The organism is Aquibium carbonis (genome assembly GCF_003970795.1).
Lineage (GTDB): Bacteria > Pseudomonadota > Alphaproteobacteria > Rhizobiales > Rhizobiaceae > Aquibium > Aquibium carbonis.
In genome coordinates, this window is record NZ_RWKW01000015.1 from 1 (window position 1) to 103,365 (window position 103,365).

At 67.0% G+C, this 103,365-nt stretch carries 87 protein-coding genes and 1 tRNA gene; 42 read left to right on the forward strand and 46 right to left on the reverse strand.

The genetic code is table 11. From position 1 onward, the window contains the following. Positions 1-17: 17 nt before the first annotated feature. The 5 genes from EJC49_RS04625 to EJC49_RS04645 all read left to right on the forward strand — a co-directional run bounded on the left by EJC49_RS04625 (position 18) and on the right by EJC49_RS04645 (position 5,719). The gene (locus EJC49_RS04625; RefSeq protein ID WP_245453268.1) at positions 18-1,868 is read left to right on the forward strand and encodes an ABC transporter ATP-binding protein; all 1,851 of its coding nucleotides are present in this window, start codon (positions 18-20) and stop codon (positions 1,866-1,868) included. Further along, on the forward strand, positions 1,865-2,680 hold the full coding sequence (gene dapB / locus EJC49_RS04630; protein WP_126698296.1) for a 4-hydroxy-tetrahydrodipicolinate reductase: 816 nt from the start codon (positions 1,865-1,867) through the stop codon (positions 2,678-2,680). The genes EJC49_RS04625 and dapB overlap by 4 nt, the downstream gene beginning before the upstream one ends. Positions 2,681-2,751: 71 nt before the next feature. Next, positions 2,752-3,369: a 2,3-bisphosphoglycerate-dependent phosphoglycerate mutase gene (locus tag EJC49_RS04635; protein WP_126698297.1), complete on the forward strand. Its 618-nt coding sequence runs from the start codon at positions 2,752-2,754 to the stop codon at positions 3,367-3,369. A 515-nt stretch (positions 3,370-3,884) separates the two neighbouring features. Continuing rightward, positions 3,885-3,969: transfer RNA gene (locus EJC49_RS04640), tRNA-Leu, on the forward strand. Positions 3,970-4,045: 76 nt separating this feature from the next. Further along, on the forward strand, positions 4,046-5,719 hold the full coding sequence (locus EJC49_RS04645) for a tyrosine-type recombinase/integrase (protein WP_126698298.1): 1,674 nt from the start codon (positions 4,046-4,048) through the stop codon (positions 5,717-5,719). A gap of 70 nt (positions 5,720-5,789) precedes the next feature. Here EJC49_RS04645 and EJC49_RS04650 read toward each other — a convergent pair whose 3' ends face one another. The 5 genes from EJC49_RS04650 to EJC49_RS04670 form a co-directional block, all read right to left on the reverse strand. Next, a complete protein-coding gene (locus EJC49_RS04650) occupies positions 5,790-6,608 on the reverse strand; it encodes a ParB N-terminal domain-containing protein (RefSeq protein WP_126698299.1) in 819 nt (272 codons plus the stop codon). After that, complete coding sequence (locus EJC49_RS04655; RefSeq protein WP_126698300.1) at positions 6,608-6,832, reverse strand: hypothetical protein; 225 nt, start codon at positions 6,830-6,832, stop codon at positions 6,608-6,610. Before EJC49_RS04655 ends, EJC49_RS04650 begins: the two co-directional genes overlap by 1 nt. Further along, the gene (locus EJC49_RS04660; RefSeq protein ID WP_126698301.1) at positions 6,829-7,485 is read right to left on the reverse strand and encodes a hypothetical protein; all 657 of its coding nucleotides are present in this window, start codon (positions 7,483-7,485) and stop codon (positions 6,829-6,831) included. Before EJC49_RS04660 ends, EJC49_RS04655 begins: the two co-directional genes overlap by 4 nt. Further along, positions 7,482-7,808, reverse strand: coding sequence for a hypothetical protein (locus EJC49_RS04665; protein WP_126698302.1), 327 nt, complete (start codon positions 7,806-7,808; stop codon positions 7,482-7,484). The genes EJC49_RS04660 and EJC49_RS04665 overlap by 4 nt, the downstream gene beginning before the upstream one ends. A gap of 660 nt (positions 7,809-8,468) precedes the next feature. Continuing rightward, entirely contained in the window at positions 8,469-9,104 is a 636-nt protein-coding gene (locus EJC49_RS04670; protein WP_126698303.1) for a recombinase family protein, read from the reverse strand. Positions 9,105-9,318: 214 nt separating this feature from the next. On the opposite strand from EJC49_RS04670, the gene EJC49_RS04675 reads away from it, so the two are divergent. Both EJC49_RS04675 and EJC49_RS04680 read left to right on the forward strand, forming a co-directional pair. Next, positions 9,319-9,591 (forward strand): hypothetical protein, encoded by a 273-nt coding sequence (locus EJC49_RS04675; protein WP_126698304.1) that lies wholly within the window; start codon positions 9,319-9,321, stop codon positions 9,589-9,591. Between the two features lie 245 nt (positions 9,592-9,836). Further along, the gene (locus tag EJC49_RS04680; protein WP_126698305.1) at positions 9,837-13,532 is read left to right on the forward strand and encodes a class I SAM-dependent DNA methyltransferase; all 3,696 of its coding nucleotides are present in this window, start codon (positions 9,837-9,839) and stop codon (positions 13,530-13,532) included. A gap of 873 nt (positions 13,533-14,405) precedes the next feature. On the opposite strand, the gene EJC49_RS04685 is transcribed toward EJC49_RS04680, so the two are convergent. Both EJC49_RS04685 and EJC49_RS04690 read right to left on the reverse strand, forming a co-directional pair. Beyond that, complete coding sequence (locus EJC49_RS04685) at positions 14,406-15,485, reverse strand: siderophore-interacting protein (RefSeq protein ID WP_126698306.1); 1,080 nt, start codon at positions 15,483-15,485, stop codon at positions 14,406-14,408. A gap of 17 nt (positions 15,486-15,502) precedes the next feature. Beyond that, positions 15,503-17,593: a TonB-dependent receptor domain-containing protein gene (locus EJC49_RS04690; RefSeq protein WP_126698307.1), complete on the reverse strand. Its 2,091-nt coding sequence runs from the start codon at positions 17,591-17,593 to the stop codon at positions 15,503-15,505. Positions 17,594-17,771: 178 nt separating this feature from the next. Here EJC49_RS04690 and EJC49_RS04695 point away from each other — a divergent pair, with 178 nt between their 5' ends. Continuing rightward, on the forward strand, positions 17,772-18,710 hold the full coding sequence (locus tag EJC49_RS04695; RefSeq protein ID WP_126698308.1) for a heme/hemin ABC transporter substrate-binding protein: 939 nt from the start codon (positions 17,772-17,774) through the stop codon (positions 18,708-18,710). Positions 18,711-18,788: 78 nt separating this feature from the next. On the opposite strand, the gene EJC49_RS04700 is transcribed toward EJC49_RS04695, so the two are convergent. Next, positions 18,789-19,712 carry a LysR family transcriptional regulator gene (locus EJC49_RS04700; RefSeq protein ID WP_126698309.1) on the reverse strand — a complete coding sequence of 308 codons (924 nt, stop codon included), beginning with the start codon at positions 19,710-19,712 and terminating at the stop codon, positions 18,789-18,791. A 108-nt stretch (positions 19,713-19,820) separates the two neighbouring features. Between EJC49_RS04700 and EJC49_RS04705 the strand changes: the two genes are divergently transcribed. The 3 genes from EJC49_RS04705 to EJC49_RS25555 all read left to right on the forward strand — a co-directional run bounded on the left by EJC49_RS04705 (position 19,821) and on the right by EJC49_RS25555 (position 22,119). After that, positions 19,821-20,543, forward strand: a complete 723-nt coding sequence (locus EJC49_RS04705) for an alpha/beta fold hydrolase (RefSeq protein ID WP_126698310.1) — start codon at positions 19,821-19,823, stop codon at positions 20,541-20,543. Positions 20,544-20,769: 226 nt separating this feature from the next. Continuing rightward, entirely contained in the window at positions 20,770-21,852 is a 1,083-nt protein-coding gene (locus EJC49_RS04710) for a DNA topoisomerase IB (RefSeq protein ID WP_126698311.1), read from the forward strand. 99 nt (positions 21,853-21,951) lie between these two features. Continuing rightward, the gene (locus tag EJC49_RS25555; protein ID WP_170314609.1) at positions 21,952-22,119 is read left to right on the forward strand and encodes a hypothetical protein; all 168 of its coding nucleotides are present in this window, start codon (positions 21,952-21,954) and stop codon (positions 22,117-22,119) included. A 53-nt stretch (positions 22,120-22,172) separates the two neighbouring features. Here the strand turns inward: EJC49_RS25555 and EJC49_RS04715 are convergent, their stop codons facing one another. Next, the gene (locus tag EJC49_RS04715) at positions 22,173-22,913 is read right to left on the reverse strand and encodes a glycosyl transferase (protein ID WP_126698312.1); all 741 of its coding nucleotides are present in this window, start codon (positions 22,911-22,913) and stop codon (positions 22,173-22,175) included. Between the two features lie 241 nt (positions 22,914-23,154). Beyond that, complete coding sequence (locus tag EJC49_RS04720) at positions 23,155-23,931, reverse strand: hypothetical protein (RefSeq protein WP_126698313.1); 777 nt, start codon at positions 23,929-23,931, stop codon at positions 23,155-23,157. 258 nt (positions 23,932-24,189) lie between these two features. Here EJC49_RS04720 and EJC49_RS04725 point away from each other — a divergent pair, with 258 nt between their 5' ends. Beyond that, positions 24,190-25,368, forward strand: coding sequence for an amidohydrolase family protein (locus EJC49_RS04725; protein WP_126698314.1), 1,179 nt, complete (start codon positions 24,190-24,192; stop codon positions 25,366-25,368). A gap of 10 nt (positions 25,369-25,378) precedes the next feature. Here EJC49_RS04725 and EJC49_RS04730 read toward each other — a convergent pair whose 3' ends face one another. From EJC49_RS04730 to EJC49_RS04745, 4 genes are all read right to left on the reverse strand, one after another. Further along, positions 25,379-28,111 (reverse strand): non-ribosomal peptide synthetase, encoded by a 2,733-nt coding sequence (locus EJC49_RS04730; RefSeq protein ID WP_126698315.1) that lies wholly within the window; start codon positions 28,109-28,111, stop codon positions 25,379-25,381. Beyond that, entirely contained in the window at positions 28,108-29,040 is a 933-nt protein-coding gene (locus tag EJC49_RS04735; protein ID WP_126698316.1) for a glycosyltransferase family 92 protein, read from the reverse strand. Before EJC49_RS04735 ends, EJC49_RS04730 begins: the two co-directional genes overlap by 4 nt. Before the next feature lie 67 nt (positions 29,041-29,107). Beyond that, positions 29,108-29,797, reverse strand: a complete 690-nt coding sequence (locus tag EJC49_RS04740; RefSeq protein ID WP_126698317.1) for a glycosyltransferase — start codon at positions 29,795-29,797, stop codon at positions 29,108-29,110. Positions 29,798-29,908: 111 nt separating this feature from the next. Continuing rightward, a complete protein-coding gene (locus EJC49_RS04745) occupies positions 29,909-30,670 on the reverse strand; it encodes a sulfotransferase (RefSeq protein ID WP_170314610.1) in 762 nt (253 codons plus the stop codon). A gap of 170 nt (positions 30,671-30,840) precedes the next feature. Here EJC49_RS04745 and EJC49_RS04750 point away from each other — a divergent pair, with 170 nt between their 5' ends. The 4 genes from EJC49_RS04750 (at position 30,841) to EJC49_RS04765 (ending at position 34,690) form a co-directional block, all read left to right on the forward strand. Next, complete coding sequence (locus EJC49_RS04750; protein ID WP_170314611.1) at positions 30,841-31,452, forward strand: sulfotransferase family 2 domain-containing protein; 612 nt, start codon at positions 30,841-30,843, stop codon at positions 31,450-31,452. After that, positions 31,449-32,261, forward strand: coding sequence for a hypothetical protein (locus EJC49_RS04755; RefSeq protein WP_126698320.1), 813 nt, complete (start codon positions 31,449-31,451; stop codon positions 32,259-32,261). Before EJC49_RS04750 ends, EJC49_RS04755 begins: the two co-directional genes overlap by 4 nt. Continuing rightward, positions 32,258-33,019, forward strand: coding sequence for a sulfotransferase family 2 domain-containing protein (locus EJC49_RS04760; protein WP_126698321.1), 762 nt, complete (start codon positions 32,258-32,260; stop codon positions 33,017-33,019). Before EJC49_RS04755 ends, EJC49_RS04760 begins: the two co-directional genes overlap by 4 nt. Before the next feature lie 129 nt (positions 33,020-33,148). Further along, positions 33,149-34,690: a sulfatase-like hydrolase/transferase gene (locus tag EJC49_RS04765; RefSeq protein ID WP_126698322.1), complete on the forward strand. Its 1,542-nt coding sequence runs from the start codon at positions 33,149-33,151 to the stop codon at positions 34,688-34,690. A 73-nt stretch (positions 34,691-34,763) separates the two neighbouring features. Here EJC49_RS04765 and EJC49_RS04770 read toward each other — a convergent pair whose 3' ends face one another. The 5 genes from EJC49_RS04770 to EJC49_RS04790 form a co-directional block, all read right to left on the reverse strand. Next, the gene (locus EJC49_RS04770) at positions 34,764-36,272 is read right to left on the reverse strand and encodes a tripartite tricarboxylate transporter permease (protein ID WP_126698323.1); all 1,509 of its coding nucleotides are present in this window, start codon (positions 36,270-36,272) and stop codon (positions 34,764-34,766) included. Position 36,273: 1 nt separating this feature from the next. Then, positions 36,274-36,765: a tripartite tricarboxylate transporter TctB family protein gene (locus tag EJC49_RS04775; protein WP_126698324.1), complete on the reverse strand. Its 492-nt coding sequence runs from the start codon at positions 36,763-36,765 to the stop codon at positions 36,274-36,276. 60 nt (positions 36,766-36,825) lie between these two features. Beyond that, positions 36,826-37,821, reverse strand: coding sequence for a tripartite tricarboxylate transporter substrate binding protein (locus EJC49_RS04780; protein WP_126698325.1), 996 nt, complete (start codon positions 37,819-37,821; stop codon positions 36,826-36,828). A 177-nt stretch (positions 37,822-37,998) separates the two neighbouring features. Continuing rightward, positions 37,999-38,205 carry a hypothetical protein gene (locus EJC49_RS04785; RefSeq protein ID WP_126698326.1) on the reverse strand — a complete coding sequence of 69 codons (207 nt, stop codon included), beginning with the start codon at positions 38,203-38,205 and terminating at the stop codon, positions 37,999-38,001. Positions 38,206-38,263: 58 nt separating this feature from the next. Then, on the reverse strand, positions 38,264-39,049 hold the full coding sequence (locus EJC49_RS04790; protein WP_170314612.1) for a 3-ketoacyl-ACP reductase: 786 nt from the start codon (positions 39,047-39,049) through the stop codon (positions 38,264-38,266). A 263-nt stretch (positions 39,050-39,312) separates the two neighbouring features. Between EJC49_RS04790 and EJC49_RS04795 the strand changes: the two genes are divergently transcribed. From EJC49_RS04795 to EJC49_RS04805, 3 genes are all read left to right on the forward strand, one after another. Then, positions 39,313-41,805, forward strand: coding sequence for a heavy metal translocating P-type ATPase (locus tag EJC49_RS04795; RefSeq protein WP_126698328.1), 2,493 nt, complete (start codon positions 39,313-39,315; stop codon positions 41,803-41,805). 22 nt (positions 41,806-41,827) lie between these two features. Further along, positions 41,828-42,253, forward strand: a complete 426-nt coding sequence (gene cueR / locus EJC49_RS04800) for a Cu(I)-responsive transcriptional regulator (RefSeq protein WP_126698329.1) — start codon at positions 41,828-41,830, stop codon at positions 42,251-42,253. Positions 42,254-42,315: 62 nt separating this feature from the next. Beyond that, a complete protein-coding gene (locus EJC49_RS04805) occupies positions 42,316-42,741 on the forward strand; it encodes a YdeI/OmpD-associated family protein (protein WP_245453265.1) in 426 nt (141 codons plus the stop codon). 37 nt (positions 42,742-42,778) lie between these two features. On the opposite strand, the gene EJC49_RS04810 is transcribed toward EJC49_RS04805, so the two are convergent. Together EJC49_RS04810 and EJC49_RS04815 are read right to left on the reverse strand one after the other, a co-directional pair. Continuing rightward, positions 42,779-43,207 (reverse strand): phasin family protein, encoded by a 429-nt coding sequence (locus EJC49_RS04810; RefSeq protein ID WP_126698330.1) that lies wholly within the window; start codon positions 43,205-43,207, stop codon positions 42,779-42,781. A 92-nt stretch (positions 43,208-43,299) separates the two neighbouring features. Further along, on the reverse strand, positions 43,300-44,607 hold the full coding sequence (locus tag EJC49_RS04815) for a DUF445 domain-containing protein (protein WP_126698331.1): 1,308 nt from the start codon (positions 44,605-44,607) through the stop codon (positions 43,300-43,302). Positions 44,608-44,861: 254 nt separating this feature from the next. Here EJC49_RS04815 and EJC49_RS04820 point away from each other — a divergent pair, with 254 nt between their 5' ends. Then, positions 44,862-45,338 carry a phasin family protein gene (locus tag EJC49_RS04820; protein ID WP_170314613.1) on the forward strand — a complete coding sequence of 159 codons (477 nt, stop codon included), beginning with the start codon at positions 44,862-44,864 and terminating at the stop codon, positions 45,336-45,338. A 170-nt stretch (positions 45,339-45,508) separates the two neighbouring features. On the opposite strand, the gene EJC49_RS04825 is transcribed toward EJC49_RS04820, so the two are convergent. Together EJC49_RS04825 and tlpA are read right to left on the reverse strand one after the other, a co-directional pair. After that, positions 45,509-46,150 (reverse strand): GNAT family N-acetyltransferase, encoded by a 642-nt coding sequence (locus tag EJC49_RS04825; RefSeq protein ID WP_126698333.1) that lies wholly within the window; start codon positions 46,148-46,150, stop codon positions 45,509-45,511. Between the two features lie 533 nt (positions 46,151-46,683). After that, a complete protein-coding gene (tlpA, locus tag EJC49_RS04830) occupies positions 46,684-47,373 on the reverse strand; it encodes a thiol:disulfide interchange protein TlpA (protein ID WP_126698334.1) in 690 nt (229 codons plus the stop codon). Positions 47,374-47,401: 28 nt separating this feature from the next. On the opposite strand from tlpA, the gene argH reads away from it, so the two are divergent. The 4 genes from argH to EJC49_RS04850 all read left to right on the forward strand — a co-directional run bounded on the left by argH (position 47,402) and on the right by EJC49_RS04850 (position 53,157). Further along, positions 47,402-48,802, forward strand: coding sequence for an argininosuccinate lyase (gene argH, locus EJC49_RS04835; RefSeq protein WP_126698335.1), 1,401 nt, complete (start codon positions 47,402-47,404; stop codon positions 48,800-48,802). A 90-nt stretch (positions 48,803-48,892) separates the two neighbouring features. Further along, entirely contained in the window at positions 48,893-49,102 is a 210-nt protein-coding gene (locus EJC49_RS04840; RefSeq protein ID WP_126698336.1) for a hypothetical protein, read from the forward strand. 43 nt (positions 49,103-49,145) lie between these two features. Further along, entirely contained in the window at positions 49,146-50,414 is a 1,269-nt protein-coding gene (lysA, locus tag EJC49_RS04845) for a diaminopimelate decarboxylase (RefSeq protein ID WP_126698337.1), read from the forward strand. Between the two features lie 163 nt (positions 50,415-50,577). Further along, positions 50,578-53,157, forward strand: a complete 2,580-nt coding sequence (locus EJC49_RS04850; protein WP_126698338.1) for a TIGR02302 family protein — start codon at positions 50,578-50,580, stop codon at positions 53,155-53,157. A 10-nt stretch (positions 53,158-53,167) separates the two neighbouring features. Here EJC49_RS04850 and trmB read toward each other — a convergent pair whose 3' ends face one another. From trmB to EJC49_RS04925, 15 genes are all read right to left on the reverse strand, one after another. Continuing rightward, positions 53,168-53,866 carry a tRNA (guanine(46)-N(7))-methyltransferase TrmB gene (gene trmB / locus EJC49_RS04855; RefSeq protein ID WP_126698339.1) on the reverse strand — a complete coding sequence of 233 codons (699 nt, stop codon included), beginning with the start codon at positions 53,864-53,866 and terminating at the stop codon, positions 53,168-53,170. A gap of 25 nt (positions 53,867-53,891) precedes the next feature. After that, the gene (metK, locus tag EJC49_RS04860; RefSeq protein ID WP_126698340.1) at positions 53,892-55,193 is read right to left on the reverse strand and encodes a methionine adenosyltransferase; all 1,302 of its coding nucleotides are present in this window, start codon (positions 55,191-55,193) and stop codon (positions 53,892-53,894) included. Positions 55,194-55,369: 176 nt separating this feature from the next. Next, positions 55,370-55,783: a helix-turn-helix domain-containing protein gene (locus tag EJC49_RS04865; RefSeq protein ID WP_126698341.1), complete on the reverse strand. Its 414-nt coding sequence runs from the start codon at positions 55,781-55,783 to the stop codon at positions 55,370-55,372. Between the two features lie 129 nt (positions 55,784-55,912). Continuing rightward, on the reverse strand, positions 55,913-57,493 hold the full coding sequence (gene lnt / locus EJC49_RS04870; protein ID WP_126698342.1) for an apolipoprotein N-acyltransferase: 1,581 nt from the start codon (positions 57,491-57,493) through the stop codon (positions 55,913-55,915). A 193-nt stretch (positions 57,494-57,686) separates the two neighbouring features. Next, a complete protein-coding gene (locus tag EJC49_RS04875) occupies positions 57,687-58,589 on the reverse strand; it encodes an NAD-dependent epimerase/dehydratase family protein (RefSeq protein WP_126698343.1) in 903 nt (300 codons plus the stop codon). A gap of 66 nt (positions 58,590-58,655) precedes the next feature. Further along, positions 58,656-59,750 (reverse strand): hemolysin family protein, encoded by a 1,095-nt coding sequence (locus EJC49_RS04880; protein ID WP_126698344.1) that lies wholly within the window; start codon positions 59,748-59,750, stop codon positions 58,656-58,658. Continuing rightward, positions 59,747-60,262, reverse strand: a complete 516-nt coding sequence (gene ybeY / locus EJC49_RS04885) for an rRNA maturation RNase YbeY (protein WP_126698345.1) — start codon at positions 60,260-60,262, stop codon at positions 59,747-59,749. The genes EJC49_RS04880 and ybeY overlap by 4 nt, the downstream gene beginning before the upstream one ends. Positions 60,263-60,281: 19 nt before the next feature. After that, a complete protein-coding gene (locus tag EJC49_RS04890) occupies positions 60,282-61,271 on the reverse strand; it encodes a PhoH family protein (RefSeq protein ID WP_245453269.1) in 990 nt (329 codons plus the stop codon). A gap of 79 nt (positions 61,272-61,350) precedes the next feature. Next, positions 61,351-62,733: a tRNA (N6-isopentenyl adenosine(37)-C2)-methylthiotransferase MiaB gene (miaB, locus tag EJC49_RS04895; protein ID WP_170314617.1), complete on the reverse strand. Its 1,383-nt coding sequence runs from the start codon at positions 62,731-62,733 to the stop codon at positions 61,351-61,353. A 184-nt stretch (positions 62,734-62,917) separates the two neighbouring features. Continuing rightward, a complete protein-coding gene (locus EJC49_RS04900; protein WP_126698348.1) occupies positions 62,918-64,849 on the reverse strand; it encodes a methyl-accepting chemotaxis protein in 1,932 nt (643 codons plus the stop codon). Positions 64,850-65,160: 311 nt separating this feature from the next. Next, entirely contained in the window at positions 65,161-67,098 is a 1,938-nt protein-coding gene (locus EJC49_RS04905; protein ID WP_126698349.1) for a methyl-accepting chemotaxis protein, read from the reverse strand. 152 nt (positions 67,099-67,250) lie between these two features. Beyond that, positions 67,251-68,087, reverse strand: coding sequence for a lyso-ornithine lipid O-acyltransferase (olsA, locus tag EJC49_RS04910; protein WP_126698350.1), 837 nt, complete (start codon positions 68,085-68,087; stop codon positions 67,251-67,253). 58 nt (positions 68,088-68,145) lie between these two features. Then, complete coding sequence (locus EJC49_RS04915; protein WP_126698351.1) at positions 68,146-68,640, reverse strand: GNAT family N-acetyltransferase; 495 nt, start codon at positions 68,638-68,640, stop codon at positions 68,146-68,148. Next, positions 68,640-69,326: a tRNA (adenosine(37)-N6)-threonylcarbamoyltransferase complex dimerization subunit type 1 TsaB gene (gene tsaB / locus EJC49_RS04920; protein WP_126698352.1), complete on the reverse strand. Its 687-nt coding sequence runs from the start codon at positions 69,324-69,326 to the stop codon at positions 68,640-68,642. The genes EJC49_RS04915 and tsaB overlap by 1 nt, the downstream gene beginning before the upstream one ends. Positions 69,327-69,391: 65 nt before the next feature. Next, positions 69,392-71,569 carry a malate synthase G gene (locus tag EJC49_RS04925; RefSeq protein WP_126698353.1) on the reverse strand — a complete coding sequence of 726 codons (2,178 nt, stop codon included), beginning with the start codon at positions 71,567-71,569 and terminating at the stop codon, positions 69,392-69,394. 215 nt (positions 71,570-71,784) lie between these two features. Here EJC49_RS04925 and mbfA point away from each other — a divergent pair, with 215 nt between their 5' ends. Continuing rightward, positions 71,785-72,768 (forward strand): iron exporter MbfA, encoded by a 984-nt coding sequence (mbfA, locus tag EJC49_RS04930; protein WP_126698354.1) that lies wholly within the window; start codon positions 71,785-71,787, stop codon positions 72,766-72,768. Between the two features lie 89 nt (positions 72,769-72,857). On the opposite strand, the gene EJC49_RS04935 is transcribed toward mbfA, so the two are convergent. Beyond that, complete coding sequence (locus tag EJC49_RS04935; protein ID WP_126698355.1) at positions 72,858-73,367, reverse strand: YciE/YciF ferroxidase family protein; 510 nt, start codon at positions 73,365-73,367, stop codon at positions 72,858-72,860. Positions 73,368-73,777: 410 nt separating this feature from the next. Here EJC49_RS04935 and EJC49_RS04940 point away from each other — a divergent pair, with 410 nt between their 5' ends. Continuing rightward, complete coding sequence (locus EJC49_RS04940) at positions 73,778-75,817, forward strand: hydantoinase/oxoprolinase N-terminal domain-containing protein (RefSeq protein ID WP_126698356.1); 2,040 nt, start codon at positions 73,778-73,780, stop codon at positions 75,815-75,817. A 22-nt stretch (positions 75,818-75,839) separates the two neighbouring features. On the opposite strand, the gene EJC49_RS04945 is transcribed toward EJC49_RS04940, so the two are convergent. After that, entirely contained in the window at positions 75,840-76,556 is a 717-nt protein-coding gene (locus EJC49_RS04945) for a CerR family C-terminal domain-containing protein (RefSeq protein ID WP_245453266.1), read from the reverse strand. Between the two features lie 110 nt (positions 76,557-76,666). Beyond that, positions 76,667-77,860, reverse strand: coding sequence for an MFS transporter (locus EJC49_RS26025; RefSeq protein ID WP_126698358.1), 1,194 nt, complete (start codon positions 77,858-77,860; stop codon positions 76,667-76,669). Positions 77,861-78,092: 232 nt separating this feature from the next. Between EJC49_RS26025 and EJC49_RS04955 the strand changes: the two genes are divergently transcribed. The 12 genes from EJC49_RS04955 to maiA all read left to right on the forward strand — a co-directional run bounded on the left by EJC49_RS04955 (position 78,093) and on the right by maiA (position 92,629). Continuing rightward, on the forward strand, positions 78,093-78,872 hold the full coding sequence (locus EJC49_RS04955) for a cobalamin-binding protein (protein ID WP_126698359.1): 780 nt from the start codon (positions 78,093-78,095) through the stop codon (positions 78,870-78,872). A gap of 61 nt (positions 78,873-78,933) precedes the next feature. After that, entirely contained in the window at positions 78,934-79,533 is a 600-nt protein-coding gene (locus EJC49_RS04960) for an ANTAR domain-containing response regulator (RefSeq protein WP_126698360.1), read from the forward strand. Next, a complete protein-coding gene (locus EJC49_RS04965) occupies positions 79,530-80,759 on the forward strand; it encodes a CmpA/NrtA family ABC transporter substrate-binding protein (protein WP_126698361.1) in 1,230 nt (409 codons plus the stop codon). The genes EJC49_RS04960 and EJC49_RS04965 overlap by 4 nt, the downstream gene beginning before the upstream one ends. 351 nt (positions 80,760-81,110) lie before the next feature. Then, positions 81,111-82,424 carry a CmpA/NrtA family ABC transporter substrate-binding protein gene (locus EJC49_RS04970; protein WP_126698362.1) on the forward strand — a complete coding sequence of 438 codons (1,314 nt, stop codon included), beginning with the start codon at positions 81,111-81,113 and terminating at the stop codon, positions 82,422-82,424. 70 nt (positions 82,425-82,494) lie between these two features. After that, positions 82,495-83,388: a nitrate ABC transporter permease gene (gene ntrB / locus EJC49_RS04975; RefSeq protein WP_126698363.1), complete on the forward strand. Its 894-nt coding sequence runs from the start codon at positions 82,495-82,497 to the stop codon at positions 83,386-83,388. A gap of 14 nt (positions 83,389-83,402) precedes the next feature. Then, positions 83,403-84,200: an ABC transporter ATP-binding protein gene (locus tag EJC49_RS04980; RefSeq protein WP_126698364.1), complete on the forward strand. Its 798-nt coding sequence runs from the start codon at positions 83,403-83,405 to the stop codon at positions 84,198-84,200. Between the two features lie 5 nt (positions 84,201-84,205). After that, positions 84,206-86,656 carry a nitrite reductase large subunit NirB gene (gene nirB, locus EJC49_RS04985; RefSeq protein ID WP_126698365.1) on the forward strand — a complete coding sequence of 817 codons (2,451 nt, stop codon included), beginning with the start codon at positions 84,206-84,208 and terminating at the stop codon, positions 86,654-86,656. 4 nt (positions 86,657-86,660) lie between these two features. After that, on the forward strand, positions 86,661-86,990 hold the full coding sequence (gene nirD, locus EJC49_RS04990) for a nitrite reductase small subunit NirD (RefSeq protein ID WP_126698366.1): 330 nt from the start codon (positions 86,661-86,663) through the stop codon (positions 86,988-86,990). 5 nt (positions 86,991-86,995) lie between these two features. After that, positions 86,996-89,671 (forward strand): nitrate reductase, encoded by a 2,676-nt coding sequence (locus tag EJC49_RS04995; RefSeq protein ID WP_126698379.1) that lies wholly within the window; start codon positions 86,996-86,998, stop codon positions 89,669-89,671. Then, positions 89,643-91,127 carry a siroheme synthase CysG gene (gene cysG, locus EJC49_RS05000; RefSeq protein WP_126698367.1) on the forward strand — a complete coding sequence of 495 codons (1,485 nt, stop codon included), beginning with the start codon at positions 89,643-89,645 and terminating at the stop codon, positions 91,125-91,127. Before EJC49_RS04995 ends, cysG begins: the two co-directional genes overlap by 29 nt. A gap of 159 nt (positions 91,128-91,286) precedes the next feature. After that, entirely contained in the window at positions 91,287-91,985 is a 699-nt protein-coding gene (locus EJC49_RS05005) for a fumarylacetoacetate hydrolase family protein (protein WP_245453267.1), read from the forward strand. Beyond that, positions 91,982-92,629 carry a maleylacetoacetate isomerase gene (maiA, locus tag EJC49_RS05010; RefSeq protein WP_126698368.1) on the forward strand — a complete coding sequence of 216 codons (648 nt, stop codon included), beginning with the start codon at positions 91,982-91,984 and terminating at the stop codon, positions 92,627-92,629. The genes EJC49_RS05005 and maiA overlap by 4 nt, the downstream gene beginning before the upstream one ends. A gap of 23 nt (positions 92,630-92,652) precedes the next feature. Here maiA and EJC49_RS05015 read toward each other — a convergent pair whose 3' ends face one another. Continuing rightward, positions 92,653-93,330 (reverse strand): GntR family transcriptional regulator, encoded by a 678-nt coding sequence (locus tag EJC49_RS05015; protein ID WP_126698369.1) that lies wholly within the window; start codon positions 93,328-93,330, stop codon positions 92,653-92,655. 243 nt (positions 93,331-93,573) lie between these two features. Between EJC49_RS05015 and araD the strand changes: the two genes are divergently transcribed. Both araD and EJC49_RS05025 read left to right on the forward strand, forming a co-directional pair. Further along, positions 93,574-95,316: an L-arabinonate dehydratase gene (gene araD, locus EJC49_RS05020; RefSeq protein WP_126698370.1), complete on the forward strand. Its 1,743-nt coding sequence runs from the start codon at positions 93,574-93,576 to the stop codon at positions 95,314-95,316. 100 nt (positions 95,317-95,416) lie between these two features. Then, positions 95,417-96,142, forward strand: coding sequence for a ribonuclease activity regulator RraA (locus EJC49_RS05025; protein WP_126698371.1), 726 nt, complete (start codon positions 95,417-95,419; stop codon positions 96,140-96,142). Positions 96,143-96,164: 22 nt separating this feature from the next. Here the strand turns inward: EJC49_RS05025 and EJC49_RS05030 are convergent, their stop codons facing one another. Genes EJC49_RS05030 through EJC49_RS05045 form a run of 4 tightly spaced genes read right to left on the reverse strand, consistent with a single transcriptional unit; the run spans position 96,165 to position 100,807 of the window. Next, entirely contained in the window at positions 96,165-97,088 is a 924-nt protein-coding gene (locus EJC49_RS05030) for an ABC transporter permease (RefSeq protein WP_126698372.1), read from the reverse strand. An 11-nt stretch (positions 97,089-97,099) separates the two neighbouring features. Continuing rightward, entirely contained in the window at positions 97,100-98,155 is a 1,056-nt protein-coding gene (locus EJC49_RS05035; RefSeq protein WP_126698373.1) for an ABC transporter permease, read from the reverse strand. Further along, a complete protein-coding gene (locus EJC49_RS05040) occupies positions 98,148-99,650 on the reverse strand; it encodes an ABC transporter ATP-binding protein (protein WP_170314615.1) in 1,503 nt (500 codons plus the stop codon). The genes EJC49_RS05035 and EJC49_RS05040 overlap by 8 nt, the downstream gene beginning before the upstream one ends. Before the next feature lie 47 nt (positions 99,651-99,697). Next, positions 99,698-100,807: a BMP family ABC transporter substrate-binding protein gene (locus EJC49_RS05045; RefSeq protein ID WP_126698374.1), complete on the reverse strand. Its 1,110-nt coding sequence runs from the start codon at positions 100,805-100,807 to the stop codon at positions 99,698-99,700. 220 nt (positions 100,808-101,027) lie between these two features. Between EJC49_RS05045 and EJC49_RS05050 the strand changes: the two genes are divergently transcribed. Together EJC49_RS05050 and EJC49_RS05055 are read left to right on the forward strand one after the other, a co-directional pair. Continuing rightward, a complete protein-coding gene (locus tag EJC49_RS05050; RefSeq protein WP_126698375.1) occupies positions 101,028-101,987 on the forward strand; it encodes a LysR family transcriptional regulator in 960 nt (319 codons plus the stop codon). Beyond that, positions 101,984-103,042, forward strand: a complete 1,059-nt coding sequence (locus EJC49_RS05055) for an isopenicillin N synthase family dioxygenase (protein ID WP_126698376.1) — start codon at positions 101,984-101,986, stop codon at positions 103,040-103,042. Before EJC49_RS05050 ends, EJC49_RS05055 begins: the two co-directional genes overlap by 4 nt. Positions 103,043-103,365 lie beyond the last annotated feature (323 nt).

Here is a 103,365-nt window from a genome sequence, read left to right on the forward strand (position 1 = left end):
GAGGATCGGATCCGACTTTGGCTCTGGATGACACCGAGACCCGGCGGGTCAAGCAGGACGAGATCATCTCGCTGCTCCTGCGCATCTTTCGCGAGAACGGGCGCGACTATATCGGAACCTATTCGATCGCGGTCGCCTGCCTGCTGGCCGTGGCGGCGACGACGGCGTTTTCCGCCTGGATCATGAACGACGTCGTCAACTCGATCTTCTACGAGCGGCGCTACGACCTCGTCGCGATCATCTCGGGCTCGATCGCGCTGGCCTTCATCATCCGCGGCCTCGCCACCTACATGCAGTCGGTGCTGCTGTCGAAGGTGGGCAACAACCTCGTCGCGCGCTACCAGCGGCGCATCTTCGACCATCTGATGCGGCTCGGCATCGACTTCTTCGCCGACACGCGATCGGCCGAGCTCGCCGCGCGGATCAACCAGAACGTCGGCGGCATCCGCGACCTGCTCAACATGACCATCACCTCGATCGCCCGCGACGCGATCTCGCTGGTGGCGCTGGTCGGCGTCATGGTGTTCCAGGACCCGCTCCTGTCGATGATCGTTCTGGTCGTCGGGCCGCCGATGATCTTCACGGTGAACTATCTGATGCGGCGCGTGCGCGCGATCACGCGCGAATCGATCCAGTACAATTCCCGACTGATCGGCGCCCTGCAGGAGGCGACGCAAGGCATCGCCATCGTCAAGGCGTTCACGATGGAGGACCAGCTGCGCGCCAAGCTGTCCGACCTGATCTCGATCACCGAGCAGAAGTCCAACAAGATCGCGCGGGTGTCGGAGCGCATGACGCCGATCTCGGAGGTGCTGGCCGGCTTCGCCATCGCCGGCGTCATCGCCTATGCCGGCTACCAGGCCTCGGTGGCCGGCGAACCGCCCGGCGCGGTGTTCTCCTTCATCGCCGCGCTGCTGCTCGCCTACGACCCGGCACGGCGCCTGGCGCGCGTCCAGGTCAACCTCGAGCGGTCGCTGGTCAATGCCCGCATGATCTACGAGATCCTCGACGTCGAGCCGCTGCAGCGCGACGCGCCAAACGCGGTGGAACTGACGGTCGGCGCAGGCGACATCCGGTTCGACGAGGTCGTGTTCGGCTACGCGCCCGGGCAACCCGTGCTGAACGGGATCAGCTTCACCGCCGCGGCCGGCAAGACCACCGCCATCGTCGGCACTTCGGGGGCCGGCAAGTCGACCATCATCGCCCTCATGCAGCGCTTCTACGACGTGTGGGCGGGCACCATCAGCGTCGACGGGCAGGACATCGCCCAGGTGACCAAGCAGTCGCTGCGCCGATCGATCGCCTATGTGTCGCAGCAGCCTTACCTCTTCGAAGGCACGATCCGCGACAACATCCGCTACGGCCGGCCCGACGCCACGGACGCCGAGGTGGAGGAAGCGGCGCGGCTGGCGCAGGCCGACGACTTCGTGCGGGCGCTGCCGCGCGGCTATGAAACGCCGGTGGGCGAGAACGGCATGACGTTTTCGGGCGGCCAGCGCCAGCGCCTGTCGATCGCCCGCGCCATCGTCCGCCAGGCGCCGATCCTGCTTCTCGACGAGGCGACCTCGGCGCTGGACAATGAATCCGAGGCGAAGGTGCAGAAGGCGCTGGAAACGGTGATGGAAGGCCGAACCACGATCGTCATCGCGCACCGGCTGTCGACCGTCGTCAATGCCGACCGCATCCTCGTCATGGAAGCCGGCCATCTGATCGAGGAAGGCACCCACGAGGAATTGCTGGCAGACCCGCACGGCGTCTATCATCGGTTCTACCAGATGCAGAGCCGGGCGAATTTCGACATCGTGCGCGACATTCCCGAGCCGGCGCCCGCGCGCGACGGCCGGAGGGGCAGGCGGAGGAAGGCATGAGCGACATGAGGCTCGTGGTCGTCGGCGCAGGCGGCCGCATGGGCCAGGCCCTGGTGCGCGCCATCCACGACATGGAGGGCGTGGCGGTTTCGGCCGGGGTCGAGCGTCCCGGCTCGCCGCATCTGGGCCGTGACGTCGGCGAACTGGCCGGCGTCGGCCCGCTCGGCGTCGCCATCGGCTGCGACCCGCTGCCGGCCTTCGCGGCCGCCGACGGCGTGCTCGACTTCACTTCTCCGAAGGCGACCGTCGAGTTTGCCGGCTATGCCGCGCAGGCGCGCATCGTGCACGTGATCGGCACCACCGGCTGCGGACCCGACGAGGATGCCGCGATCGCCGCCGCTGCCCGCCACGCCACCATCGTCAAGTCGGGCAACATGAGCCTCGGCGTCAACCTGCTCGGCGCGCTGGTGCGCCAGGCCGCGCGCGCGCTCGGACCCGACTTCGACATCGAGATTCTCGAGATGCACCATCGACACAAGGTCGACGCGCCGTCCGGCACGGCGCTCCTGCTCGGCGAGCAGGCGGCGCAGGGACGCGGCATCGACCTTGCCGAGCACAGCGTGCGCAGCCGCGACGGCCACACCGGGCCGCGGCCGGAGGGCTCGATCGGCTTCGCCACGCTGCGCGGCGGCTCGGTGATCGGCGAGCACGAGGTGGTGTTCGCCGGCGAGGGCGAGCGCATCGTCCTGTCCCACATCGCCGAGAACCGGACGATCTTCGCCCGCGGCGCGGTGCGCGCCGCGCTGTGGGCGCGCGGCCGCAAGCCCGGCCTGTTTTCGATGCTCGACGTCCTGGGCATCGCCGACCGATGAGCGCCTTCGCCGCCGCGACCGGCGCCCGCCCCTCCTCGTCCCGTTTCGTCCTTCAAGCATAGGAGTCTCCCATGTCCGGCACGCTGGTGCTCGTCCGTCACGGCCAGAGCGAATGGAACCTGAAGAACCTCTTCACCGGCTGGCGCGACCCGGGCCTGACCGAGAAGGGCCACGAGGAGGCCAGGGCGGCCGGCCAGGCGCTGAAGGCGCGCGGCCTCGCCTTCGACATCGCCTACACCTCCGTCCTGTCCCGCGCGCAGACAACCTGCGCCCACATTCTCGAGGCGGTCGGCCAGAGCGACCTCGAGACGATCCGCGACCAGGCCCTGAACGAGCGCGACTATGGCGACCTGTCGGGCCTCAACAAGGACGACGCGCGGGCGAAATGGGGCGAGGAGCAGGTGCATGTCTGGCGCCGCTCCTACGACGTGGCGCCTCCCGGCGGCGAGAGCCTGCGCGACACCGGCGCGCGCGTCTGGCCCTATTATCTCCATGTCATCCAGCCGCACGTGCTGCGCGGCGAGACCGTTCTGGTGGCCGCCCACGGCAATTCGCTGCGGGCGCTGATCATGGCGCTCGACGGGCTGACCAAGGACGAGGTGGTGAAGATGGAGCTCGGCACCGGCGTGCCGGTGGTCTACCGGCTCAATGCCGATTCCACGGTGGCGTCGAAGGACGTTCTCGGCTGAGACCGGCTTCAATTCGTCTTGCTCGGCGGTCGCGGGGAGCCGCGCGCCGGGCGGTGCACGGCAGGGTCGGGGCTCACGAGTGAGCGCCCTCTCGAGCACGGCATAGGTCAAAGGACCGGCGGGCAAGCGCCTTGCCGAGCGCGCGGCACGTCCAAGGCTGGCGGGGAGCGCCTTGGCGGGCGTGCGGCACGTCCGGAGAAGCGTGGAGGGTTTGCCGGGCGCACGACACGTCGGGCGGCTGAAAGCGAGGCGCCTTGCCGCACGCTCCGTCGGGCGGCTCACGGCCCGGACGGTTCTCCGGTGCGTCGCGGGACGTTTCCTCGCTGGCCGGACGGTTCTCCTGCGCATCGCAGGACGCTGTCCCGCGGGCCGGACGGCATGCCAGTGCCCCGCACGCGGGCACCTCTTCCGCTGCGGGGCAACCCGCTTCGCGCCGGCTGCCAAATTAGCTTGGCGATCGGCGCGAAAGCGCATTGACAGCACCCGACGCCCCGCATAAACGGAGCGTCGCACCTGCCCAGGTGGCGGAATTGGTAGACGCGCACGGTTCAGGTCCGTGTGCCGCAAGGCGTGGAGGTTCGAGTCCTCTCCTGGGCACCAAGGCTTCCCTAAGCCATTGAAACCCTGATATCTAAGGACTTTCAGCCCGCGCACTGGGTCACAGGAGCGGGTCACAATGGTACTTCGGATGCCGAGACCGACGACGCGGGAAAACTCGTCCTTCCTTCAGTTCAGATGCCGCGTTCCGGCGGACATCGCAGAGGTTGCTCGGGGCAAGCTGGTCCTTGTCGAGTTGCCGGCGGTAAGCTCCGAAGCCCCGGTCACGGTCTCCGCGACAGCGGGTGCCTTCATAAAGTTCAGCCTCCGCACTCGCGACCCGAACGTGGCGAAGGTCCGCAGCGCGGCCGCCAACACTCAGGTTAGCCAGCAGTTCTCGGCGTGGAGAAGCGGCCCCGCCTCGTTGTCGCAGCGGCAGCTCGTCGGCCTGTCCGGAGAAGTCTATCGGCTCCTCGTGGAGAAGTTCGGGGAGAACCCCGGCGATCCTGAAAACTGGGCCGCGTTCAAGGCGTTCAATCGCGCGGCCAAGGAGGGGCGGCTGCTCAATGTTCCGCTGTTTGACACCAGTCGGCTCCCGGTCCCCAGAGACGCCTACGGCGCGTTCGGTAAAGACCTGACTGCGGGCGTGAATGCACTGCCGGCAACGGGCGAGCCGATCGAGGCTCTGGAACGGCGTTTCGGGTGGCTGACCAACTGGGTCCTACAGAAGCACGGCCTCGCGATCGATCCGGAAACCCGCGCACGCCTCTTGGCGCAGGTCGAGCAGGCCGCAACGGATGCCAGATGGGCTCTGAAACGGAACGCCTCCGGTGACTACTCCCCTGATCCCAAGGCAAGCCGGTTCCCCCCGATCGCCGTTGGTTCGGTCAGTCCGGCCGTCTCTCTGGACGGGCTCTTCGAGCGGTGGGCAACGGAGACGCAGCCGAGCGCCAGCACGCGCACGACATGGACGAGTAACCTCCGCTTCCTGAAGGAGCACTTGGGCTCCAAGGCCGACGACATCCGCCGGATCACCAGTGACGATATCGTGGCCTGGAAGGACGCCGCCGTTGCGCGGGGCCGGAAAGCCAAGACGATCAATGACAGCTACCTAGGGGCGGCCAAGGCGCTGTTCAACTACGCGGTGTCAAACAAGCTGCTTACGGACAATCCGGCTGACGGTGTCCGGGTGGTCGCTCGGTCCCGCGCCGGGACTACCAAACAGCCTTACAGCGACGAAGAGGTCGCGCGTCTGCTCGCCTTGGCCGACAAAGAGACCGACCCGGCCCGGCGCTGGCTGCCGTGGCTCCTTGCCGGGACCGGGGCTCGCGTAGGCGAGATTGTGCAGCTCTGGGGGAGCCGCATCAAGGAAGTCGAGGGACAGTGGGTGATGGTGATCGCCCCGGCTGAGGATGGCGGAAGCCTGAAGAACGAGGGCAGTGAACGAACCGTGCCCCTCCATCCTGCACTTGTCGAAGCCGGCTTCTTGGACTTCGTCCGGGAGCGTGGACAGGGGCCGCTCTTCTACCGCCGGTCATCCGGAAAGGCGTCGAAGCGGCATGCCAGCAAGGGCGTGTCAAACCGGCTCTCCTCGTGGATACGCGGGGCGGGCTTCAAGGACCCTCGCAAGGCCCCCGCCCACGCGTTCCGCCACTGGTTTAAGAGCTCGGCTTCCCGGCGCGGGGTCGCGGACAGCATGGCAGATGCCCTCCAAGGTCACGCCGCCGCGTCCGTCGCCGCCCGATACCGGCATTTCGACGTAAAAGACATGGCGGCGGCGATAGCCAAGATACCGCTTCCGCCGAAGGACTAGCCGGCGGAGGAGGAGTGGGACCTGTGCAAATGCACATCACATGGGATGCACAGGCCCCGCTTCGAGGACCCTAAAAGTCGGTGTCCTCATCGTCGCTGTCGGTCATGTGTCCGGCATGGGTCCGGACCTCGTAGCCAGCCCATTCATCAACATCACCATAGAGGTAGTCAGCCATGTCACGTAGGTGTCTGCCGAACGCGGCCTCTAGCATGTCCGCGACAAGGCGCTCGTCGTGGCGGGCGGTTCGCCCTACTGCCTCAAGTATGGCCTTTGCCCCGGCCAACACCGCCCTGTCCCGCGCGGCACCCTCTAGCTCGCCCTCCGGTGTCCAGTCAGTTGCCAGATCAAGCCTATCCCTCCGCCAGCTTCCGGTTGGCTCCCGACCTTCCTCCTTCATCTGCCGCAAGCGGCTCCGCATGTTCGCCACGGTTCGGCGTGAGACGGTGGTCGCTGCGGCAATCTCCGCCTTCGAGTAACGAGCCTCGTCCTCCCGCACGAGCCGCCACGCCATGTCGGCCTTCTCGGAGTAGTGCAGCGACAGCTTGTCCTTGGAGTTCGCCCCCGCCGCGATCAGCAGCGCGGTACGCCGATCACACAGGGCAAGTCGGACGGGGATGTCACCATTCCACTTAGCCGCCTTGTACGCCCCCAGTCGGTGCGCCCCATCCAGCAGCACGAGGGCACCGTCGGTGCGCGACGGGTCCTTCCAGACGCGGAGCGGGTCGAGCGTCCCACTTCCGGTCAAGGCGCTCGCCAGAACGCGCACATGAGCCCGGCTCAGTTCACCTTGACGAGCGCGGAAGTGATCGTCGACGATGATCTCCCCGCTCCGCACCGATCGGTTTTCCCAGACCGTCGCCTTGTGTCCTGCCTTCACGTCCATCCTCATCAGCGGTTGTCCCTCGCGACGGCGTCGGCGATCATCCGGTCTAGGTTCGCCGCTTCGCGCCGTCGACTGACCCAGCTCCGCTTCGCGGCCCTTCGATTGGCGGCCTTGATGCTCTCCAGTACCTCCCTCGCCTCCTTCGCTGAGCCGAGCGGCCGGCCCCGGCGCGGGTCGTATCCCAGGTCGTTCTTCATCGTCTTCCTCGTGGTCTTCGTGTCGTGGTTCATTTCAGTTCCTTGATCGCTTGGTTGATGTCTTCGGCGGTCTGGCGTGCTCGTTCCCGTTCCCGTTCCTCCAGCATGGCGAGTTGAAGGCCGGCACCGCCGAATGCGAGTGCAAGCTTGTGGCCGAGGATCGCCCCGGCCTTCGGGGTCATCTCCCGATAGACGCGCTTCTGCGTCCCCGTTTGGTGGTCGTAGCGGAGCCCCGAATGCCGCCCCGAAAGCGCCCTGACCCGCCGGGCCAGTTGCAGGCGGAAGGCTCTGTCGGAGCGGAGCCGGGCCGGCCGCTCCCTCCACAGGATGAACATCGCCAGGGCGACAACGACGATTTCTCGCGCGGGACAGTCGGCGTCGATGTTCATCACTTCGGCCGCCGCCGCGCGTTCATGCCGGCTCCACACGGCGCTGAAGGCGCCTGCCCTCGCCTCCTCCGCGATGCCCCTCCAGCGGCCCTCCAGGTGCTCCCAGAGCGGACTGTCGGGGTTTCTGGCGACCCTCCGCCGGACGAGCCGGACGAAGGGAGCCAGTTCGGTGACCCGGATGGCGGTCTGATCCGGGTCGCCCTGCCGCCGAAGCACGCTCTTGTGCCGGTGACAGTGAGGCGAGTACCGGGACGCGGCCGGGGCGCCGCAGTCGAGGACCTTGCAGATGCGGGTCATACGGCCAGGGACACCTCCGGGTCCCACTCTACGCACGTCGCCTCCCGGAGAAGGTCGACCATGTCGAATGCCGCGACCAGCCGAGGGAGCGTGTCGACGTGGCAGATCGGTGTGCCCGTTGCGGCCTTGCGGGCGAACAGGAGCAGGTCCTGCGCCGCCGTCAGCGCCATCTGGATCAGATGGACTTTCCCCTCGTTGTCCTCATCCGTAGTCAGCCATGCGTCCGTCATGACTTCCTGTTCGATCAATTCGATCTTCTCGACGAACGCGGCCTCGTCCTTCTCGGCGGCCGTCAGCGGCTTCTTGTCGGTGGTGTTGTTCATGTCATTTGTCCTTTCTGTATCCGCCCTCAGGCACGCTGGGACGGAAGCATGATCAGCCGACGCCACGAGGGCGGCCGGTGGTTGATGGGTGATTGTCTTCTTCGTCTCCGCTGAGCCGTCGTGCTGACAGCCACAGTCCTCGCCCGTTCATCCGGACGACATCCCTTCCCGGAGCTACCGGGAAAGCGGCAGGCGGAACCCGTCATGTCCGACGCGGAAGCGCCGGTCCCGAATGTCGGGTCCGCTCCATTTCGTATGGTTCGGCTGGGGCCTATCGTCTTCCCCCATGACGGTCCCGCTCCCGGTCCCTTGCGGGGAGCCGGTTGGCATGGATGCAATCGACCGGGCCGATCAGACAGGATCAGCCGACTGGTTGGGATGGGGTTTGTCCGCCGATGGCGGGGCCTCTGGAGAGGCGGTCTGGTCTTCGAGGTTCAGCGGCCTGGGCGCTTGGTCCCGCCGCTCAAGGGTGCGAGGTGCTGATGCAGGGCGTATATGGGTCCGCGGACGGGATCGTCAAGAACTGTTTCATGTTATCAATGACTTAGAGATGACACACACTTTGAAAAATCCTGTGGGAACCCCGGTGACCAAAGGGGTTGCGGGATCGAGTGTGCCCAAAACTGTGCCCGAAAAAAAGTTTCGACGGGGCATCCGCGCCTATAGCCCCCATGCCGCAAGCGCCCTTTCGGCTCCCGCCGGGTCCGCCTTGATCCGCAAGACGGTCTGCCTCGTGAGCTTCGCCGCCCGTGCGATCTCCGATGTGCCGGCACCCGCTGCGAGCATGTCGGCCGCGACCGCATACGCCTCGCGCGAGTAGCTGGGCTTCCTGCCGAGGTACTTGGTGGGCTTCTCCTTCGCGGCCGCTATACCCGCCTTCTGGGCCTCCTTCGTGGCCTCCGCCTGTGCCTGTGCCGTCGCGGCCATGAAGGCGATCAGCGCGTCCCGCACGGCCTGCTGTATGGGGTCGCTGGTGGCCCCGTCGAAGGTCATGCCGTTGATCACGGTCTTCACGACGACGCCCTGCCGCATGAAGGCGCGGATCGTGTCGGTGACGTCCTGATAGTTCCGCCCCAGCCGATCGACCCACCGCACGACGAGCGTGTCGCCCGCCCGAAGAATGTCGTGGAGCCTTCGCCCCTCCGCTCGCTCGGCGAGCGTCGTGGATAGACCGGAGACGCCATGGTCGGCGACCACCTGGTCGATCCGGAAACCCGCTGCTTCGGCCTGTGTGCGTTGATGGTCGAGCGTCTGGTCGGCGGTCGAGACGCGGGCATAGAGGACGGTCTTGGACATGGGCGTTCCTGTTCGTAAGGGTTATGTCCGATAGATCGCCTGTCCGTAGACCCAAGTCAACCCCTACGGACACCTTCGGAGTACTATCCGAGCATGTCCGCTGGGGCATACCCTTGCGGTCGTTGCTGGCGCGTCCCCATCGCTAGTCACCTATCGCCGTCGCACTGTGCGTGCTACCGGCTGCCCAACGAACTGGTTCGAAGGGGCTTTGCGCATGGAACTGGGAACATTCACCAAGACCTCACTCCGCCTCTGGCGTGGGCTTGCCGCCTACGTAACCAAGACACCCGAGCGGAAGTATACAGCGGCGGGGATCGGGCTCGGGTTCGGCATGGCCTTGATTTTCGTGCCCCCGCTGGGGATCGTGGCGTTCGGCGCTGCCATCACAGGTTGGGGGATCGTGGTGGCGATCGTGACGCTGTTCGGTGGTATGGTTGGGAACCGTTGGGGCGTCGAGCTTGAGCGACGCAGGGCAAAGAAGCCGTAGTACTACGGCGCATCGCGGGTTCGGAGCGGTCCTGACGAAGCACGAAGGGAGATCGGTGAGGGAACACGTGCGGTGGTGCCAGGGCGGCCGCAGGGGCACCGGGGGGTCTCGCGCCATCCGCAACGGTCGAGTTGGCGCCTCGGATTTTTCCACCGTTTTCGCGTCGGCCTCGTCACCCCGTGAATGCTACCGCGCCCCGCCCTCTTCCCCGTTGCGTTCCGCGCACCAATGGCTAGTTTCGCCCCATGGGGGACACGACCACCGACATGCACGCTCTGGACGCGCTGATCACCGAGGCTTCGGCTTCGGGCGGGTCGGAAATTGCCAACTACGGCATCTTCATTGAGCGCCTATGTGTCGCCCTTGGCCTGCCCACACCGGATATGGTTCGGGAAGAAAACCAGATGAACGACTACGTGTTACAGCGGAGGGTCGCCTTCAAGCACCCCGACGGAACGCGATCGGTCGGCCATATCGACTGCTACAAACGCGGGTCCTTCGTCCTCGAAGCCAAACAATCGGCGAAGCGCGGTGGAAGGCGGCCTAACCCCGCCCAATTGCCTCTCCTTCCGGAAGACGCCACCCAGCGCAAGCTCGGTCATGCCCGACGTGGTTCACGGGGTTGGGATCAGGTGATGCTGGCGGCCCGCAAGCAGGCGGAGGACTATGCCCGCGCCCTGCCCGTGGAACACGGCTACCCGCCCTTCCTGCTCGTCGTGGACGTGGGGCACGTGATCGAGGTCTATGCGGACTTCTCCGGACAGGGGAAGAACTACGCGCACTTCCCCGACCGGCAGACCTACAGGATCGGCATGGACGACCTTCGCGACCCGAAGGTGCAGGCCCGTCTCCGGGCGATCTGGAACGACCCCCACTCTCTCGACCCGACGAAGATTTCCGCCGAGGTCACACGGGACATCGCGGAGCGGCTGGCGCGGATAGCCAAGCGCCTGGAGGGCAGGCACGACCCGAAGGACGTCGCCGAGTTCCTCATGCGGTGCCTGTTCACGATGTTCGCCGAGGACGTGAAGCTGATCCCGGAGAAGGGCTTCCAGAAGCTCCTGGGGCAGATGAAGGACACGCCGGCCAACTTCGTGAACGCTCTGGAGACCCTCTGGGCCGTGATGGACGATGGCGGCTACGCGCCTCACCTCAACGCGGTCCTGAAGAAGTTCAACGGCTCGCTGTTCAAGAAGCGCACGGCCCTCCCGCTCGACCGCGACGATATCAACGAACTCTGGATCGCGGCCGGCAAGGACTGGTCGGACGTCGAGCCCGCCATCTTCGGAACGTTGCTCGAACGTGCTCTGGACGTCCGCGAACGTTCGCAGCTCGGAGCCCATTACACGCCCCGCGCCTATGTCGAGCGGCTCGTCGTGCCGACCATCATCGAGCCCTTGCGGGCCGACTGGGACCTCGTGCAGGGGCAGGTGAAGGAGCTTCGGGACAGGGGCGACCACGCCGCCGCGCTGAAGGCCGTGAAGGACTACCACCACAAGCTTTGCACGACGCGGGTGCTCGACCCGGCCTGCGGTACCGGCAACTTCCTCTATGTCAGCCTCGAACTGATGAAGCGGCTCGAAGGCGAGGTGCTGGAGGCGCTGGACGATCTCGGGGAGGAGCAGGGGCGGCTCGCCATGGAAGGCGAGACGGTGAACCCGCGCCAGTTCTATGGGCTGGAGCTGAACCCGCGTGCCGTGCCTATCGCCGACCTCGTGCTTTGGATCGGGTACCTGAAGTGGCAGCTCCGGACGGCCGGCGCCGCCTCGCTCTCGGAACCGATCCTGCACGCCTACGGGACGATCCGCCGACAGGACGCCGTGCTCGCCTACGACCGGCAGGAAATGCTGCGCGACGACAAGGGTAGACCGCTGTCCCGATGGGACGGTGTGACGCGGAAGCTGCACCCGATCACCGGCGAGCAGATACCGGACCCGGACGCGACCATTCCGCTCTACACCTACGTCAACCCCAAGCGTGCGCCTTGGCCGGAGGTGGAGTTCATCGTCGGCAATCCGCCCTTCATCGGCGGCAAGGACATGCGGGCCGAACTCGGCGATGGATACGCGGAGGCGTGCTGGAAGGCACGGCCGCACCTACCCGGCGGGGCGGACTTCGTCATGCACTTCTGGGACGAGGCGGCGGAGCGGGTCCTCCGGAAGAATGTCCCGGTGGTTGGATCGGGAACATTGGGTGGAAGCGGACTTGGCGAGCATCCCGTCGGTGGAGAGCGGGTGCTACGAAACCCGCTGCGGCGCTTCGGCTTCATCACAACGAACTCCATCACGCAGACCTTCTCGCGCCGTGTCATCGAACGCCACATGGCCGCCAAAGAGCCGCTGTCGCTGGTCTTTGCCGTGCCCAACCATCCGTGGATGAAGGCCGTCGACAAGGCCGCCGTGCGCATCGCCATGACGGTCGCCGAGAAGGGGGACAAGGAGGGCATGCTGGCGGAGGTCGTTTCGGAAGTCGACCTCAACACCGACACGCCGCAAATCGGGCTGGAGACGCGCGAGGGGAAGGTGCGGGCGAACCTGACCGTGGGGGCTGACCTCGCCGCCGCGAAGGCGCTCGTTGGCAACGACCTATTATCGAGCCCCGGCGTCAAGCTCCATGGGGCGGGCTTCATCGTCACTCCCGCGCAGGCGCGATCTCTCGGTCTCGGCGCGGTCGTCGGCTTGGAACAGCACATCCTCCCATACCGCAATGGACGGGACGTGGCTCAGCGCCCCCGTGGCGTCATGGTGATCGATCTGTTCCCCCTTGAAGCCGGAGACGTACAGACCCGCTTCCCGGCCGTCTATCAGCACGTCCTCGACAACGTGAAGCCCGAGCGCGACCAGAACAACCGGGCGAGTTACCGCGATCAATGGTGGATTTTCGGAGAGCCTCGGAGCGACCTAAGGCCCGCCCTCGAAGGATTGAGACGATACATCACCACCGTAGAGACGACACGACACCGAACCTTCCAGTTCCTCGACGCGAGCATACGGCCGGACAACAAGCTCGTAGCGATCAGTATTGCCACGGCTGAACACCTGTCCGTGCTGTCTTCGCGCCTTCACGTAACGTGGTCCATCGCCAAGGGTGCTTGGATGGGTGTGGGCAACGATCCGGTTTACGCCAAGAGCGAGACCTTCGACCCTTTCCCCTTCCCTCGATCGGTCGATCCGACCCTATCGCCTAACGATCTCCTACATGCCCAGCAGGAGCGGCTTCGGGAACTGGGGGAGCGCCTCGACGCCTTCCGCAAGCAGCGGATTGCCGAGCATTCCTTCCTGACCATGACCGGCCTCTACAACGCGCTGGAGCGGCTCAGGGAACTGGGGAACGGCTGCGACGTGCCGCCCCTCTCGGAGGCCGAGCGGGACGTGCATAGGGCCGGCCTGATCTCGGTCCTCAAGGAAATCCACGACGACATCGACCGCGCCGTGCTGGCGGCCTATGGCTGGGAGGACCTCATCCCCGAACTGGTCGGCAAGCCCGGCGCGACCCTGCCCTCCCAGCACAAGACGGACGCTCAGGAGAAGGCCGAGGAGGAACTGCTATCTCGGCTCGTGGCGCTCAACCTGGAGAGGGCTGCGGAAGAGAAGCGCGGCCTCGTGCGCTGGCTTCGGCCCGACTACCAGATACCGAGGCTCGGCGCGAAGGCCCCCAAGCCGGAGACCGGCGAGACCGGCATGCTGGACATCGCCCTACCCGACCTCACGGAACGCCTCAAATGGCCTGCGGACGGGCTGGAGCAGATCAGGCTGGTCCGCGACCTCCTCGCCAAGGCACCCGCACCCACGCCCCCGGAAGCCCTCGCCAGCGTCTTCGACGGACGCAGCACCCCCACCCGCCGCGCCCGCATCGCACAGGTACTGGAGACGCTGGTCGCCACCGGCATCGCCCGCACGGGGCAGGTGGAGGGGCAGACCCGATACTTCCTGCCTCGCTGAGGGCTTGCGCGGCCGGGCAAGACTGGGTTACAGACTGGGTCACAACAACCAAGCGGGCCTGATTTTCCCCTCAATGATATCAGCTACTTAGCGATCACCCTCGGCGCTCCGGGCCAATCCTCTCCTGGGCACCATTTGATCCTCGCTACCAATCGGATCAAATACTTAGGCCCAATCAGCATGATGCGCTTACCAGACTGTGCTGCAATGGTGTGCAACAATGCTCCTTCGGCTGGTCCGTCCAATGCGTCGCAAAGGCACCTCCAACGCTTAATTCGCTCAGCGCATTCCGGCTGACGTAAGTCCGCGCGACCACCAAATCGGGATCGCCGAACGCAGCGCGAACTCGCTTTCAGGATCGCCATTTCGTCCGACCCGACGATCCTGGCACCGAGTTGGACGACCGCCCCCGCCAGCGAAGCGAGCGGGCAAGTCTGAAGCGTGTCATCGATACGGCCGATGCACTGGAAGACGCCCCCGATATCACGCAGACACGGCTCGACAGTGGTCAAGCGATCGTTCGATCGGCGGCAATTCGGTCGTATCGCTGGCAGATGCGCACAGGGCGCTGCAGCGCTTTCCGTTGCAACGCTGGCGATCGAAGAGGATTCCCGGAACCGCCGCCTCCCAGACGTGGCGATGGAGGTGCACCCGGCACTCTTCCCGGCTGTCGGGCGTGCTGCTGCGGACGATCACGCCGATCTCGGCGCGACGGTAGCGCGCCTCGGGCGGCGACCCGTTTCCGGCAGGGCGACCGAGAGCTCGCCTATGAGCATCCTGCATCATCCATCCACCGCCACCACCTGAACCGGAGGGTGGACAGGCGATTGGAGGGAGACCGTCCGCGACGGTCTCCCCATCCGGCGGTCGGGCTCAGCCCGCCATGAAGCCCGATGCGCCGCGGCGCCAGTAGGTGGCGGTGAGGGTCTGGTCGCGGCCGAGCGCCCGCTCGTTGCGCCAGGTGTCGCGCACCAGCGACGCCGCGTCGGCCTCGCTGGCGAACCAGCCGAAGCAGGCGCGGTCGCGCGGCCATTCGACGGCCAGCACCGTCTTCGCCAGCCGGCCGTCGCTGCCCGCCGGAACACCGTTGCGGAGGATCCAGTGGATCTCGATGCCGGTGCGGTTGTCGACCGGCTGCCGCTCTGCCTCGTCGGCAACCTCGAGAAAGGCGACGCCGCGCGCAGCCGGCGGCAGCGTTTCCAGCAGGCGCGACAGTGCCGGCAGGCCGGTTTCGTCGGCCCCGAGCACATACCATTGCGCATCCATCGGGACGGGCCGGCCGACCGGCCCCATGATGCCGACCTTCATGCCCGCCTGCGCGGCACTGGCCCAGCGCGAGCCGACGCTCTCGCCTTCATGGATGAGGACGTCGACCTCCATCCAGCCGCCATCGACGTCGAGCCTGCGGATCGTGTAGGCGCGCGCCGTCGGCTTGCGGTCCTGGGGTGGCCAGGCCGCCAGGCCGTTGGCGCCAAGCGTCGGCCAGTCGGGCTCGGGGACGGCCCTGGTGGGAAACAGCATGCGCACATGCATGCCGCCGAAGCGGGCGAAGCGTTCGAGATCCTCGCCAGCCAGCCGCACCCGTTTCATCCGCGGCGTCAGGTCCGTCACGCCGACGACGGTCATCTCGCGGAAGGGGGCAAGGCGCGTGTCGTCCTCGAGGTCACCTTCCCAGCGGATGACCGGCGACTCCGCCTTCGCATAGACCTGCACCGCCGTGGCCAGCAGGTCCTTGACGCGGGCAAGCCCTTCCCTTTCCAGGGCGTGCGCGCTCATGCGCAGGCGTCCCGGTTCGATGTCGAACCTGCCCTTGCCGAACGGAAACGCAAACTCGACGTGGTTGTCGGACTTCACGGATCGGGCCTCGAAACTCGCAAGACGTTCCTCGATGCCGGGCAGGTAGGCCGGCAGGTCGCGGAGGTCCACATGGGCCTGGCTTTTCAGCGGGGTCATCATCGTGCTCCCGTCCCTCAACCGCCCAACCGGCCGGTCAGCGCCAGCTTGAAGGTGCGGCCCTTGCCCTGCTCGATGTCGCTCGTCGTCGCCCAGCCGGTCTGCGGATCGGTGTAGGCCTTGTCGAAGACGTTTTCGACGCTGGCATCGAGGCGGTAGTTGTCGTTGATGTCCCAGTTGGCGAAGACATTGACGAGATCGACACGCGGATAGACGCGGCTGCCGGTCGAGAGCACCCGCGTCACCTCGCCGATGCTCTGGTACTGCAGACCCCAGGTGAGGCGGTCTTCCAGCGCACGGAAGCCGATCGTGACGCCGACATTGTCGAGCGGGGTGTTGGAGAGCTTGTCGCCGGCATAGACGCCGTCCTTCATCACCGCATCGATGAACGAGGCGCCGGCGCTGAGATAGCCGCGGCCATAATCGTAGACGCCTTCGAGCTCGATGCCGCGCAGCCTAGCCGTGCCGACGTTGAGCGAACGGGTGACGCCGCCCGACGCGACGGTGGCGATGTAGTCCTCGACGTCGGTATGTAACAGGTTGACCTTGGCGCGGAACATGTCGCCCGCAGACAGGACGTCGTCATAGCGGAGGTTGACGCCGGCCTCCCAGGTGCTGGCCACTTCCGGCTTCAGCAGCAGGTTCGGCTCATAGCCCGAATTGTGCGAGCCGTTCTGTCGGAAGACGTCCTGAAGATGCGGCGTGCGATAGCCTTCCGCATAGGTGCCGTAGACCTGAAGCCCCTCGAACGGGGTGACGCCGACGGTAACGCGCGGGGAAAAGCGTTCGCCCGACAGCGAGACATCCTGCGATGGCTCCGTCAACGTTGCCTTCGAGGTGCCGTCGAGACGATATCCATCGTAGCGAAGAGCGGCGGTCAGGTCGAGCCAGCGGGCATGCTTGCCCTCCCACTGCACGAAGCCGCCATAGGCCTGCTGCTCGCCCTTGCCGAAGTGATCGGCATCGGATTCGCCGGAGAGATAGGCGTAGTCCACGCCGTAGGTCAGCGTCTGCTCCAGGCCCGCCGCCTCGAAACGGGACGCGTTGCGCAGATCGAATCCGGTGGTGGCGACATCGTAGTAGCGGCTGTTGCCGATCGCCGACTGGGGCCAGACCTGCGACTGATCCGAGCGCGTGGCGCTGTGATAGGCGTTGGCGGCGAAGTCCACATAGGCGTTGTCCTGGGGATTGAACGTGTAGCCCGCGGTGTAGTTCTCCACCCGCGTCTTCGTCTCGTAGCGGCTCAGCGTCGACGAGGCCGAACCGCTCGAACCGGAAATGACGTCGTCATAGTCCTGGACGACCGCGCCGAGCTTCACCTCGTGCCCATCCGCCGGACGGAACGTCGCCTTGCCGAACCCGCTGAGAACGTCCTCGCCGGTCCAGCGGACGAGATCGCCATTGCCGTCCTCGTACTCGTCGCTGCTGCGCCAGACGAGATTGCCGATGATGTCGGCATCCTCGTTGAGGCGATAGGCGCCGGTGGTGCTGGACAGCCAGCCCTTGCCGTTGGTCTCGTAGCGCAGCTTCTCGCTCAGCGCCCATGTCTCGCCGGCGCGCAGGAAATCGGACGCGGACTTCGTCTCGAACGCGACCACGCCGCCGATCGCGCCTGTGCCGTAGGCGTTGGAAACCGGCCCACGGATCACGGTGACCTGCTTGAGCAGTTCCGGCTCGATGAAGAAGGACCCGGAGCCGTGTCCGACGCGCCAATAGTCCTGCCGCGCGCCGTCGAGCGTGACGGCGACGCGGCCATATTGCTGGAGGCCGCGAATGTTGATCGCGGTGGATGGATCGTCGCCGCTCATCGCGGCGCTGACGCCCGGCACCTGCCGGAAGAGATCGGCCGCGGTGACCGCCTGCATGCGCGCCAGCTCCTCGGACGAGACGAGGCTCGTGCCTGACAGCGCGTCGATGACGGCCTGGGACGCCATGGTGGCCGAAATGGTGAGGCGGTCCAGAAGCGTGGTCGCGGTCGGGGCGGACGCCTGCACGACGGCTTCCGCCTCGGCCTCCACGTCCACGCCTTGCGCGATCGCGATCGGTACCGCGCCGCATGCCATCACGGCGGCGAGCGCCGTGCTCTTGAGAAACTTCGCGTCGTTCATGGGAAAAGCCCGCCCCTGTCTGGTTGTCAGTCGGCTGGCGGGCAGGAAGGGCACTGGCTGGCGTGGTCGATGTTCTCCTATAAAACATGATAAAGCTTGTCAACTTATTAGAGACGGGTCAAAGGAGGCCTCATATTGGTGCGTTGCCCCTTTCCATCCGCCTGTCGAGGACCCCACGATGTCGATCCATCCGCTCACCTCCGCCTGCCGCTTAGCGCGCCTTTCCGGCCTGCTGCTGGCCTGTCTGCTCGCGAGTTCGCAGGCGAAGGCCGAACCGGAAGCACCCGTCCTCGACGCATTCGGCCAGACGGTCCCCACGGGCGAGCCGCGGCGGATCGTGACGCTGGGATCCGACGTGACGGAGATCGTCTACGCCCTCGGCGAGGGCGAGCGGATCGTTGCCGTGGACCGTGGCAGCCAGTTTCCCGCCGCCACCGCAAGCAAGGCCAATGTCGGCTATCGCCGCCGGCTGACAGCGGAGGGCGTCGCATCGCTGTCGGCCGACCTGATCCTGGCGGCCGAGGACATCGGGCCGCAGGAGGCGGTGGAGGTGCTGCGCGAGCTGAAGGTTCCGATCGTCTTCGTTCCCGAGGATCATTCGGGCGAAGGCATCCGCCGCAAGATCGAGATCATCGCGCGGGCCTTGTCGCGGGACGCGAGCGGCCAGGCGCTCGCGGCCTCGGTGATCGAGAAGCTGGAAGCGGCGAAGGCGCTGACCGCCGGCATTCCGGCAGAGCAGCGCAAGACGGTGGTGTTCTTTCACGGCCTGATCCGCCTGACGGCCGCCGGCAGCGGCACGGCCGCCGACGCGATCATCAAGCTCGCGGGTGGCCGCAATCCGATGGACGAGGTCTCCGGCTACAAGGCCGCCTCGGAAGAGCGGCTCGTCGAACTGGCGCCGGAGGTGATCCTGATGATGGGCGACGGCCAAGGCGGGCCGACGGCGGAGGAGGTTTTCTCGAACCGGGCGCTCGCGGCGACGCCTGCCGGCCGGACCCGGTCGCTGATCGTGCTGGACGGAGCCTACATGATCGGTTTCGGGCCGCGCACGGCCGACGCGGTGCGCGATCTCGCGACGGCGCTCTACGGCGACCGGGGCGGCGTCGGGCCGGATTGAGCCGCGGCGCCGGCTCAAGACCTGGCGGACGCCTTGGACCCGGCCGCGACGCCCTCAATCTGTCCGGATGCGGGCGGCTCAGGCCTCGAGCACGGTTCGCACCTTTTCGCGCAGCCATCGATGGGCGCCGTCACCGTCGTAGCGGCGGTGCCAGTACATGCCCATGTCCAGCTCGTCGCCTCCGACCGGCAGTTCGAACAGGTCGAGGCCCAGGCTTTCGGCCGTGATGGCGGCGAATTGCGACGGCATGGAGCCCATCACATGCCCCCCGGCGACCGCGAGCGCCAGCGCATGGAAATGCGGCATCGTCAGCACGATGCGTCGCTTCCGCCCCCTGGCATGCAGCGCCGAATCGATGGCGGTGGACAGGCCGCCGTCGGTCGAACAGATGACCTGCGGCAGCGAGCAGAACAGATCGAGCGGCACCGCCTCGCCCGCCTTGATACCGGCCTTTGCCAGATCGGGCTGCCCTTTCTTCGCGGCCACGACGAGCCGCGACTTGAACAGGAACTGGAATGCCGCCCATTCGGGTATGTCGACGGGTGGCGCCAGCGTCAGATCGATCGTCCCCTCCGAGAGCACGTGCGGCATCGCGCGCGGGCCGCCGTCGAGAAACTGCAGCAGGACGTTCGGGGCCTCCGCCAGCACGCGCCGGGAGAGGTCGGGCATCAGCATGGTCGAGAAATAGTCGGATCCCAGCAATCGGAACGTGCGCCTGGCGATGGAGGGATCAAAGGTCGAGTGGTCGGAGAACACCTGGTCGATGCGGTCCAGGGCCTCGCGCACCGCGATGCCGAGCGCGAGCGCCCGCGGCGTGGGAACCATGGCGTTGCCTTCGCGGACGAAGAGCTGATCGCCTACGAGGTGGCGCAAGCGATTGAGCGCGGCGCTGACGGCCGGCTGGCTGAGGCCGATGCGTTCTCCCGCCCTGGTGACGCTGCGCTCGACCATCAGGGCGTCGAACACCCGCAGCAGGTTCAAGTCCAGCGAAGCAATATTCATGGTGTCGATGGGCCCGATACAATCGTTCGATTTCCAGCATGTCGAAGCGGAGCGCTATCTTCAAGCGCGGCCTGATCCGGGCCTGCCATCGCAACGGGAGGTATTCGAATGGCCATTTTCGTGCTCGTCCACGGCGCCTGGCACACGGGCGAGCTGATGCGACCCGTCGCCGACCGCATGGCCGCCGAGGGCCACGAGGTGCACACGCCGACGCTGGCCGGCAACCGGCCCGGCGACCCGGCCGATGTCGGCCTCGAGGAGGCCATCGGTTCGCTTGTGGCGTTCGTCGACGGCCACGACCTCGCGGACATCGTCCTCGTCGGCCACAGCTACGGAGGCATGGTCATCACCGGCGCCGCCGACCGGCTGCGCGCCGGCGCGATCCGCCGGCTGGTCTACTGGAATGCCTTCGTGCCGAACGACGGCGAGGCGTTGAACGATCTCGTGCCGGACTTCTTCCTGGCCATGTTCGACGAGATGGCGAAGACGAACGGCACCGTCATGATGCCGTTTCCGATCTGGCGCGAGGCGCTGACGAACGACATGTCCGGGGCGGACTCGGCGGCGGCCTATGCCAGGTTGGTGCCCCAGCCCTACCGGACCTTCACGGACAGGATCGCCCTGTCGCGCCCGCCCGCGGCTTTCGAGATTCCCAAGTCCTACATCAACTTCACCGAGGATACGGGCATGCCGCACGCCATGCCCTGGCACCCGCGGCTGTCCCAGAAGCTCGGCCTGTTCAGGCTCGTCCAGGCTCCCGGCAGCCATGAAGTGTGCTTCAGCAATCCCGAAGGCGCCGCCCGGGCGATACTGATCGCCGGTCGGGACTGACGGCGAGGCGCCCGCCCACCGCGTCCGGCGCAGACGGTTTCGTCCCACCGTTCCGGCGCGTTTCCGGCGCGAACCGGGAACAAGCCGAAGCCGCGCGAATTGTGGCTGGCGGCGAGGCGCACGCGAGCAGCCTGCCGGCGGAGACGAAGGAAAGCACATGGACGAGAGGATGCCGCGGGGCGACGCTCCAGACGGGCCACGGCCCGCCAGCGGACGCGGCTGACCGATGCGCGCCGCACGAGAGGACGAAGGCCCGGCCGGCGCGGGCGAAGCGAAGGCGCCCGCCGACCTCACCTATGCCACCGACGCCGAGCCCGGCATCCGCCGCCGACGCGCCGGCAAGGGTTTCACCTACATCGCACCCGACGGTGCGCGGCTGGCCGATCCGGCCGTCCGAGACCGCATTCGCGCGCTGGCCATTCCACCCGCCTGGACGGATGTCTGGATATCGCCTGATCCAGACGGCCACATGCAGGCCACGGGACGCGACCAGAAGGGACGGAAGCAGTATCGCTATCATGCCGGCTGGACGGCGCACCGGGACGAAACCAAGTTCGCGTCCCTGACGGCCTTCGCCTCGTCCTTGCCGAAGATCCGCGACCGGATCGACCGCGACCTCCGGCAGCCGGGCATCACGCGCGAGCGCGTGCTGGCTTCGGTGGTCTGGCTCCTGGATCGAACCCTGATCAGGATCGGGAACGAAGCCTATTCGCGCGAGGGCGAGAGTTTCGGGCTGACGACGCTGCGCAACCGGCATGTGACGGTGGAAGGCCAGCGGATCCGCTTCGCCTTCGTCGGCAAGTCCGGGCGGGCGTGGAAGCTGACCCTGTCGGACCGGCGCATGGCCCGGATCCTGGCCAAGGTCGAGAACCTGCCGGGTCAGCACCTGTTCCAGTATCTCGACGAGCAGGACCAGAACCGCCTCATCCACTCCAACGACGTGAATGCCTATCTGCGCGAGACGGCGGGGCCGGACTTCACGTCCAAGCATTTCCGAACCTGGGCGGCGACCACGGGTGCGGCCATCCTCTTCGCCGAACGCGAGAAGCCGGCGACCGGACGGGAACTCGCCCGCGCGACCAACGAGGTGGTGGATGCGGTGGCGGACCGATTGCGCAACACCCGCGCGGTCTGTCGCCGCTGCTATGTCCACCCCCTGGTATTCGAACGCTGGGAGGAAGGCACGCTCGGCGAGGAAATCCGCCAGATCCGCCGCCGCAGCCGCCGGCCGCTTCGCGGCCTGAACGATGACGAGTCGACCGTTCTTCGCTGGCTCAGGCGGCAAGGAGAAGGGGACGGAGGACGTTGATGGCCGAACGGGCCAAACGCGCCAGACGTCGGGAAACGGCGCCCGTCAGGAACATCGACGCCATCTCGCGGTTATGGAGGAAAACGCGAGGCACGTCCCATGAAAGCCAATGACCGCGAGACCGGCGCACGCAAGCTCGAGCCGCATCCCCGACGCGACCAGACCGACCAGAACGCCGGCATGCCCATGAAACCACGGCCCTACGGCCTGACCGAACCTGTCGACGACCCGCGGACGGATGACCGACCGGACACCGCCGAGCGATAGAGCCGCCCACCCCGGGCAGATGATGGCCGCGTCGATCGACGGCCGATGGCTGGCTAATCCGTCCAGTATTCCCTGATCCAGGGGCTCGGACGGCTCCAGTTCCGCAGCGAGCCCCGGTAGCCTGCGATGGCTTCGTCCATGTGCGGGCGGCCATGGAAGCAGAGCACCCGGCACCCTTCCGGCTGTTTCGGCGTCAGCAGGAAGTTGAGCGGAAAGGGCGGGATCGCGTCGTACTTGAAGCTGCAGACCAGATGGCCCGGGAGATAGGACAGCGCCCCGTGCCTCAGCGCCGTCATGGACGTGTAGAACTGCTCGCTCCCCTTGTGGCGCGCGATCGCGCCTTCCGGGTCGGCGGCGAAATCGTCGTACAGATAGGGATGCAGCACGGGATCGAAGCAGAACACCGATCCGTGGCCACCCGGCTTTCCGCGCCGCTGGTAGCGCCATTCCTGCCGCATCACGACCTTGTCAGGCGCATGCTGGACGATGGGCTCCAGCGGGCCGGTGATCACGACATCGAGGTCGAAGCCGAGGAGAGGGCCCGTCATGCCCGCCAGCCCGGGGCGAAACAGCGATACCTTGCGCCAGGCGCCCTTTCGACCGGGCTGGCTCATGCCCGCGATCAGCGCCGCCTCGAACGGCTCCACCGGCAACGGGTGCACCTCGATGCCTGGCATCAGGCCGGCAGCATCGTCGGTGAAACACAAGAAGCGCACGCCGCCGGACACCCATCGCCTGACACCGGCATGGAGGCGGTTGACGTCGGTGGCCGAATATTTCGCCCCCCACTTCATGCACGCCACGTTCAACACTGTTCCATCGGTCCCGAAATGTTGTTCGGCTCATTTTCCCTGCGGGAGGCAGCTTGACTGAACTCGCGGCCGCGCTGCTTGTTCCGTCTGATCAAAATGAGCCTGGAACCGCAATCAACCAGATGTTGTTTTTGCATCGGGGGCGCGGGTGGCGGCCATAAAAACCGGGATCGGCGCAGACTTGCCGCCTGCCCGCTCGGTCCGCCAGAAGCGCGTCGGCGTTTCAGAGATGCCAGAAGTCGCGGACGAAGGGCGCCTGCTTCAGGTGCCCATAATGGCTGGCCAGGACGTGGCGCGGCTTGGCCTCACCCGAGAAGGAGACGATCGCTTCGCCGATGCCTGGCAGCCGGGCCTTGCCCCAGCGCGCGGTGGTCAGGCCGAGACGGGCTGCCTGTCGCCCGAGCACGAAACTCGGTGAACGAGCGGCGCAGTCGACGCGGAAGATCAGGACCTTGCCGTCGGGAAAGAAATCCATCGGCCTTCCCGCGAAGTTGTGCTCGAGCCAGCGCTGTTCGCTGAACTTGTTGTGGTCGCGACCCGGATAGAGCGACGACCAGTGCTGCGGATTTTCGATGAACCGGTCCCAGATCTCGCGATGATGCCCGACCTTGACCCGGTAGACGGCGCCATGGCCGCGCGATCGCGACCGGCTCGCCCGGTGGCGCGCGATGATGAAGGTCTTCTCGGGATCCCGTGCCAAGAAATCCAGGCTGTCGACGATGACGATGTCGATGTCGAGCGACACCACGTAGTCCTGCGGGCCGAGACCCAGGAAGCCTTCGGAAAAAGTGTGGATCTTGGGACCGTTTCCGACCATGGCGCGCTCCGGAATCGGCACCACGACGATGTCGGGATGAAGCCCTTCCGGGTCGTCGGTCACGCAGTGGAACCGATGCGGGATGGACAAATGCCGCCCGACGCTCGCCCGAAGGATGTTGACCTCCTCGGCGTCGTAGCGCGTGCCCCACTTGTAGCAGACGATGTTCAGGAAAGGTATCAAGACTGCCGCTTCCGCCGGGTGTCCATGCGCCGATCGCCGTCCGGGCGTTTCCGGTCGAGGCCGCTGAATACAGCGATGAGCGGAACCAATCAACGTCGCGACCCGTTCGCGCACCGCGAGACCCGGGCTTCGCAACGCGCGCGACGCGTTCTTGACCCCATTCAACGGCTGGTGCAATGCAGAAAACCCGCCCGACGGGACCAACGAACCCGAAAGCAGGTGGTGCCGGTCGAAACGGGGCGGGCGAGGCGACCGATCATGAAGGATGAGAGGGCAAGCACGATGTCCGGAACCGGTCCCAGCGCCAGCCGAATCAGGTCGACGCCGTTCTTCATCGAACTGGACCGGCGCATCGCCGCCATGGGCGGCCAGTTCAATGCCCACCTCCATCTCGACCGCGCCGGAACCTACCACGACACGGTCGACATGCTGGCCGGCAAGGGCAAGCACGACGGCGCCTATCTGTCGCTGGCCGGCAAGCACGCCCTCATTCCGATGATCCACGCCAGCCCGCTCTATGACCGCGACAATCTGATGGCGCGGGTCGGCGGCTATCTCGAGGACATGGCGGCGATCGGCGCCACGCGCGCCGACACCGTCGTCGACACCACCGCCGACAGGGTTGGGACCAGCGCGCTCGATGCGCTTCTCGAGCTCAAGGAGAGCCTGCGCGGGCGGCTCGATTTCCAGGTGGGCGCCTATTCGCCGCTCGGCAACCCGGTCGCCGAACCGCACCGCTGGGACCTCCTGGTCGAAGGCGCGGAGCGTGCCGATTTCATCGGCCTGCTTCCGGAGCGCGACGACCGCGCCGTCTATCCGGACAACATCGGATTTCGAGAATGCTGCCGACGCGGAATCGAGCTGGCGACCCGGCTGCAGCGCAAGATCCACATCCATGTCGACCAATCCAACCACCAGCACGAAGGCGGAAGCGAAACGGTCGTGCAGGTGGCGCGCGAACTCGGCGCAGGGATAGCCTGGGACGATGAGCCGCTGATCTGGCTGATCCACGTCATCTCGCCGTCGACCTACGAGGAGACGCGCTTCCGGAGGCTGGTCGACGATCTCGCCGAGCTCAACATCGGCATCATCACCTGCCCATCCGCCGCGATCAGCATGCGGCAGGTCCGGCATTTCACCTCGCCGACCTTCAACTCCATCGCGCGGGTGCTCGATTTTCTCGCCGCCGGGCTCCATGTCCGGATGGGCTCGGACAACATCTGCGACATCACCTCGCCCATGGGCACGATCGACCTGATCGACGAGCTTTTCGTCCTTTCGAATGCCTTGCGGTACTATGACATCGACGTCCTCGCCACCCTGGCGGCCGGCAGGCGCGTCGATGCGGCGGCGCGGGACCGCATCCGTCGTCACCTCGCCGACGACGCCGACATGGCGGCGGCGGCCGTGGCTGGAGCGTCACGGCAGAGCATCTGAGCCGCGCTGCTCAGGCGAGGAGGTTTTCCTTCAGGAACGTCCCCAACTCGCCTTTCCGCTGCAGGAGGTAGAGCAAGGCGTGGTCCTTGAAACGCTCGTCTCCCTTGAGGATGGCCGAATCGATCAGCGTCTTGATCTCGGCCGCGCCCATGGCATCGCGCTGCTTGCGCGCGGAATAGGCGAGGACGATCGTCGTCGCGCCCTCGCGGGCCTGCAGGCCTGCGCAAAGCCGCAGCACCTCGGTCAGATGCGGATGGTGGGACGGACGGTCCGCGCCGGCTGCGAGAACCCTCGGCCAGCGATTGACGATCGCGGCGCAGATGGCCGGGATCGCGCCCGCGCTGGTGCCGAGCGCGACAACCCGGGCGTTGCCGCGCGCGCTGGCGTAGGTCTCCAGCCACCGCGCCGCCGCCTCGATCGTATCGCCCACACCCGGTATCCCGAACAGGTAGTGGCGGCGGCTCGGATCGCGCAGCACGAGCAACTCGCATTGCGCCGGATCGAGCGCGCACAGGATATGGTAGGTCGGCGCCGTCAGGCGCATGGCGCGGCTGGAAAACCCGACAACCAGCGTCTTGCGGGCGCTGGCGCCGCGATGCGGCGCATGAAACAGATCCACATTGGGTCCGACTTCCTCCCGAACCCAGGCCAGCGGATCGGCAGCCGCGGCGATGGTCGCTTCGAACTCGCGCCGCATGGAGGCGCGCCGCCGCGCGATGCGCAGCGACAGGATCGGATGCCTCAGCAGCGCCGCCAGCGTCGAGGCGCCGCCGCGATGCTCGATCAGCTGCTTCAGTTCGGCCGGCGTCGATATGGTTTCGGCCGTGTGGCGGGCGGCCTCGAACGCGACCTCGCTCGTGGCGGAACGCAGGAAGTCCGGCGTGATCGCCTGGCGATCGGCCATGGTTCCGGTGACGAGATCCAGCACGGCATCCCGGTCCGTCGCGTCCCTGGCCTGGCCGAACGGCGGCTTGACGGAACAGCCGAGTTCGACGAGGCAGGCCGCCATGCTGCGGACCGTGTCGAAGTGCCGGACAGCCTCGTCAGGCAGCTTGAAGCCGACCATGGCCTCGGCCGCGAGGAAAATGCGGACGCTGGAGAGCGAATCGCCTCCGATGGCGGCGAAACTGTCATCGATGCCGACCTCGGGAACGTCGAGTTCGTCGGCCCACAGAGCCGCGAGCGCCGCCTCGAGTTCATTCGTCGGCCGTGCCGGGCCGGGGCCGGAGACCTGCCGCGCCGCGAACAGGGCCGCGACATCCTTGCGCAGGACCTTGCCCACGGGGGACTTGGGCAGGCTTTCCACGGCCATGAAGTGGCGCGGTATCTTGAACGCCGCCAGTTGGCCCCCGACGAAGGATCGTACGTCCTGGTGGGTGACGATCGCCCCGGGGCGGATGACGACGGCGACGCCGAGATCCTCGCCCAGCGTGGGGTGGACGACCGGGAACGCGGCGGCATCCTCGATGCCGGGATGACCCAGGAGCGCCTCCTCGATCTCGTAGGGGGAGATCTTCTCTCCGCCGCGGTTGATCAGTTCCTTGGCCCTGCCCGTGAGGAAGAGGTCGCCGTCGGCGTCGAGACGGCCGAGATCGCCGGTGTAGAACCACCCGTCGCGGAAGGCTTCGGCATTGGCCTGGGGATCGTTCTCGTAACCGGCGAACACGTTTGCGCCGCGGATGGCGACGTGCCCGCTCTGGCCCGCAGGCAGCGCACGCCCTTCGGCGTCCAGGATCGCCACGAGCGTGCCGCAGGACGAGCCGGTGGAATTGGGCTTGCGGACTGCCGGGGGCAGGCGCGTGGAGGTGATGAGCGGCGACGCCTCCGTCATGCCGAAGGTCTGGATGACCGGCACGCCGAAGGATGCTTCGAGGTCAGCCATCCACTGCGGCGGCAGCGCCGCCGCCACCGAACGCAGGAAACGCAGCGACGACCCGCGTGGCGGTGTCTCGGCGTTCATGGCGTGGTGATACAATTCGCGAAGCGTGGCGGGAACGCCCTGGAACCAGGTCGGCCGGAACCGCGGCAGCAGGTCGAAGAAGCGAGCCGCATCGAACCCGCCGGCCACGACGACCGAGCCGCCCGACATCAGCGGTGCAAGCAACAGGTCGACGATACCGCCGATGTGGTGCTGCTCCCACATGCTCAGGACGCGATCGCCAGCGCCGAGATCCATCGAGCGGACGACGTCGGCAGCCCCTGCGCACAGGTTGCGATGGGTCAACGGCACCAGCTTGCCCCTGCCGGTCGTGCCCGACGTGGTCAGCACCATCGCAACGTCGTCCGGGCCCGGTGAGACCGCGCTGTCCGTCGACGCGCCGTCCCCGCCGAGAAGCTCCCCCGACGGAATGACGGCAAGCCCCAGTTCCCGGGCGGCGGCGACCGCGGGCCCGCAGGCCTGCGTATCGGCCAGGAGCAGCCGGACACCGGAATGGGTAAAGTTGGCGCGGTGTTCGTCGCGGGTGAAAGCCGGGTTGAACGGTACGGCCGTGCAGGCAGAGCAGGCGGCCAGCAGGGCGACCGACATGTCCGGTCCATTCGGCATGACGATGCCAAGCCGGGCGCCCCGGTCGACGCCTCTCGCCCGCAGGCGTCCAGCGAGCATGGCGATACGCCGGTCGAGTTCGCGATACGTCGTCTCGCCATGGTCAGGCGAGAGCAAGGCAACCGCATCGCCATACTGCGCTGCCGCCTGTTTCAGCACGGACGCAATGTCGGGCGCTGCGAGGACGGCGGGGTTCATTCGGCTTCCGCAGGGCTCGTGGCGATCCTGCCGCTCTTGATCCGGTCCCAGAGCGGCTGGATCGTGCGGTCTTCGGATCCGTTCAGCATTCGCTCGCGCTCAAGCCAGCGTTGGAGGTTGCGCTTGGGCCGGTTGCGGTTGCAGATGCTGCCGCGCGCGACCTTCTCCGTCATCTCGTCGAGCGACTTCGCCCAGTAATGGTTGATGCGCAGGACGGCGTAGCTGACGGTCACGCCGCGATCCCGCTGGCGCGCCGGCCTGCGGTTCTCGTCCAGCACCTCGCCGGCCCACAGGAACTTGGGCTTGTGAACGTTGTAGCGTCGCACCATGCGCGGATTGACGATGCTCTTTCCATCGCGCGACCAGCCGGTGACATAGTCGCTGCGATCCTGCGACTTGCCGTGGTCGAAACGGTCGTCGATGGCGCCCGCGAGATCGAGGCAGCGCGTGTAGGCCTCGATCACCGGTCCCTCCGGCCGTGTCCGGTGGCCCGAAGAGCCGAACAGCACCCAATAGACGAAGATCGCCGCGACGTCGGTGTAGTCGCGCAGCACGTCGGGGAGGTCACGGCCGGACGGGCTGTAGAGAAACTCGTCCAAGTCGATGAAGGCGATCCATCGCGCGCGGTCACGGTTGTTGCGGATGCAATGGTTGTAGGCGGGCACCTGCGCTTCCGTCGGCCAGTCGGTCACGGTGACCAGCCCCCGGCGGATCCATGGTTCGAGCACCTCGGCCCAGTTGTCATCGCTGGCATCGTTGTAGAGGAAGAAGTGCTGGACCCCGACGCCATAGTGGAAGGTGAGCCACTCCTCCAGATAAGGGCCTTCGTTCTTGAAGATGGCGCACACGGCGAGTTCGAACTCGAACGCGGCCTTCCGGTTGCGGCGGGCGGCGATCCAGCCGCCGACGAGGCGGACGATCGGCTTCATCGGCCCGCGAGCCCGGCTGGGGCGTGGGGATCGACGACGGCGGCGGAAACCTGCATCGCGCCGGAGTTCAAAATCCGCCCTCGATATCGCGCTGGGCGCAATAATCCGTCAGGAGCCGCTCGCGGTGCCACTCCTGCGCCATGGGCGCGTCGGCGTATTCGTGGAAGCAGGGCGTGCCGAGCGTGAAGTGTAAAAGCTTGGCCTCGGGATTGGGCCCGAACTCGTCGGGAAGCCAGTTCCATGCCTTCGGCAGTTCGCCGATGAGGCTGTCGTCGAGCCAGGTGAAGCGGTGAAGCTGGGCGCCGGTTCCGTTCGCCACGAACTCCGGCGTCACGACGCTGTTGGCCGGGTGCCCGCAGTTCCACAGCACCACGCTCGACCAGTTCTTTCGCGGATAGTCCTGATTGACGGAGCCGAGATACTTGGTCTGCGCCTTGGTCTTGTAGTCGTGGTGAACGCACATGACCGCCTTGGAATCGTCGCGCAGGTCCCAGAGCTTGGCGATGTCGTCGCGCAGGATCATGTCGCCGTCGATGAACAGCGCCCAGCCCTTGTAGTTCATCAGGTGCGGCACGAGAAACCGCGTGTAGATGAAGTGGTTGGAACCATCGCCATGCCGCTCCGAGTAGGACTTCAGGTTCTTGAGAGCGAGCGGCGTGATCGAGACGACATCGCTGGAATGCCGGATGATGCTGTTGACGCAGACATGAAAGGCGATCGCCTCTCGCGGATCGAAGCCAATGAGAACGTTGATCATTTCGGCATCCATGCAGTTCGAAGATCGGGTTGGCCGTGCGCCGGCGAACGATCGTGGCGACCCCGGCAATCTAGCTGAAGAACGGCGGTGGGTACATGTGGTTCGACGCGCTCAGCCACGAACGAACCCCGCAGCCTCTATTTCCGCAAGGGTTCGGATTTCGCGGTCCAGCGCCATGGCGTCGCGCCCTGTCGAGCGCTTGTGGAGCCAGGCTTCGCAGCGCAGCCTCGCGGTCTCGACGGGCGCGTTGCGCCGCAAGCCGGCTATGCGGCGGTCGACGAGGTTGCGCCCCACGAACGCCCCCAGCCGCGCCAGTTCGACGTCGTCGCGCATCAACCGCGCATAGTCGACGAGAATGCGGCGGTGGGACGGCGCGGCCGTATAGGCGTCGAGCATGCAGCGATTGTACGCTTCCCAGGCGCGGAGCACGTGAAGGCCGCGGAGGGGGGCGTATCGCCGTCGCTTCAGATAGTGCGCATGCACCTCGCGGACGTCGCGGAAGACGCAGACCAACCGGTGCTCAGGCAGGACCGCCTTCCAGAAATCGTAGGTGAGGCAGGTCCGGGGATCCTTGAAGCCCCAGGCGGGATCGCGAGCACCCGCCGCCTCCACGAGCGCTTGGGCGGCGACCCGCAGGTCGGGCGTCACGCCGGCCAGGTCGAGCCGGTCCACCACGCGGATGCTCGGTGCTTCCCCGCAGTCAAGCAGGCGCTTGTTGAGCCGGTTGGTGTCTTCACGCTCGAAATGATTGCCGAGGTCGTAGGTTTCGGCGCTGTCGTCTTCCACCATCCGGATGCCGGAATGGTGCAGGATCTCGCTGACCAGCGTGGTTCCCGACTTGTGCATGCCCAGCACCACGCAGATTTCAGGCATCGGATCCATAAGGCCCACTCTGTCCATGACGACCGGCGGCAGCCCGGTTGGAAGCGACAATCCCGGGATCGCAAGACCGTTCCCATTCGCCTTGACACCGCACACATATTCGGTGGATCAACGCGATGGAAGCGATTTGTCCCGTACTCGCCCGGCGGCAGAAAAGGCTCATGCCGGTATTCGACATCAACGGTCGCAGGATCCTGTTCATCCACATCCCGAAGAACGCCGGCACGAGCGTCTCGGAATATCTCGGCCGCCACGCCCCGAAGCGATTCGACATGCCGATGCAGGTCTACGGGCGACGGCTGAGACCGCGTCACCTGCACGGGGCCGCGCTCGAGCAGATCTTCTTTGCCGGCATGTTCGACTATGCCTTCATGGTCGTGCGCAACCCGCTGTCGCGGATCCTGAGCGAGTACTCGTACCAGCGCAAACAGGTCGGCTTTCACTGGCAGAACTTCGTCGGTTTCGACCGCTGGCTGGACTACAGCCTGCAGCGGCGCGCGCGGAACGCCTGGTTCAGGGAGAACCATTTCCGCCCACAGACCGAGTTCGAATGCTTCGGCTGCGAGACCTTCCGCATCGAGGACGGGCTCGACAGGATCATCCCGCGCCTGCGCGAGGCGACCGGGGCGCGGCTCGACGGCGGGTTCAAGCATGACAATGTCTCCGCCAAGTCGCAGGTCGCGCCCAGCGAACGCAGCCTGGCGCGGATCGTCGAGACCTACCGAGGCGATTTCGCGCGCTACGGTTATGATCTGCCCGGTGGCGCCGGATGAAGAAGATCGTCATCCTCGGCGCCAAACCCGGCGCCGTCATCCCGACCGCCGATGCCATCTACGCGGCCAACGCTGCCGTCATGGGGCACGAGGCAGCCTTCGCCGAGTGCCGCGAGCGGATCGTCGTGGCGAGCAGCACGGTTCTGGCCAAGGGGATCGAGCACGAAGCCGGCGGAGACGACCTCTACGGACGAAAGCTCGCGGCCGTGCGCGCCAGCGGCGCCTCCCGACTGGTGCTGTTCGCCGATCCGGGGCGACGAAACCATGTCGACCGCGTCCTGTCCCTGCTGGCGACCAGCGACCCCGCCCCGGCCACGACGGTGATCAGCGTCAGGGAGCGGACGGCCATGGTGGAGAACGTCGGCCGCCTGCGGTATCCGGTCATGGATCGGACGTTCTTTTCGCAGCCGGTCGGCGTCCAGTTGCGCGACGCGACCGAGATCGCGGGATACTGGCTGAACCGCGTCGCCGGCGACGGCATGAAGGACGTGCGCGCCAAGTACCGGCCCTCGACCGGCATCCTGGCCTTGCTGCTGGCGATCACCGAAAACGGCGAGGCGGCCACCTACATCATCTGCGGCATTGGCCTCAGCGACCGTAACGTCTTCCTGACGAGCGGCGGCTACCGGTTCAATCGCAACAACGCCGGACATGTCCTGCCCAAGCACACGCGGGCCGACATGATCTTGCTGGCGCGGCTTCGGGAGCGGTATCGCCTCGTCACAACCGAACCGGAACTGGCCGGCCTTGCCGATCTTTACGGTCCCACCGCAGCGGCGAGCGGCACGGACGCATGTGAGGAACGATGAGCCTGGCGAAGGACAAACTCCGGGCATTCTACCGGCAGGTCAATGATGGCTTCGTTCCGGTGCTGCTCGGCCCACGCTTCGGGCGCCAAGGCATCAATGTCGGCGCCTCGCGCCACGTCGCGTTGTACCCGCGATTGCGCCTTGCCTACAATCGCATCAAGAAGAACGCCAACTCGTCGACGGTGACGGTGCTGACGGAAATCGAGAGCGGGCGCCGTCTGGACGACCGTCCGGCAAAGTCCGCCTCCCTGCACATGCAGAAGGCCTCGCCGCTGCAGGTGCTGAAAGCCAGGGACTACCACTACTTCGTCATCGTGCGCGATCCCTACTCGCGCGTTCTCTCCGCCTTCCTCAACAAGTTCGGCAAGGCGGAGTACCAACGCCGGTTCGGGGCGTTCGATCTCGATCGACGGGGCTTCCGCGATTTCGTCGCGTGGCTGGCAAAGGGCGGACTGGACGAGGATCCGCACTGGGACCTGCAAAAGAAGATGCTCTTCATGCCGCTTTCGCGATATGATTCCGTTCTGACGTTCGAGGACTACCCGCACTGCTTCGCCGGCCTGCTGGAATCACGCGGCATTGCGCTGCCAGCGGATGTCGAGACGACGCTCGCCCAGGTCAACCTCGAGACCCGAACCAGGGCCCGATCGAAGATGGCGGCGTTCTATGACGAGGGCATCGCCACCCTCGTGCGCGACCTCTACGAGGAGGATTTCGATGCCTTGCCTTACGACCGGTCGCCTCCCCTCGGCTCGTGACGACACGGGAAAGGCGCCGATGATGACGACCACCAACTGCGCGTCCCCTTCGCCAAGCCGCCAGGGCCGGCTGGACCGAACCATCCGGCGCAGCGGCACGGGACGGGCGGGGATCACGGGTCTCCTGGGATGACCATCCTGCGGCGGGTGACCAATCCTTTCCTGCTGTTCTGCACGACGGTCGGCGTGATCTCGTCGATCGCGCTCTTCGACAGGTTCAGCGTCGTCGTGTCCTGGCTGGACATCGCGTGCTTCGGCGCCGTGCTCCTCGCCTTCCTGTTCGTGCTCGGCCATGTGTTCTCCCGGCTCGAGACGCGCGGCTCCGTGCGCGGACAGGCGCTGCTGGCCGGCGCGGTCGCTGTTTTCGTCGTCTGGAACTTTCACCTGATGGCGCTCGACCTCGACGCCGCTGCGCAGGGTCTCCTCGTGCTGGTCGCCGCCGTGCTGGCGCTGGCCACCGTCACCGGCGTGGCGCTGATGGCGCCTGCCCGGCCCGCCATCGCGACGACCCTGGCGGTGGGGTTCGGCCTCGTCGTCGGGGTGGTGCCCGTGTTCATGGCGGCGGGATCGGACGCCGGGGACCAGCCCGTTCACGATGGATCGCCGGTCGCGGGGAGATTCGATCTCGACGACGACATCGCCCGGTTCATCCGGCCGGTGACCTTCACGTCGAGACCCAACGTCTACCTGATCGGCGTTTCGGCCGCGACTTCGGAAGCGATCCTGCGCAAGCATCTCGGCATCGACCGCTCGCCGCTCAACGACGTTCTTCGCGCCAGCGGTTTCCGCATCTTTTCCAACAGCTTCACCGAAGCGCAGCCGACGCGGGAATCCTACGATCTGCTGCTGTCGATGCATCGCGGGCTGAAAGCCGCGATACCTAGAGACGAAAGGGGCGACACCGTTTCGGGGAACGTCCCGAGCGCGCTGTTTTCGCTGTTCAAGGCGAATGGCTATACGGTGAACACGCTCGTCGAATCGCCCAAGTTCGGGGTGGGCGGTCCGCATGTCGACCATTTCGAACTCGCCATCGCGCCGTCGATCTGCAACTTCCACTTCGTCGCGCGGGACGTGAAGCCCGTGATGTATCTCGGCGCGTGCAATCTGCGCAAATTTCTCAACCGCTTCACCAAGCTCCGCAACGCGGACAAGGCCGCGTTTTTCGCCGACAGCGTCCGCTGGATCGAAGAGCGCGACGAACCGCAGCTGATCTTCGTCCACACAAGGCCGCCGCACCACTATACGGGCCCGAAGTTCGACGACATCGACGTCGCGCAGCTTGCCGGTTTCCGCCGGCGATCGGAGGGTTTCCTTCGCGACGCCGCCGAAACCATCACGCGCATGTTCGCCGCAATCAGGAAGACCGACTCGGCTGCCATCATCCTCGTCTTCGGCGACCAGGGGCTCAGTCTCTCGGACATGCCCCGGAGCGGCGAGCCGAGCATGTTTCACGTGCAGGACCGATACGCCGTGCTGGCCGCCCTGCATCCGGCCGATGCCTGCGCAGCCGACATGCCGGCAAGCGACCGTCACTTTGTCACGACGGCGCAACTGGTGCGCGGGATCGTCGCCTGCCTGGCCGGGGGCGAGGATCCCTACCTCGCGCCCTACGAACACGGGATCGATGTCGAGGGCGAAGTCGTCGACCCTTCCCCCTACGCCTATGAATAGGCCGGAGGCTGGGTCCCGCGCGGGGCAGGGCGTCCTTCCGGCGCAAGGCCCTCTCCTCGGCGGCGCCGGATGTTCAGGCGCCGCGGCGTCGCACTTTCTTGAGCGCGAGCCGCCAAAGCGGCGTCTGTGACAGGAGCATGGCGAGGAAGCCGAGCGTGAGCGCCAGCGAGATGGGGTGCGAAACGAAATTCCACAGGAAGGTGCCGACGTCGCCGCGCGCACCCATCATGGCCCGGCGGTAGTTTGAATCCATCATCGGGCCCAGGATGACGCCGAGGATCACCGGTCCGACCTGGAAGCCGTAGGTCTTCATGAAATAGCCGATCACGCCGAACAGCAGCATCCAGTAGATGTCGACGGGGTTGTTCTGGATGGCGTAGGTGCCGACCGCCGACAGGACGATGATGAGCGGAATCAGGATCGCGCGCGGGCATTCCACGATCTTCGTGAACACCTTGATGCCGGTGAGTCCGAAGATCAGCAGGCAGACATTGGCGAGCGTCAGGCTGCCGACGACGAACCAGAACAGGTGCGGCGTTTCGGTCAGAAGCAGCGGCCCGGGCTTGAGCCCGTGAATGAACAGCGCGCCGATGATCACGGCCGTCACCGCGTCTCCGGGAATGCCCAGCGTCAGCATCGGGATGAAGGCGCCGCCCACGGCGGCGTTGTTGGCGGCCTCCGGGGCGACGAGGCCCTCCTTGGCGCCCTCGCCGAACGGAACCTCGGGATCCTTGGTCGAGCGCTTGGCATGGTCGTAGGCGAGCAGCGCGGCAATGTCGCCGCCGGTGCCGGGCAAGGCGCCGATGACGGTGCCGATGCCCGACGCCCGCATGGCCAGCCAGAAATGCTTCTTCACGTCGGCCATGCGCGGGATGATGCGGTCGATCTTCTGCCTGACGGCTGGCAGGTCGAGGTTGTGCAGTTGCACCAGCGCCTCGGACACACCGAAGAAGCCGATCATCGCCGCGACATAGGGGATGCCGCCCATCAGCGTGATCGTGTCGAAGGTGAAGCGCCCCTCCGCCGTCATCGGGTCGAGGCCGACCATGCCGATGAGCACGCCGAGCGCGCCGGCGAAGACGCCCTTGGCGAAGCTCTCGCCCGACAGCGTGCCGACGAGCAGGATGCCGATCAGCCCGAGCAGCAGATAGTCGCGCGACTGGAACATGATCGCGAAATCGGAGATGACGGGCGCAAACATCGCCAGCGCCAGAATGCCGACGAAGCCGCCGATCACCGACATGACGGTGGTGAGGCCGATCGCCTCGCCCGCCTCGCCGCGCCTGGCCAGCGGATAGCCCTCGATGGCGGTGGCGATGGCGCTTGGCGCACCGGGAATGTTGAGCAGGATCGCGGTGCGCGAACCGCCATAGACGCCGCCCATGAAGACGCCCGCGATCAGCGCCAGCGCGTCGTTGACGGGCCATTTGAAGGTGAACGAGATCAGGATCGAGGTCGCCATCGTCACCGAGAGGCCGGGGATGGCGCCGACATAGATGCCGGCCAGGGTTCCGGCCGCCGTCAGGAACAGGAGCCAGGGATCGAGCCAGACGATCGCGAAGTGGCCGAGCGCCTCGACCATGTCAGAACAGCCTTCCGACGAGGGAGCCCTGCGGCAGCACGACCTGGAAAACGATCCGGAAGACGACGTAGATCGCCGCCAGAGCGACGGCGGAGAGGACGAGCGTCACCAGCACGTTGCGGCGCCAGAGATACTGGAAGGCGGCGAACAGGAACAGCGCGGAGGCCACGACGAAGCCGAGCAGCGGCAGCGCCGCGAGATAGGCGAGCATCAGGACGAGCAAAACGCAGTGGCGCAGCGGCAGGAAGGCGCGCACGAAGCGCCCTGCCGCGTTGCCATCGCCGGGCTCGGCCGGGCGGCGGAGGGTGCCGGCGAGGATGAACAGGCCCGAGACCACCATCGCTCCCGTCGCCAGCATCGGAAAAACGCCCGGCGTCGACAGGCCGGTGAAACCGGAAATGCCATACGCATGCCAGAACGCCACGAGACCGAACACGACGCACAGCACGGCGAATGCGGTCTCGCCTGGCCTTCGAGCAGGTTTCGACGACATCAATCCATCTCCCGTCTGGGACCGCCGGTCCGGGCGCGAGGCCCGGACCGGCCGCGCGGCTCAGGGCCGCGAAATGCCCAGTTCCTCGGGGCTCACCTTGGCGGCGCCGGTGTCCTGAAGTGCCCAGGCGGTTACCTGCTGCCACTTCTTCAGGAAGTCGGCGGCCTCGTCGCCGGAGATGTTCATGACGATGTTGCCGCGATTGGCCATCAGCGTGGTGAACTCCTCGCTGGTGGCCGCCGTCTTGAACGCCTCGACGAGCCTGGCCGTCACGTCGTCGGGCGTGTCGGCCTTGACGAAGACGCCGTAGAACGGCCCCCAGGGCAGAAACTTTTCCATGTCCGGCAGCGCCGTGGTGATGGCCGGGGCCTCCGGCAAGGTATCGACGGGCTCGGCGTTGACCACCGCCAGCGCGCGCATCTTGCCGGCCTTGATGTTTTCGGCCGCAGCCGAGATGCCCGTCGGCATGAAGTCCACCTCGCCGCCGAGCATGGCGGTAAGGCCGGGCCCTTCACCGTCGAAGGGGATCGCCGTGACGTCGAAATCGGCGACGTTCTTGATCAGGGCGCTGATGGTGCTGGGCAGGCCGCCGGGGCCGGTGGAGCCCATCTTCACCTGGCCGGGATTGGCTTCGATGTCAGCCAGCAATTCTTCCATCGAGGTGTACTTGGAGTCTGCCGGGACGACGACCACGGCCACGCCGCGGCCCAGGATGTTGACCGGGTAGAACGAGCCGTAATCCAGCTTGGAGACGCCCATGATCGGGTGCAGCTGCGGGTTTTCCGCGCCGTAGAGGAACGTATAGCCGTCGGATGGCGCGGCGTTCACATAGGCGGTCGAGATGGCGCCGGCGCCACCGGCCTTGTTGAGCACCACGATGGACTTGCCCAGTTCCTTCTCGGCGGCCGGGTTGACAGCGCGCGCGACCACGTCGGTCGCGCCGCCGGCGCCCCACATCACCACGCCGAGCAGTTCGCGCTCGGGAAACTGCTGGGCGGCCGACACCGCCGTCATCATCACGAGGGCGGATGCCGCCCCGATCATCTTGCGAAACATGAAATTCCTCCCTTTGCGGCGATCTGCGCCGCCAATTCGACCAGACACGGATCGAAGGGGACGCTGGGCCGTCAACAACGAGGCGCAGGCGCCGGTCCCTCCAAACCGACAAGGCAGAAATTGCAGGTTCCGCGCCATAACGCAAATACCAACCATGCGGTGAGAGTTGACCGAATGTTAGGTTCGCCCCGCGGTCTCCACCATGATCCGGCGCAGCGAGGCGACCGGGCTCTCGTGTTCGCGGCCGACGGCCGCTGGCGACCCGTCGAAGGCGAGGAAATCGTTCTCGAAGATCTCAGCGCCGTCGAATCCCGCCGCCGCGATGGCCGCGAGCTTCCCGCGCCGATCGCCGCTGATCGAAACGGTGGCAATGGAGGTCTTCATCCGGTCGCCTCCGCTGACATCTGGCCCATCCAAGCCATTGTCGGGAGCCGCCGTCGCGTCAGTATCTGCGGCTCTGGATGCCGCCGTCGACATTGATCACCTGGCCGACGGTGTAGGGAAGCAGCCCGAGCGCCACCGTTTCGATGCAGCGCGCCACGTCGTCGACTTGGCCCAGGCGCGGTATTGCGGTGAGGTTCTCGTTGACGGCGCGCCGGCGGTAGGCCTCGATGCGCGGCGCGGTCAGTTCGGTGGAGATGACGCCGGGCCTGATCTCGAACACGGCGACGCCATGCGGCGCCAGCCGGGCGGCGAACAATTGCGTGGCCATCGAGGCCGTCGCCTTCGAGACACAGTATTCCGACCGGTCGATCGACAGGGCCGAGGCGTTGGACGAGGTAACGATCGCCATGAAGCGATGGGCGCCGGTGTCGGCGGTGGCGATGAAATGGCGCGCGAACCGCTGCATCATGAAGAAGGCGGCGCGGCCGTTGACGTTCGCGCAACGGTCGTAGTCGTCGGCGGAGACATCGAGTATGTCCTGCACCGCGCGAACGCCGACACCGGCGACATGGGCCAGCCCGTCGACGCGTCCGAAGCGCTCGACGGTCGAGGCGATGAGCCGGTCGCCGGACGCCGGGTCCGCGATATCGGCGGTGATCGCCAGCACGTCATGGCCGTCGCCACGCAGTTGCGCCGCCGACCGTTCCAGCCGCTCGGCGTCGAGGTCGACCAAGGCAACCGAGAACCCCGCCGATGCCAGGCGCTTGGCGGTCGCGAAGCCGATGCCACGGGCCGCTCCCGTCACCACCACGCAGGGCCTGCCCGCCAGTTTCGTCTCACTCATCAGCACACCTTCGACACGTTTTTCGCACGGGACGGAGCTCTCCATCGTGCCTGGGAACGACATTCCTCCCGCGCTGTATTGGAAGACAACCGGCGAGTTCGCAATCGGCGATCGATGCCCGGACGGTTCCGCTCGCGTTCAATGGGACACGGCGGCGAAGTCCGGTCAATGCGTCTCGCGGCGCACGCGGACGATCAGGGTTCCCGCCCTTGACCTTCCAGCGACTGGAAGCACTACATGGGAAGCACAGGATCGGAGACGACATGGCGCATTCCCACGACCACTCCAGCGGCTGCTGCTCGGCCCACGGCGCCGGACTGGCGCCCGCGCTCCTGCGCGATCCCGTCTGCGGCATGACGGTCGACCCGGCGAAGAACAAGCCGACCGTCGACGTCGACGGCCACATTCATCATTTCTGCTGCGAAGGCTGCCGGACCAAGTTCCTGGCCGATCCCGAAGCCTACAGGACCGCGATCGACCCCGTCTGCGGCATGAGCGTGACGCGCGCCGACGCGCCACATTTCACCCGGCACGAGGCCGGCAAGTTCTGGTTCTGCTCGGCCCGCTGCAAGGAGCGGTTCGAAGCCGACCCGCAAAGATACCTCGACGGCGCCCCCCCGCCCGAGCCGATGCCAGCCGGCACGAAGTACACCTGCCCGATGGACCCGGAGATCATCCGCGACGAACCCGGCACCTGCCCGAAATGCGGCATGGCGCTGGAGCCGATGGGCGTGCCGACCGGCGAGGAAGGACCCAATCCGGAACTGGTCGACTTCACCCGGCGGTTCCGGATCAGCGCCGCCTTCGCGCTGCCCATCTTCATCATCGCCATGGGGCCGATGGTCGGCCTGCCGGTGCGCGACTGGATCGGCGAGCCCGCGGCTACGTGGATCGAGATGCTGCTGGCCGCACCCGTGGTGCTGTGGGCGGCAATCCCCTTCTTCCATCGCGGGTGGATGTCGCTCGTCTATCGCAGCCCCAACATGTGGACGCTGATCGCCATCGGCGTCGGCACCGCCTTCCTCTACTCCGTCGCGGCTACCGTTGCGCCCGGCCTGTTTCCGGAGGCCTTCCGCGGCCATCACGGCACCGTGCCGGTCTATTTCGAGGCGGCTGCGGTCATCGTGGCGCTGGTCTTCCTCGGACAGGTGCTGGAACTGAAGGCGCGCGAGCGCACCGGTTCCGCGATCCGCGCGCTGCTCGACCTGGCGCCGAAGAACGCCCGGCGTATCGCCGACGACGGCTCGGAGTCGGACGTGCCGGTGGCCGAGGTGAGGACCGGCGACCGGGTGCGCATCCGGCCGGGCGAGGCCGTGCCGGTGGACGGGACCGTTCTTGAGGGCCGCTCGTCGGTCGACGAATCCATGATCACGGGCGAGGCGGTGCCGGTGGAGAAAACCGGGGGCGATTCTCTCACGGGCGGGACGCTGAACCGCAACGGCTCGCTGGTCATGCGCGCCGAGCGGGTCGGGGCCGAAACGGTGCTGTCGCGCATCGTCGCCATGGTGGCGACGGCGCAGCGCTCGCGCGCGCCGATCCAGGGCATGGCCGACCGTGTCGCGGCCTTTTTCGTGCCGACGGTGGTTGCGTCGGCCATCATCGCCTTCGTCGTCTGGTCGCTGGTCGGGCCGGAGCCGGCGATGGTGTTCGGCCTCGTCTCGGCGGTCTCGGTGCTGATCATCGCCTGCCCCTGCGCGCTGGGGCTCGCCACGCCGATGTCGATCATGACGGCCACCGGGCGCGGCGCGCAGGCCGGTGTCCTGATCCGCGACGCCGAGGCGCTGGAACGCTTCGCCGGCGTCGACACGCTGATCGTCGACAAGACCGGCACCCTGACGGAAGGTAAGCCTGTACTGACAGATGTCGTTACCGCCCCGGGCTTCGAGGAGGCGGAGCTGATTTCCCTCGCCGCCAGCCTGGAGCGCGGTTCCGAGCATCCGCTGGCCGAGTCGATCGTCGACGGCGCGCTCGCGCGTGGAGCGACGCTTGCCGAAACGATCGATTTCGAGGCCGTGACCGGCAAGGGCGTATCGGGCCTCGTCGGTCGCAGCCACGTCGTGCTCGGCAATGTCGCGATGATGGCCGGCATCGGTGTCGACGTCTCGGCGCTGGAACCGCGCGCCGAAGCGCTGGCAGGCGAGGGCAAGACGGCCATGTTCGTGGCCGTCGACGGCAAGGCGGCCGGCATCGTCGCCGTCGCCGACCCGATCAAGCCGACGACGGCGGAGGCGATCCGCGCGCTGCATGCGAGCGGGCTCACCATCATCATGGCCACCGGCGACAGCGAGCGGACCGCGCGCGCCGTTGCCGCGTCGCTCGGCATCGACGACGTGCGCGCCGGCCTGCTGCCGGAGGGCAAGCAGGCGCTGGTCGAGGAATTGCGGGCCAAAGGTGCGAAGGTCGCGATGGCCGGCGACGGCGTCAACGACGCGCCGGCACTGGCATCCGCCGATGTCGGCATCGCCATGGGCACCGGCGCCGACGTCGCCATGGAGAGCGCCGGCATCACGCTGGTGAAGGGCGACCTCGTCGGCATCGTGCGGGCGCGCAAGCTTGCCCGGGCGACGATCCGCAACATTCGGCAAAACCTGTTCTTCGCCTTCGTCTACAATGCGCTCGGGGTGCCGGTGGCGGCGGGGGTGTTCTACCCTGTCTTCGGCATGCTGCTTTCCCCCATGCTGGCCGCCGCCGCGATGAGCCTGTCGTCGGTCTCGGTGATCGGCAACGCGCTGCGCCTGCGCTCGCTCAAGCTCTGACCCGGAAGGGAGGACGACGGCCATGAACATCGGAACCGCGGCGGAACGGTCCGGCCTGCCGGCCAAGACGATCCGCTACTACGAGGAGATCGGGCTCCTGAAGCCGGACCGTTCCGACAATGGCTACCGCGACTATTCCGCCGCCGACGTCCACAAGCTGCGCTTCCTGCAACGTTCGCGCAGCCTCGGTTTTTCGGTCGAGGAATGCCGGCAATTGCTGTCGCTCTACGACGACCAGGAGCGCGAGAGCGCCGACGTGAAGGCGATCGCGCAAGCCAAGCTCGCCGAGATCGACCGCAAGCTGGCCGAGCTTGCCGGCCTGCGCGACATGCTGCGCCACCTCGTCGCCAACTGCCACGGCGACGACCGGCCCGATTGCCCGATCATCGACGGGCTGTCGGGGGAAGGCGATTTGCGCTCGGCCGCCGCCTGCCACGGCAAGGGGTAAAAACGGGATCGTGTGGTGCGTCCTTCGAGGCGTCGCTCGCCAAGGCCCGCCATGGACCACTGTTGTGGGGCTTCAAGGAGGAATGCAGGCTCGGCTTCTTCAAGGGCGTGCTGCTGAAGGACCCGGAGGGCATCCTGGTCGCGCCCGGCGAGAATTCGCGGTCCTCGCGGACGCTGAACTTTACCGGCACGGTCGAGATCGAACGGCTTGCAAACGTCATCAGCGCCTATGTGCGGGAAGCGATCGACCTGGAAAAGGCCGGGCTCAAGGTCGATCTTCCGAAGGACGATCTCGACCTCCCCGCCGAACTGATCACAGCCCTCGATCAGGACGATGCGCTGCGGGCAGCCTTCGAAACGCTCACGCCCGGCCGCCGACGCGGCTGGATCCTGCATGTATCGCAACCGAAACAATCGGCCACACGTAGGTCACGCATCGAGAAGGCGGCGCCTCGCATTCTCGCCGGCAAGGGCCTGCACGACCGATGAGCGGCGGTCGGTCAGGCCGCGGCCGCCCGATGTATGCCTACTTCTTGATGATGCCCTTCTGCATCTCCTCCATCGCGTCCTTGATGCGGGTGCGCAGGATGTCGATGGCCTCGGTGGAGGAGCGGCTGATTACCTCGCCGATCTCGGAGGCGTTCTTGACCGCCGTCTCGAAGGATTTCTTCGCGAGCTCGGCCTGGCGGTCCATCAGTTCCTTCGGCGAGCCGGGAACCACCATCCTGGCTGCCATGTCGCGCACTTCGCCCAGCGTCTGCTCGAGGATCTCGCGCTGCCGGGTGAACACGTCGGTGGCGCCGCTGGCGGCGGAGCGCGAGGCCTTCTCCAGCGCCTCGAGGTTCTTGCGGTGATGGTCTAGAATGTGGTCGACGTCGACCTGCGGCATCTTAAGGTCGCGCCCGAGATTGGCGAACATGTCGACGAAGTGCTCGGCTTCCGGTTTCTTGGCCATGGTGTTCCTCTCGTTCGTGCCCGGATCATGCGTCCGTTTGCACGAACACTAACGCGTTTCGCGGAGGGAGCAAGCGCCGGCCGGCCCGCATGTCACTTGCCCAGGAACAGCACGCTGCCGGTGTGAAGAAGCAGGCCTGCGATGCCGCCGATGATCATGCCGTTGAAGCGGATGTATTGCAGGTCGCGGCCGACATTGAGCTCGATGAGGTGGGTGAGCTGGCCGAGGTCCCAGCCCTTCACCTGGTCGGCGATGAAATCCGAGACGCCGCTCTTCTGGCGCTCGACGAAGGCGGAAAGCGCGACGACGAAACCCTGGTTCATGTCGGCGCGTACATGGCGATCCTCCGACAGCTGGCGGCCGATGTCGACGAAGAGGCTGGCCAGATGCTTGCGGATGGCCGAATCGGGCGATTTCGCGTCCTGCTCCACGAAGGCGCCGACACTATCCCACATGGAGGCGACCATGTTGGCGAGTTCGGGACGGGCGAGGAAATCGCGCTTCAGCTTCTCGGCGCGCTCGGCATAGTCGGGGGATTGGCGCAGCTTCTCGATGAAACCGGCGACGAAGCCGTCGAACTCCGCCCGCAGCGGGTGATCCGGGTCGGCCCGCACCTCGTCCAGCATCGCGCCAGCCGAGGAGACGATGCGCTTGAGCAGATAGGCGTCGGCGCGGAAAAAGCGGGCAAGCGAGGGCAGTTCGTCGCGGATCTTGTCGCGCATCATGGCGAGCGCCTGCTCGTCGTTCAGGAGCTTGCCCAAGCTGCGGATCAACTCGTCGAACAGGCGCTGGTGGCGCCGCTCATGGGTGAAGGAGGCAAGCAGGTCGGCGGCGAGCGGCGCGATCTTCACCTTGTCGATCTGTTCGGCGAGGCGCTGGCCGGCAAACTCCTTCAGGCCCGACTCTCCGATGGCCCTGACCGCCTGCGGCACCAGCTTGATGACGAAACCGGACAGGCCGTCGGCCCGGCGCGGCTCGGACAGCCAGTCGGCCACCATCGCGGCGAAATCGACCTCGCGCAGCTTTTCGCGCACCGGGCCGGCGGCGAGGAAGTTGACCTCGATGAAGCGGCCGAGATTGTCGGCGATCCGGGCCTGGTTGGCGGGAATGATCGCGGTGTGCGGGATCGGCAGGCCGAGCGGCCGGCGAAACAGCGCCACGACCGCATACCAGTCGGCAATGCCGCCGATCGCGGCGGCCTCGGCAAAGGCGGCAAGGTAGGCCAGCGCCGGGTAATCGGACTTGAAGATCGTGGCGACAGCGTAGACGGCGACGCAGGCCACCAGCGCGCCCGTCGCGATGGCCTTGACGCGGTTCAAGGCGGCGCGCTTGGCCGCGTTCTCGGCGTCGAGCACGGCCGAGCCCGGCGCGGCATCCCGCCTGTCGTCTGTCGCTGCCATGCTGCGGCTCCGGATTCTTTCGGTCGATCGGCCCGATATCGGGTCTGCACGGCGCCTCTGCCAGTCCCGCAATGCTGCGACCGCCGCACGCGTTGCCCGCTCATCGCCCGGCTGGAGATCGCGCCAACACGATTTGTGCATCGCAACAAAAGTCTATGTTGCAATGCAGCATAAACATCCCCATCTATCGGGCATGCCTCGGGCCAAGACCGGACGGGGCGCACCATGGCTTTGAAACGAGAATGGAGACCATCATGACCAAGACCACCGCCACGCACGCCAACACCGACGTTTTCGCCCAGTTTGCCAAGGGCTTCGAAGATTTGCAGGCGCGTTTCGGCTTCCAGGCCAACGGCCGGGATACGGCACTGAAGGGCATCGCCACGACGCGCGAGCACGTCGCCACCGCCCGCAATGCCTTCGCCCAGACCACCGGCCAGGCCGGGAAGATCGCAGGCGAGGCCGGCCAGGCCTTCGCCAGCGCCGCCCGCGACATGGCCGAGGCAGGCTTCGCCAATGCCGACATGGCGCTCGACGCCTTCGAGAAGATGCTGACGGCTGAGACCCCCGCCGATGCCTTCAAAGCTCAGTCGGACTATGTCCAGACCGCCGTGACGGCCAATGTCGAGCGCATCCGCAAGACGGCCGAGACCGCCAGCGAAACCGTCGCCGCCCGTGTCGAGCAGGTTCGCGGCGAGTTCGAGAAGCTCACCCCGCGTAAGGCCGCCTGAGCGAACGCCTGTCCATATGCCACGAACGAAAAGGCCCGGTTGATCGCCGGGCCTTTTCCATGTCGAGTTGGGAAGCTCGATGCAGGAGCGTATCAGCGCCCGGCCGGCCTCGCGATGGTCCCGACCATCTCGATGCTGGAGTCCGGCTGACGCCGCGGGCGCCCGCGGCGTCAGCCGGACTTGGCCGATGCACCGCATCGACCTTCGCAGCCTTCCTGGCGGGTCGCCTCGCCATCGGAGAAACAGAGTGACCCAGGGTTCTCCGGAAATGCTGCAGCGCGCGCTGGATCGTCGACAAGCACGGTCGCTACAGGTGGCAGAGCCTTGCAAAGGTCGATGACGCCGACCGCTTCGACGCTCTGGAAGCAGAGCGATGCGCCAAACTTGCGCGCCAGCGCCTTCATGGCCCCGTTCTGCGCGTGCGTCGTGACATGCAACGTGGTGCAGCCCATCGCGCGGGCCCGCGCGACAAGGCTGGCGAAGAGCGCGGCGCCAACGCCCCGATGCTGAAGCGCGTCCTCGACGCTGAAGGCGATTTCGGCCGCATCGCGGTTGCCGGGCCGGCAGACATGCAGTTCGGCCGCGCCGCGGATCGTTCCGTCGACCACGAAGGCCAGAACCGTTGCGTCGCTCGAAAAGCACCGCGCGGCATAGGCCGAAACGAAGACGTCGTCGGTGAAGCCGTTGAATCGATCGCGCCTGCTGGCGGGGCTCAGCCTGAGCAGATGGGACTGGAAAAGCGGAAGATCCGCCAAGGTCAGTTCCCTGATATCGCCTTCCGGCGCGAGAGACGTGCGTTGCGCATATCCCATTCGTCAAACATCCTCGGTTCGTCCTCCCCGAGTCGTCGACCCCTTGCGATGCGCATATTGTGCAACGCAGCATGCATATCAATATGAAATCCGGTTCGCATCGGCCCCGCGCGTGCAATGCAGCAATGCGGCACACGCAGAGCTGGCGCTGCGGCGCCGTTGCGGGCGTGCCTTTCGCGACATTCTCCGGCATGCCGAATCACGATGGAGGGAGAGGCAGGTGCTTCAGAACTCGAACGTCTGGCTCGACCCGGAAAAGAGCTTTCGAAAGGGGTCGTGCGGAGGATCCGAATGAAGCGCCCCGTGGAATGGCGACCCATCCGCCTGCCGGTTCCCAGAGCGGTCGCGCTTGTCGCTTGCACGGCTGGTGGCGCCCCGGTCCCCGGCCGCATCGCGGCGGCTGGCGTCCTTGTCCCGATCCGGCATGGCATCCTCCAGGCTCATTCACACGCGCGCAGCGAATCGCTTCGAAGGCACTGCTTGAAGTTTATGCAATTCTGGCGGACACCGGCGTCACGATTGGTGACCGACCGTTACGCCCCTTGCGCAGGGCGGGTCGCCGGCACGGCCTCGATCAGGCGGCGGGCATCCTCGCTGTGCCATTCGGCCGGTCCGTTCATGTGGGCGAGCAGGCAGCCATCGCCGTCGATCAGCAGCGTGACAGGCAGTCCGAGCGCCAATGAGCGTCTCTTGAGGTCGTTGAAGAGGCCAAGCGTGTTGTCGCGGTAGTAGCCGAGCGCCTCGATCCCAGTTTCGGCGAGAAAGGCCGTCGGCTTGGTGTCGTCGCCGGTGTCGACGTTGACGGCGACGACTTCGAAGCCTTCGTCGCCCATGTCCTTCTGCAACGCGTCGAGCGCCGGCATTTCGGCCCGGCAGGGCGCGCACCACGTGGCCCAGAGGTTCATCAGCACCGTCTTGCCGGACAGATCGCGCAGCGTCATCGGCTGGCCGTCGGGGCTGTTGAAAGCGAGGTCGGACAGGGACTGCGGCGGACTGGCCGCCAGCATGGCCGCCACTTCCCCGCCAGCGGCGGCACCGACGGCATTGGCGGTCTCCTGCCGCGCCTCGCACATGGCGGCCTCGGCGGACGCCGCCTGTGAACCGCCATTGTTGCCATCGGAGCGGTTCGTCACGTATACGGCAAACGCCCCCACGAGAATGCCCGCGGCCGCGGCCAGCAGAATGAGACGCGACGCCGGCAGGTGCATGTTCTTGGGTGCCATTCTTGTACTCCAGCGTCCGGTTATCACCATGAGCGATGAAAAGACCAGCAACCAGATGTGGGGCGGACGATTCGCCTCGGGTCCGGCAGCGGTCATGGAAGCGATCAACGCGTCCATCGGTTTCGACAGGAAGCTCTATTCCCAGGATATCCGCGGATCGATCGCCCATAGCGAGATGCTGGCCGAGAAAGGCATAATTTCGGCAGAGGATCAAAAGGCGATCGCTCACGGCCTGAACACGATCCTGCGAGAGATCGAGGACGGCAGCTTCAGCTTCTCCACCCGACTGGAAGACATCCACATGAACGTGGAGGCGCGGCTGGCCGAACTGATCGGCCCCGCGGCCGGGCGCCTGCACACCGCCCGCTCGCGCAACGACCAGGTGGCGGTCGACTTCCGGCTCTGGGTGAAGGAGGAAGCGCAGCGCACGGCGCAGGCGCTCAAGCGGCTGATCGGCGTCTTCCTCGACCGCGCCGACGAGCATGCGGCCACCGTCATGCCCGGCTTCACGCATCTGCAGAGCGCGCAGCCCGTCACCTTCGGCCATCACTGCATGGCCTATGTGGAGATGTTTGCGCGCGACCTGTCGCGGGTGAAGGACGCGATCGAGCGCATGGACGAGAGCCCGCTGGGAGCGGCAGCGCTCGCCGGCACGGGCTTCCCGATCGACCGGCAGATGACGGCGAAGGCGCTCGGCTTCCGCGAGCCGACGCGCAACTCCATCGACAGCGTCTCGGATCGCGACTTCGCGCTCGAATTCCTGTCGATCGCGTCCATCTGCGGCATTCATCTGTCGCGGCTGGCCGAAGAGATCGTCATCTGGTCGACGCCGCAATTCGGCTTCGTGAGGCTGTCGGACCAGTTCTCCACCGGCTCCTCGATCATGCCGCAGAAGAAGAACCCGGATGCTGCCGAACTGATCCGCGCCAAGACGGGCCGCGTCAACGGTCACCTGATCGGGCTGCTGACCGTCATGAAAGGCCTGCCGCTGGCCTATTCCAAGGACATGCAGGAGGACAAGGAGGCGGTCTTCGACGCCGCCGAATCGCTCGACCTGATGCTGACCGCCATGGCCGGCATGGTGGCCGACATGACGATCAACGCAGAGGCCATGAAGAAGGCCGCGGGATCGGGCTACTCCACCGCAACCGACCTCGCCGACTGGCTGGTGCGGGTGCTCGGCCTGCCGTTCCGCGAGGCGCATCACGTGACGGGCAAGACCGTCGCGCTTGCCGAGAGCCGCAAGGTGGCGCTGGAAAAACTGTCGCTTGCGGAACTCCAGTCGATTCATCCCGACATCACCGATGACGTGTTCTCCGTGCTGACGGTGCAGAAGTCGGTCAGGAGCCGGACCTCCTACGGCGGAACGGCGCCGACGCAGGTTCGCCAGCAGATCCGCGCCTGGCGGAAGCGGCTCGCCCGGGCTTGACGGAAACGGGTGCACGACGCGGAAAACTCCGCTAAGAACAGGCTGGATGGCGTGCCCCGATGGCGGCACGCCTGGACAACGAGGGTTTCGATGAGCGTCCGCAAGTTTGCCGTCCTGCTGGTTCTCCTGGCGAGCGCTGGCGCCATCCTGTCGGGCTGCGGCCGCCGCAACGAGCCGATCACCCCCTCCGAAGCGGCCCGTCAGGATCGCGCCGATCGCCAGAAGGCTGGCGAGACCGTGCCGGCCGAGCCGGAAAAAAAGGTCGAGGACAAGCCCTTCATCCTCGATGGCCTTCTCTGACCGACCTCGCGCCATGCGGGCGGCCCATTCCCGGTAAACCGACGTGAACCATTTCCACTACCGCGACGGCGTGCTCTTCGCCGAGGACGTGCCGGTGCCGGAGATCGCGCAAGCGGTCGGCACGCCGTTCTACTGCTATTCCACCGCGACGCTGGTGCGCCATTTCAGGGTGTTCTCGCAGGCCTTCGCCGGCATGGACGCGCTGGTGTGCTACGCCATGAAGGCGAACTCGAACCAGGCGGTGCTGAAGACGCTGGCGGCCGAGGGCGCGGGCGCCGACGTTGTGTCCGAAGGCGAGTTGCGCCGGGCGCTCGCGGCAGGCATTCCGGCGAACAGGATCGTCTTTTCGGGCGTCGGCAAGACGGCCGACGAGATGGACTTCGCCCTCGCCGCCGGCATCCATTGCTTCAACGTCGAATCCGAGCCCGAGCTCGAGCTCCTGTCGGCCCGCGCGGTCGCGGCCGGCAGGATCGCGCCGGTGTCGCTGCGCATCAACCCGGATGTCGACGCGAAGACCCACCGCAAGATTTCCACCGGCAAGGCCGAGAACAAGTTCGGCATTGCCTGGCAGCGGGCGCGTGCCGTCTATCGCCGCGCCGCCGAACTGCCTGGCCTGCGCGCCGTCGGCATCGACATGCACATCGGCAGCCAGATCACCGAGCTGCAGCCCTTCGACGACGCCTTCCTGCTGCTTGCCGAACTGACCGAGACCTTGCGCGCCGACGGCCACGCGATCGAGCATGTCGACCTCGGCGGCGGTCTGGGCATTCCCTATCACGAGGACAACAACCCTCCCCCGGACCCGGAAGCCTATGCCGCCATCGTGCGCAAGCACATGGAAAAGCTCGGGCTGAAGGCGATCTTCGAGCCTGGACGGCTGCTCGTGGGCAATGCCGGCATCCTGGTCACCTCCGTCATCCACCTGAAGGAGGGCGACGCGAAGAACTTCGTCATCGTCGACGCGGCGATGAACGACCTGATCCGGCCGACGCTCTACGACGCCTTCCACACCATCAAGCCGGTGGTGATCGGCGCCGAAGGCGGGCCGCGCATCACCGCCGACGTCGTCGGGCCGGTCTGCGAGACGGGGGACTATCTCGGCCACGACCGCGAACTGCCGCGGCTGGCGCGCGGCGACCTGCTGTCGGTCGGCACCGCCGGTGCCTATGGCGCCGTGCAGGCAGGAACCTACAACACACGGCTGCTGGTGCCCGAGGTCCTGGTCAACGGCGACCGCTTCCACATCGTCCGCCCCCGGCCGACCTACGAGGAGCTGATCGGGCTCGACTCGGTCCCGGACTGGCTGGGCTGATCGCGCTCGCCTTCCCGCCGGGGATCGACGTCCGCCCGCCGGCCGCGGCGTCCGCGAGGCCATGATCACGATTTGGTTGATCGCCTCGCCTTCGCCCGCTTTTCCGCTATCCTGCCAGGAAAGCCGCGACCGAAACGCGCTCGCGCAGGATTAGGATCGATACATGGCGACATCCGGACCGGGCGGCGGGGGCAGACTGGAACGACTTGGCGGTACCCGCCTCGCGACCCGGATCGCGATGGTGACGGAGCGACTGTGGCCGCTCGTGCTGCCGGTGCTGCTGGTGGCCGGGCTCTTCCTTGCCACGTCCTGGTTCGGTCTGTTCCGCATGCTTCCCGATGCCGGTCGCCATGTCGTGCTGGCGATCTTCGGCCTTGCCGGCCTGGCAGCGCTCTATCCGCTGCGGTTCTTCCGCCTGCCGACGGAAAGGCAGGTCGACCGGCGCATCGAGACCGCCAACACGCTCCAGCATGCGCCGGTGTCGACCCAGAGCGACCGCATCGTCGGGCCAGAGGATGCCCTCTCGACGGCGCTGTGGCGCGAACACCAGCGACGGATGGCTGCGAAGCTCGGACAGCTTGCGTCCGACATGCCGCGCGCGCGCGTTCCCGAACGCGATCCCTGGGCCTTGCGCGCCGTGGTTCCGCTGCTCCTGGTGATTGCCTTTGCCTATTCGACGAGCCCCTTCGGCGGCGCCGTCTCAGACGGATTTCGCTCGCATGTGGTCTCGAACGTGGCGCCGTTGCGCATCGACGCCTGGGTGACGCCGCCGCCCTACACGGGACGCGCGCCGATCTTCATGACCGCTGAGGCGAACCGGAACCAGACCGCTTTCACCGTGCCCGAGGGCAGCGCGGTGTCGTTGCGCGTCACGGGCGGGGACGGCGACGAGACGCTGTCCTTCACCGGCCAGGACGACGTGGCCGTCGCGATCGAACCCGAGGGCACGGTGGCGGTGGACGTCGCGCAGGCGGGTGCAGCCCCCATCCGGCCGACGGGCACGCGTCAGTTTTCCCACACGCTCGACGGCGACGGCGCACTGGTTCTCCAATCCGGTGAGACCGATCTCGGCGGCTGGAGTTTTTCGGTCATCCCCGACAACCCGCCGGTGATCGCCTATGCCGACGAGCCGAAACGGGCCGTCAACGGCACGCTGGAACTCGCCTACACGATCGAGGACGACTACGGCGCCGTGTCCGCCCGGGCGGTGATCGAGCGGCGCGACAACCCGGCTTCGAACGCCCGGCCCCTCTATGAGGCGCCGGAAATGGCTCTGTCCCTGCCGCGGCGCAATGCGCGCGACGCCAAGACCTCCCGCGACATGACCGAACATCCGTGGGCGGGGGTGGAGACGGCGATCAGGCTTGCCGCGATCGATGCCGCGAACCAGGAAGCGTTCAGCGAGGAGAAGCGGCTGCGACTGCCGGAGCGGCCGTTTTCGAACCCTCTGGCCCGCGCTGTGATCGAGCAGCGCCGGGTGCTGGCGCTCGACGCCAACCGCAAGCCGCGCGTGCTCGACCTGATGGATGCGGTGACGATGCGGCCTGAGGACACCTTCAGCAGCATGAGCCACTATCTGGCGATCCGCAGCGCCCGGAGCCGGCTGGCGCAGGCCTCGAGCGACGAGCAGTTGCGCGAGGTCGTGGACTATCTCTGGGAGATCGCGCTCGGCATCGAGGATGGCAATCTCTCGGCAGCCGAGAGGCGGCTGCGGGCGGCTCAGGAAGCCTTGCGGGACGCCATCGAGAACGGCGCGTCGGACGATGAGATCGAACGGCTGATGGCCGAGCTGCGCGAGGCGATGCAGGACTTCCTGCGCGAATTCGCCGAACGAGCGGCCCGCGATCCGAACATGGCGATGCCCGAGATGCAGATGGACGGGCAGGAGCTGCGCCAGAGCGACATCGACCGCATGCTCGACCAGATCGAGGAGATGGCGAAGTCGGGCATGCGCGACCAGGCCCAGCAGCTGCTGTCGCAGCTCCAGGACATGATGAACAACCTGCAGGCCGGTCGCCAGCAACAGCAGCAGCAGGGCGGCCAGCAAAGCGAAATGCGCCAGCAGATGGACCAGCTCGGCGACCTCATGCGGCGCCAGCAGGAGATGATGAACGAGACGCACCGGCTCGACCAGATGCAGCGCGGCCAGCGTCAGCGGGGCCAGAACCGGGGCGAACAGCGTGGCGAGCAGGGCCAGGGCCAGCAGCCCGGGCCAGGCCAGCAGCCAGGCCAGGGGATGACGCCGGAGGAATTCGCCGAAGCACTTCGGCAACTGCAGGAAGGCCAGGGCCAGCTCCAGAGCCAGCTGGACCAGCTGATGGAAGGCCTGCGCGGCATGGGCATCGAGCCCGGCGAAGGCTTCGGCGAGGCGGGCGATGCCATGGGCGAGGCCGGCAATGCGCTCGGCGAAGCGCAGGGCGAGCGCGCCGTCGGCGAGCAGGGCCGCGCACTGGAAGCGTTGCGCCGCGGGGCGCAGGACATGATGCAGCAGATGCAGCAGGCCCAGCAGGGTGACCAGGGCGGTTCCGGCGAGGGCGGCCGACAGCAGAGCTCGGACCGCGATCCGCTGGGACGGCCACGCGCGACCACCGGTCCGGACTTCGGCGAGTCGGTGCGGTTGCCGGACGAGATCGACGTGCAGCGCGCGCGGGAGATCCTGGAGGCGATCCGCAAGCGGCTCGGCGACGCGCTCAGCCCGGAGCTCGAGCGTCAGTATCTGGAGCGGCTGCTCGACATCCAGTGAGGCACCGCGATCAGCGTCGCGTGAAGGTCAGGTAGGCGGGCGTGCGGCCTTCACGCAGCGCCTTGGCCTCGTAGCGCGTCCCGGGCCAGGCTTCATAGGGCGTGCGCCAGTCGTCTGCGCTGGCCGCCTGCCAGTCGAAGGCTTCGTGCGTGCGGCAGGCGAGCAGCGTCCAGTTGACGTAGTGGTCGATGTCGGAGGCGAAGCGGAAGCGACCGCCGGGCCGCAGCACCCTTGCGAAGCGATCGAGGTTCGCCGGGCTGATGAAGCGCCGCTTCCAGTGACGCCTCTTCGGCCACGGATCTGGATAGAACAGGTCGATCCCGGCGATGCTGTCTTCCGGCAGCCAGTCGAGCAACTGGGTGGCGTCGTCGTCGTGTATCCGGACGTTTCCGGGCGCGGTCTCGGCCAGCGCCATGACGAACTTCGCCATGCCCGTCACGAAGGGTTCGACCCCGATGAAGCCCGATTGCGGGAACCGGACATGCTCGTGCAGCAGATGCTCGCCGCCGCCGAACCCGATCTCGAGGCGGACGTCGTCGACCGGCGCGGAAAACAACTCGCGCAAATCCGATGGTGCGGGCCTGCTCAGGTCGACGGCATAGGCAGGCCGTATCTCGTCCATGGCCGCGGACTGGCGAGGGCGCAGCGGCTTGCCGCGCCGACGGCCGAAAAAGGCTTCCGTGGCCCGGGAAGGGCGTTCGTCCGACATGATGGGCCCGCTGGCACCGGCGCGATCAGTTCGCGACGGCTTCCTTGATTGCCTTGACGAGATCGGTGCGCTCCCACGAGAAGGCACCGTCGCGGCCGGCCTTGCGACCGAAATGGCCATAGGCCGACGTCCTGGCGTAGATCGGCTTGTTGAGGTCGAGATGACGGCGAATGCCGGAGGGCGACAGGTCCATGACCTTGCGCAGCGCATCCTCGACCGCCGCCGCGCTGACCTTGCCGGTGTCGTGCAGGTCGACATAGACCGACAGCGGCTGAGCGACGCCGATCGCGTAGGAGAGCTGGATGGTGCAGCGATCGGCGAGCCTGGCGGCGACGACGTTCTTGGCAAGGTAGCGCGCGGCATAGGCGGCCGATCGATCGACCTTGGTGGTGTCCTTGCCGGAAAAGGCGCCGCCGCCATGCGGAGCGGCCCCGCCATAGGTGTCGACGATGATCTTGCGGCCGGTCAGCCCTGCGTCGCCATCCGGCCCGCCGATGACGAACTTGCCGGTGGGATTGATGTACCAGTTGCAGTCCGCCGCGATGGGCAAATCGCCCAGCGCTTCACGGATATAGGGCTCGACCACCTCGCGAACCTTGGCGGACGACCAGGAGGCATCGAGATGCTGGGTGGAAAGGACGATCTGGGTCACCTCGGCGGCCTTGCCGTCGACATAGCGCACGGTCACCTGGCTCTTGGCGTCCGGGCCGAGCTTGCCGGCATCGCCCTCGCCCTTGTGACGCGCGGCGGCCAGCAGTTCCAGGATCTTGTGGCTGTAATAGATCGGCGCCGGCATCAGGTCGGGGGTCTCCCGGCAGGCGTAGCCGAACATGATGCCCTGGTCGCCGGCCCCCTCTTCGCCCTGGCGGTCGGACGCGCTGTCGACGCCCTGGCCGATGTCTGGCGACTGGCCGTGCAGAAGAACGTCGATCTTCGCCGTCTTCCAGTGAAAGCCTTCCTGCTCATATCCGATCGCGCGGATCGCCTTGCGGGCGGCCGACTTGAACTTGGCCGGGTTGACCATCGGAGCACCGGCCTTGTCGAGAAGCACCTCGCCGTTCGCATCCTTCTTGAGGAGCGTGTGCGGCACCCGGACTTCGCCCGCGATCACCACTCGGTTGGTCGTGGCCAGCGTCTCGCAGGCGACGCGCACCTTCCACGGGTCGGAAACGGAGACCTTGGCGTAACGCTCGGCGTCGCCTGGCGAAACCTTGCGCGTCTCGCGATAGACCAGATCGACGATCTCGTCCGAAATGCGGTCGCAAACCTTGTCCGGATGCCCCTCCGAGACGGATTCGCTGGTAAACAGGTAGTTCTGCCGAGCCACGGGTGTCCCCTCATGAAAGACGCGAAACGGCCCGATCGCCGTTTCGCGCGCGCCTTTGTTAGCGAAGCGGCGAGACGCCAGTCAAGCGGCACGATCCGCGGCGCGGGGTGGCTCGGTCCCACGCCAGCTCTCCAGGCACGTGCCGTGACCGGAACAGGCGATGGCCGTGGTGCGGCTCAGGTCTCGTCGTCGGCCAGGGCCTTCACCAGATCGACCACGCGGCGACGGACCTTGGCATCGGCGATCCGCACGAAGGCGCGATTGAGCTGGAGCCCTTCGGCGCTGTTCAGAAAGTCGACCACGTAGGAGGTGGCGTTGTCCTCGCGAAAACCGCCGCCGCCGAGGGCCGGCATGTCGGGTGCGTCCTCGAAAAAGAAGGAGACCGGAACGCCGAGGATCGTGGCGATCGCCTGTAGCCGGCTAGCGCCGACGCGGTTCGTTCCCTTCTCATATTTCTGAATCTGCTGAAACGTAATGCCCAGGCTTTCGCCAAGTTTTTCCTGGCTCATTCCAAGCATATTTCGGCGCAGACGCACCCGGCTACCCACATGGATGTCGATCGGGTTCGGCTTTTTCTTGTTGTCGGTCATGTTTTTCCTCGCCGCCTGAGACGGGCGCTATGTCTTGGTTCGGTTTCTCTCTCCCACTCTCGCCCCAGTACGAGATGGATGCGAAACGACGACCAAGCGCCTCACAACCGCGAATTCGCCCCCGTCGTCTCAGTCCGAACGTAGCCTCACGAGCACATTCATACCACACGCGATGATTGCAAGCAGCAATATTGTTGAAACACCACCAAACTTTCGGGCTTCAGATACATGACTTTTCTCGACAGGTATCAGTAGTTCGGAATCCAGTACGCCGATTACGTCGAGGGCATACGCATCCACAACCCGGCCGGATCGGTCGACGATTCCCGATATGCCGTTGTTGGCGCTCCGGACCAGAAGCCTGCCTGACTCGACGGCGCGAACCTGGGCCTGACGGAAATGCTGGTATGGTCCGGGCGTGTTTCCGAACCACGCGTCGTTGGTGAGGTTCAGAATAAAGTCCGCCTCCGCGATTGCTACTTCTCCGGGAAAGATCACCTCGTAGCAGATCATCGGTTCAGCGCTGATCGAGGGCGCGACGGAGATCGGCCGGCGTTCCACGCCAGGCGAGAACCCGCCCACTGTTTCCGCAACCGTACGTAGGCCGAAGCGCTGGAAAAGCCCTTCGAGCGGCAAGTATTCTCCAAATGGTACGAGGTGCACCTTGTCGACCGCATCGACGATCTCGCCGCGGTGATCGATGGCAACCGTGGCGTTGTAATAGCGCGTCGGCTCGCCTGCCGCGGTTCCCGGCTCGGAGCGCACCGCGCCGAGCACGAGAAGCTGCCCCTCGACAAGCATGCCGCCGATGGCCGCCAGCGCGTCCGGCCGATCGGTCAGGAGAAACGGCAGCGCGGTCTCGGGCCAGACGATCAGTTCAGGCGTTCGGCCATTGGTCGTAGGACGTGCCGACAACTCGAGCAGGCGCGCCAGGATCTCGTCGCGCATTTCGGGGTCCCATTTGCCGCCCTGGGGTATGGACGGCTGGACGATCCGGATAGACAACTTGCGCGCGACATCGACAGGGACTGCAAGCGACCATGCGCCGTAGGCGACATGCGCGGTGGCAACAAGCGTGGCCAAAGCGAGCGTGATGCGGCGCTGGCGGTCCGAGGCCAGGACCGCAGGGGCCGCGAAAACGAAGACCGAAAGCGCGCTGATTCCGAACAGCCCGACGACGTAAACCGACTGCATCAGCAGCGGTATGGGCATTGCCGCATAGCCGATCGCGTTCCATGGAAAGCCGGTCAGGACCGTCGCGCGCAACCACTCGGCGAGACCAAAGCCAAACGCGAGTGCGGCAATTCGTCCCAGTCCGTCCGGCCAGCACAGCCGGGCCACGACGCAGGCGAATCCATAGAAGACCGCGAGACCCGCCGGAAGGCCGAGAATCGCCAGCGGCAAGGCCCAGGCGAAGGCCTCGGCATCGACGAGAAGCGCCTTTCCGATCCACCACAGGCCAAAGACGAAATAGCCAAAACCGAACCACCATCCGATGCCGAACACGGTGGAGAGGCGCCGGACCCACCCATCGCCCCGTTCCCCGGTCGCTCCATCGAGAAGCCAGACCAGCACGGGGAAGGACACGAAGCAGACGGGGAAGAAATCGTAGGGGGCCTGGGAAAGCACCGCGAGCGCGCCTGCAAGAAATGCAACCAGCGACCGTTGCCACCCCCACAGCAGAATGATCCTGGCGGCGAGGCTTTGCATGGGAACCTTTCAATGCCGAATCATGGCGAAGACACAGGGGCCATAGCCATAATAGGTTTCGCGGCGAAGAGCACCGAACGGGAACCCGTGGGACGCAAAGCCGGGCGGAGCCGGGACGTTTTTGCCAGCGGTTCAGGAGCAGAAAGCGACCGAGGGCCGTCCGAGACGCTTTTCGTTTCGCGGCGGCGGGACGTCAGCCGGTGACGTGGCGGCGCCAGTCGTGCCGTTCGACGAAACCCAGGAGTTGACGAATCTTGCGGTTAGAGAACAGGGCCTCGTTCTCCCCGAGTTCCCGCGTGACGGGCACGCCCGGGAAAAAGCGCTCGATCAGCGTAGCCGTGGGCAGGTTCATGCCGTTGGTGTCGTTGCCGGCATTGAAGACCTGATATCCGAGCCCGTCCGTCGTCAGGCAGAGGTCGACGATCTGGCCAAGATCACGCGCGTCGATATAGCAGAAGGCGTTTCGCCGGCGCGTCTCCGGGTGCTCGAACCAGCGCGGGAACAGCGTCTGGTACTCATGCGGCTCGATGACGTTACCGATCCGCAGCGCGTAGATGTCGGCTCCGGAGCGCTTCTGGAAGGCACGCGCGGTCTTCTCGTTGACGACCTTGGACAGGCCGTAGCTGTCCATCGGATCGACGTCATAATCCTCGTCGAGCGGCAGGGACACCGGATCGGCGCGGCCATCGGCAAAGCAGATGCCATAGGTCGTCTCCGACGAGGCGATGACGATCTTGCGGATGCCGAGCTTCACCGCCGCCTCGATGACGTTGTAGGTGCCGATGGCGTTGACCCTGAACGTCTCGTTGTCGGGCTCGATCAGAATGCGCGGGATGGCGGCGAAGTGGACCACCGCGTCGAAACGCGGGACGCCGGTGCCCGACTCCAGCTCGTCGAACCCGGCATAGGACGTCATGGCATTGAACATCTGGCCGGAATCGGTGATGTCGGCGCGAAGATTGTCGACCCCGGGATGATCGAGCGGCTTCAGGTCGACATTGACGACGCGGTGTCCGCAGTCGAGCAGCCAGGGGATGACATGGCGCCCGGCCTTGCCCGAGCCACCGGTGAACAGCACGCGTTTCGATCCGGCCATCAATCCTGTCCCTTCATGTCCCGTTCCAGCGCCACGGACCCCGCCCGGGCGCGGCCCGGCTCGGCGTCAGGCCGCCTTTTCCTTGGGCGTGCGAACCCGGCGCGCCGGCGCGCGGCCCTGAACGATGCGGACCCGCTTCACGCGGCGGGGATCGGCGTCGAGAACGTGGAACTCGAAGCCGGGAATCGCCTGGACGACCTCTCCCCGCGCCGGGACACGGCCCAGAACGTTGAAAATGATGCCGCCGATCGTGTCGACATAGTCGCCGTGCTCGCCCGCCGTGAAACCTTCGCCGATCACCTTCGCAACCTCGTCGATCTCGGCCCTCGCATCGACGATGAAGACGCCGTCGCCGGCCTTGGTGATCAGGGGTTCTTCCTCGTCGTGCTCGTCCTCGATGTCGCCGACGACCATTTCGACGATGTCCTCGAGCGAGACCAGGCCGTCGGTGCCGCCATATTCGTCGATGACCAGCGCCATCTGGATGCGCCCGGCCTGCATGCGGCTCATCAGATCGGATGCCAGCATGGAGGGCGGCACGAACAACACCGGCCGCATCAGGTTCAAGTCACCCACCGTGCGCGCGAGGTCGACATTCGCGAGATCGAGACCGGCTGGCTTCGGCGTTTCCGGCTTGCGGCCTCCCCGCCCCTTTTTCGCGCGCGCGGCGCGCGTGATATGGGCGACGACGTCGCGGATGTGAACCATGCCCCGCGGATCATCGAGCGACTCCGCATAGACGGGCATGCGCGAATGGCCCGACTCCTCGAAAAGGGTGAGCAGGTCGCCGAGCGTCGTCGAGATGTCGATTGCTTCGATGTCGGCGCGCGGGATCATCACGTCCTCGACCCGCACTTCCCGCAGGCGCAGGATGTTGTTGAGCATCGCCCGTTCGCCGGGGGAGAAGGTCGCGCCGTGATCCTCGCCACCGGCGAGCGCATCGGCAAGATCCTCGCGAAGATTGGATCCGTTCCGGAACCGGAACATCCCCTGGACGCGACTGATCAGGGAAGGGCGCGCCGCGGGCGCGCGTCGTTCGGGAGGCTCGGCTTCGAGCGAAGGCGCGGGACTACTCTGGCCTTCGTCGGCGGGCGCGGGCTTCTCGACCGATCCGCCGGCTTCGGGAGCCGGGGTCGGGTTGACTGCGGTCTTGTCGTTCATTGTCTCGTGACTGTGTCCAGATCTTCAGTTAGCGCATATGGGTCGGGTATCGCAAGCGATGCAAGGATACGCGTCTCCACGGCCTCCATCTCCTCCGCCTCTTCCTCGGTCTCGTGATCAAAGCCGAGGAGATGAAGCAGCCCATGCACGACAAGGTGAGTCAGATGGTGATCGAAGGGCTTGCCATCCAGTGCCGCCTCGCGTTCGATCGTCTCGCGCGCCAGGACGATGTCGCCCAGCATGGGCGGGATCGTCTCGCCCTGCTCCGGGAAGGCCGGGAACGACAGCACGTTGGTCGGCTTGTCCTTGTCCCGCCACTGTGCGTTGAGACCGCGCATCGCCGCGTCGTCGGTGAAGGTGACGCCTAGCTCCGTCGACCGTGACGATCGCAGCGAAAGGTCGCCCACGACCGCTTCCACCGTACGGCGCACCAGTTCCTCAAGGGCGGCCTCGCCGGGCCAGCCCTGCGCCTCCACCACCACGGCGATATCGATCTCGAGCGGTCGGTTCATCGGTCGGGATGCGCCGTGGTCAAACCTTCGCCTCGTTGCGGCCGCCGCTGCCGAAGCGATCATAGGCGCGCACGATTTCGGCGACGAGCGGATGGCGCACCACGTCCTTGTCCTCGAAACGGACCGTGACGATACCCGGCACGCCTTCGAGCACGTGGAGAGCCTCCACCAGACCGGACTTGACGTTGTGCGGCAGGTCGATCTGCGTCGGATCGCCGGTGACGATCATGCGCGCGTTCTCGCCCAGACGGGTGAGGAACATCTTCATCTGCATGGCCGTGGTGTTCTGGGCCTCGTCGAGGATCACCGCCGAGTGGGCCAGCGTGCGGCCGCGCATGAAGGCGAGCGGCGCCACCTCAATGACGCCTGCCGCCAGCGCCCGCTCGACCTTGTCGGACGGGATCATGTCGTAAAGCGCGTCGTAGAGCGGCCGGAGGTAAGGGTCGACCTTTTCCTTCATGTCCCCGGGCAGGAAGCCCAGCCTTTCGCCCGCCTCCACGGCCGGACGCGACAGGATGATGCGTTCGACCAGGCCGCGCTCCAGGAGCATGGCAGCGTGCGCGACGGCCAGATAGGTCTTGCCGGTGCCGGCCGGCCCGATGCCGAAGACGAGTTCGGCGCGATCCAGCGCGCGCATGTAGGCGTCCTGGTTGGGCGTGCGGGCGTAAATCGTGCGCTTGCGCGTCGAAATCTGGGCGGCGGCCATGCGGCCCTTCTTTTCAAGCGTCGGGAGGGTGAGCTGGTCGTCGGCGGCAACCGCCATCCGCACCGCGCCATCGACTTCGGAGCCGGAGAGCACGGCGCCTTTGCGCGCGAGATCATAGAGGTAGTCGAGCGCGCGCCGCGTCTGCTCGGCGGCCTGCGGCGTGCCCTTGATGGAAAGCTGGTTGCCCTTGGAGCGGATGTCGACGCCGAGTTGCTGCTCGACGCGCGCCAGGTTCTCGTCGAACTGCCCATAGACGGCACTGGCATGTTTGTTGTTGTCGAAGGTCAGGACGATGTGGGCCATGTCGGAGGCCCCGGTCGGGCCGAGTTTCACATCTGTCGCCGCGTTCAACCTCGTCTCCTGATCCTGCCCGTCGCCGGCATCACAACGCTTCGGCGTGGAGGCTGTTGGTTCCCGTCCGCGTGATTCGAACATCGACAATGTCGCCGATTTCGCCGGGCTTTTCATCTAGAATCACGGGCATCAGCCAAGGCGACCGTCCGACCCACTGGCCCGGCTCGCGCCCCGGCCTTTCGATCAGCATGTCGGCGCTGCGACCGACGAGGCTGGTCTGAAAATCCTGCTGCTGCCGCACAAGAAGGGCCTGCAATCGCTGAAGCCTTTCGTCCTTGATGGTTTCGTCGACGTGAAACGCCATGTCCGCCCCCGGCGTTCCGGGGCGCGGAGAATATTTGAACGAATAGGCTTGCACGAATGTGACGTCGCGCACGATCCGCATCGTGTCCTCGAAATCGGCGTCCGTCTCACCGGGAAAGCCGACGATGAAATCGCCCGACAGCGCGATGTCGGGACGGACATGGCGGATCCGGTCGATCAGGCGCCGGTAGTCGTCGGCCGTGTGACGGCGGTTCATGGCCTTCAGGATGCCGTCCGAGCCCGACTGGACCGGCAAATGCAGGTAGGGCATCAGGATCGGAAGGTCGCGATGCGCCGCGATCAGCGTGTCGTTCATGTCGCGCGGATGGCTGGTCGTGTAGCGCAGCCGTCCGACTCCGGGGATCTCGGCCAGGCGGAACAGGAGCTCGCCCAGTCCCCAGGCACGGCCATCGGGACCTTCGGCGCGCCAGGCGTTGACGTTCTGGCCGAGCAGCGTGATCTCGCGAACGCCGGATGCGGCAAGCCGCTCGGCCTCGGCGATGATCTGCGCCACCGGTCGGGAGACTTCCGAACCGCGGGTGTAGGGCACCACGCAGAAGGTGCAGAACTTGTCGCATCCTTCCTGCACGGTCAGGAAGGCGGTGACGCCGCGGTTCTTGACGGCGGCCGGCTTCGGCTGCGGCAAGTGCTCGAACTTGTCTTCCAGGGCGTAGTCGGTCTCGAGCACGCGCTCGCCGGCGCGGGCCTTGCGGACCGCATCGGGGAGGCGATGATAGGTCTGGGGACCGATGACGATATCGACCACCGGCGCGCGGCGCATGATCTCCTCGCCCTCGGCCTGCGCCACGCAGCCGGCAACGCCGATCACCGTCTCGCGGCCATGGCTCGCGCGCTCGGCCTTGATGGCGCGAATGCGGCCCAGTTCGGAGTAGACTTTCTCGGCTGCCCGTTCGCGGATGTGGCAAGTGTTCAGGAGGACGAGATCGGCATCGCCGATGTCGGTTGTCGATGCATAGCCGTCGGCCGCCAGCGCATCGGCCATGCGCTGGGAATCGTAGACGTTCATCTGGCAGCCATAGGTCTTGACGAAGACCTTCTTCGTCAGGGCCTGGACACTGTCGGGCGCGACGGCGGTCTCGCCGCTCATCCATGCGGTCTCGGTCATGCCCGGCTCTTAGCGGTTTTGGCCAGCCACTGACAAGGGCAAGCTTTGCCGGGACAAGTTCCGCGGGCTGCGAGGCCTTGGCGCGTGCGCGTGCGGCCCGCAAACGCGAACCGCGCCCAGCAGTGGGGCGCGGTCGATCGCGAGCAGACGATTTTACCGCGTGGGTTCAGAACTCTTCCCAGCCTTCGGCGTCGGTCGACGCGGCTGCGACGGCGGATTGTCCGCGGCCGCCGGCCGTCCTCATCTGGGTCACAGGCGCCTGCGCCCGGCGCGGCGGCGGGGCTCCGCGGTAGGAGGGGACGGAACTGCCCCGTGCCTCGCCGGTGCGGAAGCGGGAGACGAGAACCGCCAGCTGCTCGGCCTCGCGGGCCAGCGAATGGCTGGCGGCGGTCGACTGCTCCACCATGGCGGCGTTCTGCTGGGTCACCTGGTCCATCTGGCCGACGGCGGTGTTGACCTCGGCCAGCCCCGTGGATTGCTCCTGCGCGGAGACGGCGATCTTCTGCACGAGGTCCGACATTTCGGACACCTGGCTGGCGATCAGCTCGAGCACTTCGCCTGTCTGGCCGACGAGGCCGACGCCTTCGTTGACCTGGTTGGTCGAGGTCGAAATCAGCCCCTTGATCTCCTTGGCCGCTTCGGCGGAGCGTTGCGCCAACGCGCGCACTTCCTGGGCGACGACGGCAAAGCCGCGTCCCGCCTCTCCCGCCCGCGCCGCCTCGACGCCGGCGTTCAACGCCAGAAGGTTGGTCTGGAAGGCGATCTCGTCGATCACCCCGATGATCTGGCTGATCTCGTCGGACGATTTCTCGATCTGCGACATGGCGCGAACCGCCTGGCGAACGACCTCGGAGGATTTCTGGGCTCCTCCCTTGGCGTCGTGGGACACCTCGGCGGCCTTGCGGGCGCCCTGGGCCGTCGTGCGAACCGTCGTGGTGATCTGGTCGAGCGCCGCCGCCGTCTCCTCGAGCGAGGCGGCCTGCTGCTCGGTGCGGCGCGCAAGGTCGTCGGCCGCCTGGCTGATCTCGCTCGTGCCGGTCTTCATCGCGACGATCGCGCCGGCGATACCCGACATCGTGTCCTGAAGCTGCGCCATGGCGGCGTTGAAATCGTCCTTCAGCTGCTGCGTCTTTGGCGCGAACTGCGCCTCGATCCGATGTGTGAGATCGCCCTGGGCGAGGCTCGCCAGGCCCGCGGCCAGCGCGGTGACGGCGACGTGGTCCTCGCGCGCCTCGAGGGCCTTCTCGGCCTCCGTCCGCAGGCGGTCCGCCTCGGTGCCCTGGCGCATCTCGATCGCCTGTGCCTCCAGGCGGATCTTCTCCAGGGCCGCATCCTTGAACACCTGCACGGCCTTGGCCATCTGGCCGATCTCGTCGCGGCGATCGGTCGAGGGAATGGCGACCGCATGGTCGCCCGCCGCCAGCTTGCCCATCGTGCCCGTCAGGTCGCCGACCGGGCGTGCGATGCTGCGCGCGATCAGGTAGCTCAACGGGACGATGACGCAGAAGCCGATCAGGAGGATGATGGCGTATTCGAGCATGTTGCGCATGAACAGCGCGTCGAGATCGTCGACATAGACGCCGGTGCCGACGATCCAGCCCCAGGGCGCGAAGGCCTTGACGTGCGCGTACTTCTCCACCGGAACGTCGGAGCCGGGCCGCGGCCATTCGTAGTCGGTGAAGCCCTGGCCTTCGGCCTGCACCTTCTTCAGCATGTCGACGGAAATCAGGCGTCCGCGGCTGTCCTTCAATGCGGACTGGTCGGTTCCGTTCAACGATGGAGCGATCGGATGCATGAGCATGATCAGGTCCATGTCCTGGATGAAGAAGTAGCCGTTGCCCTGGTAGCGCATGGCGCCGATGGCGGCCATGGCGCGGGACTGAGCTTCGGCGCGCGTCAGCGAGCCACCCTGCTCGAGCTTGTGATAGGCATCGAACACGCTGACCGCATTCTCGTTCATGGCCGACAGCATGGCGCGGCGTTCATTCGCCAGCTGGTCCTGCCCCTTGAGAAGCATCGCCGCCGTCAGCGCGATGGACAACACGAAGCCAAGGCCCACGAGCGCATAGAGACGAGCGGAAATGCTGAGGTTCTTCATGTTTCGGCCTTTTTGAATGCGCGCCCGGCTCCGCACGGCCCACCCTCCGTCGGCCACTCGGGGAGGTCGGTGGCCGGATGCGGCAGTTCAGTGAGGGACGGTGAACCAGGTTGGAGAAAATTGCTCTATTGTATAATCTTGAAAACTTAAACGAGTATTAAGCATCCGTCTCGCGCGTCCCGGCGAGCGGTGCGGGGCCTTCCGCAAAGCGGTGGTCTCCGGGGAGTGGCAGGCTCCGGTCCGCGAAAGCGGAACGGCCGCGCCCAAGCGCGGCCGTCGCGGAGAGGGACGGGGATCGCCTCGCCCCGTGCTCAGAACTCTTCCCAGCCGTCGGCGTCCGCGACGGGGGCGAGTGCGGCGGACTGTCCGCGTCCCCCGGCCGTCCTCATCTGCGTCACCGGGGTCGACGCCGGCCGATGCGACGGGGCGGAATGGGCGGATCGGCTGGCCGATCCCCTCCCCGTGCCGAGATTGAAGCGGGCAACCAGGGCAGCAAGCTGCTCGCCCTCGCGCGCCAGCGAATGGCTGGCGGCGGTCGACTGTTCGACCATCGCGGCGTTCTGCTGCGTCACCTGATCCATCTGGCTGACGGCGGTGTTGACCTCGGCCAGGCCCGTCGACTGCTCCTGCGCGGACTCGGCGATCTTCTGCACAAGGCCGGACATCTCCGACACCTGGCTGGCGATCAGTTCGAGCACTTCGCCGGTCTGGCCGACGAGGCCGACGCCCTCGTTGACCTGTTCGGTCGAGGTCGAGATCAGCGACTTGATCTCCTTGGCCGCTTCGGCGGAGCGCTGCGCCAGCGCACGCACCTCCTGCGCGACCACGGCAAAGCCGCGTCCCGCCTCGCCGGCCCTCGCCGCCTCGACGCCTGCATTGAGCGCCAGAAGGTTGGTCTGGAAGGCGATCTCGTCGATCACGCCGATGATCTGGCCGATCTCATCGGAGGACTTCTCGATCTGCGACATGGCGCGAACCGCCTGGCGCACGACCTCGGAGGACTTCTCGGCGCCTGAGCGGGCCTGCTTCGACACGTCGGCCGCCTTGCGGGCGCCATCGGCCGTCTGGCGGACGGTCGAGGTGATCTCGTCGAGAGCCGCCGCCGTCTCCTCGAGCGAGGCGGCCTGTTGCTCGGTGCGGCGGGAGAGATCGTCAGCGGCCTGGCTGATCTCGCCGGTTCCGGTCTTCATCGCCGCGATCGCCGCGGAGATGCCGCCCATCGTCTCCTGCAACTGCGCCATGGCGGCGTTGAAGTCGTCCTTCAGCTGCTGCGTCTTGGGCGCGAACTGCGCATTGATCCGATGCGTGAGATCGCCCTGGGCGAGACTTGCCAGGCCGGAGGCAAGCGCGGTGACGGCGATGTGGTCTTCCTCGGCCATGCGCTGCTTTTCGGCCTCGACTCGGGCCCGTTCCGCCTCGCTGGACGAGCGCAGGTCGAGCGCCTGCGCCTCGACGCGGATCTTCTCGATCGCGGCGTCCTTGAACACCTGGACGGCCTGCGCCATGCGGCCGATCTCGTCGCGACGGTCGATGGCCGGCACGGTGACGGAGTTGTCGCCCGCCGCCAGCCTGCCCATGGTGTCGGTAAGGGAGCGAACCGGCGTGGCGATGGCCCGGGCCAGGAGGAAGCCGAGGCCAGCCGCGAGGAGGACCGAAATGCCGAGGCCGCTCCAAAGCGCGATGTTGGCCTGTCCAACGTCGCTTGCCAGCGCGGCCGCCGCATCGGCGTTCGTCTTGATCTCTGCTTCGATGATGGCGTCGATACCGGCTTCGATCGGGTCGATCAGATCATCCGCCAGTCCGTTGGGAGAAACCATACGGATCGCTTCCTGCCGACGCATCGGATCGGCAGCAAGCAGCTTACCAGCTTCGATGACTTGAGCACGATAGCGGTCGAGGCCAGAAACGATCTGCTGGACCGCCGCAAGCTGTTCTGGCCTGTCAGACTCCATCTGGCGCAGTTCGGCCAGTCTTTCGCGTAGCGCGCCTTCATGCCTGTCGACGCGGCCAATGTAGTAGCTGTCGCTGGACAGGAGATAGCCGCGCCAGGAGTTCTCGACGCGCGCAAGGCTCTGGCGCGCATTCATCGCGGTTGCGGCACGAGCCTTCGAGGCCTCGGCGATGATGTTGTCGCGCTCGATGTTCGCGAGATTCCACAACGCGGCGCTGCTCATGGCGACGATGATCACCACGACCGCCGCGAAGGCGACCGCGAGTTTCGTCGATATGGAAAGGCTCTTCAAAGTCATTTCGTACCCCTCGGGCGGTGCCAGCCGCCCCCCAATAAAAACCGCAGGTTGTCCACGCTTGCTACCTTGTCGGGGAACATGGAGAACCAAATAGTTGGCTCTTCAACAGCTACCCGCGGTAAATGAAAAACGGGTTAACCCAGATCGGCCAGTCACCGGGCGCGCGGCGGCACCCGACCCGGCGCGGCTTCGTGCGCGCGGGGCTCGCGCAAGGACCGCGACATGTTCCTGCGCACTTCCGCCTCGGTCAGGCGGGCGATCTCCTTGCGGTTGCTGGAACGCGTGAAAGGGATCGGGTCGCCGAAGCGCACTTCCACGTCCATGCCGCCTTCGCTCAACAGGGCGCCGACATGCGGCACCAGATCCATGTCGCCGATCCAGGCCGCATGGGTCCGATGGAACCGCCCCATCGGCATGCCGTGAAGGCGTGTATAGGCGATCGATACCGGCTGGATGTGGACGGTCTCCAGCCCCGCCTGGCTGGCCAGCGCGGCCTGCGCCGCGCCAAAGAGCGTGCTCTTGAACGGCCCGACGGCGTTGCCGTCGCAGGTTGTGCCCTCGGCGAAGAGCACCAGCGCTTCGCCCGCGCCCAGCCTCTCGCCCAGTTCCCGCGCCTGGAGCTGCGAGGCGCGCGTGCGCTCGCGCTCGACGAAGACCGACCGTTGCAGGCGCGCCAGCGTTCCGAACACGGGCCAGCGCGCCATGTCGGACTTGGCCACGAAGGAATAGGGGCCGAGCGAGCCGAGAACGCAGATGTCGCTCCAGGACACGTGGTTGGCGACGATGAGCAGCGGCCGGCCGGATGCGGGCGCGCCCTCCACATGCACGCGAATGCCAAGGAGGCGCAGCGCGAAGCCGTGCCAGAGGCGGGGCAAGGTGTTCGGGTGCGCGATCCGGCTGCGCAGTACCCCCATCTGCAACAGGATCGCGACCGGTGTCACGGCAACCACCAGCGCCAGCGTCACTGCGATCCGCACCCGGCCGATCATGCCCGTGTCATCTCTCCAAGCGGTCGCGCGGACCGTCACGCGGACGCGGTCGAAGCCGCTAGCGGAGATCGCGGCGCATGACAAGCGCGGCGGTCGGCTTCGCGCCCGTGTGTTCGTAGTAGGCGGGACGGCGCCCGACCTCGCGGAAGCCGAGCCGGCGGTAGAGCGCCAGCGCCGGCAGGTTGGTTTCGTCGACCTCGAGGAACAGCGCCTCGGCCCGTTCGGCATAGAGTTCGCGCAGGACGGCGTCCATCAAGGCCCAACCCAGGCCGGCGCGTCGGGCCGCCCGTGCCACGGCGACGGTGAGGATTTCCGCTTCCCCCGCCGTCAGGCGTGCCAGGACGAAACCGGATGGCAGCGCGCCGGGCTTGCCGACCTCTCTCGCCGCAAAGCCGAAGACCGGTTCCTGGTCGAGCAGGCTGGCGAATTCGAGATGGCTCCAAGGGCGAGCGAAGTCCTCCCTGTGGAGGGTCTCCAGCGCCATCACGTCGCCCGCGCCGAGACGGTCGATGACGAACTCGCGCTTGCGGCCGTTGAAGAAGGGCATGCGCATCAGGCGCCGCTCCGCGGCAGGGCAAAGCCATCCTGCGGGCGCGCATCCGGCCCGCGAAGGTAGAGAGGCCGGGGCTTTTCGCCGGCGAAGCCCTGCCGTGCAGCAAGCCTTGCGACGGTTTCGATGGCGGCGGTGCGCAGATCGGCCAGCGCGGTCGCGTTCCCGTCGAGGCCCGCCGCTTCGGCGACGAGGCGGGCGCCGGAGCCGACGATGAGAGGCTTCATCAGTCCCGCCATCGCGACTGCGGCGTTCAGGTCGAGGATCGCCGGCGCCGCATGCACTGCGCCGCCCGGGCCGTAGAGCGCAGCGTAGAACTCGTCGCGCCGCGCGTCCAGCACGGCCAGCACCGGGCGCCCGTTCGCCAGCGGCTCGGCCTCGAAGGCGAGCGCGGCGAGCGTGGTGACGCCCGCCGCGGGCACTTTCAGCGCCAGCGACAGGCCGCGCGCGGTGGCCACGCCGATCCGCACGCCGGTGAACGATCCCGGTCCAACCGAGACCGCGATCGCCTCCACGTCGCGATAGGATGCGCCTGCCCTCTCGAGCGCGGCGCCGATGACCCCCATCAGCGCCTCGGCGTGTCCCTTGCCGATGTCGCGCGCCTCGAGACCCAGGAGACCGCCCGAGCCGTCATCGAAGAGGCAAGCGGCGCACCATTCGGCCGCGGTATCGATCGCGAGAATCTTCATCGCACGAGGCATAGGCAATGGCGCGCGCGGCGACAAGCGACGCCGCGGCTTCGATTGCCGCCGTCTCAGCCGGCGCGGTCGCGTGCCTTGAGTTCCAGCCGGCGGGCATGCAGCACCGGCTCGGTGTAGCCGTTCGGCTGCTCGCGCCCCTTGAAGACCAGATCGCAGGCGGCCTGGAAGGCGATCGAGGCGTCATAATCGGGCGCCATCGGCCGGTAGAGCGGGTCGCCGGCGTTCTGGCGGTCGACGATCGCGGCCATGCGCTTCATCGTCTCCATCACCTGCTCCTGCGAACAGACGCCGTGGCGCAGCCAATTGGCGATGTGCTGGGACGAGATGCGCAGCGTCGCGCGGTCCTCCATCAGACCGACGTCGTTGATGTCGGGCACCTTGGAGCAGCCGACGCCCTGGTCGACCCAGCGGACGACATAGCCCAAAATGCCCTGCGCGTTGTTGTCGAGCTCCTTCTGGATGTCCTCGGGCGTCCAGTTTGGCCGAACCGCGACCGGCACCGACAGGATGTCGTCGAGCTTCGCGCGCGGGCGGCTCTTCAGCGTCGCCTGCACCGCCTTGACGTCGACCTTGTGATAGTGCGTGGCGTGCAGCGTGGCGGCCGTCGGCGAGGGCACCCAGGCCGTGTTGGCGCCCGCCTTCGGGTGGCCGATCTTCTGCTCCAGCATCGCCGCCATCAGGTCGGGCATCGCCCACATGCCCTTGCCGATCTGGGCATGGCCGGCAAGCCCGCACTCCAGGCCGATGTCGACGTTCCAGTTCTCGTAGGCCTGGATCCAGGCGGCCTGCTTCATGTCGCCCTTGCGGATCATCGGGCCGGCCTCCATGGAGGTATGCATCTCGTCGCCGGTGCGGTCGAGGAAGCCGGTGTTGATGAACACCACACGCTCCTTCGCCGCGCGGATGCATTCCTTGAGGTTGACCGTCGTGCGGCGCTCCTCGTCCATGATGCCCATCTTGATGGTGTTGGCCGCCATGCCGATCGCGGCTTCCACGCGGGAGAACAGCTCCACCGCGAAGGCCACTTCCTCCGGCCCGTGCATCTTCGGCTTGACGACGTACATCGAGCCGGCGCGGCTGTTCATGCGTCGGCCGTTCTCGCCAATGTCGTGCAAGGCGATCATCGCGGTCATGACCGCGTCCATGATGCCTTCGGGCATTTCCGACCCGTCGGACAGGAGGATCGCGGGGTTGGTCATCAGGTGGCCGACATTGCGCACCAGCATCAGCGAACGCCCGGGCAGGACGAGCGTCGAGCCGTCGGCGCCGACATATTCGCGGTCGGGGCTGAGGCTGCGGGTGAAGGTCTTGCCGCCCTTCGCGACCTCCTCCGTCAGGTCGCCCTTCATCAGGCCGAGCCAGTTGCGATAGACCACGACCTTGTCTTCGGCGTCCACCGCGGCAATCGAGTCCTCGCAATCCATGATCGCCGTCAGCGCCGATTCCAGCCAGACGTCGGAGATGTGGGCCGGGTCGTCCTTGCCGATCGCCGAGGTGGCGTCGATGACGACCTCGATGTGCAGGCCGTTCTTCGCGAGCAGGAACCGTGACGGCGCGGATGGATCGCCAACATAGCCGGCGAATTGCGCTCCGTCGGTGAGGCCCGTCATCCTGCCATCGAGCAGGGTGAGCACGAGCCGGCCGTGGGCGATGTCGACGCTCTTGACGTCGGACCAGGACGCCTCGTCGAGCGGGGCGCTCTCGTCGAGGAACCGGCGCGCCCAGGCGATCACCTTCGCCCCGCGCACCGGATTGTAGCCCCGACCCTTGTCCGCGCCGTCCGCTTCCGGGATGGCGTCGGTGCCGTAGAGCGCATCGTAGAGGGAACCCCAGCGGGCGTTGGCGGCGTTCAAAGCATAGCGCGCGTTCATGACCGGCACGACCAGCTGCGGCCCGGCGATCGTCGCGATCTCGGCGTCCACATTGGAGGTGGAAACCGAAAAGGCCGCGCCCTCCGGCAGGAGATAGCCGATCTGCGACAGGAACGCCTTGTAGGCGGTGAGATCGGACGGCGCGCCGTTGGCGCGGTGCCATGCGTCGATCCGCTCCTGCATCTCGTCGCGCTTCTTCAGCAGCGCGCGGTTCCTCGGCGCAAGGTCATGGACGATCGCCGAGACGTCGGACCAGAATTTCGCGGCATCGAGGCCGGTTCCCGGAAGCGCCTCCGCGACCACGAAGTCGTGCAGCTCGCGGGCAATCTTCAGTCCGTCGATCTCGATGCGGTCGGTCATGAAACGTCTCTCCCGTTTGGTCGCGCCAGGCTGCAAGCGCGCGTAGTCCTCGCAGAGCGTTCACCACAGGGGGACCGGCGCGTCAATCACACGAAGGTCGGGGCCATCGATTCGCCCATGTCGGAATGCGGCGGTCTGCCGCGACATCGGGCAGTGTTGACCTTCGAACAGCGGGCGTCTAGTTTAGAACTATTCTAATCCAGAGGCCCGCACTCATGTTGTCCCGCGTTTTCGGCCTGTCGCGCCGGTCCTTCGATACGCTTTCGGAACAGGAGATCCTGGCGCTCGCCATCTCCTCGGAAGAGGACGACGCCCGCATCTACCGCGCCTATGCCGACGGGCTGCACGACGCCTTTCCCAACTCCGCCCGGATCTTCGAGGGCATGGCGGCGGAAGAGGACGGACACCGCGCGGCGCTGATCGAGCTCCACCGCGCCCGCTTCGGTGAACGAATCCCGCTGATCCGGCGCGAGCACGTGCGCGGCTTCTATCAGCGCAAGCCCGACTGGCTGGTGCGACCGCTCGGCATCGAGCAGGTTCGCGGGCAAGCCGAGGAGATGGAGCGGCAGGCGGAGCGGTTCTATCGCGAGGCGATGAAGCGCACCTCCGATGCCAGCACGCGAAAGCTTCTGGGCGACCTGGCGGCGGCGGAGTCCGGCCACGGCGAACTGGCGCACGACCTGGAAGCCGAGCACGTTCCTGACGACGTCGGGCGCGAGGAGGTCTCCAGCGAGCGCCGACAGTTCATTCTGACCTATGTGCAACCGGGACTGGCCGGGCTGATGGACGGATCGGTCTCGACGCTTGCGCCGATCTTCGCGGCGGCATTTGCCACCGGCAACACCTGGCAGACCTTCCTCGTCGGTCTTTCCGCCTCGGTGGGCGCCGGCATCTCGATGGGCTTCACCGAAGCCGCCCATGACGACGGCAAGCTTTCGGGACGCGGCTCGCCGCTGAAGCGCGGGCTCGCCTCCGGCATCATGACGACGGTGGGCGGACTCGGCCACGCGCTGCCCTACCTGATCCCGCATTTCTGGACGGCGACGGCGATCGCGGCGGTGGTGGTCTTCATCGAGCTCTGGGCCATCGCCTACATCCAGAACCGCTTCATGGAAACGCCGTTCCTCCGCGCGACCCTGCAGGTGGTGCTGGGTGGATCGCTGGTGCTGGCGGCGGGCATCCTGATCGGAAATGCCTGACTCAGGCTGAAAAAAAGACCGGCCCGGCATGGCCGGACCGGTCTCTCCCTGGCCCATACCGGATGTCGCCACCCGGTCCAGTGACCGCTCTATTCGGCGGCGGCCTTCATGTTGATGCGGCTTTCCGCCATTGCCGTCAGCTTGTGGTCGGTGGCGTATTCCTCGTCCAGCGTCTGCTGGAGCACGGCGGCGCAATCGTCGCGGCCAAGCTGGCGCGCCCAGGCGACCAGCGTGCCGTAGCGCGTGATCTCGTAATGCTCCACCGCCTGCGCCGAGGCGATCAGCGCGGCATCGAGCACTTCCTTGTCGTCGACTTCGCCGGCCACCTCGTTGGCCTCCTTGATGATGCCGTCGATCGCCGGGCAATTGACCGCCTTCGGCTCGACGCCATGCATCTTGAAGACGCGCTCCAGCCGCTGAACCTGGCCCTCGGTCTCGGACAGGTGCTGCTTGAAGCCAGCCTTCAGCTCAGGGCTGGTCGCCTTGTCGATCATCGTCGGCAGGGCCTTCAGGATCTGCTTCTCGGCATAATAGACGTCCTGCAGCTGGTGGACGAACAGATCGTCCATGGTCTTGATGTCACGGGTGAAGAGTCCCATCGGAATCTCCCTTCCTGGTTGGTGTTTGCGAACGACGGCGTGTTGCCGCCGCGTCCCAACCGAACGTCGCCACGCAGCGCCCGTTCCCCGAAAATCCGCACGACGGGGAACGCGACGATCACGAACGGTTACAGGGAATGCCACGCGGCGGTCCTTCCACTGGCTCGGCCTGGCGGGGCGGCCAGGCATCAAAGGTTCGCGTAAGGAGTTGCGATCCCGCACAACGTCAGCCCTCGAGGCAGCAACTTCTAAGGGGTCGCTTCGGGAAGACGCAGCCCGCTGCGCCGCCGCATTCGCGGCAGGGCATGTCGCCCGTGCCGTTGGCGCGGGCCGGGCAAGGCGCTATGGATCGGCAACGCATCCCCTCCCCCGGCGAGCGGCATCCGCCGCGCCCGACACCACCGGCAACCATGGCATCCAGGACGCAGACGGCCCCGAACGCTCCCCGCACCGACGCCCCGCTCTTCCTCGGCATCGACACCGGCGGCACCTACACCGACGCGGTGCTTTGGTCGCAGTCGGCGGGCGTGGTGGCCAAGGCCAAGGCGCTGACGACGCGCCATGATCTGGCCGAGGGGATTTCGGGCGCGGTCGACGCGGTGCTGGCGAAGGCCCGCGTCGATCCGGCCGCGATCAAGCTCGTGTCGATGTCGACGACGCTCGCGACCAATGCGCTGGTGGAGGGTCAGGGCGGGCGGGTGGCGCTGGTGATGATCGGCTTCGAGCCGGAGGATCTCGCGCGCGACGGGCTGGCCGTGGCGCTCGGCGGCGACCCGCTGGTGTCCTGCCCCGGCGGCCACGACGTGCACGGCAATGCCCGGACGCTGGACCTGTCGGAGCTTGAAGCGCAACTGCCGGCACTCGCCGGCCAGGTGTCGGGCTTTGCGGTCGCTGCCTATTTCTCGACCCGCAACCCGGCGCATGAAATCGCCGCGCGGGAGATGATCAGGCAGCGGACCGGCCTGCCGGTGACGGCCAGCCATGAACTGTCGTCGAAGCTCGGCGGGCCGCGCCGGGCACTGACGACGCTGCTCAACGCCCGCCTGATCTCGATGATCGACCGGCTGGTGGCCGCCACCGAAGGCTTTCTGGAACGGCGCGGCATCCACGCGCCCCTGATGGTGGTGCGCGGCGACGGGGCGCTGGTATCAGCGGCCTTCGCGCGCACCCGGCCGATCGAGACCATCCTGTCGGGGCCGGCGGCCAGCCTCGTCGGGGCGCGGCACATGACGGGGCTCGACGATGCGGTCGTGTCAGACATCGGCGGCACCACGACCGACGTCGCCGTGCTGGACCAGGGCCGGCCGCGGCTCGATCCGGAGGGTGCGACCGTCGGCGGCTTCCGCACCATGGTGGAGGCCGTGGCGATGCGCACCTTCGGCCTCGGCGGCGATTCCGAAATCGCGCTGGAGGATGGCGGGCTGGAGCCGGCCCTGAAGCTCGGGCCGCGCCGGCTGGTGCCGCTGGCGCTTGCCGGCGTGCGCCATGGCGCTTGCGTGCGCGAACACCTGGAACGGCAGTTGCGGGCACCCAACCCTGGTCGCATGGACGGACGTTTCGCGCTGCGCACCGGCGTGCCGGCGCATCTGGAAGCGGGGTTGACCGCGCCCGAGGCAAAGCTGTTCTCCACGATCACGGCCGAGCCGCAACCGCTCGACAGGCTGCTCGCGTCCACCGCGCAGATGGCGACGCTGAACCGGCTGGTGGCGCGCGGGCTGGTGCATGTCTGCGGCTTCACCCCGTCGGACGCGGCCCACGTGCTGTCGCTGCAATCGAACTGGGACGCGTCGACGGCGCGCATGGGCGCGGAGCTGTTTGCCCGCCGCCGCGACGGTCGCGGCCAGCCGATCGCCGTGTCGCCCGAGGCGATGTCGCTGCGGGTTCTGTCGGCGCTGACGCGCCGTTCGGCCGAGGTGATCCTGGAAACGGCCTTCGCCGAAGACGGGCTGGACGGAGCGGCGACGGTCGCGCATGCGCTGGTGCAGCGTTCGGTCGACGGCCGGGGCGGCATCGCCAGGCTCACCGTCGCGCTGGACCGGCCGGTGGTGGGGCTCGGAGCATCGGCGGCGCTGCACTATGCCGGTCTGCCGCAACTCGTCGGCAACGAGTGCCTGCTGCCGCCGGACGCGGACGTCGCCAACGCGCTCGGCGCCGTGGTCGGCCAGGTGCGGGTCACGGCGGAGGCCCGCGTCAGCCAGCCGAAGGAAGGGCTGTTTCGGATGACCGCCGGGGAGACGATGCGCGATTTTCTGTCGGAGGGCGAGGCGATCGCCGCCGCCGAGGCGATGATCAGCCAGTTGGCCGGCGAGCGGGCCGCGCAGGCGGGCGCCGAGGCGGCGCAGGTGACGATCGACCGCGAGGTCAAGGCCGCGACGGTGGAAGGCAGCCGCAGCTTCATCGAGGCGCTGCTGGTCGCCACCGCCAGCGGCCGGCCCCGCGTGGCGGTGTGACCCGTACGCACCGGGTGAACCGTCAGTCCTTTCGGGCGGCCGCCAGCATGGCGTCGATGTTGGCGCAGACGGTCGCCGCGATCGCCCGGCCTTCAGCCGGTCCAAGCTCCGTCCAGCCCATGCGCCGCTTCACCGCTTCGCGGGCGATGCGGAAATACATGACTTGGCCGACGACCGTGAATACGGTGAGCATGGTGGCTTCACTGTCGGCGGGCCGGCCGGTCGCCTTTTCCCACAGCATGCAGAAGCGCTTGTGGTTGGGCTCGAAGACGCCGCCATAGATCCGCTCCAGCGCCGACGTGGGGTGGGCGAGCTCGCGCAGAACGAACTGGACAAAGGGGACCGCCTGCGGGTTGCAGACGACGGTCACCACGAAGCGCTCCACGACCGCATGGAGCATGCTGCGCGCCGTCTCGCGGTCCATCGGATCGGACAGGACGCTGGCCGCCTGACCCAGCGCATGGCGCGCAATGGCGTTCACCGTCTCGACGATATGCTCCGCGCAGGCGCAGCGCAGCCCTTCCTTGCCGCCGAAATGATAGGCGATGGATCCGATGTTGGCCTTGGCGACGGTTGCGATCTCGCGGGTCGACGTGCCATCGAAGCCCTTTCGCCCAAACAAATTCAAAGCGGCCTGGATCAGGGCAAATCGCGTCTGGTCGGCGCCGCTTGCCGTGGCGTCCCTGCTCGCGTCCGGGGCAAGGGACGGGTTGGTCGTCTTCGGTTCATGATCGTTCACGTGATTGACCCCAGCAGTCGACGGCGCACTCGACAGACAAACGCCCGGACGCGTCACCCGATCCCTCGCACCAGTCGGACGTCCCGACCGGCCAACCGTTCGATCCCGACTCAACCCGCGCGACGTCCACGAAACAGCGATTCGGAAATGAGAAGATGCACCGTCGCGAGCAGAACCGCGAGCATTCCCGCGATCCCAAGCCAGTCGAGGCCGAAATTTTCGGCCACAACGCCACCGGCCGCCGAACCGAGCGAGGCGCCGAGATAGATGCAGGCCGCGTTGAGCGAGAGCACCACCGCCTGGCGCTGCGGCGCCTGACGCACGAGGCGCGTCTGCTGCGGCACGAGGAACGACCATCCGAACATGGCCCACAGGAAGACCAGGAGGAGCAGGACGGGCAGCGGAACCGGCAGGAAGGAGAAGACCGGCATCAGGAGCGCCTGCACGGCCAGGACGCCGTAGATGGTGCGAATCGGTCCGAAACGGTCGGTCCAGCCGCCGGCCGCCCAGCTGCCTGCCACGGCGCCGACGCCATAGACCAGCAGGACGAGGGTGACGCCGTCGCGGCCGAAGCCCATCCGGGCTTCCAGCAGCGGGGTGATGAAGGTGTAGACGAAATAGGGTGCGGCAGTGATGGTCGCGGTCACCAGGATCGAAACGAGGCTGCGCCAGTCGGCCAGCGCATCGACGAGCGTGCGCAGCGAATTCGGCTGGAACGCCACGTGGCGCGGCACGGTTCGCATCACCAGCACGAGCGTTGCGACGCTGAGGACCGCCACGATGGCGAAGGCGGCGCGCCAGCCGAAGGTGTAGCCCACGAAGCTGCCGAGCGGAATGCCGAGCGCCTGGGCGAGCGTCATGCCGAGAAACACACGGGCGAGCGCCCGGCCCCGCATGGCGGGTGCGCTGGCCGAGAACGCCACGCTTGCCGCCACCGGCGTGAACAGGCCGCCGCCGATGGCGGCGAGGATGCGCGCGGCGTAGAGCATTTCGCCGTTCCACGCGACGAGCGCCAGCACGGCAGACAAGGCAAACACCGCCAGGCCGATCGCCAGCACCGTGCGGCGGCCGAGATGCCCGGTATAGGCGACCAGCAGAGGCGACAGGACGGCATAGGCGACCGCGTAGATGGTCATGATCAGCCCCGCACCGGTCTTCGACAGGCCGAGGTCGTCGGCGAGCGGCGACAGGATGCCGATGACGACGAAGGCGCCCATGCCGATGGCGAAATTGCCGGCGGCCAGCGTGGCGATCATCAGCGCATGCACGCGCGGCGCCGGGCGGGTCGTGGCGTCCGTCGTCAAGGCGTCCTCTCGGGTAAGCCGCTGGATGCGGGATTTGCCCTCATGCGCCACCCTTATCCTTCTGCGTCGTCAGGGCAAAGCGGCAGTCGGGCCGGAAACCGCGTGACCCAAACGATAGCGCGCGTTGGGCCAGCGGGGCGCAGCGGGCGAGGGCTTGCGTCGCTTGCCGCCGGCTGGGACAACGCAACGATCCGGACACGGTCGCGACCGGACGATTGGACACGACACGCCGATGAGACACTTTCCGCCCGAACGCATCGTCTGCCTGACCGAGGAGACGGTTGAGACGATCTACCTCCTCGGCGAAGAGCACCGCATCGTCGGCGTGTCGGGCTATGCGGTGCGGCCGGCGCGGGTGCGCAAGGAGAAGCCTCGCGTCTCGGCGTTCACCTCGGCCGACATTCCCAAGATCCTGGCACTCGAACCGGACCTGGTTTTCACCTTCTCCGACCTGCAGGCGGAGATCGCGGCGGCGCTGATCCGCGCGGGGATCGCGGTGCACGCCTTCAACCAGCGCGACGTCGCCGGCATCCTCGCCATGATCCGCACCGTGGGGGCGCTGGTCGGCGCATCGGAGAAAGCCGAAGCGCTCGCATGCGGCCATGAGGCGCGGCTGGCGGAGATCGCGGCGGCCGGCGCCGGGCGCGCCCGGCCGCGCGTCTTCTTCGAGGAATGGGACGAGCCGCTGATCAGCGGTATCGGCTGGGTTTCGGAACTGGTGGCGATCGCGGGCGGCGAGGACGTCCTTCCCGGCCTGGCCCGGGAGAAGGCGGCGAAGGACCGCATCGTGGCACCGCAAAGGGTGATCGAAGCGGCTCCCGACGTGATCCTCGCCTCCTGGTGCGGCAAGAAGGTGCGCCCTGAGAAGATCGCCGCGCGACCGGGCTGGGAGGCCATTCCGGCCGTGCGCGACGGACGCATCGTCGAGATCAAGTCGCCGCTGATCCTGCAGCCCGGACCCGCCGCGCTGACCGACGGCCTCGACGCGATTCTGACGGCCCTGAGAGGCTGAGCGGGCGCGGCATACTTTTTTTGCATTGCAGCGAAACGCGGAACGCGCAAACTAGCTGCGCATGAACCCCGCAGAGCTCCGCATCCTGATCATCGACGAGAACCGCATCCGTGCCGCGGTGATCGAGGAGGGCCTGCGCGAGGCGGGGCACACGGCGGTGACCCTGGTTCATGACGTCAGCGGCATCGCGCGGAAGATCACCGAGGTCAATCCCGACGTCATCGTCATCGACCTGGAAAACCCCAACCGCGACATGCTGGAGAACATGTTCCAGCTGTCGCGCGCGGTGAAGCGGCCGATCGCCATGTTCGTCGACCGCGCCGACACCGCCTCGATCGAGGCCGCCGTCGATGCGGGCGTCTCGGCCTACATCGTCGACGGTCTGCGCAAGGAGCGGGTCAAGCCGATCCTGCAGATGGCGATCAGCCGGTTCAACGCCTTTTCGCGCATGGCGCGGGAGCTGGAAGAGGCGCGCGGCGAACTGGAAGGGCGCAAGCTCGTCGAGCGCGCCAAGGGGATCCTGATGAAATCGCGCGGCATGAGCGAAGAAGACGCCTATGCGCTGCTGAGAAAGACGGCGATGAACCAGAACCGCAAGCTCGCCGACGTGGCGCAGAGCCTCGTGACGGCCGCCGACCTGCTCGGGCCAGGAGGTCCATGACGATGAACGAGCACCAGATCGATGCGGGCTTCATGCCGCTCTTCGACTGCGCGATCCTGATCGTGGCGCGCGAACTGGGCTTTGCCGAACGCGAAGGCGTTGACCTGAGACTGTTCCGCGAGACGTCCTGGGCCAACATTCGCGACCGCATCGCCATCGGCCATTTCGACGTGGCGCACATGCTGGGGCCGATGCCGCTGGCCTGCAACCTCGGGCTGACGCCGCTGGCGTCGGACACGATCGTGCCGTTCTCGTTCGGGCTCGGCGGCAATTGCGTCACCGTGTCCAACGCGGTGTGGGACGGCATGGTCGAGCACGGCGCGCTGGCCGACCTCGACCCGACCCGCAACGGGCGGGCGTTGCGATCCTCGATCCGGGCGCGGGAGGCGGCGGGCGCGCCGATGCTGCGCTTTGCCGTGACCCATCCCCACTCGGGGCACAATTACGAACTGCGCTACTGGCTGGCCGGCTGCGGGATCGATCCGGCACGCGAGATCGAGATCGTCATCGTGCCGCCGCCCTTCATGGCGGATGCGCTCGCGGCTGGACGCATCGACGGATATTGCGTCGGCGAGCCCTGGAACAGCGTCTCGGTCGTCGCCGGCACCGGCCACATCGCAACGGTGAAGGCGGCGATCTGGCGCAACAGCCCGGAGAAGGTGCTCGGCGTGCGCGGGGCCTGGGCGAACGAGCACCCGGACGCGCTGGCGGCGTTGCTGCGCGCCATGCACCATGCGGCGCGCTGGTGCCAGGATCCGGCGAACCACCGGGCGCTCACCGAACTGATGGCGCAGCCGGGCTTCCTCGGCCAGCCAGCGGACATCCAGATGCGGGCGCTGACGGGACGGCTCGACCCCGGCTCGGGGACGATGCAACGGGTCGCCGACTTCTACCTGCCGTTCGACAAGGCGGCGAACTTTCCCTGGAAGAGCCATTCGCTCTGGTTCTACACCCAGATGGTGCGCTGGGGCGACGTGGCGCATACGCCTGCCCACGTGGCGATCGCGCTCGACTGCTACCGCCCGAACCTCTACCGCAGCGCCCTGAAGCCGCTCGGCGTCGCGCTTCCGGGCGCCAATGCGAAGGTGGAAGGCGCGCTAACGGCTGCCACCCCGGTCGGCTCGGCGGGAGCCAGCCTCGTGCTCGGGCCGGACGGGTTCTTCGACGGCCGCATCTTCGATCCGCATGCGCTCGACGCCTATGTGGAGGCGCAGGCGAGCGGCTGACGGCGGCCGGGTCGCGGACGTCAATTCTTGTGCATTGCACAATTTATGGGCTTACCATTGCCCAAGGTTTGACATCCACGCGTTGGACCTCCCGATGCCGCACTGACGAGAATGGCTGTCGTCTCAAGCACATGGAACGATCGGAGCGAACTGGCACGGTTCGTGCTTCGATGTAACCGAAGCCGTCGTGGCTAGATCGATCGGCGTCCAAGGATGGGCGCCCCAGGCAAAGCTGCCGCTCAGAGATTCGCGCTCCCGGATGTACGGACGCGAGGTTCTGGCGGCAGCTTTTTTGTTTTTGACCATCTGCAACCGACGGCTCCTCCCCAGCCGTCCAGCCCGGAGCTCGAGATGACCGAAAGCCAGACCGCGACGAAGTCCTCCAACCTTGGCCGCCGCCGCTTCCTCAAGGACGTGGCGGCGACGAGTGCCCTTCTCCTTGCCGGACGCCATCTGCTGCCCGACGGTGCTCATGCGGCCGCGTCCGGTCCGGAAGTGACCGGAACCAAACTCGGCTACATCGCCCTGACCGATTCAGCGCCGCTGATCATCGCCAAGGAAAAGGGCCTGTTCGAGAAACACGGCCTTCCGGACATGGAAATCCTGAAGCAGGCCTCATGGGGCGCCACGCGCGACAACATGGCGCTCGGCACCGGAAGCGGCGGCATCGACGGCGGCCACATCCTGCGTCCGAAGGTGCACCTCTATTCGTCGGGCGCCGTCATGCAGAACAAGCAGCCCCTGCCGATGTACACGCTGCTCAACCTCAACGAAGACTGCCAGGGCATCTCGGTGGCGCAGGAATATGCCGATACCGGCGTGCAGAAGGATGCCGGCGCGCTGAAGGAGGCCTTTGCGAAGAAGAAGGCCGAGGGCAAGACGGTCTCGGCCGCGATGACCTTCCCGGGCGGCACGCACGATCTGTGGATCCGCTACTGGCTCGCCGCCGGCGGCATAGACCCCGACAAGGACGTGGACCTGATCGTCGTTCCGCCCCCGCAGATGGTGGCGAACATGAAGGTCGGCAACATGGACTGCTTCTGCGTCGGCGAACCGTGGAACGAGCAACTCGTCCACCAGAAGATCGGCTTCACGGCGCTGACCACCGGCGAACTCTGGTTCCGTCATCCCGAAAAGGTTCTCGGCATGCGCGCCGACTTCGTCGACAAGAACCCGAAGGCGACGCTGGCCATCATGATGGCCACCATGGAAGCGCAGCAATGGTGCGACGACATGGCCAACAAGCAGGAGATGGCCGTGATCATCGGCCGGCGCCAGTGGTACAACGTGCCGGTGCCGGACATCATCGGACGCATCAAGGGCGACATCAACTACGGCAACGGCCGCACCGCCGCCGGCACCAAGCTGATGATGAAGTTCTGGGGCGAAAGGGGCGAGACGTCCTATCCCTGGAAGAGCCTCGACACCTGGTTCATGACCGAGAACATCCGCTGGGGAAAGTTCCCCGGAACCACGGACGTGAAGGCGATGGTCGACGCGACCAACCGCTCCGACCTCTGGCTCGAAGCGGCGACGGGTCTTGGCCTCGCCGATCTCCCCTCGGGCGACAGCCGCGGCGTCGAGACCTTCTTCGACGGCAAGGTCTTCGACCCGGCGGACCCGACCGCCTATCTCGACAGCCTGTCCATCAAGGCGATGGTCTGACCACGCGACGCCCGCGACCGGCGGCCGCGGCCGCCGGCACACCTCCCACCACGATCCACAGGTCAGCCCCATGTCTCTGCCAGCCACCAAGAGCGACGTCGTCGTCGCCGGACCCTTCAAGCCGCGCTCCGCGGCGATCGTGCCGCTTGCCGCGCAGCCGAGGCGGTTCGATCCGCGCGGCCTCGCCATCAAGGTCGCCCAGTCCGTGCTGCCACCACTCGTGGTGATCGCGATCCTGCTCGGCCTCTGGCAGGCCGCGTTCTCCGGACCCGACTCCTCACTCCCCCCGCCCTCCGAAGTCTGGGCGCAGAGCAGGGATCTCATCGTCGAACCGTTCTTCGTCCATGGCAGCCAGGACATCGGCCTGGGCTGGCGCGTCCTGGTCTCGCTGGAGCGCGTGGCCTACGGCTTCGGGCTCGCGGCCATCGTCGGCGTTCTGATCGGCGCGCTGATCGGCCAGTCGGTGTGGGCAATGCGCGGGCTCGACCCGATCTTCCAGGTGCTGCGCACCGTGCCGCCCCTCGCCTGGCTGCCGCTGTCGCTCGCCGCGTTCCTCGACTCCCGTCCCTCGGCGATCTTCGTGATCTTCATCACCTCGATCTGGCCGGTCATCATCAACACAGCCGTCGGCATCCGCAACATCCCGCAGGACTACCGGAACGTCGCGCTGGTGTTGCGGCTCAACCATGTCGAGTACTTCTTCAAGATCATGGTTCCGGCGGCCGCGCCCTACATCTTCTCCGGCCTGAAAATCGGTGTCGGCCTGTCCTGGCTCGCCATCGTGGCGGCCGAGATGCTGACCGGCGGTGTCGGGATCGGCTTCTTCATCTGGGACGCGTGGAACTCGTCGCGCCTGACCGACATCATCGTCGCGCTGGTCTACATCGGCCTGGTCGGCTTCATGCTGGACAAGCTGGTGTCCTTCCTCGGCGCGCTCGTCACCCGCGGCACGTCCTCGAACTGAGAGGGAAAAGACCCATGACCGCCTATCTCAAGCTCGACCATATCGGCAAGACCTTCACCCGAGGCTCCGCATCGACCGAAGTCCTGCGCGACATCCGCCTCACGATCGACAAGGGCGAATACGTCTCCATCATCGGCCATTCCGGCTGCGGCAAGTCCACGCTGCTCAATCTCGTCGCGGGCCTGACCGAGGTGTCCCAGGGCGCCGTGCTGCTGGAAAACCAGGAGGTCAACGCCCCAGGACCGGATCGCGCCGTGGTGTTCCAGAACCACTCTCTGCTGCCGTGGCTGACCGTCTACGAGAACGTCAATCTCGCCGTGTCGAAAGTGTTTTCGGGCCGCAAGACCAGGGCCGAGCGCCACGACTGGATCATGGAGAACCTGACACTCGTGCAGATGGCGCACGCCCGCGACAAGCGGCCGTCGGAAATCTCGGGCGGCATGAAGCAGCGCGTCGGCATTGCCCGCGCGCTGGCGATGGAGCCGAAGATCCTGCTGCTGGACGAGCCGTTCGGGGCGCTCGACGCGCTGACCCGGGCGCATCTCCAGGACCAGATGATGGAGATCCACGCGCGGCTGGGCAATACGATCATCATGATCACCCACGACGTGGACGAGGCCGTCCTTCTGTCCGACCGCATCGTGATGATGACCAACGGTCCCACCGCCACCATCGGCGAGGTGCTCGACGTCCCGCTGGAGCGTCCGCGCAACCGGATCGCACTCGCTTCCGACCGCACCTACCTGCGCTGCCGCGAGGCGGTGCTGAAGTTCCTCTACGAGCGTCATCGCTTCGTCGAAGCGGCGGAGTGAGCGCCATGGCCGAGAAACTCGTCATCATCGGCAACGGCATGGCACCCGGCCGGATGCTGGAGCATCTGCTGGAAGCATCGCCCGGCCGCTACGACATCACGATCTTCAACGCGGAGCCGCGCGTCAACTACGACCGCATCATGCTGTCGCCGGTGCTGTCGGGCGAGAAGCGCTTCGAGGAGATCGTGATCCATGGCGACGGCTGGTACGTCGCCAACGGCATCACGCTCTACAAGGGCCACAGGATCGTCGCGATCGATCGCGACGCCAAGACCGTCTCCTCCGACCACGGCGTGACCGAGCCCTACGACAGGCTCGTCATCGCCACCGGATCGGTGCCCTTCATCATTCCCGTGCCCGGCAAGGACCTGCCCGGGGTGCTGAGCTACCGCGATCTCGACGACGTGAACGCCATGCTGCTCGCTGCCCAGTCGGGGCAGACGGCGGTCGTGATCGGCGGCGGACTTCTCGGCCTCGAAGCCGCCGCCGGGCTCAAGGAACAGGGCATGGAGGTGACGGTGCTGCACGTCATGCCGACCCTGATGGAACGGCAGCTCGATCCCGCCGCCGGCTACCTGCTGCAAAGGGCGGTGGAGGCGCGCGGTATCAAGGTGATCACCCGCGCCAACACGAAGCGGATCGTCGGCGAGAGCAAGGTGGAGGGCGTCGAACTCGACGACGGGACCGTCATCCCGGCGACGCTGGTGGTCATGGCGGTCGGCATCCGCCCCAATGTCGCCCTGGCCAAGGAGGCCGGGCTGGCCGTCAATCGCGGCATCGTCACCGACGAGCGCATGGCGACGTCCGATCCCGATATCCTGGCCGTCGGCGAATGCGCCGAGGTGAGCGGCATGGTCTATGGCCTCGTCGCGCCGCTCTACCAGATGGCCAGGGTCGCCGCCGCCGCACTGGGCGGGACCGGCGACGAGCGCTTCGCCCATGTCGACACGCCGACCAAGCTGAAGGTGACGGGCATCGACCTCTATTCGCTGGGCGACTTCGCCGACGGCGACGACCGCGAGGAGATCGTGCTGCGCGACGCGTCGGCCGGCATCTACAAGCGCGTGGTGCTGAAGGACGGCCGCATCATCGGCACGGTGCTGTTCGGCGAGACCGCCGACGGCGCGTGGTTCGCGGACCTGCAGAAGAAGCGGATCGACATCTCGCCGATGCGCGACACGCTGATCTTTGGGCAGGCCTATCAGGGAGGCGCCTCCGCGGACCCTCTGGCGGCCGTTGCATCGCTGGCGGATGACGCCGAGATCTGCGGCTGCAACGGCGTCTGCAAGGGCAAGATCGTCTCCACAATCACCGCCCGGGGCCTGGCCACGCTCGACGACGTGCGCGCCCATACCAAGGCGTCGGCCTCCTGCGGCACCTGCACCGGTCTGGTCGAGAAGCTGATGCAGCTTTCGCTCGGCGACAGCTACAACCCGGCCGCGATCCAGCCGATGTGCGGTTGCACCGACCTTGGCCATGACGAGGTTCGTCGGCTGATCAAGGCGAAGTCCTTGAAGACCATCCCGGCCGTGATGCAGGAGCTGGAGTGGAAGACCTCCTGCGGCTGCTCGAAATGCCGCCCGGCGCTGAACTACTATCTCGTCGCCGACTGGCCGGACGAATATGCCGACGACTACCAGTCGCGCTTCGTCAACGAACGCGTCCACGCCAACATCCAGAAGGACGGCACCTATTCGGTGGTCCCGCGCATGTGGGGCGGCATGACCAGCGCGAAGGAGCTGCGCGCCATCGCCGACGTGGTCGACAAGTTCGCGATCCCCGCCGTCAAGGTGACCGGCGGGCAGCGCATCGACATGCTGGGCATCAAGAAAGAAGACCTTCCCGCCGTCTGGGCCGACCTCGGCAAGGCCGGCTTCGTGTCGGGCCACGCCTATGCCAAGGGTCTGCGGACGGTAAAGACCTGCGTGGGCACCGACTGGTGCCGCTTCGGGACGCAGGATTCGACCGGTCTCGGCATCCGCATCGAGAAGTTCATGTGGGGCTCGTGGACGCCGGCGAAGGTGAAGATGGGCGTCTCGGGCTGCCCGCGCAACTGCGCCGAGGCGACGTGCAAGGACGTCGGCGTGATCTGCGTGGACTCAGGCTACGAAATCCATTTCGCCGGTGCGGCCGGTCTCGACATCAAGGGCACGGAGGTTCTCGGCCTTGTGAAGACCGAGGACGAGGCGCTGGAAGTGATCGTGGCGCTGACGCAGATGTATCGCGAACAGGCCCGCTACCTGGAGCGCATCTACAAATGGGCCAAGCGCATCGGCGTGCCCGAGATCAGGCGCCAGGCGCTCGACGATACGGCTCGCCGCAAGGCCTATTTCGACCGCTTCGTCTTCAGCCAGAGGTTCGCGCAGGTGGACCCGTGGTCGGAGCGCGTGTCCGGCAAGGACAAGCACGAGTTCCAGCCGCTGGCGGCCCTTTCCTTCCGGCAAGCTGCGGAGTGACGCGATGAATTGGCACGACATCGGCATGATCGACGACATTCCGGCGCGGGGCGCGCGCTGCGTGGTGACGCCGCAAGGCAAGATCGGCGTGTTTCGCACGGCGGACGACCGGGTCTACGCGATCGAGGACCATTGCCCCCATCGCGGCGGTCCGCTGAGCGAAGGCATCGTGCATGGCGCCGCCGTGACCTGCCCGCTGCACAACTGGGTGTTTTCGCTGGAGACCGGGCAGGCACTGGGGGCCGACGAGGGCACGGTGAAAACCATTCCCGTCAGGGTGGTCGACCGACGCATCGCACTCGGCCTCGATCTCGCGCTGATGGCGGCCGAGTGACCCCGATGCAGGACGGCTCGGCGACCGAGGTGCAAACGACCTGCCCCTATTGCGGGGTGGGCTGCGGCGTTCTGGCCCGCACCGCCGCAGACGGCGCAGTGACCGTGCGCGGCGACCCCGACCATCCTGCAAACCTCGGCAAGCTGTGCTCCAAGGGCGCGGCGCTGGGCGAGACGACCGGCCTCGACGGACGGCTGCTGGCGCCGCAGATCGGCGGACGGGAGACATCCTGGGAGGAGGCGCTCGACCTGGTGGCGAGCCGATTCACGCAGACCATCGCAAGATACGGCCCCAACGCGGTCGCCTTCTATGTCTCCGGACAACTGCTGACGGAAGACTATTACGTCGCCAACAAGCTGATGAAGGGCTTCATCGGCTCCGGCAACATCGACACCAATTCCCGTCTCTGCATGGCCTCGTCGGTGGCCGGCCACCGACGCGCCTTCGGCGAGGACATCGTGCCGGGCGTCTACGAGGACCTTGAGCAGGCCGACCTCGTGGTGCTGACGGGCTCGAACCTGGCCTGGTGCCATCCGATCCTGCATCAGCGGCTGCTTCAGGCGCGCGCCGCACGCGGCACGAAGATCGTGGTGATCGATCCGCGCCGAACGGCGACGGCCGACGTTTGCGACCTGCACCTGGCGATAGACCCCGGGACAGACGTCCTCCTCTTCAACGGCCTGCTGGCACATCTGGCAAGGGTCGGGGTGGTGGACCAGACCTATGTCTCGGCGTCCACGTCAGGCTTCGCCGAGGCTGTCGCCAGTGCCAGCGCGGACGCGCCGTCGCCCGAAGTGGTCGCGGCGGGATGCGGCATCGCGGCCGAGGACGTGCGCGCGTTCTACGAGATGTTCGCGGCCACCGAGCGCAGCGTCACGGTGTACAGCCAGGGCGTCAACCAATCGGCGCACGGCACCGACAAGGTCAACGCCATCGTCAACTGCCATCTGGCGACGGGCCGGATCGGCCGCCCCGGCACTGGCCCCTTCTCGGTGACGGGCCAACCGAACGCCATGGGCGGGCGCGAGGTGGGGGGCCTCGCCAACCAGCTGGCCGCGCATATGGGTTTCGACGCCCCCGACGACATCGACCGGGTCGCGCGGTTCTGGAACGCGCCTTCCATCGCGCGGCAGGCGGGCCTGAAGGCGGTCGACCTGTTCGAGGCGGTCGGCGACGGGCGGGTCAAGGCGCTCTGGATCATGGGCACCAACCCCGCCGTTTCGATGCCCGATGCCGGCCGCGTCCGTTCGGCGCTCAAGGCCTGCGACTTCCTCGTCGTTTCCGACGTCACCCAAACCGACACGACGCGCCATGCAGACGTGCTGCTGCCGGCGGCCGGTTGGGGCGAGAAGAGGGGCACGGTCACCAATTCGGAGCGGCGCCTGTCGCGCCAACGCGCGTTCATGCCGACAGCGGGAGACGCGCGGCCCGACTGGCGCATCGTCTGCGACGTCGCCCGGCGCATGGGCTTCGGCAAGGCGTTCGACTTCGACGGTCCGGCTGCCATCTTCCGCGAGCATGCCGCCCTCTCCGCCTTCGAGAACGTCGGCGGCAGGCTGTTCGACATCGGCGCTCTGGCCGACATGACGGATACCGACTACGAGCGGCTCGTGCCCCGGCGCTGGCCGCAGCCGACGCACGGCACGCCGGCCGGGCGCCTTCTGGCCGATGGCCGGTTCCCGACGCCCGATGGGCGCGCGCGCCTCGTTGCGGTGCGCCAGGAGGGTCCGGCGCTCGCCGTCGGCGCGACGCACCCGATCGCACTCAACACCGGCCGCGCGCGCGACCAGTGGCACACGATGACGCGCACCGGCAGGGTGCCCCGGCTGATGTCCAACGCGCCCGAACCCGTCATCGAGATCGCGCCGGTCGACGCCGATCGACAGGGACTGGCTGACGGCGACCTGGCCCACATCTCCAGCCGGCATGGGTTCGCGCGCGCCCGTGTGCGCGTTTCCACCGGCCAGAAGCCGGGAAGCGCCTTCCTGCCGATGCACTGGAGCGGCCAGTTCGCCGCCCATGCGGGGGCAGGCCCGCTTTCCTCGCCGCTGACAGATCCGTTTTCCGGACAGCCGGAACTGAAGCACGTGCCCGTAAGGATCCACCGCGAGGCGGTGGCCTGGACCGGGGTGCTGGTGACTCGCCGCGGTATTCGACCGACCGGCTTCGTCCACTGGAGCCGGCAGCCGGTCGACGGCGGCTGGGTCTATGCACTGTGCGGCACCGAGACGCCGGACCAGGGCATCCTCCTGTCGCGGCAGCTTCTCGAAGACTCGAGGCGCGAGGCGCTGGTGGAATACACCGACCGGCGCGGGCTGACCTATCGCGCCGCCGCGCTGGATGGGGCCGGCGCGCTCGCGGAGGCCCTGCTCGTCGCGCCGCCCGGCCAGCTGCCGCCGAGCGACTGGCTCGTCTCGCTGCTCGGCTCGCTCGAGCCCCTGCGCCCGGCGGAGCGCATGGCGCTCCTGTCGGGACGCTCGCCGGTGCCCATGCCCGTGATCGGGCGCATCGTGTGCTCCTGCTTCAATGTCGGCGTCAACCAGATCGCAGCGTCGGTCGCGAGCGGCTGCCGGAGCCTCGAGACGGTCGGCGCAGGCACGCGCGCGGGCACCAATTGCGGCTCGTGCCGCTCCGAAATCAGGAGGATCATCGATGAAGCTCGTCTCCAGGCAGCGGAATGACGCCTCCCGCATCGCGTCGCTGAGCGTTCTCCCGGTCTTTCTCGACCTTGCGCAGAAGCGTGCCGTGGTGGCCGGCGGCAGCGCGGCAGCGGCCTGGAAGGCCGAGCTTCTGTGCGCGACCGGCGCGCGGGTCCATGTCCTTGCCGGCACCGACGCGGTGAGCGAGGAGATGGCCGCCCTCGCGGCCCGCGGGGAGGCCGTGACGATCGAGACGCGCGGGTGGCAGGCGAGCGATCTCGCCTGCGCCGCCATCGCCATCGCGGATGCGGAAACGGACGAGGAAGCCATCGCCTTCGCGGCAGCCGCGCGAGCGGCCGGCGTGCCCTGCAACGTCATCGACCGGCCCGAGCATTGCCAGTTCCAGTTCGGCACCATCGTCAATCGGTCGCCGGTGGTGGTGGGCATCTCGACCTCCGGGGCGGCCCCCATTCTCGGACAGGCGATCCGCCGCCGCATCGAGACGCTGCTACCGCCAACGCTGGCCGAGTGGGCGGCGCTGGGCCAACAGCTACGCGACCGCGTCGCCCAGAGATGGCAACCGGGTCCCGCCCGGCGGGCGTTCTGGGAGCGCTTCGTCGACCGCGCCTTCGGCCCGGCCCCTCAAGCAGATGCGGCGGACGACCTGTTCGACGGCGACGGCGACGGCACAGCCCGGGGGCATGTCACCTTCGTGGGAGCCGGGCCCGGCGACGGCGAACTGCTGACGCTGAAGGCCGTACGTGCGCTGCAGGCCGCCGACGTCATCCTGTTCGACGACCTGGTGTCAGACGCGGTGCTCGAACTCGCTCGGCGCGAGGCCCGACGCATCCTGGTGGGCAAGCGCGCCGGCCGGCCGGGCTGCCAGCAGCACGAGATCAACGACATGATGATAGCGTTGGCGAAGGCGGGGCGACGCGTGGTGCGGTTGAAATCCGGCGATCCGATGATCTTCGGCCGGGCCGGCGAGGAGATCGCCGCGCTCGAGGCGGAAGGCATCGGCCATGACGTCGTGCCCGGCATCACGGCCGGCCTTGCGATGGCGGCACGGCTCGGCGTCTCCCTCACGCACCGCGACTGCGCGAAGTCGGTCCGGTTCGTCACCGGGCATTCCAAGGCTGGTGGCCTGCCGCGCGACGTGGACTGGGACGCCATCGCCGACCCTTCCACGACGACGATCTTCTACATGGGCGGCCGCATGGCCGGTCCGATCGCTTCCGCGCTGATCGCGCATGGTATGGCAGCCGACACGCCGGTGGTCGTCGGGGTCGACATCGGCCGCGCCAGCGAGGCGATCCACCCGACAACCCTCGCCGGCCTTCCCGCCTTCGCCGCGCCGGCAAGCTCCGGGCAGGCGGTTCTGATCGGCATCGGCACCGTGTTCGCGGCCAGATCCGGCGCGGCGCTCGCACGGCGACGGATCGTCCGAAGCGAAGCACGGATCGCTGCGCCCCGTCTCGTGGCGAGTGGCGCCGGCTGACGCCTGAGGGAAAAAGCCCCCTCCGAAGAGGTCTGTCTTCGCCCGCCGGCGTTGACCGCATGGGATCATCGGCATACCGAACACGAGGAGAGCCGGCGATGCCGGCCCGCCGACCGTCCGACGCCCCGACAACGATCCTGTCGCTGACCTGAAAGACCTATGATGCCACAACGCCTGTTTGATTCTCCCGACTATCCGACCGTGCCGACCACCGACGGCGCGCTCTATCCGGTGCACCGCATCTTCTGCGTGGGTCGCAACTATGCCGAACATGCCAAGGAGATGGGCGTGGAGGTGGACCGCGAGGCGCCGTTTTACTTCATGAAGGACGCGCAGGAGATCGTTCTCACGGGCGCGACCATTCCCTACCCGCCTGGCACGGAGAACTTTCACTACGAGATGGAGCTGGTGATGGCGATCGGAAAGCCGGTCTTCCAGGCTTCGAACGAGGATGCCGCCGCCGCGATCTGGGGCTATGGCTGCGGGCTCGACATGACCCGCCGCGACCTGCAACTCGCCGCGCGTGCCAAGCAGCGTCCATGGGACCTGGGCAAGAATTTCGAGCAGTCGGCCGTGATGGCGGCGCTGACGCCCGCCGCCATGTTCGGCGCGGTCGGGCCGCAGCGAATCGCACTTTCCGTCAATGGCGAAACGAAGCAGGACGCCCATCTGGCGGATCTGGTCTGGTCGCCGACCGAGATCGTCGCGCACCTGTCGCGCTACTACCACCTCGCGCCGGGCGACCTGATCTATACCGGAACGCCGGCCGGCGTCGGACCGGTGGTGGCCGGCGACGTCATCCACGGGGAAATCGACGGGCTGACACCGGTCGAGCTCGTCATCGGAGCGGCGCGATGAAGTATTATGGCTATTTTCGCTCCTCGGCGGCCTACCGGCTGCGGATCGCCTTCGGGCTGAAGGGGCTCGCACCGGATTTCATTCCCGTTCACCTTACCCGTGACGGCGGCCAGCAGAAGGCGGCGGCCTATCGCGACGTGAACCCCCAGGCGCTGGTTCCGGCGCTGATCACCGACGACGGCGACGTCCTGACCCAGTCCCCGGCGATCCTCGAGTGGCTGGACGAAACGCATCCCGAACCGCCGCTGCTGCCGGCGGATCCGATCGACCGGGCCCATGTCCGCGCCCTCGCCCAGGTCATCTGCTGCGACATCCATCCGCTCCAGAACCTGCGCGTGCTGCAATATCTGCGCAAGGAGTATGCGCAGGATCAGGCCGGCGTCGAAGCCTGGTGCCGGATCTGGCTCGGCGAGGGGCTCTCGGCCTGCGAGGCGCTGGTGGCACGCGGCGGAACGCACCGCTTCTGCTTCGGCGACACGCCCGGATTGGCGGATGTCTGCCTCGTGCCGCAGCTGTTTTCGGCCGACCGTTTCGGCGTCGACCTCAGCGCCATGCCCCGCCTGCGCGCCATCCGCGCCGAATGCGAGACGCTGCCGGCCTTTGCGGCGGCGCACCCATCGCGGCAGCCCGACACGGAGGCCTGAGCCGCAGATGACCGCGCGAACGGTCACGCGGCGAAGTAGCCGGGCCAATCCTGGCTGAGCTGGCTGGCAATGGCGATCGACTGCGAGAGGTGGAAGGCCATGGCCTCGTCTGCCCGCTCCGGGTCGCCGGCTTCCAGCGCATCGACGATGCACCCGTGCTCGGCAACGATCCGCTCGACCTTGTCGCCCATGGGCAGATGCAGCGCGCGGAGCCGGTCGACGTGGACGCTTTCGCGACGCACGACCGCGAAGGTGCGCATGTAGCCTGCGGCGCTGAACAGCGTTTCGTGGAAGGTCTGGTCGAGGCTCGAGAAGACGTCCAGCTCGCCGGAACCGGAGATCTGTTCCTGCAGCGCAACGATGCGCCTGAGCTTGCGAATCAGAGGTGGCTGCGGGTCGCTGGCGAGTTCGCGGGCGATGTTGCGTTCCACCGCGCTGCGGAGGAAATGCGCCTCGCGCGCCAGCGACAGGTCGATGCGGCTGACGATGGTGCGCGACTGCGGATAGATCTCGACCAGGCCTTCCTCGCGCAAACGCAGCAGCGCATCGCGTATGGGTGTGGAACTCACCCCGTAATGGGCCTGCAGGGCGGACCGCGACAGCTGTGCGCCCGGCGGAAGCTCAAGAGCGAGGATGCGCCGCCGCAGACTGCCGTAGGGTTCGTCCAGATTTTCGTCGCGCGCGTCGGTGGGGATCGCCATGATGCATCTGTATCAGGCGCGTGAAGGACGAGGCAACGTCACGCGCGGCCCAGCCAATCTGAACCGAATGCGCTCCATTTCGCCGGCCACCAGGGCAGCCGTGCCGGGCCGAGCCCTGCCTGGTCGTCGTGTCCCTTCACTCTGCCGCCCCTCGATCATGGCTTGATGTCGATACGCAAATATATTAGTGCGACAGTCATGTCTGTCGGGACTGGTCCTGTTCGACACCCGTGAGGTAGCCCGATGACGCCCCGGCCACGAAAGACCCCCGAAACCCTCCGCTCGGCGCGGTGGTTCGCGCCCGACGACCTGCGCAGTTTCGGCCATCGCTCGCGCATGATGCAGCTCGGCTATGCGCCCGAGGAGTTCATGGGACGACCGGTGATCGGCATTCTCAACACCTGGTCCGAGCTCAACACCTGCCATTCGCATTTTCGCGAGCGCGCCAAGGACGTGCGCCGCGGGGTGCAGATGGCGGGCGGCTTCGCCGTGGAATTGCCGTCGCTGTCGGTCGACGAAAGCTTCACCAAACCGACCTCGATGCTCTACCGCAACATGCTGGCGATGGAGACGGAGGAGATGATCCGGTCGCACCCGCTCGACGGCGTGGTGCTGATGGGCGGCTGCGACAAGACCACGCCGGGGCTGGTGATGGGCGCGCTGACCGCCGGCGTGCCGATGATCTACCTGCCGGCCGGGCCGATGCTGCGCGGAAACTATGCGGGCCAGCACCTGGGTTCGGGTTCCGATGCCTGGAAATACTGGGACGAGCGCCGCGCCGGCACCATCACCGATGCCGAATGGACCGGCCTGCAGGGCGGCATCGCACGGTCGGCCGGCGTATGCATGACCATGGGCACCGCCAGCACCATGACCGCGATCGCCGATGCGATGGGGATCAGCCTGCCCGGCGCGTCGTCGATCCCCGCCGTGGATTCCGGCCATCAGCGCATGGCGTCGGAATGCGGGCGGCGCATCGTCGACATGGTGTGGGAGGATCTGACGCCCGACCTGATCGTGACGGCGGCGGCGATGCGCAACGCGGCCATCGTCGCCATGGCGACGGGTTGCTCGACCAATGCGGTGGTGCACCTGATTGCGATGGCGCGACGGGCGGGCGTCGACCTGACGCTCGACGATCTCGACGAACTGGGCCGCGTCACGCCGCTGATCGCCAACGTCCGCCCCTCGGGTAAGGACTACCTGATGGAGGACTTCCACTATGCCGGCGGCCTGCGCGCACTGATGGCACAGATCCGGGACCGGCTGGCGCTCGACGTGATGACGGTGACCGGAAGAACTCTCGGCGAGAACCTGGAGGGCGCCCGCGTCTTCAACGACGACGTCATCCGCCCGCTCTCCAATCCGGTCTACCACGAAGGCTCGCTGGCCGTGCTGCGCGGCAATCTCTGTCCGTCGGGAGCCGTCATCAAGCCTGCCGCCTGCGAGGCCCGGTTCCACGTGCACGAAGGCCCGGCGCTGGTCTTCGACAGCTACCCCGAAATGAAGACGGCGATCGACGACGAGAGCCTCGACGTCACACCAGACCATGTGCTGGTGCTGCGCAATGCCGGCCCGCTCGGCGGCCCGGGTTTTCCCGAATGGGGCATGCTTCCCATTCCCAAGTCGCTGATCCGGCAGGGGCATCGAGACATGCTGAGGATTTCGGACGCGCGCATGTCGGGCACCTCGTACGGCGCCTGCGTGCTGCACGTCGCGCCGGAGGCTTATGTCGGCGGACCGCTGGCGCTGTTGCGAACGGGCGACATCATCCGGCTGGACCTGCCGGCACGTCGGCTGGACATGCTGGTGGACGCGCACGAACTCGCGCGGCGACGCGCGGCCTGGACCGCGCCGAAGCCTCGTTTCGAGCGCGGCTGGGGCTGGATGTTCTCCAAGCACGTGACGCAGGCCGACAAGGGCTGCGATTTCGATTTCCTGGAGCGCGATTTCGGCCGCACCGCCGGCGAACCCGACATTCATTGAGGCGCCGGCTGGTGACGACCGTCTTTCCCGGCCCCGCACCACTGCGGCGATCCCCACCGAACCGCATTTCCTTTGCTCACCGTCCTGACCCGAGGCTTCCATGACCCGTTATGTCCTGTCCGACGAGACCCGCGCCCGGCTGTCGAAGGTATCGACCGCGTCGGTTGCCACCGCGCTGTTCAAGCGCGGCCTGCGGAACCAGTTTATCCAGGGCGTAGCCCCGGTGTCGCGCAAGCCCTTCAACATGGTGGGGCAGGCCTTTACCCTTCGCTATATTCCGGCACGGGAAGATCGAAACCCGCTCACCGTGTTCCGCGATGCCGACCATCCGCAGCGCGTCGCGATCGAGACCTGCCCGCCCGGCCAGGTTCTGGTGATGGATGCGCGCAAGGACACGCGCGCGGCGACAGCCGGTTCCATCCTGATTACCCGGCTGGCGCTGCGCGGAGCGGCAGGCGTGGTTTCGGACGGCGGATTCCGGGACGTTGCCGGCATCGGCGCGCTCGACATGCCGGCCTATTGCGCCCGCGCATCCGCCCCGACCAACCTGACGCTGCACGAGGCGCTGGACATCGACGTTCCGATCGCCTGCGGCGACGTGGCGGTGTTTCCCGGCGACGTGCTGGTGGGCGATGGCGACGGCGTGATGGTGATACCGGCCCATCTCGCCGACGAAATCGCGGTGGAATGCACCGAGATGGAGACCTTCGAGGACTTCGTGCTGGAGGAGGTCTGCGCCGGCGCGGTAGTGATCGGGCTTTATCCGCCCACGCTGGAGGAAAACCAGAGAAAATTCGCCGAATGGCGGGCAAAGGCGGGCCGCTGAAGAGCGGGGGCCGCAACGATGGTCAGTGCTTGTCCTGGCGCAGGTAGATGCGGCCGAGGAAGGACGGCTCGCCCGAGGCGCGGCCGGCCATCGAACTCGCGACCAGAACGAGGAGCGTCAGCAGATAGGGCAGCATCATCGCCAGATAGACCGGGATGTCGGCGCCGATCGCCTGAAGGCGCGGAACGAGCGCATCGGCGCTGCCGAAGACGATCGCACCCGCCAATGCGCGCGCCGGGTTCCAGCGCGCGAAGATGACGAGCGCCACGGCGACCCAGCCGCGCGCCGCGATCATGCCCTCGACCCAGACATGGCTGGTGGCGACACAGAGATAGGCGCCGGCGAGCCCGCAGAGCAGGCCCGACACGAGCACCGCCCCGAACTGCGCGACCTGGACGTCGATGCCGGCGACATCGGCGGCGGCCGGGTTTTCGCCCACCGCGCGCAGCCGCAGGCCGCTGCCGCTCCTCATCAGCCACCACCACAGGAGCACGACGAGAAACGGCATGGCGAGCGTGACCGGATCCTGGACCGCGACGATGCGGCCGAGCGCCGAGCTTCGGTCGATGCCGAACATCTCGCCGAAACTCGCGATGCCGGGAAAGGTCTTCTGCATGTAGGGCCGGCCGATCACGCCGGTGAGACCGAGACCGACCGCAACGACGGCGAGGCCCGACAGCGTGTGGTCGGCGCGCATCACCACCGTTGCGATGCCGAACAGGAAGGCCAGCGCGATGCCCGCGGCGGCGCCAGCCGCGAGCGCCGCCCAGGGATCGGCGCCGGACAGGACGGCGATCGCTCCGGTCATGGCGCCGACCGCCATCAGGCCCTCGGCGCCGAGATTGAGGATGCCCGCCCGTTCGCAGACGATGAGGCCGAGGCTCGCGAGCAGCAGCGGCGTCGCATAGCTCGGGACGATGGCGATCCAGCCGACCAGGAAATCCATACCGTTCCTCCTCAGCCCGGCCGGCTCAGCGAATAGGTGCTGAAGAACTGCGCCATCAGGATCGAGATCAGCACCGTTCCCTGCACCAGCACGATCATTCCTTCGGAGATGCCGTAGAACACCTTGAGCACGCTGCCGGCGGTGAAGACGGCGCCGAGCATCACCGCCACGACGACGACCCAGAGCGGTCTTGCCCGGGCGAGGTAGGCGATGACGATGGCGCTGAAGAGATAGCCGCTGCCCACCGACTGGTTCAGCCGGTGCTCGGTGCCGGCGACGATCGTCATGCCGGCGAGCCCCGACAGCGCGCCGGACAAGAGCACGAGGCCGACGATCGTGCCGGTCACGGGCAAGCCGTTCGCCCGCGCGGCCCTGGCGTTGAGGCCGACCGCATCGGCATAGAAGCCGATGCGCGTGTGTTCGAGCGCGAACCAGACAAGGGCAGCGACGACGAGCACCGCATACAGACCGGCATGCAGCTGGCCCCAGCCGAGCGCACCGAACCGCGCCGCCTGGGCAAAGGCCGCCGTCACCGGGAAGCCGGTCGCCGGATCGCGCCAGGCGCCGAAGAGAAGGTGCTGCACGAGCAGGAACGCGACGCTGCCGAGAAGCAGCGTCGAGATCACCTCGCTGACGCCGAACCGAAGCTTGAGGACCAGCGGCACGGCGATCCACGCGGCCCCCATGGCAGCCGACAGCAGCAGCATCGAGGGAAGGCGCAGCCCATCCGGACCGCCGCCGGCTATCCCGAGCCACGTGGCAGCGACGGCGCCGAGCCAGAGCTGGCCCTCGACGCCGATGTTCCAGAACCGCACCCGCATGGCCACCGCCGAGGCGAGACCGACGAGCACCAGCGGCAGGGCGGCCGTCACCGTCTGGGCGAGGCCGTCGGAAGTGAGGAAGGTGGCGATCAGGAACTCGTCGACCAGCGCGTCGGCGGGCACGCCTGCCTGTACGAGAAGGGCGGCGGACACAGCGAGGCCGAAAGCCAGACCGCCGGCATAGCAAAACCCCGACAGGACGAGGCCCGGCGCCTGGCGCCGCACGAGAAACGCCGCATCAAGCATGGCCGGCCAGCAACGCTCCGATCCATTCGGGGGTGACTTCATCGATGCCGCGGCAGCCGGCGATCGCGCCCCGATTCATGACGGCGACGCGATGCGACAGCGACAACACCTCCTGCAGATCCTCGGAGATGAGAAGGCAAGCCGCGCCGCCCTCCACTGCCCGGCGGATGGCGGAGCGGACGAACTGCGTCGCCTTCATGTCGAGCCCGCGGGACGGCGAGTGGGCGACGAGAACGGTCATGCCGGTGTCGAGTTCACGCGCCAGCAGCACCTTCTGCGCGTTGCCGCCGGACAGGAGCCCGGTCTGGCGCGCGGGCGTGGCGCCGCGAATGTCGAAGGCGTCGATCGCCGTCGCGGCGGCCTTGCGCATGCGGGCCCGATCGAGGAACAGCGGCCCGCCGAAGGCGCCCTCGGAGACGGTGCTCAGCGCGAGATTGCCGGCGATGGCGAATTCGCGGATCAGGCCGCTGTCGAAGCGGTCGGAAGGAATGACGCGCAGCCCCGCCCGCCGCCGCTCGCGCGGCGAAGCGGCGGACACGTCGCGCCCAGCGAGCAGCATCGTGCCCTGCTGCGGGCGGGAGAGGCTGATCAGGCAGGACACCAGCTCTTCCTGGCCGTTGCCGCCGACACCGGCGATGCCGAGCACCTCGCCAGCGCGCAGATCGAAGCCGATCGAGGCCAGCCCCTGCGCATGCGGGCCGGCTGACAGCGTCAGGTCCGAAACGGAGAGGCGGACGTCGCCGGGCGTCGAGGCCGGTCGGCCACCGGTCGTCAGCGTCTCGCCGACCATCAGCCGCGCGACTTCGCCTTCGTCGAGCTCGGCGACCGCGGCGCCGGCAAGCACGGTCCGGCCGTGGCGCATGATGGTGACGCGGTCGCAGAAGCCGGCGACCTCGCGGAACTTGTGGGTGATGAGCACGACCGCGTGGCCCTGCCCCGCCAGCCGCCGCACGAAAGAGAGCAGCGCCTTTGCCTCCTCCTCGGTGAGGACTGCCGTCGGCTCGTCGAGCACGAGGATGCGCGCGCCGAGCAGCAGCACCCGCACGATCTCGGCGCGCTGGCGCTCCGCCGTCGACAGGTCGGCGACGATACGGGCGGGGTCGACCGGCAGCCCGATCTCCTTCGCCTTCGCGGCAATGGCGGCGCTGGCCTGCGCGACCGTGCGCACTGCGCCACGGCGGCCGAGGCTCAGGAGGACGTTCTCGGCCACCGTGAAGCTGTCCACGAGGCGGAAATGCTGGTGCACCATGCCCAGACCGGCGGCCGTCGCCTCCATCGGGCTGCGAGGGCTGATTGGTTCGCCGTCGATGGTCTGGACGCCTTCGTCGGCGGCATAAACGCCGGCTGCGACGTTCATCAAGGTCGACTTGCCCGCCCCATTCTCGCCGACGATCGCGTGCACCTCGCCCCAGGCGAGGGCGAAGCTGGCATCGGAGAGGGCCGGCCTTCCGTCGAAGGACTTGCCGACGCCGCTGAGATCGAGCGCAAGCGGCACGCCGGGAGACGTGGCCTCCCGGCCCCCGGGCGCGCCGGCCGGGCGCATCATTGCGCGGCGGGCATGGTGCCGGTGATGCCCTCGACGAAGTAGTTCATCGACCAGAGGGCGCCGTCGTCCAGCTTGCCGCCGGCCTCGACCGCAGTCGTGCCGTCCTGCCTGTTCAGCGGGCCCTGGAAGGGATCGAGCGTGCCGGCGACGATCGCCTGCCTGGCCGCCTCGACCTTCGCCTTGGCCTCGTCGGACACGCCGGGGCCGAATGGCGCGAGTTCGACCACGCCGGCATCCATGCCGTCGAAGGCGCCGTAAGCCTCGGGCTGCCAGGTGCCTTCGATGATCTCCCTGATCGTCGGCACCAGGTATTTTTCCCAGCGGAAGACGACGGACGTCTGGATGGTCTTCGGTGCCGCATGCGACATGTCGAGCTGGAAACCGAAGGACGGAACGCCAGCCTTTTCGGCGACGTCGAGCGCCGACGTCGCCGACAGGTTGGTAGCGAGCACGTCGGCGTTCTGGTCGAGGATCGCCTGCGCGACCTGGCCTTCCTTCACCGGGTCCCACCAGGAGTTGGTGAAGATGGCCACGGTCTCGATTTCAGGATCGACGGAGCGCGCGCCGAGCGCGAAGCTGTTGACGTCCCAGTTGACGACGCTGACCGGGAAACCGGCGAGGATGCCGATCTTCTTGGTCTTCGTCGCCTGGCCGGCGGCGATGCCCGCGAGGTACCAGCCCTGGTAGGTGCGGGCGTAGAAGCTTTCCATGTTGGGGCCGTTTTCCGTGCCCGAGGCGCTGAGGAAGGCGACGTTGGGATAGGCCTTGGCGGCCTCGGCCATCGGCACGCTGTAGCCATAGGTGGTGCCGACGATGATGTTGAAGCCGCGCTTGACGTAGAGATCGATGGCGGCGCGCAGCTTGGTCGCTTCCTCGGGGATGTTCTCCGTGACGGCGACGGGAACCTTCAACTGTTCCTCCACGGCCTTGCGGCCGGCTTCCAGCGCCTCATTCCAGCCGCCGTCCTGGGCGGCACTTCCATAGATGAAGGCGACCTTGGGCGGACCGTCGAGCGTGAAGGCGAAGGCGGCGGTGGAGGCGAAAAGCGTTGCGGCGAGCGCAACGAGACCGGTCAGCCCGGCATGTCCAGATCCGATTTTCGTCATGTCGTGTTCCCCTGTTCTGTCGCGTTACGCCGCCCCTCATGCCGGCACGGGACGCTTGCGCCATGGCGAAACGTGTCGGCCGAACATCGAAACCGGCTGTTCTTGCAAGAGTGGATTGGCCCCTTGTGCAGTGCATCAAAGCCGATTACCGTCGTCCATGCAACGAAAATAATCATGCCTCTTTTTAGGGCATTTTGTACAGAATCATGGACGATCACCGGTGAATACCGAAGCACTGGCCTCTTTCGTCAAGGTTGCGGAGATGCGGTCGCTCTCGGCCGCGGCAAAGCTTTACGGGCTGCCGAAATCGACGCTGAGCCTGCACGTCAAGCAGCTTGGCGCGGATCTGGACGTGGAGTTGTTCGAGCGCTCGGGACGCAACATGCTGTTGACCGAGGCGGGGCGGACGCTGCTGGCGCATGCACGACAGATTCTGGGCAGCTGCGACGCGGCGCGGGCGGCGCTGACCGAACTGAGCGACGACGTGGCCGGCACGCTGCGCATCGGCGCCACGGGCGAGTTCGGCACCGCCTTCTATGCGCAGATGATGATCGCGTTCCGGCGGCTCTATCCGAAGGTGGAGATCGAGCTGACCTTCTTCTCGCCGCACGTGCTCTACGCTTCGGAAAGCTTCGACCAGCTCGACGCCGTGGTGTCCTGGGACGAGGGCGCGACGGAGGGCGAGACGCTGTGGACCGCCCGCTTCGCGCTGTTTGCCAGCCGCACCTATCTCGACCGGGCCGGCACGCCACGCACGCCCGCCGACCTCGCCGACCACCAGGGCATCGTGTACCGCACACCGGCGGGACTTCAGCACTGGCGGCTGCAAAAGGGTACGGCACAGGAGAGCATCCTGCCGCGGTCGAGCCTCATCGCCAACGAGTACTGGACGGTGAAGTACTTTGCCGCGGCCGGCGAAGGCATCGCCTACCTGCCGCGCTTCTTCACCGACATCGAATGCGAGCGGGGCCACCTCGTGCCGCTGCTCGCCGACTGGGAATCGGCGGAAAAGCGGGTGAGCATTCGGCTGACGCGACCGCATGCGGCCTCGCGCAAGATGGCGGCCTTCATGGACACCTGCCGCCGTTATTTTTCGCCCGGCTTCGAGTTCGAGGGGCCGCGCTATTTCGTCGAGACCATTCACGACCCGCAACGACCAGAAGAGGGAACACGACCATGAAAGCAGTGGAAACGGGGAACGGCGTCCGCGTCCTCAAGGGCGGCGGGCTCGATCCGCAGCGGATCAGCTTCGACAGCATTCCGATCATCGATCTGGAGCCGATGTTCAGCGGCGATGCGGAGGCCAAGGCGAGGCTCGCCGCGGAACTGCGCAAGGCCTGTACCGAGGTCGGGTTCCTCTACATCAAGAACCACCATGTGCCGAAGGCGGTGATCGACGAGACCTTCGCCGTGGCCGAAAGCTATTTTTCGCTGCCTGACGACGTGAAGATGGCCAACCACGTGTCGAAATCGAAGAACAACCGCGGCTATGCGGCCATGCTGGAGGAAAACACCGACCCCACCGGGCGCGGCGACCTGCACCAATCCTTCGACATCGCGCTGGACGTGCCGGCGGACGATCCGGACGTGCTGGCCGGCAAGGTGCTGTACGGACCCAACCAGTGGCCGGAAGGCCAGCCGGCGTTCCGCGCCGCGCTGGAAACCTATCATCGCGAGATGCTGACGCTGAGCGGCCGGCTGCTGCACGCCTTCGCGCTGGCGCTCGGCCTCGACGAAACCTATTTCGACGGCATGGTGGACAAGCCGCTGGCGACGCTGCGGGTGCTGCACTACCCGCCGCAGTTCGGCGAGATCGACGACCGGCAGATCGGCATCGGCGCGCATTCCGATTATGAGTGCTTCACCATCCTGGCGCAGAAGGAAGGCATCTCGGCGCTGCAGGTGCTGAACGCTTCGGGCGAGTGGATCGCCGCCGACCCGATCCCGGGCTGCTTCGTCGTCAACATCGGCGACCAGATGGCGCGCTGGACAAATGACCTGTTCGCCTCGACCGTGCACCGGGCGATCAACCGTTCTGGCAAGGAGCGCTACTCGATCCCGTTCTTCTTCGGCCCGAACTACGACACTGTCGTGGAGGCGCTGCCGAGTTGCGTCGACGAGGACCATCCGGCGAAATACGAGCCGGTGACCTCGGGCGACTACGTCAACGGCCGCTTCGCCGCGACCTTCGCGCATTATGCCGAGGCGCAGAAGCGGGAGGCCGGCACGGCCTGACCAGACCAGCAGCGGCCGCCCTCAGACGAGCAGGTGCGACAACGACGGAACCGGCATGACCACGATCGGACTTCCGTCGCGCACCGCCTCATGAAGGTGGCCCACGTCCTGGTGGAGGTGGCTCGGGGAAACTGGACACCCTGGATAAGTGGAATTTCTGCCTGAGATCGGCATGATGCCGTGAACGGCAGAGACCATGAGCAGACTTCTCTGGAAGCAGTCTACGGCCGCACTAACTCTAAAATCGAAAATCATTTCAAAGTGAGCGACCCGAGACATAGGTGACGGAACGTACCGGACACATGGGTAACACTTTCCGTTTT

What these genes read in the sequence shown, in the direction of transcription:
- dapB (WP_126698296.1), top strand. Translation starts at nt 1,865, where the DNA reads ATGAGCGACATGAGGCTCGTGGTCGTCGGCGCAGGCGGCCGCATGGGC.
- EJC49_RS04635 (WP_126698297.1), top strand. Translation starts at nt 2,752, where the DNA reads ATGTCCGGCACGCTGGTGCTCGTCCGTCACGGCCAGAGCGAATGGAAC.
- EJC49_RS04645 (WP_126698298.1), top strand. Translation starts at nt 4,046, where the DNA reads ATGGTACTTCGGATGCCGAGACCGACGACGCGGGAAAACTCGTCCTTC.
- EJC49_RS04650 (WP_126698299.1), bottom strand. Translation starts at nt 6,608, where the DNA reads ATGAGGATGGACGTGAAGGCAGGACACAAGGCGACGGTCTGGGAAAAC.
- EJC49_RS04655 (WP_126698300.1), bottom strand. Translation starts at nt 6,832, where the DNA reads ATGAACCACGACACGAAGACCACGAGGAAGACGATGAAGAACGACCTG.
- EJC49_RS04660 (WP_126698301.1), bottom strand. Translation starts at nt 7,485, where the DNA reads ATGACCCGCATCTGCAAGGTCCTCGACTGCGGCGCCCCGGCCGCGTCC.
- EJC49_RS04665 (WP_126698302.1), bottom strand. Translation starts at nt 7,808, where the DNA reads ATGAACAACACCACCGACAAGAAGCCGCTGACGGCCGCCGAGAAGGAC.
- EJC49_RS04670 (WP_126698303.1), bottom strand. Translation starts at nt 9,104, where the DNA reads ATGTCCAAGACCGTCCTCTATGCCCGCGTCTCGACCGCCGACCAGACG.
- EJC49_RS04675 (WP_126698304.1), top strand. Translation starts at nt 9,319, where the DNA reads ATGGAACTGGGAACATTCACCAAGACCTCACTCCGCCTCTGGCGTGGG.
- EJC49_RS04680 (WP_126698305.1), top strand. Translation starts at nt 9,837, where the DNA reads ATGGGGGACACGACCACCGACATGCACGCTCTGGACGCGCTGATCACC.
- EJC49_RS04685 (WP_126698306.1), bottom strand. Translation starts at nt 15,485, where the DNA reads ATGACCCCGCTGAAAAGCCAGGCCCATGTGGACCTCCGCGACCTGCCG.
- EJC49_RS04690 (WP_126698307.1), bottom strand. Translation starts at nt 17,593, where the DNA reads ATGAACGACGCGAAGTTTCTCAAGAGCACGGCGCTCGCCGCCGTGATG.
- EJC49_RS04695 (WP_126698308.1), top strand. Translation starts at nt 17,772, where the DNA reads ATGTCGATCCATCCGCTCACCTCCGCCTGCCGCTTAGCGCGCCTTTCC.
- EJC49_RS04700 (WP_126698309.1), bottom strand. Translation starts at nt 19,712, where the DNA reads ATGAATATTGCTTCGCTGGACTTGAACCTGCTGCGGGTGTTCGACGCC.
- EJC49_RS04705 (WP_126698310.1), top strand. Translation starts at nt 19,821, where the DNA reads ATGGCCATTTTCGTGCTCGTCCACGGCGCCTGGCACACGGGCGAGCTG.
- EJC49_RS04710 (WP_126698311.1), top strand. Translation starts at nt 20,770, where the DNA reads ATGCGCGCCGCACGAGAGGACGAAGGCCCGGCCGGCGCGGGCGAAGCG.
- EJC49_RS25555 (WP_170314609.1), top strand. Translation starts at nt 21,952, where the DNA reads ATGAAAGCCAATGACCGCGAGACCGGCGCACGCAAGCTCGAGCCGCAT.
- EJC49_RS04715 (WP_126698312.1), bottom strand. Translation starts at nt 22,913, where the DNA reads ATGAAGTGGGGGGCGAAATATTCGGCCACCGACGTCAACCGCCTCCAT.
- EJC49_RS04725 (WP_126698314.1), top strand. Translation starts at nt 24,190, where the DNA reads ATGAAGGATGAGAGGGCAAGCACGATGTCCGGAACCGGTCCCAGCGCC.
- EJC49_RS04730 (WP_126698315.1), bottom strand. Translation starts at nt 28,111, where the DNA reads ATGAACCCCGCCGTCCTCGCAGCGCCCGACATTGCGTCCGTGCTGAAA.
- EJC49_RS04735 (WP_126698316.1), bottom strand. Translation starts at nt 29,040, where the DNA reads ATGAAGCCGATCGTCCGCCTCGTCGGCGGCTGGATCGCCGCCCGCCGC.
- EJC49_RS04740 (WP_126698317.1), bottom strand. Translation starts at nt 29,797, where the DNA reads ATGATCAACGTTCTCATTGGCTTCGATCCGCGAGAGGCGATCGCCTTT.
- EJC49_RS04745 (WP_170314610.1), bottom strand. Translation starts at nt 30,670, where the DNA reads ATGCCTGAAATCTGCGTGGTGCTGGGCATGCACAAGTCGGGAACCACG.
- EJC49_RS04750 (WP_170314611.1), top strand. Translation starts at nt 30,841, where the DNA reads ATGCCGGTATTCGACATCAACGGTCGCAGGATCCTGTTCATCCACATC.
- EJC49_RS04755 (WP_126698320.1), top strand. Translation starts at nt 31,449, where the DNA reads ATGAAGAAGATCGTCATCCTCGGCGCCAAACCCGGCGCCGTCATCCCG.
- EJC49_RS04760 (WP_126698321.1), top strand. Translation starts at nt 32,258, where the DNA reads ATGAGCCTGGCGAAGGACAAACTCCGGGCATTCTACCGGCAGGTCAAT.
- EJC49_RS04765 (WP_126698322.1), top strand. Translation starts at nt 33,149, where the DNA reads ATGACCATCCTGCGGCGGGTGACCAATCCTTTCCTGCTGTTCTGCACG.
- EJC49_RS04770 (WP_126698323.1), bottom strand. Translation starts at nt 36,272, where the DNA reads ATGGTCGAGGCGCTCGGCCACTTCGCGATCGTCTGGCTCGATCCCTGG.
- EJC49_RS04775 (WP_126698324.1), bottom strand. Translation starts at nt 36,765, where the DNA reads ATGTCGTCGAAACCTGCTCGAAGGCCAGGCGAGACCGCATTCGCCGTG.
- EJC49_RS04780 (WP_126698325.1), bottom strand. Translation starts at nt 37,821, where the DNA reads ATGTTTCGCAAGATGATCGGGGCGGCATCCGCCCTCGTGATGATGACG.
- EJC49_RS04785 (WP_126698326.1), bottom strand. Translation starts at nt 38,205, where the DNA reads ATGAAGACCTCCATTGCCACCGTTTCGATCAGCGGCGATCGGCGCGGG.
- EJC49_RS04790 (WP_170314612.1), bottom strand. Translation starts at nt 39,049, where the DNA reads ATGAGTGAGACGAAACTGGCGGGCAGGCCCTGCGTGGTGGTGACGGGA.
- EJC49_RS04795 (WP_126698328.1), top strand. Translation starts at nt 39,313, where the DNA reads ATGGCGCATTCCCACGACCACTCCAGCGGCTGCTGCTCGGCCCACGGC.
- cueR (WP_126698329.1), top strand. Translation starts at nt 41,828, where the DNA reads ATGAACATCGGAACCGCGGCGGAACGGTCCGGCCTGCCGGCCAAGACG.
- EJC49_RS04810 (WP_126698330.1), bottom strand. Translation starts at nt 43,207, where the DNA reads ATGGCCAAGAAACCGGAAGCCGAGCACTTCGTCGACATGTTCGCCAAT.
- EJC49_RS04815 (WP_126698331.1), bottom strand. Translation starts at nt 44,607, where the DNA reads ATGGCAGCGACAGACGACAGGCGGGATGCCGCGCCGGGCTCGGCCGTG.
- EJC49_RS04820 (WP_170314613.1), top strand. Translation starts at nt 44,862, where the DNA reads ATGACCAAGACCACCGCCACGCACGCCAACACCGACGTTTTCGCCCAG.
- EJC49_RS04825 (WP_126698333.1), bottom strand. Translation starts at nt 46,150, where the DNA reads ATGGGATATGCGCAACGCACGTCTCTCGCGCCGGAAGGCGATATCAGG.
- tlpA (WP_126698334.1), bottom strand. Translation starts at nt 47,373, where the DNA reads ATGGCACCCAAGAACATGCACCTGCCGGCGTCGCGTCTCATTCTGCTG.
- argH (WP_126698335.1), top strand. Translation starts at nt 47,402, where the DNA reads ATGAGCGATGAAAAGACCAGCAACCAGATGTGGGGCGGACGATTCGCC.
- EJC49_RS04840 (WP_126698336.1), top strand. Translation starts at nt 48,893, where the DNA reads ATGAGCGTCCGCAAGTTTGCCGTCCTGCTGGTTCTCCTGGCGAGCGCT.
- EJC49_RS04850 (WP_126698338.1), top strand. Translation starts at nt 50,578, where the DNA reads ATGGCGACATCCGGACCGGGCGGCGGGGGCAGACTGGAACGACTTGGC.
- trmB (WP_126698339.1), bottom strand. Translation starts at nt 53,866, where the DNA reads ATGTCGGACGAACGCCCTTCCCGGGCCACGGAAGCCTTTTTCGGCCGT.
- EJC49_RS04865 (WP_126698341.1), bottom strand. Translation starts at nt 55,783, where the DNA reads ATGACCGACAACAAGAAAAAGCCGAACCCGATCGACATCCATGTGGGT.
- lnt (WP_126698342.1), bottom strand. Translation starts at nt 57,493, where the DNA reads ATGCAAAGCCTCGCCGCCAGGATCATTCTGCTGTGGGGGTGGCAACGG.
- EJC49_RS04875 (WP_126698343.1), bottom strand. Translation starts at nt 58,589, where the DNA reads ATGGCCGGATCGAAACGCGTGCTGTTCACCGGTGGCTCGGGCAAGGCC.
- EJC49_RS04880 (WP_126698344.1), bottom strand. Translation starts at nt 59,750, where the DNA reads ATGAACGACAAGACCGCAGTCAACCCGACCCCGGCTCCCGAAGCCGGC.
- ybeY (WP_126698345.1), bottom strand. Translation starts at nt 60,262, where the DNA reads ATGAACCGACCGCTCGAGATCGATATCGCCGTGGTGGTGGAGGCGCAG.
- EJC49_RS04890 (WP_245453269.1), bottom strand. Translation starts at nt 61,271, where the DNA reads ATGGCCCACATCGTCCTGACCTTCGACAACAACAAACATGCCAGTGCC.
- miaB (WP_170314617.1), bottom strand. Translation starts at nt 62,733, where the DNA reads ATGAGCGGCGAGACCGCCGTCGCGCCCGACAGTGTCCAGGCCCTGACG.
- EJC49_RS04900 (WP_126698348.1), bottom strand. Translation starts at nt 64,849, where the DNA reads ATGAAGAACCTCAGCATTTCCGCTCGTCTCTATGCGCTCGTGGGCCTT.
- EJC49_RS04905 (WP_126698349.1), bottom strand. Translation starts at nt 67,098, where the DNA reads ATGACTTTGAAGAGCCTTTCCATATCGACGAAACTCGCGGTCGCCTTC.
- olsA (WP_126698350.1), bottom strand. Translation starts at nt 68,087, where the DNA reads ATGATCGGCCGGGTGCGGATCGCAGTGACGCTGGCGCTGGTGGTTGCC.
- EJC49_RS04915 (WP_126698351.1), bottom strand. Translation starts at nt 68,640, where the DNA reads ATGCGCATGCCCTTCTTCAACGGCCGCAAGCGCGAGTTCGTCATCGAC.
- tsaB (WP_126698352.1), bottom strand. Translation starts at nt 69,326, where the DNA reads ATGAAGATTCTCGCGATCGATACCGCGGCCGAATGGTGCGCCGCTTGC.
- EJC49_RS04925 (WP_126698353.1), bottom strand. Translation starts at nt 71,569, where the DNA reads ATGACCGACCGCATCGAGATCGACGGACTGAAGATTGCCCGCGAGCTG.
- mbfA (WP_126698354.1), top strand. Translation starts at nt 71,785, where the DNA reads ATGTTGTCCCGCGTTTTCGGCCTGTCGCGCCGGTCCTTCGATACGCTT.
- EJC49_RS04935 (WP_126698355.1), bottom strand. Translation starts at nt 73,367, where the DNA reads ATGGGACTCTTCACCCGTGACATCAAGACCATGGACGATCTGTTCGTC.
- EJC49_RS04940 (WP_126698356.1), top strand. Translation starts at nt 73,778, where the DNA reads ATGGCATCCAGGACGCAGACGGCCCCGAACGCTCCCCGCACCGACGCC.
- EJC49_RS04955 (WP_126698359.1), top strand. Translation starts at nt 78,093, where the DNA reads ATGAGACACTTTCCGCCCGAACGCATCGTCTGCCTGACCGAGGAGACG.
- EJC49_RS04960 (WP_126698360.1), top strand. Translation starts at nt 78,934, where the DNA reads ATGAACCCCGCAGAGCTCCGCATCCTGATCATCGACGAGAACCGCATC.
- EJC49_RS04965 (WP_126698361.1), top strand. Translation starts at nt 79,530, where the DNA reads ATGACGATGAACGAGCACCAGATCGATGCGGGCTTCATGCCGCTCTTC.
- EJC49_RS04970 (WP_126698362.1), top strand. Translation starts at nt 81,111, where the DNA reads ATGACCGAAAGCCAGACCGCGACGAAGTCCTCCAACCTTGGCCGCCGC.
- ntrB (WP_126698363.1), top strand. Translation starts at nt 82,495, where the DNA reads ATGTCTCTGCCAGCCACCAAGAGCGACGTCGTCGTCGCCGGACCCTTC.
- EJC49_RS04980 (WP_126698364.1), top strand. Translation starts at nt 83,403, where the DNA reads ATGACCGCCTATCTCAAGCTCGACCATATCGGCAAGACCTTCACCCGA.
- nirB (WP_126698365.1), top strand. Translation starts at nt 84,206, where the DNA reads ATGGCCGAGAAACTCGTCATCATCGGCAACGGCATGGCACCCGGCCGG.
- nirD (WP_126698366.1), top strand. Translation starts at nt 86,661, where the DNA reads ATGAATTGGCACGACATCGGCATGATCGACGACATTCCGGCGCGGGGC.
- EJC49_RS04995 (WP_126698379.1), top strand. Translation starts at nt 86,996, where the DNA reads ATGCAGGACGGCTCGGCGACCGAGGTGCAAACGACCTGCCCCTATTGC.
- cysG (WP_126698367.1), top strand. Translation starts at nt 89,643, where the DNA reads ATGAAGCTCGTCTCCAGGCAGCGGAATGACGCCTCCCGCATCGCGTCG.
- EJC49_RS05005 (WP_245453267.1), top strand. Translation starts at nt 91,287, where the DNA reads ATGATGCCACAACGCCTGTTTGATTCTCCCGACTATCCGACCGTGCCG.
- maiA (WP_126698368.1), top strand. Translation starts at nt 91,982, where the DNA reads ATGAAGTATTATGGCTATTTTCGCTCCTCGGCGGCCTACCGGCTGCGG.
- EJC49_RS05015 (WP_126698369.1), bottom strand. Translation starts at nt 93,330, where the DNA reads ATGGCGATCCCCACCGACGCGCGCGACGAAAATCTGGACGAACCCTAC.
- araD (WP_126698370.1), top strand. Translation starts at nt 93,574, where the DNA reads ATGACGCCCCGGCCACGAAAGACCCCCGAAACCCTCCGCTCGGCGCGG.
- EJC49_RS05025 (WP_126698371.1), top strand. Translation starts at nt 95,417, where the DNA reads ATGACCCGTTATGTCCTGTCCGACGAGACCCGCGCCCGGCTGTCGAAG.
- EJC49_RS05030 (WP_126698372.1), bottom strand. Translation starts at nt 97,088, where the DNA reads ATGGATTTCCTGGTCGGCTGGATCGCCATCGTCCCGAGCTATGCGACG.
- EJC49_RS05035 (WP_126698373.1), bottom strand. Translation starts at nt 98,155, where the DNA reads ATGCTTGATGCGGCGTTTCTCGTGCGGCGCCAGGCGCCGGGCCTCGTC.
- EJC49_RS05045 (WP_126698374.1), bottom strand. Translation starts at nt 100,807, where the DNA reads ATGACGAAAATCGGATCTGGACATGCCGGGCTGACCGGTCTCGTTGCG.
- EJC49_RS05055 (WP_126698376.1), top strand. Translation starts at nt 101,984, where the DNA reads ATGAAAGCAGTGGAAACGGGGAACGGCGTCCGCGTCCTCAAGGGCGGC.